General features: G+C 56.4%; 109 protein-coding genes and 1 pseudogene (1 of these 110 only partly in view). 64 read left to right on the top strand and 46 right to left on the bottom strand.

Annotation, left to right across the window (positions count from 1 at the left end):
• From pdxH to dinG, 6 genes are all read right to left on the bottom strand, one after another.
• Positions 1-563, bottom strand: the 5' portion of a protein-coding gene (pdxH, locus tag B347_RS0117760; RefSeq protein WP_019411042.1) for a pyridoxamine 5'-phosphate oxidase. The gene continues 85 nt to the left of window position 1, outside the view; the window shows 563 of its 648 coding nt (coding positions 1-563); it begins with the start codon at positions 561-563; the stop codon falls past the left edge of the window.
• A 23-nt stretch (positions 564-586) separates the two neighbouring features.
• The gene (locus B347_RS0117755; RefSeq protein ID WP_019411041.1) at positions 587-1,741 is read right to left on the bottom strand and encodes an OmpA family protein; all 1,155 of its coding nucleotides are present in this window, start codon (positions 1,739-1,741) and stop codon (positions 587-589) included.
• 107 nt (positions 1,742-1,848) lie between these two features.
• On the bottom strand, positions 1,849-2,994 hold the full coding sequence (locus tag B347_RS0117750) for an EstA family serine hydrolase (RefSeq protein WP_019411040.1): 1,146 nt from the start codon (positions 2,992-2,994) through the stop codon (positions 1,849-1,851).
• A 281-nt stretch (positions 2,995-3,275) separates the two neighbouring features.
• Positions 3,276-4,421: an EstA family serine hydrolase gene (locus B347_RS0117745; RefSeq protein ID WP_019411039.1), complete on the bottom strand. Its 1,146-nt coding sequence runs from the start codon at positions 4,419-4,421 to the stop codon at positions 3,276-3,278.
• Positions 4,422-4,534: 113 nt separating this feature from the next.
• Positions 4,535-6,886 carry a beta-galactosidase gene (locus B347_RS0117740; protein ID WP_019411038.1) on the bottom strand — a complete coding sequence of 784 codons (2,352 nt, stop codon included), beginning with the start codon at positions 6,884-6,886 and terminating at the stop codon, positions 4,535-4,537.
• 96 nt (positions 6,887-6,982) lie between these two features.
• Positions 6,983-9,127, bottom strand: coding sequence for an ATP-dependent DNA helicase DinG (gene dinG, locus B347_RS0117735; protein WP_019411037.1), 2,145 nt, complete (start codon positions 9,125-9,127; stop codon positions 6,983-6,985).
• 98 nt (positions 9,128-9,225) lie between these two features.
• Between dinG and B347_RS0117730 the strand changes: the two genes are divergently transcribed.
• Positions 9,226-9,690, top strand: coding sequence for a CopD family protein (locus B347_RS0117730; RefSeq protein WP_019411036.1), 465 nt, complete (start codon positions 9,226-9,228; stop codon positions 9,688-9,690).
• Between the two features lie 53 nt (positions 9,691-9,743).
• Here B347_RS0117730 and B347_RS0117725 read toward each other — a convergent pair whose 3' ends face one another.
• Together B347_RS0117725 and B347_RS0117720 are read right to left on the bottom strand one after the other, a co-directional pair.
• Positions 9,744-10,502 (bottom strand): hypothetical protein, encoded by a 759-nt coding sequence (locus B347_RS0117725; RefSeq protein WP_019411035.1) that lies wholly within the window; start codon positions 10,500-10,502, stop codon positions 9,744-9,746.
• On the bottom strand, positions 10,495-10,773 hold the full coding sequence (locus tag B347_RS0117720) for a DUF1145 domain-containing protein (protein WP_019411034.1): 279 nt from the start codon (positions 10,771-10,773) through the stop codon (positions 10,495-10,497). Before B347_RS0117720 ends, B347_RS0117725 begins: the two co-directional genes overlap by 8 nt.
• A 304-nt stretch (positions 10,774-11,077) precedes the next feature.
• Here B347_RS0117720 and B347_RS0117710 point away from each other — a divergent pair, with 304 nt between their 5' ends.
• From B347_RS0117710 to B347_RS0117660, 11 genes are all read left to right on the top strand, one after another.
• On the top strand, positions 11,078-11,575 hold the full coding sequence (locus B347_RS0117710; RefSeq protein WP_019411032.1) for a DUF6231 family protein: 498 nt from the start codon (positions 11,078-11,080) through the stop codon (positions 11,573-11,575).
• 4 nt (positions 11,576-11,579) lie between these two features.
• On the top strand, positions 11,580-12,056 hold the full coding sequence (locus B347_RS0117705; RefSeq protein ID WP_026014265.1) for a YchJ family protein: 477 nt from the start codon (positions 11,580-11,582) through the stop codon (positions 12,054-12,056).
• 20 nt (positions 12,057-12,076) lie between these two features.
• The gene (locus B347_RS0117700) at positions 12,077-12,562 is read left to right on the top strand and encodes an LEA type 2 family protein (protein WP_019411030.1); all 486 of its coding nucleotides are present in this window, start codon (positions 12,077-12,079) and stop codon (positions 12,560-12,562) included.
• Positions 12,563-12,569: 7 nt separating this feature from the next.
• Complete coding sequence (locus B347_RS26055; RefSeq protein ID WP_033387926.1) at positions 12,570-12,782, top strand: SEC-C metal-binding domain-containing protein; 213 nt, start codon at positions 12,570-12,572, stop codon at positions 12,780-12,782.
• Between the two features lie 167 nt (positions 12,783-12,949).
• Positions 12,950-13,588 (top strand): glutathione binding-like protein, encoded by a 639-nt coding sequence (locus B347_RS0117690; RefSeq protein WP_019411028.1) that lies wholly within the window; start codon positions 12,950-12,952, stop codon positions 13,586-13,588.
• 196 nt (positions 13,589-13,784) lie between these two features.
• Positions 13,785-16,247 (top strand): penicillin acylase family protein, encoded by a 2,463-nt coding sequence (locus tag B347_RS0117685; protein ID WP_019411027.1) that lies wholly within the window; start codon positions 13,785-13,787, stop codon positions 16,245-16,247.
• 325 nt (positions 16,248-16,572) lie between these two features.
• Positions 16,573-17,355, top strand: a complete 783-nt coding sequence (locus B347_RS0117680) for a transporter substrate-binding domain-containing protein (protein ID WP_019411026.1) — start codon at positions 16,573-16,575, stop codon at positions 17,353-17,355.
• 57 nt (positions 17,356-17,412) lie between these two features.
• Positions 17,413-18,141: an ABC transporter permease gene (locus tag B347_RS0117675; protein WP_026014264.1), complete on the top strand. Its 729-nt coding sequence runs from the start codon at positions 17,413-17,415 to the stop codon at positions 18,139-18,141.
• Positions 18,138-18,848, top strand: a complete 711-nt coding sequence (locus tag B347_RS0117670) for an ABC transporter permease (protein ID WP_019411024.1) — start codon at positions 18,138-18,140, stop codon at positions 18,846-18,848. The genes B347_RS0117675 and B347_RS0117670 overlap by 4 nt, the downstream gene beginning before the upstream one ends.
• A 9-nt stretch (positions 18,849-18,857) precedes the next feature.
• Entirely contained in the window at positions 18,858-19,979 is a 1,122-nt protein-coding gene (locus B347_RS0117665) for a succinylglutamate desuccinylase/aspartoacylase family protein (protein WP_019411023.1), read from the top strand.
• Between the two features lie 7 nt (positions 19,980-19,986).
• Positions 19,987-20,751 (top strand): ABC transporter ATP-binding protein, encoded by a 765-nt coding sequence (locus B347_RS0117660; protein WP_019411022.1) that lies wholly within the window; start codon positions 19,987-19,989, stop codon positions 20,749-20,751.
• Between the two features lie 49 nt (positions 20,752-20,800).
• Here the strand turns inward: B347_RS0117660 and B347_RS0117655 are convergent, their stop codons facing one another.
• The gene (locus B347_RS0117655) at positions 20,801-21,001 is read right to left on the bottom strand and encodes a hypothetical protein (protein WP_019411021.1); all 201 of its coding nucleotides are present in this window, start codon (positions 20,999-21,001) and stop codon (positions 20,801-20,803) included.
• Between the two features lie 111 nt (positions 21,002-21,112).
• Positions 21,113-21,679 (bottom strand): dCTP deaminase, encoded by a 567-nt coding sequence (gene dcd / locus B347_RS0117650; protein WP_019411020.1) that lies wholly within the window; start codon positions 21,677-21,679, stop codon positions 21,113-21,115.
• Between the two features lie 354 nt (positions 21,680-22,033).
• Here dcd and B347_RS0117645 point away from each other — a divergent pair, with 354 nt between their 5' ends.
• Positions 22,034-22,243, top strand: coding sequence for a cold-shock protein (locus B347_RS0117645; protein WP_002554837.1), 210 nt, complete (start codon positions 22,034-22,036; stop codon positions 22,241-22,243).
• Between the two features lie 156 nt (positions 22,244-22,399).
• On the opposite strand, the gene apbC is transcribed toward B347_RS0117645, so the two are convergent.
• A complete protein-coding gene (gene apbC / locus B347_RS0117640) occupies positions 22,400-23,494 on the bottom strand; it encodes an iron-sulfur cluster carrier protein ApbC (RefSeq protein ID WP_019411019.1) in 1,095 nt (364 codons plus the stop codon).
• A gap of 182 nt (positions 23,495-23,676) precedes the next feature.
• On the opposite strand from apbC, the gene metG reads away from it, so the two are divergent.
• From metG to B347_RS0117620, 4 genes are all read left to right on the top strand, one after another.
• The gene (gene metG / locus B347_RS0117635; protein ID WP_019411018.1) at positions 23,677-25,728 is read left to right on the top strand and encodes a methionine--tRNA ligase; all 2,052 of its coding nucleotides are present in this window, start codon (positions 23,677-23,679) and stop codon (positions 25,726-25,728) included.
• 35 nt (positions 25,729-25,763) lie between these two features.
• Positions 25,764-26,888, top strand: coding sequence for an electron transport complex subunit RsxB (gene rsxB / locus B347_RS0117630; protein WP_237719143.1), 1,125 nt, complete (start codon positions 25,764-25,766; stop codon positions 26,886-26,888).
• A 67-nt stretch (positions 26,889-26,955) separates the two neighbouring features.
• Positions 26,956-27,594 (top strand): endonuclease III, encoded by a 639-nt coding sequence (gene nth / locus B347_RS0117625; protein WP_019411016.1) that lies wholly within the window; start codon positions 26,956-26,958, stop codon positions 27,592-27,594.
• A gap of 106 nt (positions 27,595-27,700) precedes the next feature.
• Positions 27,701-27,892: a PA3496 family putative envelope integrity protein gene (locus tag B347_RS0117620; RefSeq protein ID WP_019411015.1), complete on the top strand. Its 192-nt coding sequence runs from the start codon at positions 27,701-27,703 to the stop codon at positions 27,890-27,892.
• An 82-nt stretch (positions 27,893-27,974) separates the two neighbouring features.
• On the opposite strand, the gene B347_RS0117615 is transcribed toward B347_RS0117620, so the two are convergent.
• Entirely contained in the window at positions 27,975-28,601 is a 627-nt protein-coding gene (locus B347_RS0117615) for a response regulator transcription factor (protein WP_019411014.1), read from the bottom strand.
• Between the two features lie 1,032 nt (positions 28,602-29,633).
• Here B347_RS0117615 and B347_RS25610 point away from each other — a divergent pair.
• Positions 29,634-30,419 (top strand): hypothetical protein, encoded by a 786-nt coding sequence (locus B347_RS25610; RefSeq protein ID WP_019411012.1) that lies wholly within the window; start codon positions 29,634-29,636, stop codon positions 30,417-30,419.
• 73 nt (positions 30,420-30,492) lie between these two features.
• Here the strand turns inward: B347_RS25610 and B347_RS0117600 are convergent, their stop codons facing one another.
• Together B347_RS0117600 and B347_RS0117595 are read right to left on the bottom strand one after the other, a co-directional pair.
• Positions 30,493-31,710, bottom strand: coding sequence for an argininosuccinate synthase (locus tag B347_RS0117600; protein ID WP_010212738.1), 1,218 nt, complete (start codon positions 31,708-31,710; stop codon positions 30,493-30,495).
• A gap of 128 nt (positions 31,711-31,838) precedes the next feature.
• A complete protein-coding gene (locus B347_RS0117595) occupies positions 31,839-32,744 on the bottom strand; it encodes a flagellar protein MotY (RefSeq protein WP_019411011.1) in 906 nt (301 codons plus the stop codon).
• Between the two features lie 156 nt (positions 32,745-32,900).
• Between B347_RS0117595 and pyrC the strand changes: the two genes are divergently transcribed.
• A complete protein-coding gene (gene pyrC, locus B347_RS0117590; protein WP_019411010.1) occupies positions 32,901-33,947 on the top strand; it encodes a dihydroorotase in 1,047 nt (348 codons plus the stop codon).
• Complete coding sequence (gene rnt / locus B347_RS0117585) at positions 33,944-34,615, top strand: ribonuclease T (RefSeq protein ID WP_019411009.1); 672 nt, start codon at positions 33,944-33,946, stop codon at positions 34,613-34,615. Before pyrC ends, rnt begins: the two co-directional genes overlap by 4 nt.
• A 73-nt stretch (positions 34,616-34,688) precedes the next feature.
• On the opposite strand, the gene B347_RS0117580 is transcribed toward rnt, so the two are convergent.
• Positions 34,689-35,291, bottom strand: coding sequence for a peroxiredoxin (locus tag B347_RS0117580; RefSeq protein WP_019411008.1), 603 nt, complete (start codon positions 35,289-35,291; stop codon positions 34,689-34,691).
• A gap of 281 nt (positions 35,292-35,572) precedes the next feature.
• Between B347_RS0117580 and B347_RS0117570 the strand changes: the two genes are divergently transcribed.
• Positions 35,573-35,791: a bacterioferritin-associated ferredoxin gene (locus B347_RS0117570; RefSeq protein WP_026014263.1), complete on the top strand. Its 219-nt coding sequence runs from the start codon at positions 35,573-35,575 to the stop codon at positions 35,789-35,791.
• 198 nt (positions 35,792-35,989) lie between these two features.
• Positions 35,990-36,460 carry a bacterioferritin gene (gene bfr, locus B347_RS0117565; protein ID WP_019411006.1) on the top strand — a complete coding sequence of 157 codons (471 nt, stop codon included), beginning with the start codon at positions 35,990-35,992 and terminating at the stop codon, positions 36,458-36,460.
• Between the two features lie 94 nt (positions 36,461-36,554).
• Here bfr and grxD read toward each other — a convergent pair whose 3' ends face one another.
• A complete protein-coding gene (grxD, locus tag B347_RS0117560; protein WP_019411005.1) occupies positions 36,555-36,896 on the bottom strand; it encodes a Grx4 family monothiol glutaredoxin in 342 nt (113 codons plus the stop codon).
• Positions 36,897-37,349: 453 nt separating this feature from the next.
• Between grxD and argF the strand changes: the two genes are divergently transcribed.
• The gene (gene argF, locus B347_RS0117555; protein WP_026014262.1) at positions 37,350-38,270 is read left to right on the top strand and encodes an ornithine carbamoyltransferase; all 921 of its coding nucleotides are present in this window, start codon (positions 37,350-37,352) and stop codon (positions 38,268-38,270) included.
• Entirely contained in the window at positions 38,267-39,376 is a 1,110-nt protein-coding gene (locus B347_RS0117550) for an ABC transporter ATP-binding protein (protein ID WP_019411003.1), read from the top strand. The genes argF and B347_RS0117550 overlap by 4 nt, the downstream gene beginning before the upstream one ends.
• 86 nt (positions 39,377-39,462) lie before the next feature.
• Here B347_RS0117550 and ybaK read toward each other — a convergent pair whose 3' ends face one another.
• On the bottom strand, positions 39,463-39,936 hold the full coding sequence (gene ybaK / locus B347_RS0117545; RefSeq protein WP_019411002.1) for a Cys-tRNA(Pro) deacylase: 474 nt from the start codon (positions 39,934-39,936) through the stop codon (positions 39,463-39,465).
• Positions 39,937-40,314: 378 nt separating this feature from the next.
• Between ybaK and B347_RS0117540 the strand changes: the two genes are divergently transcribed.
• The 14 genes from B347_RS0117540 to B347_RS0117470 all read left to right on the top strand — a co-directional run bounded on the left by B347_RS0117540 (position 40,315) and on the right by B347_RS0117470 (position 54,630).
• A complete protein-coding gene (locus B347_RS0117540; RefSeq protein ID WP_019411001.1) occupies positions 40,315-41,166 on the top strand; it encodes an MIP/aquaporin family protein in 852 nt (283 codons plus the stop codon).
• An 88-nt stretch (positions 41,167-41,254) separates the two neighbouring features.
• Positions 41,255-42,760 (top strand): glycerol kinase GlpK, encoded by a 1,506-nt coding sequence (gene glpK / locus B347_RS0117535; RefSeq protein ID WP_019411000.1) that lies wholly within the window; start codon positions 41,255-41,257, stop codon positions 42,758-42,760.
• 149 nt (positions 42,761-42,909) lie between these two features.
• Entirely contained in the window at positions 42,910-43,665 is a 756-nt protein-coding gene (locus B347_RS0117525; protein ID WP_019410999.1) for a DeoR family transcriptional regulator, read from the top strand.
• Positions 43,666-43,962: 297 nt separating this feature from the next.
• A complete protein-coding gene (gene glpD / locus B347_RS0117520; protein WP_019410998.1) occupies positions 43,963-45,501 on the top strand; it encodes a glycerol-3-phosphate dehydrogenase in 1,539 nt (512 codons plus the stop codon).
• A gap of 332 nt (positions 45,502-45,833) precedes the next feature.
• Entirely contained in the window at positions 45,834-46,748 is a 915-nt protein-coding gene (locus B347_RS0117515; RefSeq protein ID WP_019410997.1) for a glutamate/aspartate ABC transporter substrate-binding protein, read from the top strand.
• Between the two features lie 201 nt (positions 46,749-46,949).
• Positions 46,950-47,696, top strand: coding sequence for an amino acid ABC transporter permease (locus B347_RS0117510; RefSeq protein WP_019410996.1), 747 nt, complete (start codon positions 46,950-46,952; stop codon positions 47,694-47,696).
• A complete protein-coding gene (locus tag B347_RS0117505) occupies positions 47,696-48,370 on the top strand; it encodes an amino acid ABC transporter permease (protein ID WP_019410995.1) in 675 nt (224 codons plus the stop codon). The genes B347_RS0117510 and B347_RS0117505 overlap by 1 nt, the downstream gene beginning before the upstream one ends.
• Entirely contained in the window at positions 48,367-49,101 is a 735-nt protein-coding gene (locus B347_RS0117500) for an amino acid ABC transporter ATP-binding protein (RefSeq protein ID WP_019410994.1), read from the top strand. The genes B347_RS0117505 and B347_RS0117500 overlap by 4 nt, the downstream gene beginning before the upstream one ends.
• Before the next feature lie 137 nt (positions 49,102-49,238).
• Complete coding sequence (locus B347_RS0117495; protein ID WP_019410993.1) at positions 49,239-51,143, top strand: sensor histidine kinase; 1,905 nt, start codon at positions 49,239-49,241, stop codon at positions 51,141-51,143.
• Entirely contained in the window at positions 51,140-52,465 is a 1,326-nt protein-coding gene (locus B347_RS0117490; protein WP_019410992.1) for a sigma-54-dependent transcriptional regulator, read from the top strand. The genes B347_RS0117495 and B347_RS0117490 overlap by 4 nt, the downstream gene beginning before the upstream one ends.
• Positions 52,466-52,473: 8 nt before the next feature.
• Positions 52,474-52,800: a GlpM family protein gene (locus B347_RS0117485; protein ID WP_192812389.1), complete on the top strand. Its 327-nt coding sequence runs from the start codon at positions 52,474-52,476 to the stop codon at positions 52,798-52,800.
• Positions 52,801-52,907: 107 nt separating this feature from the next.
• Complete coding sequence (locus B347_RS0117480; protein WP_019410990.1) at positions 52,908-53,828, top strand: arginase; 921 nt, start codon at positions 52,908-52,910, stop codon at positions 53,826-53,828.
• Positions 53,825-54,199, top strand: coding sequence for a transporter (locus B347_RS0117475; RefSeq protein WP_019410989.1), 375 nt, complete (start codon positions 53,825-53,827; stop codon positions 54,197-54,199). The genes B347_RS0117480 and B347_RS0117475 overlap by 4 nt, the downstream gene beginning before the upstream one ends.
• A gap of 11 nt (positions 54,200-54,210) precedes the next feature.
• The gene (locus B347_RS0117470; protein ID WP_019410988.1) at positions 54,211-54,630 is read left to right on the top strand and encodes an EamA family transporter; all 420 of its coding nucleotides are present in this window, start codon (positions 54,211-54,213) and stop codon (positions 54,628-54,630) included.
• Between the two features lie 18 nt (positions 54,631-54,648).
• Here B347_RS0117470 and B347_RS0117465 read toward each other — a convergent pair whose 3' ends face one another.
• Positions 54,649-55,413 (bottom strand): MipA/OmpV family protein, encoded by a 765-nt coding sequence (locus tag B347_RS0117465; RefSeq protein ID WP_019410987.1) that lies wholly within the window; start codon positions 55,411-55,413, stop codon positions 54,649-54,651.
• A 226-nt stretch (positions 55,414-55,639) separates the two neighbouring features.
• On the opposite strand from B347_RS0117465, the gene B347_RS0117460 reads away from it, so the two are divergent.
• The 7 genes from B347_RS0117460 to metR all read left to right on the top strand — a co-directional run bounded on the left by B347_RS0117460 (position 55,640) and on the right by metR (position 63,973).
• Positions 55,640-56,335 (top strand): MtnX-like HAD-IB family phosphatase, encoded by a 696-nt coding sequence (locus tag B347_RS0117460; RefSeq protein ID WP_019410986.1) that lies wholly within the window; start codon positions 55,640-55,642, stop codon positions 56,333-56,335.
• Positions 56,328-57,722, top strand: coding sequence for an aspartate aminotransferase family protein (locus B347_RS0117455; RefSeq protein ID WP_019410985.1), 1,395 nt, complete (start codon positions 56,328-56,330; stop codon positions 57,720-57,722). Before B347_RS0117460 ends, B347_RS0117455 begins: the two co-directional genes overlap by 8 nt.
• A complete protein-coding gene (locus tag B347_RS0117450) occupies positions 57,719-58,600 on the top strand; it encodes an alpha/beta hydrolase (protein ID WP_019410984.1) in 882 nt (293 codons plus the stop codon). The genes B347_RS0117455 and B347_RS0117450 overlap by 4 nt, the downstream gene beginning before the upstream one ends.
• Before the next feature lie 18 nt (positions 58,601-58,618).
• Positions 58,619-59,743, top strand: coding sequence for a GNAT family N-acetyltransferase (locus B347_RS0117445; RefSeq protein ID WP_019410983.1), 1,125 nt, complete (start codon positions 58,619-58,621; stop codon positions 59,741-59,743).
• A complete protein-coding gene (locus B347_RS0117440; protein ID WP_019410982.1) occupies positions 59,743-61,506 on the top strand; it encodes a sensor histidine kinase in 1,764 nt (587 codons plus the stop codon). The genes B347_RS0117445 and B347_RS0117440 overlap by 1 nt, the downstream gene beginning before the upstream one ends.
• Positions 61,503-62,894, top strand: a complete 1,392-nt coding sequence (locus B347_RS0117435; RefSeq protein ID WP_019410981.1) for a sigma-54-dependent transcriptional regulator — start codon at positions 61,503-61,505, stop codon at positions 62,892-62,894. The genes B347_RS0117440 and B347_RS0117435 overlap by 4 nt, the downstream gene beginning before the upstream one ends.
• A gap of 161 nt (positions 62,895-63,055) precedes the next feature.
• A complete protein-coding gene (metR, locus tag B347_RS0117430; RefSeq protein ID WP_019410980.1) occupies positions 63,056-63,973 on the top strand; it encodes a transcriptional regulator MetR in 918 nt (305 codons plus the stop codon).
• 70 nt (positions 63,974-64,043) lie between these two features.
• Here the strand turns inward: metR and B347_RS0117425 are convergent, their stop codons facing one another.
• The 4 genes from B347_RS0117425 to B347_RS26610 form a co-directional block, all read right to left on the bottom strand.
• A complete protein-coding gene (locus B347_RS0117425) occupies positions 64,044-64,553 on the bottom strand; it encodes a GNAT family N-acetyltransferase (protein ID WP_019410979.1) in 510 nt (169 codons plus the stop codon).
• 15 nt (positions 64,554-64,568) lie between these two features.
• Positions 64,569-65,207, bottom strand: coding sequence for a LysE family translocator (locus tag B347_RS0117420; RefSeq protein WP_019410978.1), 639 nt, complete (start codon positions 65,205-65,207; stop codon positions 64,569-64,571).
• Positions 65,208-65,231: 24 nt separating this feature from the next.
• Positions 65,232-65,672 carry an NUDIX hydrolase gene (locus B347_RS0117415; protein WP_019410977.1) on the bottom strand — a complete coding sequence of 147 codons (441 nt, stop codon included), beginning with the start codon at positions 65,670-65,672 and terminating at the stop codon, positions 65,232-65,234.
• A 111-nt stretch (positions 65,673-65,783) separates the two neighbouring features.
• Positions 65,784-65,942 carry a hypothetical protein gene (locus tag B347_RS26610; RefSeq protein ID WP_019410976.1) on the bottom strand — a complete coding sequence of 53 codons (159 nt, stop codon included), beginning with the start codon at positions 65,940-65,942 and terminating at the stop codon, positions 65,784-65,786.
• Between the two features lie 177 nt (positions 65,943-66,119).
• Here B347_RS26610 and B347_RS0117405 point away from each other — a divergent pair, with 177 nt between their 5' ends.
• The 6 genes from B347_RS0117405 (at position 66,120) to B347_RS0117380 (ending at position 74,143) form a co-directional block, all read left to right on the top strand.
• Positions 66,120-67,739, top strand: coding sequence for an FMN-binding glutamate synthase family protein (locus tag B347_RS0117405; protein ID WP_019410975.1), 1,620 nt, complete (start codon positions 66,120-66,122; stop codon positions 67,737-67,739).
• 21 nt (positions 67,740-67,760) lie between these two features.
• Positions 67,761-68,045, top strand: coding sequence for a putative quinol monooxygenase (locus B347_RS0117400; protein ID WP_019410974.1), 285 nt, complete (start codon positions 67,761-67,763; stop codon positions 68,043-68,045).
• A gap of 164 nt (positions 68,046-68,209) precedes the next feature.
• On the top strand, positions 68,210-69,313 hold the full coding sequence (locus tag B347_RS0117395; RefSeq protein ID WP_019410973.1) for an OpgC family protein: 1,104 nt from the start codon (positions 68,210-68,212) through the stop codon (positions 69,311-69,313).
• Positions 69,314-69,522: 209 nt separating this feature from the next.
• Complete coding sequence (locus B347_RS0117390; RefSeq protein WP_019410972.1) at positions 69,523-72,585, top strand: transglycosylase domain-containing protein; 3,063 nt, start codon at positions 69,523-69,525, stop codon at positions 72,583-72,585.
• A 200-nt stretch (positions 72,586-72,785) separates the two neighbouring features.
• A complete protein-coding gene (locus B347_RS0117385) occupies positions 72,786-73,361 on the top strand; it encodes a PadR family transcriptional regulator (RefSeq protein ID WP_019410971.1) in 576 nt (191 codons plus the stop codon).
• On the top strand, positions 73,358-74,143 hold the full coding sequence (locus B347_RS0117380; protein ID WP_019410970.1) for a siderophore-interacting protein: 786 nt from the start codon (positions 73,358-73,360) through the stop codon (positions 74,141-74,143). Before B347_RS0117385 ends, B347_RS0117380 begins: the two co-directional genes overlap by 4 nt.
• A 149-nt stretch (positions 74,144-74,292) precedes the next feature.
• Here the strand turns inward: B347_RS0117380 and B347_RS0117375 are convergent, their stop codons facing one another.
• The gene (locus tag B347_RS0117375) at positions 74,293-75,717 is read right to left on the bottom strand and encodes a mechanosensitive ion channel family protein (RefSeq protein WP_019410969.1); all 1,425 of its coding nucleotides are present in this window, start codon (positions 75,715-75,717) and stop codon (positions 74,293-74,295) included.
• Positions 75,718-75,827: 110 nt separating this feature from the next.
• On the opposite strand from B347_RS0117375, the gene B347_RS0117370 reads away from it, so the two are divergent.
• On the top strand, positions 75,828-76,712 hold the full coding sequence (locus B347_RS0117370; RefSeq protein WP_019410968.1) for a LysR family transcriptional regulator: 885 nt from the start codon (positions 75,828-75,830) through the stop codon (positions 76,710-76,712).
• 83 nt (positions 76,713-76,795) lie between these two features.
• Here B347_RS0117370 and B347_RS0117365 read toward each other — a convergent pair whose 3' ends face one another.
• Positions 76,796-77,284, bottom strand: a complete 489-nt coding sequence (locus tag B347_RS0117365) for a DUF2938 domain-containing protein (RefSeq protein ID WP_019410967.1) — start codon at positions 77,282-77,284, stop codon at positions 76,796-76,798.
• Between the two features lie 80 nt (positions 77,285-77,364).
• On the opposite strand from B347_RS0117365, the gene B347_RS0117360 reads away from it, so the two are divergent.
• Both B347_RS0117360 and B347_RS0117355 read left to right on the top strand, forming a co-directional pair.
• Positions 77,365-77,808: a helix-turn-helix domain-containing protein gene (locus B347_RS0117360; protein WP_019410966.1), complete on the top strand. Its 444-nt coding sequence runs from the start codon at positions 77,365-77,367 to the stop codon at positions 77,806-77,808.
• Positions 77,809-78,127: 319 nt separating this feature from the next.
• Positions 78,128-79,918: a GGDEF/EAL domain-containing response regulator gene (locus tag B347_RS0117355; RefSeq protein WP_019410965.1), complete on the top strand. Its 1,791-nt coding sequence runs from the start codon at positions 78,128-78,130 to the stop codon at positions 79,916-79,918.
• Positions 79,919-79,934: 16 nt separating this feature from the next.
• Here the strand turns inward: B347_RS0117355 and B347_RS27235 are convergent, their stop codons facing one another.
• Both B347_RS27235 and B347_RS0117345 read right to left on the bottom strand, forming a co-directional pair.
• Positions 79,935-80,585 (bottom strand): methyl-accepting chemotaxis protein, encoded by a 651-nt coding sequence (locus B347_RS27235; RefSeq protein ID WP_423812788.1) that lies wholly within the window; start codon positions 80,583-80,585, stop codon positions 79,935-79,937.
• A gap of 1,691 nt (positions 80,586-82,276) precedes the next feature.
• Positions 82,277-83,986 (bottom strand): amidase, encoded by a 1,710-nt coding sequence (locus tag B347_RS0117345; RefSeq protein WP_019410963.1) that lies wholly within the window; start codon positions 83,984-83,986, stop codon positions 82,277-82,279.
• A 363-nt stretch (positions 83,987-84,349) separates the two neighbouring features.
• On the opposite strand from B347_RS0117345, the gene B347_RS0117340 reads away from it, so the two are divergent.
• Both B347_RS0117340 and B347_RS0117335 read left to right on the top strand, forming a co-directional pair.
• The gene (locus B347_RS0117340) at positions 84,350-84,559 is read left to right on the top strand and encodes a hypothetical protein (RefSeq protein ID WP_019410962.1); all 210 of its coding nucleotides are present in this window, start codon (positions 84,350-84,352) and stop codon (positions 84,557-84,559) included.
• A 4-nt stretch (positions 84,560-84,563) separates the two neighbouring features.
• The gene (locus B347_RS0117335) at positions 84,564-84,869 is read left to right on the top strand and encodes an NIPSNAP family protein (RefSeq protein ID WP_019410961.1); all 306 of its coding nucleotides are present in this window, start codon (positions 84,564-84,566) and stop codon (positions 84,867-84,869) included.
• Positions 84,870-84,958: 89 nt separating this feature from the next.
• Here B347_RS0117335 and B347_RS0117330 read toward each other — a convergent pair whose 3' ends face one another.
• The gene (locus B347_RS0117330) at positions 84,959-85,876 is read right to left on the bottom strand and encodes a DHH family phosphoesterase (RefSeq protein ID WP_019410960.1); all 918 of its coding nucleotides are present in this window, start codon (positions 85,874-85,876) and stop codon (positions 84,959-84,961) included.
• Between the two features lie 270 nt (positions 85,877-86,146).
• Between B347_RS0117330 and B347_RS0117325 the strand changes: the two genes are divergently transcribed.
• The 4 genes from B347_RS0117325 to crcB (B347_RS0117310) all read left to right on the top strand — a co-directional run bounded on the left by B347_RS0117325 (position 86,147) and on the right by crcB (B347_RS0117310) (position 88,187).
• Positions 86,147-86,527, top strand: coding sequence for a RidA family protein (locus B347_RS0117325; RefSeq protein ID WP_019410959.1), 381 nt, complete (start codon positions 86,147-86,149; stop codon positions 86,525-86,527).
• 124 nt (positions 86,528-86,651) lie between these two features.
• Entirely contained in the window at positions 86,652-87,281 is a 630-nt protein-coding gene (locus B347_RS0117320; protein WP_019410958.1) for a hypothetical protein, read from the top strand.
• Positions 87,282-87,392: 111 nt separating this feature from the next.
• Positions 87,393-87,773 carry a fluoride efflux transporter CrcB gene (gene crcB, locus B347_RS0117315; protein ID WP_019410957.1) on the top strand — a complete coding sequence of 127 codons (381 nt, stop codon included), beginning with the start codon at positions 87,393-87,395 and terminating at the stop codon, positions 87,771-87,773.
• A 15-nt stretch (positions 87,774-87,788) separates the two neighbouring features.
• Positions 87,789-88,187 (top strand): fluoride efflux transporter CrcB, encoded by a 399-nt coding sequence (gene crcB, locus B347_RS0117310; RefSeq protein ID WP_019410956.1) that lies wholly within the window; start codon positions 87,789-87,791, stop codon positions 88,185-88,187.
• 76 nt (positions 88,188-88,263) lie between these two features.
• On the opposite strand, the gene B347_RS0117305 is transcribed toward crcB (B347_RS0117310), so the two are convergent.
• From B347_RS0117305 to B347_RS0117290, 5 genes and pseudogenes are all read right to left on the bottom strand, one after another.
• Positions 88,264-89,547 carry an NAD(P)/FAD-dependent oxidoreductase gene (locus B347_RS0117305; RefSeq protein WP_019410955.1) on the bottom strand — a complete coding sequence of 428 codons (1,284 nt, stop codon included), beginning with the start codon at positions 89,545-89,547 and terminating at the stop codon, positions 88,264-88,266.
• Positions 89,548-89,808: 261 nt separating this feature from the next.
• Positions 89,809-89,991: pseudogene (locus tag B347_RS26965) on the bottom strand (RES domain-containing protein); the annotation flags it as partial.
• 23 nt (positions 89,992-90,014) lie between these two features.
• Positions 90,015-90,200, bottom strand: a complete 186-nt coding sequence (locus tag B347_RS26605; protein ID WP_033387922.1) for a hypothetical protein — start codon at positions 90,198-90,200, stop codon at positions 90,015-90,017.
• A 93-nt stretch (positions 90,201-90,293) separates the two neighbouring features.
• Positions 90,294-91,403, bottom strand: coding sequence for a DUF1615 domain-containing protein (locus tag B347_RS0117295; RefSeq protein WP_100218043.1), 1,110 nt, complete (start codon positions 91,401-91,403; stop codon positions 90,294-90,296).
• 39 nt (positions 91,404-91,442) lie between these two features.
• Positions 91,443-91,784 carry an FKBP-type peptidyl-prolyl cis-trans isomerase gene (locus B347_RS0117290; protein ID WP_019410952.1) on the bottom strand — a complete coding sequence of 114 codons (342 nt, stop codon included), beginning with the start codon at positions 91,782-91,784 and terminating at the stop codon, positions 91,443-91,445.
• Positions 91,785-92,157: 373 nt separating this feature from the next.
• Between B347_RS0117290 and B347_RS0117285 the strand changes: the two genes are divergently transcribed.
• The 4 genes from B347_RS0117285 to B347_RS0117270 all read left to right on the top strand — a co-directional run bounded on the left by B347_RS0117285 (position 92,158) and on the right by B347_RS0117270 (position 96,739).
• Complete coding sequence (locus B347_RS0117285) at positions 92,158-94,416, top strand: TonB-dependent siderophore receptor (RefSeq protein ID WP_019410951.1); 2,259 nt, start codon at positions 92,158-92,160, stop codon at positions 94,414-94,416.
• 160 nt (positions 94,417-94,576) lie between these two features.
• Complete coding sequence (locus tag B347_RS0117280; RefSeq protein WP_019410950.1) at positions 94,577-94,867, top strand: hypothetical protein; 291 nt, start codon at positions 94,577-94,579, stop codon at positions 94,865-94,867.
• On the top strand, positions 94,864-96,402 hold the full coding sequence (locus B347_RS0117275; RefSeq protein ID WP_019410949.1) for a PepSY-associated TM helix domain-containing protein: 1,539 nt from the start codon (positions 94,864-94,866) through the stop codon (positions 96,400-96,402). The genes B347_RS0117280 and B347_RS0117275 overlap by 4 nt, the downstream gene beginning before the upstream one ends.
• Before the next feature lies 1 nt (position 96,403).
• A complete protein-coding gene (locus B347_RS0117270) occupies positions 96,404-96,739 on the top strand; it encodes a DUF3325 domain-containing protein (protein WP_019410948.1) in 336 nt (111 codons plus the stop codon).
• Positions 96,740-96,774: 35 nt separating this feature from the next.
• Here the strand turns inward: B347_RS0117270 and B347_RS0117265 are convergent, their stop codons facing one another.
• The 14 genes from B347_RS0117265 to B347_RS26720 form a co-directional block, all read right to left on the bottom strand.
• Entirely contained in the window at positions 96,775-97,458 is a 684-nt protein-coding gene (locus tag B347_RS0117265; protein ID WP_019410947.1) for an amino acid ABC transporter permease, read from the bottom strand.
• A 3-nt stretch (positions 97,459-97,461) separates the two neighbouring features.
• Positions 97,462-98,190, bottom strand: coding sequence for an amino acid ABC transporter permease (locus tag B347_RS0117260; RefSeq protein WP_019410946.1), 729 nt, complete (start codon positions 98,188-98,190; stop codon positions 97,462-97,464).
• 74 nt (positions 98,191-98,264) lie between these two features.
• The gene (locus B347_RS0117255; RefSeq protein ID WP_019410945.1) at positions 98,265-99,071 is read right to left on the bottom strand and encodes an ABC transporter substrate-binding protein; all 807 of its coding nucleotides are present in this window, start codon (positions 99,069-99,071) and stop codon (positions 98,265-98,267) included.
• Positions 99,072-99,331: 260 nt separating this feature from the next.
• Positions 99,332-100,948, bottom strand: a complete 1,617-nt coding sequence (locus tag B347_RS25140) for an ABC transporter ATP-binding protein (protein WP_019410944.1) — start codon at positions 100,946-100,948, stop codon at positions 99,332-99,334.
• Position 100,949: 1 nt separating this feature from the next.
• Positions 100,950-101,972: an ABC transporter permease gene (locus B347_RS0117245; RefSeq protein WP_019410943.1), complete on the bottom strand. Its 1,023-nt coding sequence runs from the start codon at positions 101,970-101,972 to the stop codon at positions 100,950-100,952.
• Positions 101,972-103,042 (bottom strand): microcin C ABC transporter permease YejB, encoded by a 1,071-nt coding sequence (locus B347_RS0117240; RefSeq protein WP_019410942.1) that lies wholly within the window; start codon positions 103,040-103,042, stop codon positions 101,972-101,974. Before B347_RS0117240 ends, B347_RS0117245 begins: the two co-directional genes overlap by 1 nt.
• A 1-nt stretch (position 103,043) precedes the next feature.
• Positions 103,044-104,918, bottom strand: coding sequence for an extracellular solute-binding protein (locus tag B347_RS0117235; RefSeq protein ID WP_019410941.1), 1,875 nt, complete (start codon positions 104,916-104,918; stop codon positions 103,044-103,046).
• Positions 104,919-105,056: 138 nt separating this feature from the next.
• Entirely contained in the window at positions 105,057-107,783 is a 2,727-nt protein-coding gene (locus B347_RS0117230; protein WP_019410940.1) for a TonB-dependent receptor, read from the bottom strand.
• 170 nt (positions 107,784-107,953) lie between these two features.
• On the bottom strand, positions 107,954-108,355 hold the full coding sequence (locus B347_RS0117225) for an ExbD/TolR family protein (protein ID WP_019410939.1): 402 nt from the start codon (positions 108,353-108,355) through the stop codon (positions 107,954-107,956).
• Positions 108,355-109,059, bottom strand: coding sequence for a MotA/TolQ/ExbB proton channel family protein (locus B347_RS0117220; protein ID WP_026014259.1), 705 nt, complete (start codon positions 109,057-109,059; stop codon positions 108,355-108,357). Before B347_RS0117220 ends, B347_RS0117225 begins: the two co-directional genes overlap by 1 nt.
• Before the next feature lie 64 nt (positions 109,060-109,123).
• Entirely contained in the window at positions 109,124-109,936 is an 813-nt protein-coding gene (locus B347_RS0117215) for an energy transducer TonB (protein WP_019410937.1), read from the bottom strand.
• A gap of 483 nt (positions 109,937-110,419) precedes the next feature.
• Positions 110,420-111,754, bottom strand: a complete 1,335-nt coding sequence (locus tag B347_RS0117210; protein WP_019410936.1) for a TldD/PmbA family protein — start codon at positions 111,752-111,754, stop codon at positions 110,420-110,422.
• Complete coding sequence (locus tag B347_RS0117205; RefSeq protein WP_026014258.1) at positions 111,754-113,187, bottom strand: TldD/PmbA family protein; 1,434 nt, start codon at positions 113,185-113,187, stop codon at positions 111,754-111,756. The genes B347_RS0117210 and B347_RS0117205 overlap by 1 nt, the downstream gene beginning before the upstream one ends.
• A gap of 183 nt (positions 113,188-113,370) precedes the next feature.
• A complete protein-coding gene (locus B347_RS26720) occupies positions 113,371-113,778 on the bottom strand; it encodes a hypothetical protein (RefSeq protein ID WP_019410934.1) in 408 nt (135 codons plus the stop codon).
• Between the last annotated feature and the right edge of the window lie 444 nt (positions 113,779-114,222).

Below are 114,222 nucleotides of genomic sequence, written 5' to 3'. Positions count from 1 at the left end.
CAAAACTCGATACGTTGCGGCAATAACCGATAACCCCCCCAGTGCTCAGGGCAATGTGGCTGGCTGTCACTGAAACGCGCCTCGGTGGCAGCAAGCAACGCCGCCAGCGCATCGCGATCGGCAATGACCTGACTTTGCGGGGAAGCCCAAGCCCCGATCCGGCTGCCGAGCGGGCGTACCTGATAGTAGGCATCGGACTCTTGCGCCGTCACCTTGACCACCTCACCTTCAATCCGCACCTGACGCTCAAGCGTTGGCCAGAAGAAGGTCATGGCGGCAAAAGGACGCTCTGCCAACTGCTGACCTTTAGCGCTGGTGTAGTTGGTGAAGAAGGTAAAACCCTGTTCGTCCAGTCCTTTGAGCAACAGTACCCGGCAATGCGGTCGCCCTTCGGCATCTACCGTGGCCAAGGTCATGGCATTGGCCTCAACCGGAGGCTGCTCAGTCTTGACCGCGTCATTGAACCACTGATGAAACAGCGCGAAAGGCTCGGCCGGGGCTAGAGCCTCAGCCAACCCGTCACGGGTGTAATCGCGGCGCATGTTAGCCAGCGCTTGAGTCATGGGGCAGTCCTTCCCGGAACCAATCAGTTCTTGGTTTGATCGTTGGCAGCAACCTTTTTATCAGTAGCGGCTTTAGCCACTTCCGATTTTTTGGCGGGTGCAGGCTTCACTGCTTTTTTAGCCGGTGCGGCTTTTTTGGCGACTGTTGTCTTTTTGGCAACCGGTGTAGCGCCCTTCTTGGCGATAGCCGATGGCGCAACAGCCGGTTGTACCGCTACCAGTTCTTCTGGCGTCAGCGCAGGCTGGCTGTACTTGCTGACCAGCGCCAGCATGGTCACTTGCGGGGTCATCATGATTTCAACACGGCGGTTCAATGCACGGCCTTCGTTACTGTCGTTAGCCGCACGCGGCATCACTGAACCCATACCGCGCAGAGTCAGACGGTTGCCTTGCAAACCGCTCATGCGGAAGATCGCAGCAACCGACTTGGCGCGGTCTAGGCTCAAGCGCGTGTTGGTCGCCATGGCGCCCGAGGAGTCAGCATGGCCAAGCACCAGCACGGCCGTTTTAGGATCACCTTCGACCACTTTTGCAACGCGAGTGAACGGGCCAAGCATGGAAGGCATCAGCAAATCAGGGCGAGTGGCTTTGAATGAGCTATCAGCCAGGGCCACGATCACCAGCAAATTCTCGCGGCGTTCCAGTTGCAAGTTACTGTCTTTGATCGCAACGCGCAGACGCGGCTCGTATTCGTCAAGCCAAGCCTGAGTGATTTTCGGATCCGGCATCGGGATCACGCCAACAGGTGCCACCTTGGTGCTTTTGTCATCACCGCCAAATGGCCACCACCAGTTTTTTGAAGTGCTCGCACCGCCAGCAGGTGCAGTAGCCACCTTGGCAACAACCGGTTGTTTTTCAGCCGGAGCGTCCTTCTTAGAGGAGTCAGAACCAAAAGGCCACCAGCTAGAACCGCTGTCTTTGGTTTGAGTGGCAGCAGCAACCGGGGCCGCAGCAGGGGCTGGCGCCGGAGTCGGGGCAGCTTTAGCGACAGGAGGGGTTACTTTAGTGTCCGCTGGCTTGGCCGAGGCGCTGGCGTTCTTGTCCGCAGAAGTCGGGGCCGCATCAGACGACCCAAATTGCCACCATTTGTGGCCACTCTCGGCGTCATTCTGTGGAGTTTGTGCGCAACCAGTAATAGCCAGGCAAAGAGCCAGAGCGAGGGTCTTATTAGATGACATTGAATATCCACATAATGAATTAAGAATAAAGAGGCAATTGCCCATATAAAAAACGTATTGAACACATAAAAGCCAGAGTGTTCCGACCTACGGCCTACAATTGCCCGTTATAAACACTGCGCCAATACTTTCACCAACTTTTGCGCACGTGGGTCCATCAATACATAAGGCCCCAGTGTATGGGTCACAAATCCGAAAGCAACTTCTCGCTCCGGATCGGCAAAACCAATTGAACCACCGGCCCCTGGATGGCCAAAAGCTTTCGGCCCAAGACCAAAGGTGGCATTCGGTACATCCGGCTGGTCCAGCATGCAGCCCAGCCCCAGACGAGTCTGGGTGCGCAAGGTTTTATCCTCGCCCACACTATGCTCTCGGGTCAGTTGCTCGAGCATCTCGGCCTCCAACAAACGGCCATCCAGCAAACCGCTGTAGAAACCGGCAAGGCTGCGGGCATTGCCATGACCATTGGCTGCCGGCTGCTCCATTCGACGCCACTCCGGCTTATTAGTGCTGGTCATGACAGACGGAGGATTGGCAAAGGCCCGCGTGCTCATAGACGTAGGTTCATTCATCATCGCTTTCAAGAGCCGCTGAGCCGCTGCATCACCCATGTTGCCTTTGCTGCGGGCGATATGCGCCACTCGATAAAACTCTTCATCAGGCAGCCCGACATAAAAGTCCAGCCCCAATGGCTTGGCCGTACGCGCCATGATGGATTGGCCCGGGCTACGCCCGTCAGCGCGACGAATCAACTCGCCCACCAACCAGCCATACGTAATCGCGGCATAACCATGACCTTCGCCTGGCGTCCACCATGGGGCTTCTGCCGCCAGCGCATCAACCATGGTTTGCCATTCATAAAGCGCGTTAGGCGGCATTGCTTCACGCAATGCTGGCAAACCCGCCCGATGACTCAACAACTGGCGCAGGGTGATGGCTTCTTTACTGGCTTGGGCGAACTCTGGCCAATAACGTGCGACGGGCACATCCAGCGCAAGTTTGCCCTCTTCCACCAACTGCAACGCCGTCACCGCGGTGAAGGTCTTGGTGCATGAAAACAGGTTGGCAATTGTGTCCGTGTGCCAAGGTTGCTCGCCGTCTTTGTCAGCCGTACCGGCCCACAGGTCAAGCACCGTTTCGCCACCTATCTGGATGCACAGTGCCGCACCACGTTCTTGCGGATCATTGAATAGATCAGCAAACGCTTCACGAACGGCTTCGAACTGAAGGTCATGAAAACCCTGAATCTGCACCCCGACCTCCCAGATCAAGCATGGCTCTACAAGGCGTGTATTGTTCCAGTCCCGGTAAGTTTTTGAAACAGAACAACGCGTTCAAACGCACAATTTTTGTGCATTTACGAGCCTCAGAGAAGGGTATCAACGTCTAGATGATTTTTTTGTGAAAAAGTCTTTCAGATGAAGGATCAGCCAGCAGGAGTTAAGGAAGCGCTTTAAATCAAAAAACCGCAACTTATCAGACTCCGCAGACTGCGATCTTTTAAGGATCAAAAGATCGCACCCTGTAAGGATTGTTAAAGCGCCGCGTAGGTCAATGTGGCGAGTTTTTGCGCTCGCGGATCCATCAACACGTGGCTGCCCATGGTGGTGGTCACAAAACCAAAGCTCACATTACGCTCCGGGTCCGCAAAGCTGACCGGACCGCCCAACCCGACGTGCCCAAAGGTATTAGGCCCCATGCAACTGGAGGCGGCCTGATCAGCCGCTTGTTCCAACATGCAGCCCAGTCCATAGCGCATCGGGCGCAACAAAGTGCGGTCCATGCTGTTGCTGTTCTCTCGGGTGAATTCGCTCAACAGTTCTGGCCCGATCAATCGTCCACCCAGTAATGCGCTGTAGAAACCCGCCAGACCATGGGCGGTGCCATGGCCGTTGACTCCCGGCTGCTGGTAGGCCCACCAGCGCGGATCAGACGTTTGCCTGGGGCCTACGGACGGGTTGGTAAATGCCAGCGTTGCGACATGCTCGGGCTTGTTGACGATCACATGCCGCAAACCGACGGCAAAGGCGTCACCCTCTCGCCCTTCAGCCCGATCAAAATGCGCGATCCGGTGAAAGTCCTGCTCATCCACGCCCATGTACACCTCCAACCCATTGGGTTGCGAGATTCGCTCTCGGATAAAGGTGCAGGGTTCGCGGCCATCCGCTCGACGAATCAACTCGCCAATAATCCAGCCATAAGTAGTGGCGCCGTATCCCAGGTCGGTCCCTGGCTGCCACCACAACGGCTCGGCAGCCATGATTTCAACCATTTCATCCCAGTCATACATATTAGGAGTACGACTGGGCAGGCGCAGCGCCGGAACCCCGGAGGTGTGGGACATGACTTGGCGCAGGGTCACCTGCCCTTTTCCACCCTGTTCAAACTCGGGCCAGTACCGGGCAATCGGCACATCCAGCTCAAGTTTGCCCTCTTCGACCAGCATCAAAGCGGCAACAGCGGTAAACGGTTTAATCGTGCAGTACGTGTTGACCAGCGTGTCTCGATTCCAGGGTTTTTGCCCCTCTAAATCAGCCACGCCCGCCCAAAGGTCGACCACGGTCTTGCCATCCACTTGCACGCACAACCCGGCTCCACGTTCTTGCGGATCATCAAAGATCGCTTCAAACGCTTGCTGAACGGCTTCAAACTCACTTGCACACTTCCCTTTCGCTTCCATGTCGAAGGCTCCATTCAGTCGGAATGAAGACTTTAGTTTCAAGATGGATAAATGAAAGCTCGATAAACCCTCAGAGCGACGAAGTGTCTCGCCGCTGATCAGGTGGTACGCAATTAGTGACCTTTGCCAGAGTGCCCACCTGCATGCCCCGAGGCAGAGCCTCCATCGTTGCCATCTTGCGGGGTTTGACGAGGGGCTTTCAGCGCTTCGTCCGCATCAACTTGGGCTTTGGACGCTTCTTGGCTGAGTTGCTCAAGCGCTTGCACGTTGGTTTTACGCACGCTGTCGACAAAGCCGGTAAACGGCAGGTCGGTGATGCCAATCATGCCGAAGTGGCCGTTTTCACCGTCGAGCAAACGGCCAGTCACCGGTTGATCCAGGTACTGAAACCAGTGAACCCCGACAATTGACGGCTCGGCCACGGCCTGTTTGACAAACTTGGCATAGGCCGGCCCACGCGCTTCTTCGTTGGCCACGTCGGTCACGCCACCCCAGAACGGGCCGCGGTCGCGAGAGCCAAAGTTGAATTCGGTAATCATCACCGGTTTATTCAGCTCGCGCAGCGTGGCGAAGTCATAACCATCTTGTGGTTGCAGGGTGTAAAAGTTAAAGCTCAGCACATCGCAGTACTGTGCACACGCGGCTACCGCTTCTGGGGTGCTGACAGCAAAGCGCCCGCCCAACAGCAAGTGGTTAGGCGCATGCCATTTCAGCGAATCGGACAGAGTTTTGAAGTAGGTGTCCGCAAAGACTTTTTGGAAATATGTGTAATCCGCTTCGATTTCCGGGTGCTCCGCGTTAGGTAACGGCCCCTCGAAACCCGGGTCTTCCATTAATTCCCATGCCGGAATATCGATGCCCCACGCATTGGACAGGCCTTGCTCATTGCGGTACTTGTCGCGCAACTGTTTGAGAAACGCACGTTTGGCCGGAGCATCCGTGGTCATACGCAACGTGCCTAAAGCCAGCGCATACCGCGCCTTAGGTTCATCACCCGCGCCTGCCCACGCCAGTTCGTTGTCGGCAAAATAGCCGATCAACCATGGGTCATCCCGGTGGTCGCGAGCCGCGATCGCCACAGCACGCTCGGCGGCCATGGCAAAGCGCGGGTCAAATGGGTCAGGCATCCCGCCCCACCAGTCGGAGCCGGTGCTGATGCTGTTGTAGTCGCCCACAATCGACAACGGCAAGGTGTAAGGCACCCGATCATTGAGGCCCAACTGCGGGTCGCTCCAGTTGCCAACGGTGTTGAAACCCCACGCTTGCAAGCGATCCAGGGCATGGGTCTGCCAGCGTTTGGCATCAAAAGCTTGGGGGCCACACGCAGTGACAGGATCGGCACCGAGCTCGGTTTTACCGGCGGCGCACGGTTGTGCGTTAATCCGCTGCACATTGGCCGTGTAAAAGTTGTACCAGCGCCCGCCATTAAAGGCCCGGCCCTGCGATGAGCCATTGTTGTTGCGATGGTTCGAGGCGCCATAAAAAGCAGCCAAAGGGGTGCCATCTTTAGGCAGATCCGCAAACATCCACTCACGCCCGGCCACGTAGGTCTGGCTGTCGCTGGCTGTCACGGCGTTCAGGCCCAGTGAGTAAAACGGATGCCCTTCGGGGGTCACCAGGTTCCAGCGACCATTGCGCTTTTCGGTGCGGAAAAAACCAGTGGCCTCAAAAGCTGGCCCCTTGAGCAGACCTCCATATGAGTCAAGGCCGGTACGCGCGGCCAGCCAGCCCTTGAGTTGCTGCTGCTCTTTGGCCGCAGCCGCTTTGAGCTGTTCGTCATTGGCAACCCGTTCTGGCCACTTGGCCCGGGTCGACTGGCCGTAACCGTCAACAATCGAGCTGTACACGGTCTTGATCACGTCATCACCGTCCTGAACCCCAAAGCGCTCCAACAGAATACTTTGTGCAGCTTTAGGTTGCGGAATCGACAAGGTCACCGACACCACTTGGCTGCGATCAATCTGGCCCTCGCTGCTGGCCAGTAAAATGCGCTGCCCATCGACCGTCATTGGCATCGGCGGGCCCGCACGCATGCCTTGGCTGCGCGGCGAATTGGCTTGCAGCGGCAACAACAACGTTTGCGCCGGCCCTGCAGGCAGGTCGATGCGGCTGGTCAGGGTATGACCGTTACTGCTTTGAACCGTCACATCGAGGGTAAGCGCCCAACTCATCGCGTTTTGAATGCGCAGGGTCATCATCCCGGACTGTGACCAGTCCCACACCCCGGTTTGCGGCGTTAAACGCACACTTGGCGCGGTTGCCGGGTTGAAGGTCACGCGGCGCAAAACCTCGCCCTCCGCCGTCTGCTCCGCGTTGTACTGCGGCAAGCTGGCATCAACGGTCGCCACGCTCACCACATCGGCCGGGCGAACGAAGTTGAACAGGGTTTGCTGGCCAGCAGGCGCCGCCAGCAACGGGGTCGTGACCAGCAACGCGAAAAAGGCAGACAACGAACGGCGAATCATAGGGATATAACTCTTCCTGACGGCCAGAAAATGGGCCTGTGAGGTGATGAATGTCTCAACAAAGACAGTAAAGTCGGCGAAAACGCCGACTTGCACTTATGAAATTTCGCGACGGAACGGCGGCAAAGCATTCAGGATAGCTTTGCCATAGCGCTGCGTGACCAGCCTGCGATCGAGCAAGGTGATGGTGCCGCGGTCTTGTTCAGTGCGCAGCAAGCGCCCGCAAGCCTGCACCAGTTTGAGCGAAGCGTCAGGCACCGTGATTTCCATAAAGGGATTGCCGCCACGGGCCTCAATCCATTCAGCCAAGGCGGCTTCAACTGGATCATCGGGCACCGAAAACGGGATCTTGGCAATCACCACGTGCTCGCAGTAAGCGCCGGGCAAGTCCACACCTTCGGCAAAACTGGCCAGACCAAACAACACGCTCGAATCCCCGCCATCAACCCGGGCCTTGTGTTTATTGAGGGTTTCCTGCTTGGACAGGTTGCCCTGGATAAACACTTGCTTGCGCCAGTCGCGCTCCAGGCCGTCGAACACGTCCTGCATTTGTTTACGCGATGAAAACAGCACCAGCGTGCCCCGCGAACCTTCAACAAGCCCCGGCAGCTCACGAATGATTGCGGCAGTGTGTGCCATTGCATCACGCGGATCAGCCTTGAGGTCCGGAACCCGCAGCACGCCAGCGTCGGCGTGATGAAACGGGCTCGGCACTACCGCTGTAACAGCCGTTTTAGGCAAACCGGCACGCATACGAAAACGGTCAAAGGTGCCCAATGCCGTCAGCGTGGCCGATGTCACCAGCGCGCCATACGCCACGTTCCAGAGGTTACGCCGGAGCATTTCAGCCGCAAGAATCGGGCTGGCATTCACTTCGATATCAAACAGTGAGCCACTTTCAGCCAAGGTCAGCCAGCGCGCCATGGGCGGGTTGTCTTCCGGGTCTTCGGTGGTGAAGGCCGTCCACAGCTCCCAGTTACCTTGGGCGCGGGACAGCAAACTGCCGAACAGCGGGTACCACTCCTCGGCCTGCTGGCTGGTGATACCGATGTTGACCTCCCCCTCCATGCCGTCCTTGAGCAGATCGGTCAAGCGGGTGAACACGTCGGTCAGGCGCGAAAAGCCTTTTTTCAACTCAATGCCCATTTCACGCAGGTGATCAGGAATTAAGCCGCCGACAAAGCGATGGCGCGGGCGCTCACGCCCTTCCGGTTCTTCACCGACTTTGAAATCCGCAACTTGCTCGCAGGCACTGAACATGAACTGTTGCTGAGCTTTGATCTCTTTGGTCAGCTCAGGCACTTGCTCAAGCAAGCGTCCCAAATCGCCCGGCAGCGGGTGCTGAGCGAGCAATTTGGTCAGGTTTTTGCCTGTTTGCTCCAGCCAGTCAGCGGTCGAACGCAACCGTGTGTAGTGGGCAAAGTGGCCGATGGCCTTGTCTGGCAGGTGGTGCCCTTCGTCGAACACATACAACGTGTCACGCGGGTCCGGCAGCACGGCGCCGCCACCCAGTGCCAGGTCGGCCAATACCATGTCGTGGTTGGTAACGATGACGTCGACCTTGCCCATCCCTTCGCGGGCCTTGTAAAAGGCGCACTGGCCGAAGTTGGGGCAATGACGGTTGGTGCACTGGCTATGGTCGGTGGTCAGGCGCGCCCAGTCTTGGTCTTCGAGAGCTTGGGGCCAACTGTCGCGATCACCGTCCCACTTATTGCCCGCCAGTTTTTCGATCATGCTGGTGAACAGCTTTTGGCTGGCTTCATCGACTTCAATCCTGAAGCCTTCCTCTTCAAACAACTGCGCCGTCGCGGTTTGCGCGTGCCCCTCTTGCAGCAGCATGTCGAGTTTGGAGAGGCACATGTATCGCCCACGGCCCTTGGCCAATGCAAAGCTGAAATTCAGCCCGCTGTTACGCATCAAGTCCGGGAGGTCTTTGTAGACAATTTGCTCTTGCAACGCGACGGTCGCTGTGGCGATCACCAGACGCTTGCCAGCAGCCTTGGCCGTCGGAATAGCCGCCAGGCTGTAAGCCACGGTTTTACCGGTGCCGGTGCCCGCCTCAACGGCGACCACGGCCGGGTCGCCACTGCGGTGGTTTTCTTCGTCGGTGTCGATATCACCCAGCACTTTGGCCACTTCAGCGATCATCAAACGCTGGCCATAGCGCGGTTTAAGGCTCTTGGCTTCGAGAAAACGCGAGTATGCGCCCTGGATCTGGGATTTGAGTTCGGTACTAATCATGGTTCTTCGGGCGCGAGAAACGCTGGATAAATTTTCAGTGGTTCGAATGGCCGCTATCATACCCCGCTAATTGATTCTGCGCCGAACGGAGTACCTCGATGACCGCCTTTGCCGTTGCTTACAGCCTGCATTTACTGGCCGCCCTGATCTGGGTAGGCGGGATGTTTTTCGCTTGGATGATCCTGCGCCCCGCCGCTATGACGGCCCTTGAAGGCCCTGCGCGGTTAACGTTGTGGGTAGAAGTGTTTCAACGTTTTTTTGTCTGGGTGTGGGTGGCGGTGGTGATTTTGCCGATAAGCGGTGTCGGCCTGCTGCAAATGCGCTTTAGCGGATTCGAGACGGCCCCGCGCTATGTGCAGATCATGATGGGGCTGTACATCGTGATGGTCGCGCTGTTTATCCGCATTCAATCACTGCAACTGCCCGAGTTGCGCAAGGCCGTTGAGACGCAGGAATGGGCCGCAGGGGCTGCGGTAATGCAACGGATTCGACGCCTCGTCGGGTGCAATCTGGTGATAGGCCTCGCGGTCGTGGCGATTGCTGGCGCCCGGCCGATGTTTTAAGACATCAGCACGCGCCTGTCGCCGCCTGCGGCAGCGGCGTCAGGTGTGATGGATTACAAGCGCTGAATGGTCACTGCACCTGCACTGCCCGCTTCACCCGGTTGCCCGGCCTGACCTGGGCGTCCCGATTTACCACCGTCTGTGCGATAAACAATACAGCCTTTGGATTTACCTCCAGCACCCGGGCGTCCCGCCTGACCTGGCTTGCCCCCAGAACCACCCTCGACCAGCACCTTGATCTGCTCGTCCGGGAAATCACGAGGCAGTTCGACACGCACCTGAGCACCCGCCGCGCCCTGATGACCATTGCCGCCGTCATCACCATTGGCCCCCGGACCTGCAGCTCCCCACGTGCAACCCGGTTCATCGCCGTTACCGCCATCAAGCCCAGTAAAGCCCGGCGCACCGGTGCCGCCACGGGCATCAATGAACAGTTGCGGTGCTTGCAACGATTCGATCCGCAGGTTCAAGTCTCGTGCGGGCCGTGCCGGCTTTTCAAACGTCCCCGAAGCGCCGCGTGCACTGATTTGGCTGCCTTCGCCGAGTTCGGCTCGCGCCACGTGCAATTCGATTCCGCGTTCAGCGGGCACAATAACGATGCGCGACTCATGCCCCAAATGCAGCTGGTCAATGTTGATCTGGCTGACACCCGCCGGAATCAACAGCGTGCCGTAGTCCGCCACGTCGAGCTTTTCCAGCTTCAATACAGCCACATTAGCGGGCAGGCGCATCATCGAGTTGGCTTCGACCTGCACTACCTCGGCCTGTGCGAATGGGCTGCATAAGGCAGCCAGTAAACATAACTTACGCATGGCTGTTGCCTTGTTCGGGAGATTTAGGGAAGGTTTGAACGTGCAGAATTCCTAGTAAAAGGATGTACAGGCGGTCACGCCAAGGATGAGGGCGCCCTTTAAGGCTGCTATTGAACAACAACAGCTCAAGCAAATGGGTCAAAAACAACAGACTCCCTGCCAGATTAATCAGTAAATCGAATGGGTTGCTCATTGGCTTGAATACATTGATCACAACAGCCACCCAGAACAATAACGTCAGAACCTTCCCCAGCCCCCAAAGCACCTTCATACAACCGCCCTTTCTATGTTTTTCTTTGAGCGCACATTAACGGCTAGCAGGAGCCCCACGCCAGAGGCCACTAAAAAAAATTTCGCCGCGAGCTGAGCCATTTGACCAGCCAGAGAACGAACCTTAACACCCACGTTGTAAGCGTCTTTTTTAGGCGTGCGGCAATCACATTGCGCTTGTCTTCATCAGTAACGGTCAGTTTTGCCGAATGAAACTAAAGACTGCGATTTAGCTATGAGCCAGCATGCACTAGGCTGCAAGCCCGCAGCAGGCTAGTCTTGAACGCTCTGATTGAGGACTAACAATGACGTCTGGCATTTCAACACGCACACCTCAGCAAGCCCTGGCGGCGCTGCTTGATCTTTATGCGCCACAGCGCCTGCTGGTGGTCGGCGCCAGCCAGTTCCCCGCCCTGCAAGCGTTTCAAAACGCTCATCCGCAGGTCTTGGTGGCCCATGCAGCGCCCGGCGCGTTGCCGCCGGAGCTAGCAGCACAGCGTTTCGACCTCGCACTGGTGGTCGATTGCCTAGAGCATTTGCCCAAGCGCACGGGCCTGGAACTGCTTGGCGGGATTCGCAACCTGAACGCCAGCCGCATCGCGGTGTTGGCCGATCTGGCTGTCTGCGACTGGAAAGACACCGACTTTTTCGCACTTGCGCTACAAAGTAATGAACGCTTTCAACGCGATGAACAGGTACTGACCCTATTCACATACGACTTGCGCGAGTACAAACAAGTGCCTGACTGGCTGAATGCTAGGTTTTGGGCAAATCCGGAAAACTTTGGCAAGTATTGGTGGTAAGCCGATGAGTACATCCATTTGCCCCTGTGGTAGCGGCAATTTGCAAGACGCCTGCTGCGGGCATTATCACGCAGGGCATCCGGCACCGAGTGCCGAAACATTGATGCGTTCACGCTACTGCGCCTACGTACTGGGCCGGATTGACTATCTGGTCGATACCACTCTGCCCGCGCAACAGGCCGGACTCGACCGCCAATCCATTGCCCACTGGAGCGCACAAAGCACCTGGTTGGGCCTGACAGTTGAAAGCAGCGAAGTGTTCGGTGGCCAACCAGAACATGCTTTTGTGACCTTTACTGCACGTTGGCATGACACCGAAGGTGAACACAGTCACCGCGAACGCTCTTCTTTTGTACAGAGTGCGGGACGTTGGTACTTCATTGATCCAACAGTGCCACTCAAGGTCGGGCGCAACGATGCCTGCCCCTGTAACAGTGGGCTGAAATTCAAAAAATGCTGTGCGAGTTATCTGGGCAGTTAGAGCGAAAAAGGGAGCAGGCAATGGATTATCGGGCTCGAATAACAAAAACAATCGCCCTTGTGATGATTCTGGCGTTGTCCGGTTGCGCATCATGGTTTGAATCCGCCGACAAAAACCCGGATCTGCATTTGGTTAAGGTCGAACTGGTCAAGGCCAAACTCTTGGAGCAACACTTCAAGCTACACTTTCGAGTGGACAACCCGAATGACTCAACCCTCACGGTGCGTGGCCTCAGCTACTCGCTTTACGTGGGTACGATAAAACTGACTGAAGGTGAGTACGAAAAGTGGTTCAGCGTAGAGCCAAACAGCCATAAGGTATTCGTCGTGCCCGTGCGCACCAACTTGTGGCCGCAGGTGCGTCCGTTGATCAAACTGCTTGAGTCCCCTGACCAGCCTGTCCCTTATCTACTGGATGGCACGCTAGAGACGGGGCTGTTCTTCGGTTCCGACGTGCACGTGGTGCGTAAAGGCGAGATAATGCCCGGCGATTTTATTCCAGAGTGATTAAGTAATGACCCAACAACCCCACGTTCATGGCCCAGACTGTAACCACGATCATGACCATCACACGCATGACCACGATCACGATCACGGCCACGTGCACGGCCCAAACTGCGGCCACGCCCCTCAAGAGCCCGTGCGCAATGAACTGAAAGGCATTGGCCGCAACGACCCTTGCCCGTGTGGCAGCAGCAAAAAATTCAAGAAGTGCCACGGCGCCTGATTCTTTAGACCGCCCTGCACACGCCGCACCTGCCTCAGCACGTGCGGCGTTTGTATTTTTGGCGTCTGACTGAGCAAGCGCTTTCAACTGAGGAGGCATTAGGCGTAAAACTGGCAGCCTGTGGTTAACCGTTAAGACTGTGTGACTCTTCACTTGCGGAGCTCTTCATGATTGATCTTTATTACTGGACCACTCCCAACGGCCACAAAATCTCGCTATTCCTTGAAGAGGCCGGCCTGCCTTACACCGTTCATCCGGTGAATATCGGCAAAAACGAACAGTTCGAACCCGCCTTCCTGAAGATCGCCCCGAATAACCGCATTCCTGCGATCGTCGATCACGCACCAGTCGACGGTGGCGAGCCTTTGTCGCTGTTTGAGTCGGGCGCAATCTTGTTGTACCTCGCAGAAAAAATCGGCCAGTTACTGCCGACAGACCTGCGTGGGCGCCAAGTAGCCCTGCAATGGCTGTTCTGGCAAATGGGCGGCCTAGGGCCAATGGCCGGGCAAAATCATCATTTCAAGCGCCTACCCGAGAAAATCCCTTACGCGCTAAAACGCTACACCGACGAAACAGCTCGTCTCTATGGTGTGTTGAACAAGCAACTGGAAGGCCGTCAGTTTGTCGCGGGCGATGAATACAGCATTGCTGACATAGGGATTTATCCGTGGATCGTGTCACACGAACTCCAAGGCCAGAATCTAGATGATTTCCCGTCGCTGAAGGTGTGGTTCGAGCGAATCAAGGCTCGACCGGCGACGATGCGTGCGTACGCGCTGGTGGATAAGATCAATCCGCCGAGCTAACCCCGTCGCCGAAATGTGTAGCCACTGCCGCAGGCTGCGATGAAGGTTGTGGGGCGTTGAGAAAACGGGTTGCTCCGCAACCCTTCGCAGCCTTCGGCAGCGACTACGGGGCTTGTTGTTGATAGCGCTTGCGCAGTGTCATCGGCCTCACTAACGTAGCGCCTTTCGATGACACTACCCCCGCAGGAGCTTTGCCATGGCCTCGCCAGCCCTTACTCATTTTTTACCTCGGTTCGGCGTTGCCGCGGCAATGGTTAGCCTGCTGGGCGTGTCCGGTTGCCAGCTAAACACTCCCGCCAGCGAAAGCCTGGTCCCAACCTCGGGTATGCAACCTCTGAAAGGCCTGGCGCAGAACGTCTCGGTTCGCCGCAACAGCCAGGGCATCCCGCTCATCGAAAGCAGCAGCTTTCACGATGCGCTGTTCACACTGGGCTACGTGCACGCCAGTGACCGCATCAGCCAAATGGTGCGCCTGCGCTTGCTGGCCCAAGGCCGTTTGGCAGAACTGGACGGCAGTGACGCGTTAGACAGCGACCGCCTGATGCGCAGCATCAACCTTAAGAAGAACGCAGACGAACTGTATAAAAGCTCATCGCCACGCCTTAAAAAGTTCTTTGAAGTCTATGCCCGAGGCGTCAACGCTTATCTGTTCCGCTATCGCGACAAACTCCCTGCCGACCTCGCGCAGGCGGGCTACCGGGCTGAATATTGGAAACCTGAAGATTGCGCGCTGATTTTCAGCCTGTTGAACTTCTCGACCTCGGTCAATCTTCAAGAAGAACTCAATTCACTGGTGCTGGCGCAAAAAGTCGGCGCCAGCAAACTCCCATGGCTGACGCCGACGTACCCCAATGAGCAATTGCCCACGAGTGAAGCCGACAAACTCAACGGCCTGAACCTGGCCAGCCAGTTACCCAGCTTGAGCGGCGTAACCCAAGCACTTGAACGCATAAGCCAACTCAATCTGCCGGGCGTCACGGCTTCAAGCGACTGGGCAGTAGGCCCACAACGCAGTCGCAGCGGCAAAAGCCTGCTGGCCAACGACATTCATCAGCCGATCGGTGTTCCCTCGGCCTGGAACTACGTACAAATCCGCGCCCCTAAGTACCAGGCCGCTGGCGCGTCTATCGCAGGCTTGCCGACGCTGTTTGCCGGGTTCAACGGCAAGGTAGCGTGGGGCATGAGCATGGCCATGGGTGACAACCAGGATGTGTTCATCGAGAAGCTCAAGCGTCAGGGCAACAGCTTGTATTATTTGGCCGATGGCAAATGGCTGCCCGCTACGGTGCGCAACGAAACATTCTTCGTCAAAGGCCAACGTCCGATTCGCGAAGTCATTTACGAAACACGCCATGGTCCGCTGCTGAACAGTGCCGTCGGCACTGCCAATGCCCTAGACAGCAGCTTGGGGCTGGCCCTGCAAACCCCGGACTTTAAGGGCGATAAAACCCTTGATGCGTTTTTCGACTTGTCGCGAGCGCAAAACAGCGAAAGCGCCTCAGACGCCAGCCGCGAAATTCGTGCGATTGCTCTGAACCTTCTGTATGCCGACGCCAGCCATATCGGCTGGCAAGTCACCGGGCTGTACCCAAACCGCCGTGAAGGCCTGGGTCTGTTCCCATCACCGGGCTGGGACAGACGCTACGACTGGGACGGTTACGCCGACGCCATGCTGCACCCGTACGACCAAGACCCAGCGCAAGGGTGGCTTGGCACGGCCAACCAACGTACCGCGGCATATGGCTACGGCATGCAGTTGTCCAATTCGTGGTTATCGCCAGAGCGCAGCGAGCGTCTCGCGCAGTTGGCGGGCAGCGGCAAGCAAGATGCGCGCAGCATGATCGCAATGCAGTACGACCAGACCACACTGTTTGCAGCCAAGTTAAAAACCATGTTTAACGCACCCGGCATGGCGCAACCACTGAAACAGGCGATCGCAGCATTGCCTGCGGCGGATCAGGTCAAAGCCCGTGAAGCCCTGACCCGCCTAATGGCTTTTGACGGCAAACTCAGCCCGACCTCGGCCGACGCAGCGCTGTATGAGCTGTTTTTGCAAGAAAGCACCCGACAAATCTTCCTTGACGAACTAGGCCCTGAGTCCAGCGCCAGTTGGAAGGCGTTCATCGCCAACAGCAACCTGTCGTATTCGGCCGTCAGCGATCACTTGCTGGGCCGGGAAGACAGCCCGTTTTGGGACGACATTCGCACCCCGCAAAAAGAAGATAAACCGACCATCCTGGCCCGCAGCCTGGCTGGCGCTATCAGTGCAGGTGACACCCAATTGGGCATCGATCACCGGGCATGGCAATGGGGCAAGCTGCATTACTACCTGTGGCGCAACGCAAATGGCCAACCTGTTCGCGGACCTGTCGCGGCGGGCGGTGATCACACCACGCTCAACATTGCGGCATACAACACCGGTAGCAACAGCTTTGAAACGACATTGATTCCAGCAATGCGCATGATCGTCGACTTTGGGCAAAGCGAACCGATGATGGGCCAAAACAGCACCGGGCAATCCAGCAACCCAGCCAGCCCCCATTACACTGACGGGATCGACCCATGGCTCAAGGGCCAATACATCAGCTTCCCGATGCAGCCGCAGAACTTCGACAGCGTCTACGGCAAGACGCGCCTCACCCTGATGCCGGGTAAGTAGGCACGCGTTAAGACTTGCTCGGGCACGTCTTCGTGGGAGCGGGCTTGCTCGCGATTGGATCGACAAGGTGTCACAAACGCACCAAGTTGCCTGCATCGCGAGCAAGCCCGCACCCACAGGGTCATCATTGCGCAACGCACTGTTTTGGGTCGCACTTTTTTCAACGCTCTTTTGTAGCGCACATCCTCCGTTTTTTACTCGTTTCTCTGCTCTAAATTCCCCCTCAACCCTTTGTGGTTCGGTTATTGCTTCGTCTCTGTCGTCGTAGCGCTCCAGTAACCGTACTCACGCGCCACAAGCGCTCATTGGTTTTAGGGATTGAATAATGAAAAAAGCATTTCTGGCCCTTTCTGCACTGACTTTATGCATGGCTGCGGGTTCTGTTTTAGCCAAAGAGTACAAAGAACTGCGTTTCGGGGTAGACCCGTCCTACGCCCCGTTTGAGTCCAAAGCGGCTGACGGCAGCCTAGTGGGTTTTGATATCGACTTGGGCAATGCCATCTGCGCCGAACTGAAAGTGAAGTGCAAATGGGTCGAATCCGACTTTGACGGCATGATTCCCGGCCTCAAAGCCAATAAATTCGACGGCGTCATCTCATCCATGACCGTCACTCCAGCCCGCGAGAAAGTCATCGACTTCTCTAGTGAGCTGTTCTCCGGCCCAACGTCTCTGGTGTACAAAAAAGGCTCGGGCTTGAGCGCAGACACCGCCTCGCTCAAAGGCAAAACCGTCGGCTATGAGCAAGGCACCATCCAGGAAGCCTACGCCAAGGCGGTGCTGGACAAAGCGGGGGTGACCACAAAGGCCTACGCCAACCAGGATCAAGTGTATGCCGACCTGACTTCAGGCCGCCTCGACGCCTCGGTCCAGGACATGCTGCAAGCCGAACTGGGCTTTTTGAAATCGCCGCAGGGCGCTGATTACGAAGTCAGCGAAGCTATTGATGATCCTCTACTTCCGTCCAAAACAGCCGTGGGTATCAAAAAGGGTAACAGCGAGCTGCAAGCCCTACTCAACAAAGGTATCAAAGCGTTACACGCTGATGGTACCTACGCCAAAATCCAGAAAAAGAACTTCGGCGACCTGAATCTGTTCAGCGGCAAATAACGCCCCGGCACCCACGCCAGGGTGGGTGCCTTTTCGAATGCCATGGGTTCGATTGTCATGCTTGAAAATCTCGTACAGAACCTTGGGCTTTCAGCCTTCAGCTTGCAGGGATTCGGCCCCTTACTGCTGCAAGGCACATGGATGACCCTCAAATTATCGGTGCTGTCGCTGGCCGTGAGCGTGTTGCTCGGGCTGCTGGGCGCCAGCGCCAAACTCTCCCGCCTAAAACTGCTACGCCTCCCGGCCAAGCTCTACACCACACTGATTCGGGGCGTACCCGACCTGGTGCTGATGCTGCTGATTTTTTATAGCCTGCAAACCTGGCTGACCAGCTTCACCGATGCCATGGAGTGGGATTACATCGAAATCAACCCGTTTAGCGCCGGGGTGATCACGCTAGGGTTTATCTACGGCGCCTATTTCACCGAGACGTTCCGCGGTGCGATCCTCTCGGTACCGCGTGGCCAGGTCGAAGCCGCGACCGCTTATGGCCTGAAACGCTGGCAACGATTCCGCTTTGTGGTGTTCCCGCAAATGATGCGCTTTGCCCTTCCGGGCATCGGCAATAACTGGATGGTGATGCTCAAAGCCACGGCGCTGGTATCGATCATTGGCCTGGCCGACTTGGTCAAAGCCGCTCAAGATGCGGGCAAAAGCACTTATCAGCTGTTTTACTTTCTAGTGATTGCGGCACTTATCTATCTGGCGATCACCAGCGCGTCGAATTTCGTCCTGCGTCGGCTAGAACGCCGTTATGCCGCAGGTTCACGGGAGGCCGTACGATGATTGAACTGTTGCAGGAATATTGGCGGCCTTTTCTGTACAGCGATGGCCAGCATATTACTGGCCTGGCCATGACGCTGTGGCTGTTGAGCGCCTCGCTGGTTATCGGTTTTTTAGTGTCCATTCCGCTGTCAATCGCCAGGGTTTCATCCAAACGCAGGGTTCGCTGGCCGGTGCAGTTCTACACCTACCTGTTTCGCGGCACACCGCTCTATATACAACTACTGATTTGTTACACCGGGATCTACAGCATCGCTGCCGTTCGCGCCCAACCAGAGCTGAATGCGTTCTTTCGGGACGCGATGAACTGCACGATTCTGGCCTTTGCCCTGAATACCTGCGCCTACACCACAGAAATTTTTGCCGGCGCCATTCGCAGCATGGCCCACGGCGAAATTGAAGCAGCCAAAGCGTATGGTCTGAGTGGCTGGAAACTCTATGCCTACGTCATCATGCCTTCGGCCTTACGCCGCTCATTGCCGTTTTACAGCAATGAGGTGATTCTGATGCTGCACTCGACCACCGTAGCCTTCACCGCAACCATCCCTGATGTGCTTAAAGTCGCCCGGGACGCAAACTCTGCGACGTTCTTGACGTTCCAGTCGTTTGGCATCGCGGCCATCATCTATTTGTGCGTCACCTTTATTTTGGTCGGTTTATTTCGACTGGCGGAGCGCCGCTGGTTGGCCTTTCTCGGCCCTGCTCACTAGGACATTCACATGCAGCGACATCAAATCCATCCCTTGCTGGCACCTGTTCCCGGCACCGAGCGGCAGATTCACAGCTTTCATTACGGCCCTGCCAAGCCACAGGGCAAGGTTTATATTCAAGCTTCGCTGCACGCCGATGAACTGCCCGGCATGCTGGTGGCTTGGCACCTGAAAAAGCGCTTGGCCGAACTGGAAAGCGCAGGCCGCTTGCACAGCGAAATTGTGCTGGTCCCGGTGGCCAATCCGGTGGGCCTGGAACAAGTGGTGATGGACATCCCACTGGGTCGCTATGAGCTAGAAAGCGGGCAAAATTTCAACCGCAACTTTCTGGACCTAAGCACCCAGATCGGCGATGACGTTGAAGGACTGCTCAACAACGACCCGGCCCATAACCTGCAAATCATCCGCCAGCACCTGCGCAAGGCGTTGGACGCACAAGTGCCGACAACGCAACTGCAATCCCAGCGCCTGACCCTGCAAACACTGGCGTGCGATGCCGATGTAGTGTTGGACTTGCACTGTGACTTTGAAGCGGTGGCCCATCTTTACACCACGCCCCAGGCTTGGTCACAGGTTGAACCACTGGCGCGCTACCTTGAGGCTCAGGCCAACCTGCTGGCAACCGACTCAGGCGGCCAGTCGTTCGATGAGTGCTTCACCCTGCTGTGGTGGACGTTGCAACAACGCTTCGAGCATTGCTTTGCTATCCCGCAGGGCAGTTTCTCGGTGACCGTTGAGTTACGCGGCCAAGGCGATGTCAGCCATGCGCTCGCCCAACAGGACTGTCAGGCGCTGATCGATTACCTGATCAGTTTTGGTGCTATTGAAGGCGAAGCCAAACCGTTGCCTGACCTGCCTTACCCGGCCACCCCATTGGCCGGGGTCGAGCCGGTCACTTCGCCAGCGGGCGGGGTACTGGTATTTCACGCTAAACCCGGAGATTACCTCGAAGCAGGCCAATTGGTGGCCGACATCATTGACCCCATCAACGATCGCTTGGTCCCGGTTTACTGTTCCCATGCAGGCCTGCTCTACGCCCGATCAGTACGGCGAATGGCAACTGCCGGCATGGTAATTGCGCATGTGGCAGGCCGTGAAGCCTACCGCAGCGGCTACCTTCTTTCTGCTTGAGGTCTGCATGTACAAACTCAGTGTCGACGGTCTGCACAAGAGCTATGGCGACAATGAAGTGCTCAAGGGTGTGTCGCTCAAGGCGAAGACCGGGGACGTGATTTGCCTGATTGGCGCAAGCGGCTCGGGCAAAAGCACTTTTTTGCGCTGCATCAATTTTCTGGAAACGCCTAACGATGGCGCAATGACCCTTGATGGCCAATTGATTCGCATGATCAGCGATAAGAACGGCATGCGGGTGGCTGACGATGCTGAGTTACAACGCCTACGCACGCGACTGGCAATGGTGTTTCAACATTTCAACCTGTGGAGCCACATGACCGTGCTGGAGAACATCACCTTGGCACCCCGCCGGGTGTTGGGAGTCAGTAAAAACGACGCTGAGGAGCGTGCTAGACGCTACCTAGACAAAGTCGGCTTACCTCAGCGGGTAGCCGATCAGTACCCCGCTTTTTTGTCGGGTGGACAACAGCAGCGCGTCGCCATTGCAAGGGCACTGGCAATGGAACCTGAAGTGATGCTCTTCGATGAGCCCACCTCGGCACTAGACCCCGAGCTTGTGGGCGAAGTATTGAAGGTGATCCAGGGTTTGGCTGAGGAAGGTCGCACCATGATCATGGTCACCCATGAGATGAACTTCGCACGCAAGGTCGCGAGTCAGGTGGTGTTTCTGCACCAAGGCCTGATAGAAGAACAAGGCGTCCCCAGCGACGTACTCGACAACCCTAAAAGCGAGCGCTTGCGCCAGTTTTTGAGTGGGAATTTGAAGTAGACACCTGTACACCACCCCGTAGGAGCAAGCTCCTACAAAGTGGGGTTTATCACGCAACAGGGGCAGGCGGCGCTTCGTCCGGCAGTGTCGGCACGCCAGGTTCAGTGGGTTGCGGGGTGTCAGGGTCAGGCTGGCCGGGGATGCCGCCTGCGTGCAACTTGGGAAACGCGAGTAGCGACCAGGCCAACATTCCAACCTGATTGGGCTCAAGGTTTGCCAGTTGGGCGCGGATACTCGGATCGATCTTCATAGGGGCACTCCTGAGCGATGATCCGGCTCGCTGGGTGCGTAACCGGAAATACACTCAATAGAGTGCTTTTTCGCTCAAGAATTCCCTCTGCTCGTCAGGTACGTGTGCTCATCAGGTGCGTGGCAAGGTCACGCCGCGCTGACCCTGGTATTTGCCACCACGGTCTTTGTAAGAAACCTCACACTCTTCATCCGACTCAAAGAACAGCATCTGAGCCACGCCTTCATTGGCGTAAATCTTAGCCGGCAGCGTTGTGGTGTTGGAGAATTCCAGCGTTACGTGACCTTCCCACTCAGGTTCAAGTGGCGTCACGTTAACAATGATGCCGCAGCGTGCGTAGGTGCTTTTACCCAAGCAGATGGTCAACACATTTCGTGGAATACGGAAGTACTCAACGGTACGCGCCAGGGCAAATGAGTTTGGCGGAATGATGCACACGTCGCTGGTGACATCAACAAAGCTGCCTTCATCGAAATTTTTCGGGTCAACAGTGGCCGAGTTGATATTGGTGAACACCTTGAATTCATTGGCACAGCGAACGTCGTAACCATAGCTCGACACGCCGTAGGAAATCAGACGATCAGCGCCTTCGCCGCGTACTTGACGCTCGACGAAGGGTTCGATCATGCCGTGCTCTTGCGCCATGCGGCGAATCCACTTGTCTGATTTGATGCTCATGGCGGGGGTGTCCTGAATAGCGAGGTGGAAAAATTCTGTTCGGCATCTTACCGGGGCCGGGGGCTCGGTTCAAAGGCTGGGGAAAAAATCTTGAAAATAGCTGTAGTCACCGTGAATACAGGGTGTGAGGACAACCATCAGTCACGTTTTTAGAGAAACCTTCGCAAAGACCCTTTGCACGTCTCGGAAAAAGGGTTAAGGTGGCGCCACTGTGCTGCTTGTGTCACTGAGAATCTCTACACGATATGTTGAATTTCGATCCAACCATCTCCAAGAATTTTTCCTGCTCTTTGCACTCAGTCTCGGCCAGGGCTCTTCCTGCGTCGCAGTTATCTTTGTTCAAGGAGTTACACCATGTCTAATCGCCAAACTGGTACCGTTAAGTGGTTCAACGATGAAAAAGGCTTCGGCTTCATCACTCCACAATCCGGTGACGACCTGTTTGTTCACTTCAAAGCAATCCAATCTGACGGCTTCAAAAGCCTGAAAGAAGGCCAACAGGTTTCTTTCATCGCTACTCGCGGTCAGAAAGGCATGCAAGCTGAGGAAGTTCAAGTTATCTAACTTGTACTGATCCAGTAAAAAACCCCGCCCTCAAAAGCGGGGTTTTTTTATGCCCGCCGTTTGCTTAAAGCGCTATAGGAGCGGGCCTGTGTCGCGATCTTTTGATAGTTAAAGAGATCGCGAAACAAGCCCGTTTCTAAGTGGCTTTACGTTGCATCAGTCGTCGCTGGTAGTAATTGTCGGCATCGCTTGCGAAGCAGCTTCGCTTAGAACAATCCGCGCCCCCACATGACGGGCCAGCTCTTGATACATCAAGGCAACCGGACTTTCAGGGTCGGCAATCGCAGTTGGCTTGCCGTTATCAGCTTGCTCGCGGATCTCCATCGACAGCGGTAAGGACGCCAGGACCTCGACCCCATACTCTGCCGCCAGTTTGACGCCACCGCCCTCGCCAAACAGATGCTCTGCGTGACCGCAATTTGAGCAAATGTGTACAGCCATGTTCTCGACCACGCCCAACACCGGAATGTTGACCTTGCGGAACATTTCGACACCCTTGCGCGCATCCAGCAAGGCCAGGTCTTGTGGAGTCGTTACGATAACCGAGCCAGCCACCGGTACCTTCTGCGCGAGAGTGAGCTGAATATCACCTGTGCCCGGCGGCATATCAATGACCAGATAATCCAGATCATTCCAAGCCGTTTGGGTTACCAATTGCAAAAGCGCACCCGACACCATGGGGCCACGCCAGACCATCGGCGTGTTGTCGTCCGTCAGAAATGCCATCGACATCACTTCAACGCCATGCGCCTCAATCGGCACAAACCACTTCTGATCACGAATTTTCGGCCGGGTCCCTTCCGCAATACCAAACATCACGCCCTGACTTGGCCCATAGATGTCCGCGTCCAAAATACCCACCCGCGCGCCTTCACGCGCTAGCGCCAGCGCCAGGTTGGCTGCCGTGGTGGATTTACCGACCCCGCCCTTACCTGAGGCAACCGCGACAATGTTTTTCACATTGGCCAGCCCCGGGATTTGCGCCTGCGCCTTGTGCGCAGCAATCACACAGTTGATCTCAACCTTGGCCGAGGACACGCCATCCAAATTGCTGATAGCCATTTGCAACATTTGCGCCCAGCCGTTCTTAAACAGACCGGCGGCATAACCCAGTTCAAGCTGAACGCTGACATGCTCGCCCTGAACATCAATGTGACGTACACACCCGGCACTGACCGGATCCTGATTCAAATAAGGGTCGGTGTATTGGCGAAGGACGGCCTCCACCGCTGCGCGATTAACTGCGCTCATGAGCAACTCCCGAAAAAGGCTGAGTGAAACAGGCCGCTATCGTACCTGTAATAAATCACTCGGCGCAGGCTTTTGAAGCAACCAAAAACACCAGAAAGCATGAGATAGGCGCCCACGGGGTGAAATATATTGCCCGGCGCTTTATAGTGGCCGACCACCGTCTCATCAAGTAGCCGAGCCCCATGTCCGAGCCACGCAAGATCCTCGTCACCAGCGCCCTGCCCTATGCCAATGGCTCAATCCACCTTGGCCATATGCTTGAGTACATCCAGACCGATATGTGGGTGCGCTTCCAGAAGCAACGCGGCAATCAATGCACTTACGTCTGCGCGGACGACGCCCACGGCTCGGCCATCATGTTGCGTGCCGAGAAAGAAGGCATTACACCCGAGCAACTGATCGCCAATGTCCAGGCTGAACACAGCGCCGACTTTTCCGACTTCCTTGTCGACTTCGATAATTTCCACTCGACCCACGCCGAAGAAAACCGTGAGCTGTCGAATGCGATTTACATCAAGTTGCGCGACGCCGGCCATATCGCCACCCGCTCGATCACTCAGTACTACGACCCGGAAAAGAAAATGTTCCTGGCCGACCGCTTCATCAAGGGCACCTGCCCTAAATGTGGCACTGAAGATCAGTACGGCGACAACTGCGAAAAGTGCGGCGCAACCTACGCCCCAACGGACCTGAAAGATCCAAAGTCGGCGATTTCTGGTGCCACGCCGGTACTCAAGGATTCGCAGCACTTCTTCTTCAAGCTCCCAGACTTCGACGCCATGCTCAAAAGCTGGACACGGAGCGGCGCGCTGCAAGATGCCGTTGCAAACAAAATCGCCGAATGGCTGGATGCTGGCCTGCAACAGTGGGACATTTCCCGCGATGCACCGTATTTCGGCTTCGAAATTCCGGGCGAGCCAGGCAAGTATTTCTACGTGTGGCTCGATGCGCCTATCGGCTACATGGCCAGCTTCAAGAACCTCTGCGCACGTCGTCCAGAACTGGACTTCGACGCGTACTGGAACAAAGACTCCACCACCGAGCTGTACCACTTCATCGGCAAGGACATCGTCAACTTCCACGCCCTGTTCTGGCCAGCCATGCTCGAAGGTTCTGGCTATCGCAAGCCTACCGCGATCAACGTACACGGCTACCTGACCGTCAATGGCCAGAAAATGTCCAAGTCCCGTGGAACGTTCATCAAGGCGCGCACCTACCTTGATCACCTGTCGCCGGAATACCTGCGCTATTACTACGCTTCCAAGCTGGGCCGTGGCGTCGATGACCTCGACTTGAACCTCGAAGACTTTGTACAAAAGGTCAACTCAGATCTGGTCGGCAAAGTGGTCAACATTGCCAGCCGCTGTGCAGGCTTCATCCACAAAGGCAACGCCGGTGTGCTGGTCGAAGGCAACGCAGCGCCTGAGCTGACCGAGGCCTTCCTCACCGCAGCACCTAGCATTGCCGAGGCTTATGAAGCCCGTGACTTCGCGCGCGCCATGCGTGAAATCATGGCACTGGCTGACCGTGCCAACGCCTGGATCGCCGAAAAAGCACCATGGGCCATGGCCAAGCAGGAAGGCAAGCAAGACGAAGTCCAGGCTGTTTGCGCCCTGGGCATCAACCTGTTCCGCCAACTGATCATTTTCCTCAAGCCGGTACTGCCGCTGCTCGCAGCCGATGCGGAAGCGTTCCTGAATGTTGAACCTTTGACCTGGAACGACCACAGCACCCTGCTTGCCAACCATCAGTTGAATGCGTTCAAACCCCTGATGACGCGTATCGACCCGGTAAAAGTGCAAGCCATGACCGACGCCTCCAAAGAAGACTTGGTCGCCAGCCAAACCGATACCGGCTCTGCGGCGCCAAACGGTAACGGTGAGCTGACCAAAGAACCTTTGGCTGCCGAAATCGAATTCGATGCCTTTGCTGCCGTCGACCTGCGTGTTGCCCTGATCCTTAAGGCCGAAGCTGTTGAGGGCGCTGACAAGCTGCTGCGTTTGACATTGGATATCGGTGATGAACAACGCAATGTGTTCTCGGGCATCAAAAGCGCTTACCCGAACCCGGCCGAGCTTGAAGGTCGTTTGACCATGATGATTGCCAACCTGAAACCACGCAAAATGCGCTTCGGTATCTCCGAAGGCATGGTGATGGCGGCCGGCCCCGGCGGTGAAGAAATTTATCTGCTGAGCCCAGACAGCGGCGCCAAACCTGGTCAACGCATCAAGTAACATGTCCTCTTCATCCGCTGGCGGCCTGCAGGCCGTTGGCGGATGTTCGTTGTAGCCTCCCTCCCCTGCCTTATCGGATAATCAGCACCGTTCGTTTAACCGCCTCTCATTCATTATTCGCTGCGCAGAATGACTGTCGCCCGGGTGCGGCCCGCTGTCGCTGGACTGATCACACCATGAGCCTGATTCAACGTATTGACGCTTTATTGCCGCAGACCCAATGCGGAAAATGCGGTCATCCCGGCTGTAAACCCTATGCGCAAGGCATTAGCCAGGGAGAAGCCATCAACAAATGCCCTCCCGGGGGCGCCGAAACAATCGCCGCACTGGCTAATCTGCTGCGCATTCCGGTTGTGACGCTGGACACCGAGCGCGGCTACGCCCCGCCTCAAGTGGCTTTCATTCGCGAAGCAGAATGCATTGGCTGTACTAAATGCATTCAAGCCTGCCCTGTTGACGCAATTCTCGGCGCTGCCAAGCTCATGCACACGGTAATTGTCGATGAATGCACTGGCTGCGACCTGTGTGTCGCCCCCTGCCCTGTGGACTGCATAGAAATGCGCCCGCTACCCGCCAATGTGGTACCCATTGTCGGCGGGCTGGCGCAGGCAGCAGAAGAGTTCAGTGCTCGTGCTCACAAGCGCGACCATGCGCGCAGTCGCTACGAGCGGCGTGACAAGCGCCTGAGCCGTGAAGCGCAAGTGCGGCAAGCTGAACGCTTGGCACGGGCGCAGCGAGCGCCTGACAACGTTTTACCGCTTGCACGTTCGCCGGCGCAGCCGTCGAATATCAGCGATGCAGCGCTTAAAAAGGCCAAAATCACGCTCGCAATGGCTCGCGCACAACTGCACAAATCGCTCAAAGCTTTTGGTCATCCGCCAACGGCACAGCAACAAGCGCAATTAGTGGTCCTACAAAGGCAATTTGAGTCAGCAGAACAAGCGTTGGCGCAACTGGAGGCTGCTCCCGAGATCCTAGGGCCAGCACCCAGCACCAACAACGCAGAACTCAAACGCGCAAAAATTCAGTTAGCTTTGCGGCGCGCAGAACTTAAAAAGGCGCAGGCACAAGCACACACCAGCACCGAACTCGCGCTCTTGAATGACGCTGTCGCCAAGGCAGAATTGACGCTTAGCGCCTTAGCCCTGCCCAAAAGCTGATAGCTTTCTGCCACGAGATACGCTGTTCTTCGTGTAATGGATCACTCTTTAGGAAATGTTTTTACCCATGAACGCCGCAAAGCGCCTTGAGATATTTCGACGGTTTCACGAAGACAACCCAGAGCCGAAGACTGAACTGGCCTACTCATCACCTTTCGAATTACTGATAGCGGTGATTTTGTCTGCTCAAGCCACTGACGTGAGCGTGAACAAGGCTATGGCCAAACTGTTCCCGGTCGCCAATACACCAGAAGCCATCTACGCTTTGGGAGTCTACGGACTCTCGGAGTACATCAAGACCATCGGCCTCTATAACAGCAAGGCCAAAAATGTGATTGAGACATGCCGCCTGCTGATCGAACAGCACGGTAGCGAGGTCCCGCAAACGCGTGAAGCGCTAGAGGCACTGCCTGGTGTGGGTCGCAAAACGGCAAACGTGGTGCTCAATACAGCCTTTAGACAGCTGACCATGGCCGTGGACACCCATATTTTCAGGGTCAGCAACCGAACAGGGATAGCGCCAGGCAAAAATGTGGTGGAGGTCGAAAAGCAGTTGATGAAGTTCGTCCCAAAGCCTTACCTGCTAGATGCCCACCACTGGCTCATCTTGCATGGCCGCTACGTATGCCAGGCGCGCAAGCCCCGCTGCGGTAGCTGCCGCATCGAAGACCTGTGTGATTTCAAGCAAAAAACCTCGGACGATTGAGCGATAGAGGTTTAATAGGAAGATCGATTGAGAAAAACTTTTTTACCCGTACAGCGTTTATCGCTATAAGGGGCGCCATGGAATGTCTTAGCCTGGAGTGAATAGAATGAGCACTGGCAAAGAACAATTGGTAGTGGATACAGACGATGAAGAGGGTGTTCAAATGACCGAGCAGGAGGACACGAAAATCGAGGTAGCTAAAACCAATTTGGCAAAAAGGCGCGATGTGGACGATTATCTGGAAAAAAGAAGGCTCCAAAGGGAACTGGATGGTGGCCTAAAAGACTATAAAATTTAGCGTATAGCGCTAAAAGCCTCCTTAATCGGAGGCTTTTTGTTTTGAGAGGCCCAAAGAGAAAACCTCTCCTCAGCCTGGGTGTTCAAACCAAACCGTTACGCTGTGCCAGTTCAATGAGATCAACCAACGAGCGCGCATTAAGCTTGAGAAGAAGCCGCGTTTTATAGGTACTGACGGTTTTATTACTCAGGAACATACCATCCGCTATTTCTTTATTACTTTTACCTCGCGCCAGTTGCTGCAACACCATCATTTCTCGTCCCGAAAGACGATTGACCATATCGGCCTCACTGGCATTCCCCAAGCTTGAACGCACAGAGTGCAATGCTTGATTAGGGAAATAACTGTAGCCTGAAAGTACAGCCTTAATGGCGCTCAATAGCTCGGTCAAATCCTGCTGTTTACACACATATCCGGCTGCACCTGCTTGCATACAGCGCATTGAAAAATGGCCTGGTGCTTGTGAAGTCAGCACCAGTACCTTAACGGGAACAGCCGGTGTTGACAGCCGTGCAATGACTTCAAGCCCATCAAGCTTGGGAATTCCAATATCCAAAATTACAATATCCGGCGCATGTTCACGCGCCAGTTGCAAAGCATCCACTCCATTATCCGTCTCTGCTATAACTTCGTAGCCATGTCGTTCCATGAGCATACGCACAGCAAGACGAATTACAGGATGATCATCCACGATCAGCACTTTATTCATGGGTAATTCCAATTTTTTCGCTGTTCGAATTTTTAGAGTCAGCACAATAGCCTAGTCACAACACCCTGGGCATAGCGCCCCCCCCAAGCACTAACAACCAAAGACATTTCCTACAAACAATAAAGATCAAACCTACAAAAAAATCACTCAAAAAGATAAAATTTTTCGCCATGCATCTCTCTAAAATCGAATAATCAGAAAGCACGCACAGGGATGTATTTATACCTAAAACACAATTTTAATGACTACTGGAAATATCTTTATTCGCCTGACAGAAAACGCATCGGCTTACATCTTAGAAGACACCTACTTCAATCACTATCATCGGCTTCTAATATCCCCCTCAAAAATAGCTCACCTGCGCAACCTTCAGGCGCTCCATTACCTCTCTAAAATAACCAAATATAAAGACTAAAACAATTTGCACAAGCATTAAAAAAACTCCTGCACGTGCAACGACCTCACACTGGAACTCATATAGAAAAACCATACCACCCAAGTATCAAACCCGCTTATAAGCCCAGCTAAAATCTACTCTTTTTTTAGAAAAAAATATTACCATTCCATAGTTAAAGAAAAAGACTACAAAGCATTCGGAAACACCCTAGAAACCAAATGCAGCATGCCCGAACCTATTAGCTTTCCCTGCCAAATTATTTACTGAAAGTTATCGTTTGATACAACCTAGACACCCAAAATATCTAAAATTACGTTTGCGAACACAATACCTACAGACCACTACAAAAAAGCGCTAAGACTTCTCAATCAAAATCTAGCTTGCACTAAGACTTATCCTACAAAAAGACCTACAAATTCGAAACTAATTGAAACATCTACAGAAATAACAAATACAACTCATTTTAAATTTGCGATTTTAAAAAGCCCGGACTAAATTTACAACAAGACAGTCTGACAAACAAAACACTTACAACCATACAAAATAAGACACTTACTACATAGATAGCCGCATTAAATCTCATTCACTAAAATAAGCGGCCCACCTACAATTAAAATTTTCACACAGGTATCACCATGATTAAAAATAAAATTCACGTGAACAACCCACTCACCGTCATCGCTATCTTTTCAATGCTAACTGAAGCATCCGCAGCGGTTTCCTTGCCTTATATCGACAAGGAAAACCAGAAAATATATGTCTGGTTCTTGATTGTGTTCCCCTCTATTTTAATAACACTATTTTTTCTGACACTGAACTTCAATAACAAAACACTTTACAGCCCAGCAGACTATGCAAAAGAAAAAAGCCGCGAGGCATCCCCGACACGAACAAACTCAACCCATGCAAAACCGGCATTGCCCACAAAAAAATCAGACATTCCTACAGAGCAGTATTCGATACAACCAGCAAAACTAAACTTTAAATGCATGTCGTACCCGCCTCAAAACTTTATATTTCTGCCACAAGGGCATCGAGACTACGACTCCAGCTTTAAGACACCGAACAAAGCGCCACCAACCGCTCTCTTTGAGCTGTCTCATCTGTTGCTGAAAAAAAGCGAACTGAGCAGCCTGCGCTTGATCGATTTAAGCCATCCGGCCTTGCAACTAAAACACGACCAAACATTGAGTGATATTTTGCAGACCTATTACGACATAGCGCATCCGCAAAAAAGCAAGCTCCGTAAGAGTGATGTACTGCTGTTATTGACAAATAGCCCGTCAGCTATCAGCACACAGTGTAGACAACAACAGTTTTATCTCGACTCAACCCTAGCGTCACATCTCAACGAGGCAACTATCATTACTTACAACACAGAAACTCGCCAACTGAACACTTTGAGTACGCACAGTCTTTGAAAACTCTTTATCCACCTAAATTCGCGCATAAAAAAACCCGACCAAAGGCCGGGTTTTTTATGCGTGTTGCGAATCAGAACAACGAGCGGCCTTTGTTCGCAGCAATACGCATACGCAAGGCATTCAACTTGATGAAGCCTGCAGCGTCAGCCTGATTGTAAGCACCACCATCTTCTTCAAAGGTAGCAATGTTCGCATCAAACAGCGATTCGTCAGACTTGCGACCGGTAACAATCACATTACCTTTGTACAACTTCAGACGTACCACACCATTAACGTGAACCTGAGAAGCATCAATCATTTGTTGCAACATCAGACGCTCAGGGCTCCACCAGTAACCGGTGTAGATCAGGCTGGCGTATTTAGGCATCAGCTCGTCTTTGAGGTGAGCCACTTCACGGTCTAGAGTAATCGATTCGATTGCACGGTGAGCACGCAGCATGATGGTGCCGCCCGGGGTTTCGTAGCAACCACGAGACTTCATGCCGACATAACGGTTTTCAACGATGTCGAGACGGCCGATGCCATGTTCGCCACCGATACGGTTGAGAGTCGCCAGCACGGTGGCTGGGGTCATTTCAACACCGTCCAACGCAACGATGTCGCCGTTACGGTAGGTCAGTTCTAGGTACTGCGGCTTGTCAGGAGCATTCTCCGGAGAGACGGTCCATTTCCACATGTCTTCTTCGTGCTCTGTCCAAGTATCTTCCAGCACACCACCTTCGTAGGAGATGTGCAGCAAGTTGGCATCCATCGAGTACGGGGATTTTTTCTTGCCATGACGCTCAATAGGGATCGCGTGCTTTTCAGCGTAATCCATCAGCTTTTCACGCGAAAGCAGATCCCATTCACGCCAAGGAGCAATTACCTTAACGCCCGGCTTCAGCGCGTAAGCACCCAGTTCAAAACGAACCTGATCATTGCCCTTGCCTGTTGCGCCGTGAGAAATGGCATCAGCACCAGTTTCGTTGGCGATTTCGATCAGACGCTTGGCAATCAACGGACGAGCAATAGAAGTACCGAGCAGGTACTCGCCTTCATAAACGGTGTTGGCACGGAACATCGGGAACACGAAGTCACGAACAAATTCTTCGCGCAGGTCGTCAATGTAGATTTCCTTGACGCCCATGGCTTGCGCCTTGGCGCGTGCAGGCTCGACCTCTTCGCCCTGACCCAGGTCAGCGGTAAAGGTTACGACTTCACAGTTATAAGTATCCTGCAGCCACTTGAGGATCACCGAAGTGTCCAGGCCGCCCGAATAAGCCAGAACGACCTTGTTTACGTCCGCCATGCCATCACTCCACGGGTTGTTCGAAAAGCCGAACAGTCTACCGCTCACGTGGGTGAATTTACAGAGGGGCGACAGCTTAAGACGACAAAGCGACAGTAAGTTTCAACAACACGACCCGGGCTTGAACGTCAAGACAGCGACGCTGGGTTAGCAGCTCCCACGCTCGGAACAGTTTTTTCAGGCTCTGGAACACGCTCAAGTCGCACGCTGACCCGGCGGTTCTTCGCACGATTGGCCGCATTGGTATTAGGCGCCAACGGGTACTGCTCTCCGTGAAAACGCATCGTTATCTGCGACTCCTGGATTCCGCTTTCCTTGAAGAAGTTCATCACCGCCAACGCCCTGCGCCGTGACAGCTCGCGATTGGTCAGGCGATTACCCAAATTATCTGAATACCCGTCAAGCAGGATGTGGTTAACCGTAGGATCGGCCTTCATGTACTCCAGCATGACGTGCAGGTTGGCCTTGGCGTTGAGGTCCAGTTCAATACCGCCCCCCGGAAAACCGACCTGACTTTGGCGCACTTGCTCAAAATTCTTTGGCAACAACTTGGCGGTGCACGCTTCGTAATCGCCATACGCCTGGCGAAACTTGGCGGGTAACAGTCGGACCTCCGACAAGCCACCCGTAGGCGAATAATGCCTGACCAGCGGGCTACGCCCCTCCAGCAAGCCTCGAAACAAACGCCCGGCCTGTGCCTGGGAGCTGTTAAAAAGCACATTGCCGCGTACGATCCGTACCGACCCCAAATCGATATCACCCCGACCCGGCTGCCATGGCGCCGCCGCTGCTAGCAATGTCGCAGAGCCTTCGCCCAGCACTGAGTTGTAAGCATTGAGACGGAAAACAGCCTGTTCCCCGGCGCGGCGCACAAAAACCCCAGAACCGAAATCGGTAATGGGCTGAATGAGCCGACACTCGAATTTGTCGCCCTCTACTTTCCACTCAATATTCTCCAGACGGGTCTGGAAAGTCAGGGCCAGGGAAGGAAAACTGGCAAACAGGCTGAGTAGAATGAAATAAGGCTGACGCACAAAGGGCTCCACAAGCGTGCACTGCAAAAAACCAGTCCACAGTTTTACGGCATACCCTGGTTATATCGGATCGTGCGTACAAAACTTGATAGCGAGTGCCTGACAGAGTCTTTTCCGGTAGCATTCGCATCAGTTTGACCCGCCTGGAATCCCCCAATGTCTGACCGCCTGACCCTGCTGCGTCCCGACGACTGGCACATTCATCTTCGCGATGGTGCTGTGTTGCCTCACACTGTGGCGGATGTTGCGCGCACCTTTGGCCGCGCCATCATCATGCCCAACCTGGTACCTCCGGTGCGTAATGCTGCCGAAGCCGATGCCTATCGACAGCGCATTCTGGCTGCTCGCCCGGCCGGTAGCCGCTTCGAACCGCTGATGGTGCTATACCTCACCGACCGAACCCAGCCTGAAGACATTCGTACGGCCAAAGCCAGCGGCTTCGTCCACGCCGCCAAGCTGTATCCGGCTGGCGCAACGACCAACTCCGACTCGGGTGTTACCAGCATCGATGCGATCTTCCCGGTCCTCGAAACGATGGCTGAAGTCGGCATGCCCTTGCTGATCCACGGCGAAGTGACTCGCGCCAATGTCGATGTGTTCGATCGCGAAAAGATCTTCATCGATGAGCACATGCGCCGCGTTGTAGAGCGCTTCCCTACCTTGAAAGTGGTGTTCGAACACATTACAACCGCTGACGCCGTGCAGTTCGTCAACGAGGCCTCGGCCAATGTAGGCGCCACTATCACCGCGCACCACTTGCTTTACAACCGTAACCACATGCTCGTTGGCGGAATCCGCCCGCACTTCTATTGCCTGCCGATTCTCAAGCGCAACACCCATCAGGAAGCCCTGCTGGATGCGGCCACCAGCGGCAGCGAGAAGTTCTTCTTGGGTACAGACTCGGCTCCTCATGCCCAGCATGCAAAAGAGGCTGCCTGTGGCTGCGCCGGTTGCTATACCGCTTATGCCGCCATCGAGATGTACGCCGAAGCCTTTGAACAGCGCAATGCGCTGGACAAACTAGAAACCTTCGCCAGCCTCAACGGCCCGCGTTTCTACGGCCTGGCACCAAGCACCGAACAGATTACTCTGGTTCGCGAAGAGTGGACCGCCCCAACCAGCCTGCCTTTCGGCGAGCTGAACGTAATTCCGCTGCGCGCCGGTGAAAAACTGCGCTGGCGCCTGCTGGAGGAACACCTGTGAGTGACGACCATTTTGATGACGAACACGAAGGCGGTCATGGCGGCTCGCGCCACCCAATGGCCGAGCGCTTTCGCGGCTATCTGCCGGTCGTAATCGACGTCGAGACAGGTGGCTTCAACTGTGCCACTGATGCCCTGCTGGAAATCGCTGCAACCACCATCGGCATGGATGAAAGAGGCTTTGTGTTCCCTGAACACACCTATTTCCATCGTGTTGAGCCGTTTGAAGGCGCCAATATCGAAGCCGCGGCGCTGGAGTTCACCGGTATCAAGCTTGATCACCCGCTGCGCATGGCCGTCAGCGAAGAGACAGCGTTGACTGACATCTTCCGAGGCGTGCGCAAGGCGTTGAAAGCCAATGGCTGCAAACGCGCCATTCTGGTGGGGCATAACAGCAGCTTCGATTTGGGCTTCCTCAATGCGGCCGTTGCTCGCCTGGACATGAAACGTAACCCGTTTCACCCGTTCTCTAGCTTCGACACCGCCACCCTGGCTGGCCTCGCTTATGGTCAAACAGTCTTGGCCAAAGCCTGCCAGGCTGCTGACATAGACTTTGACGGACGTGAAGCGCACTCAGCGCGTTATGACACCGAAAAGACCGCTGAGCTGTTCTGCGGCATCGTCAACAGCTGGAAACAAATGGGTGGCTGGAAAGACTTCAACGATTGATCGAATCGTTCAGACTGACACCGCGCATAAAAAACCGGACACTGGGTCCGGTTTTTTTATGCCGTCAGAACGCTTACAGCTTGCCAGCATTCTCAGTCAGGTAAGCCGCAACACCTTCAGTCGAAGCGGTCATGCCTTTATCGCCTTTCTTCCAGTTAGCAGGGCACACTTCGCCGTGCTCTTCGTGGAATTGCAGCGCGTCAACCAGACGCAGCAGTTCGTCCATGTTACGACCCAGTGGCAGGTCGTTAACGATCTGGGAGCGAACAACCCCTTTGTCATCGATCAAGAAAGCACCGCGCAGTGCTACGCCGCCTTCAGTTTCAACGTCGTAAGCCTTGCAGATGGCGTGATTGATGTCGGCGGCCATGGTGTATTTCACCTGGCCGATACCGCCGTTGTTTACTGGGGTGTTACGCCATGCGTTGTGAGTGAAATGGGAGTCGATTGAGACTGCAACCACTTCAACGTTACGCGCCTGGAACTCTGGAATGCGGTGATCCAGAGCGATCAGCTCAGATGGGCAAACGAAGGTGAAGTCGAGTGGGTAGAAGAACACCAGGCCGTATTTGCCTTTAATAGCGGTAGACAGCGAGAAACTGTCAACGATTTCGCCATTCCCAAGTACGGCTGCGACGGTGAAGTCAGGGGCTTGTTTGCCTACGAGTACGCTCATTGGATATCTCCGGGGTGCAACGTGAAGAACGGGACCAGACCAGGCTTGCCATCGTGAAACAACAGGCTTGCGGCCAGTTCCGCATGAAAATGACTGAGCATCATACACCGCTCGTCGGGACCGTCCTTAACCCTTTTTCATCCTCACACGCCTAAGCCGCCGATACCGTTCGTCAGGGCAACCTGAACAAAGCACAACAGAGGCCGAAGGTACTTTGACAATCATTCTCGTTAACATTAAGATCCGTTTCATTGAATCCCAACCAGCGATGGTTCTTATTTATGTACGTTTGTCTTTGCACTGGCGTTACTGACGGAAAAATCCGCGATGCAATCTACGAGGGTTGCTGCAGTTATCGCGAAGTTCGTGAAGCGACTGGCGTTGCCAGCCAATGCGGTAAATGCGCATGCCTGGCGAAACAAGTGGTTCGTGAAACCCTGTCTTCACTCCAAGCCAGCCAAGCGGCCATGGGTTTTCCAGCAGAATTTTCTGCTGCGTAATTAACGAATTCTAAAGAACCGGACTTAATGTCCGGTTTTTTTATGCCAAAAATTCAAGCACTTAGAGCCAAGACGCGGAACACAAACATTCTTATTCCGATTAATTTTCATTTATTATTCAAACACTTAGGTTTGACAGGCTTTAATACGCAGCTCAAACTCAGCCTTATATACAGTTAACTAAGGCAGGCCCTCGCGATGAAAGGCGACATTTCAGTCATCCAGCACCTCAACAAAATCCTCGGTAACGAGCTGGTTGCGATCAATCAATACTTTCTGCATGCGCGCATGTATCAAGATTGGGGCCTGGAAAAGTTAGGCAAACACGAATACAACGAATCCATCGACGAGATGAAGCACGCTGACAAACTGATCAAGCGCATCCTGTTCCTGGAAGGCCTGCCGAACGTACAAGACTTGGGCAAGCTGCACATTGGCGAGCACACCAAGGAAATGCTGGAGTGCGACCTGCGCATTGAGCGCACGGGTCACGCCGATCTCAAAGCCGCTATCGCTCACTGCGAAGTTGTCGGCGACTTTGGTAGCCGTGAACTTCTGGAAGATATTCTGGAATCGGAAGAAGAGCATATCGACTGGCTGGAAACTCAACTGGGCCTGATCGATAAAGTAGGCATTGAGAATTACCTGCAATCGCAAATGGGTGAGTAACTAACCCCCACAAAAAAGCCCCGCTCTGATTATTCAGTTGCGGGGCTTTTTCATGCGCTGCCACTTAACAACTAAGTGGCAACAGCAACTGCCATTAAGCTTCAGCTTTATTCGCAGCCGCTTTGGCCGCAGCATCTTTGACCAACGCCTGCAAAGAACCGTCAGCAGCCATCTCAGCCATGATGTCGCTACCGCCAACCAACTCGCCAGCTACCCACAATTGCGGGAACGTTGGCCAATTAGCGTATTTAGGCAGGTTGGCACGAATTTCAGGGTTCTGGAGAATGTCCACGTAAGCGAACTTCTCGCCACAGCCCATGACAGCCTGAGCCGCTTTGGCGGAGAAGCCGCACTGCGGGGCATTTGGAGAGCCTTTCATGTAGAGCAGAATGGTGTTGTTAGCAATCTGTTCTTTAATAGTTTCGATGATATCCATGGAGCACCTCGGCTGAACTTTCCGACTCAGATGTCGGCACGGTGGCGAATTGTAACGCAAAGCCGAGCATGGCGCTCGGTCTCCCAGACAGACAATCTTCGCACTCCTGAGCTAAAAATCCGCGCCCGCCACGCAAAACCACGGTGCCCCCTGCCCCGAAGAACGGCCTATAGAAGGCACGGAGAATTGCCAAGCAACCTGAGGGCAGTGTACAACTGGGCAGCTGAGGTGAGGCAAACCACTGAAAAGGGGGGCTGCCGCGTGCTCATGCAGTGCAAGACTCGCTCAAACCTCTAAACACGTGACCCTTATTGGCAAGGCGCGACATTTCCTTATAAGATCGCGCCTTCCCCTATTTCGTCGCCCCGTGCGGCTTTCGCCGCAGGTCTCGCCCGTTTTTCCGAAAAACCCGGCTTTGAGTATCTGCGGTCGTTGCAAAAAAGGTAGTTAATGATGAGCGCAAGGCACTTTCTCTCCCTTATGGATTACACGCCCGAAGAACTCCTCAGCGTAATCCGTCGCGGCATCGAGCTAAAAGACCTGCGTGATCGAGGCGTTCTCTTTGAACCCCTGAAAAACCGCGTTCTGGGCATGATTTTCGAAAAGTCATCGACCCGCACCCGACTGTCATTTGAAGCCGGCATGATCCAACTTGGCGGCCAGGCTATTTTCCTGTCCCCGCGCGACACTCAACTCGGCCGTGGCGAGCCCATTGGCGACTGCGCAATCGTTATGTCGCGCATGCTCGACGCCGTCATGATCCGTACCTTTGCTCACAGCACCCTGACCGAGTTCGCGGCTAACTCCCGCGTACCCGTCATTAACGGCTTGTCAGACGACCTGCACCCCTGCCAGCTACTGGCAGACATGCAAACCTACCTTGAGCACCGTGGCTCAATCAAAGGCAAAACCGTGGCCTGGATCGGTGACGGCAACAATATGTGCAACAGCTATATAGAAGCGGCCATTCAGTTCGACTTCCAACTGCGCGTTGCATGCCCTGAAGGGTATGAGCCCAACCCACAATTCGTGGCGCTGGCAGGAGATCGCGTAACCATCGTTCGCGACCCGCGTGATGCCGTGATCGGCGCTCACTTGGTCAGCACAGACGTCTGGACCTCAATGGGCCAGGAAGAAGAAACCGCCAAACGCTTAGAGCTGTTTGCGCCGTATCAAGTTAACCGCGCCTTGCTCGACCTTGCCGCAGACGATGTGCTGTTCATGCACTGCCTGCCTGCTCACCGCGGAGAAGAAATCAGCCTCGACCTGCTGGACGACTCGCGTTCCGTTGCCTGGGATCAAGCTGAAAACCGCCTGCACGCACAAAAAGCGCTACTCGAGTTTCTTGTCCAACCTGCGTACCAGCCCGCATGAGTCAGCCGCTATTGCTTAAGCTTCGCGATCTGGCCTGTGGGTACCAAGGCCAGAGTGTGGTGCAAAACCTTAACCTGCACCTTAATGCAGGCGACATTGGTTGCTTGCTCGGCTCTTCAGGCTGCGGCAAAACCACCACCTTGCGCGCGATTGCCGGCTTTGAGCCAGTACACCAAGGCGAAATCCAGCTTGCGGGCGAAATCATCTCCAGTGCTGGCTTCACCCTAGCCCCAGAGAAACGTCGCATCGGCATGGTGTTTCAGGACTACGCTCTGTTCCCACACTTGAGCGTGGCTGACAACATTGCATTCGGCATCCGAAAGCACCCGAACAAAGAGCGCATCACTGAAGAATTGCTTGAACTGGTCAACCTCAAAAACTTGGGCAAGCGCTTCCCGCACGAGCTTTCAGGGGGGCAGCAGCAACGTGTCGCCCTCGCCCGCGCCCTCGCCCCCGAGCCGCAATTGCTGCTTCTGGATGAACCGTTCTCCAACCTGGACGGCGAATTACGCCGCAAACTCAGCCATGAAGTCCGGGACATTCTAAAAGCGCGAGGCACCAGTGCGATTTTGGTGACACACGATCAGGAAGAAGCCTTTGCGGTGAGTGACCATGTCGGCGTGTTTAAAGAAGGTCGCCTTGAACAGTGGGACACACCCTACAACCTCTATCACGAACCGTTGACGCCTTATGTGGCGAGTTTCATCGGCCAAGGCTATTTCATCCGCGGGCAATTGCTCAGCCCTGAGTCGGTGCAAACCGAGCTGGGCGTATTACGCGGAAATCGGGCTTACACCTGGGCAGCCGGCGGAGCGGTGGATGTGCTCCTGCGTCCCGACGACATCGTGTACGACCCCGACAGCACGTTAAAAGCCAAAATCATTGGCAAAACATTCTTAGGCGCATCAACCCTATACCGCTTGCAACTACCAACTGGTAGTCAGCTGGAATCGATCTTTCCAAGCCATGCCGACCACCCGCCGGGCACCGACGTGGGAATCCGCGTCGCCGCTGAGCACTTGGTCATGTTTCAAACCAGCGGCAGCACCGCTGCACAAATCCCGCATACCGAATCAGGCGTAAGACGTTTCAGCACCGCCACCTAAAGACAGACACAACCCTCGTATGGGCGAGCTTGTCTGGCGATCTTTTGAACTTTAAAAAGATCGCCAGACAAGCTCGCCCCACACCGTCATGCTTTTCGCCCAATACCCGCAAAAATCGCCTGCGTGTGCTCAGCCAACACTGCCGGTGCCAGTTCCACTTCCAGCCCACGTCGACCTGCGCTCACATATATCGACTCGAACGCATGTGCGCTCTCATCAATAAACGTGCGCAAACGCTTCTTTTGCCCTAAGGGGCTGATCCCGCCCAACAAATATCCCGTCGCTCGCTGTGCTGCCGCAGGGTCGGCCATCTCGGCTTTTTTGACCCCTGCTGCCTGCGCTAAGGCTTTCAAATCAAGACTTCCGACGACCGGTACGACAGCGACCAATAGTTCACCCTTTTCGCTGCTGGCTAAGAGTGTCTTGAACACCTGCGCAGGTTCGAGACTGAGCTTTTCTGCTGCTTCCAAACCATAAGAGGCGGCCTTGGGGTCGTGTTCATAACTATGGACGCGATGTTCGGCGCGAACTTTTTTCAGCAGATCCAGTGCAGGTGTCATGGCAGCCCCTGTTGCGTATTGGATAAAAAAAGCGGTGCCGAATTTTAAGCGATTGCCCAGTAAAAAGGCGCTAGAACGGGCATCTCGCCGCTATTGACGGCTGAAACGTTACACCCACCCTACCAATTTGTAGTGTTTTCTTACAGAAAAACGTAACCAAAAACTCATATGAAAGTCAGAATGTGAATGGTCGTTCACTTTCGACCTTTGACAGCAGTGTTTCTTGTCTATATTTTTTCGAATACGAATATGCCTATCCTTACCCGTATTCCGTTACAAACCTATGAAACGCCGAGATCAAGACGTCCGGCTTTTATATGTTGCTGCATTGCCACCCCAGACTGACGACGTCAAAAAACAACAAAAACGAGGTTTTAAATGACGACTGCAACGCAGCACCCTACGCTTCTAGGCCAATGCACGGCCGAGTTTCTTGGCACAGCACTTTTGATTTTCTTCGGAACAGGATGCGTTGCGGCTCTCAAGGTCGCAGGTGCCAGCTTTGGTCTGTGGGAAATCAGCATCATCTGGGGCATGGGCGTCAGTATGGCGATTTACCTGACTGCCGGCGTTTCCGGCGCTCACCTGAATCCCGCCGTCAGCATTGCGCTGTGCCTGTTTACTGATTTTGATAAACGCAAATTGCCGTTCTACATCCTTGCTCAAGTGGCAGGTGCCTTCTGCGCTGCCGCGTTGGTTTACACGCTTTACAGCAACTTGTTCTTCGATTACGAACAAACGCACCATATGGTGCGCGGCAGCCAGGCCAGCCTCGAATTGGCCTCGGTGTTCTCAACGTACCCACACCCAGCCCTCTCGACACTGCAAGCCTTCCTCGTTGAGGTGGTGATTACCGCCATCCTCATGGGCGTGATCATGGCCCTGACCGACGACAAGAACGGCCTGCCTCGCGGCCCATTGGCCCCGCTGTTGATTGGCCTGCTGATTGCCGTGATTGGCAGTTCAATGGGGCCTTTGACCGGCTTTGCGATGAACCCTGCGCGGGACTTCGGACCTAAATTGATGACGTTCCTTGCGGGATGGGGTGAAATTTCATTCACCGGTGGACGCGATATTCCTTATTTTCTGATTCCAATTTTTGCTCCGATCGTGGGTGCAACCCTCGGCGCAGCCATTTATCGCGGGCTGATCGCCCGCCACCTGCCAGAGGCCGAGTCCGTTACGGCGGACGCCCCAACAGTTGGCGAAGTGAAAACCCAGGCTTCCTGATATCGACTTATGAAACGGGGCGCACGAGACTACTGCCCGTTATCTACTCGCGCCCTGAAACCATTACTTCATTCTGCAAGGCAATCACATGACCGACATTCAGAATAAGAACTACATCATTGCACTGGACCAAGGCACCACCAGTTCGCGAGCAATCATTTTCGATCGTGACGCCAACGTGGTCTGCACGGCACAACGCGAGTTCCAACAGCACTACCCGCAAGCGGGCTGGGTTGAGCATGACCCGATGGAAATTTTCGCGACCCAAAGCGCGGTCATGGTCGAGGCCCTGGCTCAAGCCGGCCTGCATCACGACCAAGTTGCTGCCATCGGTATCACCAACCAGCGTGAAACCACCGTCGTGTGGGACAAAGTTAGCGGCCGCCCGATCTACAACGCCATCGTCTGGCAGTGCCGCCGCAGCACCGAGATTTGCGAGCAACTCAAACGCGATGGCCACGAGCAATACATCAGCGACACCACGGGGCTGGTCACCGACCCCTACTTCTCCGGCACCAAACTGAAGTGGATTCTCGACAACGTCGAAGGCAGCCGCGAGCGTGCGCGTAATGGCGAGTTGCTTTTCGGCACCATCGATAGCTGGCTGATCTGGAAATTTACCGGCGGCAAGACACACGTCACTGACTACACCAACGCCTCGCGCACCATGCTCTTCAACATCCACACGCTGGAGTGGGATGCCAAGATGCTTGAGGTGCTGGATATCCCGCGTGAAATGCTGCCAGAAGTGAAGTCTTCTTCCGAAATCTACGGCCGCACCAAAAGCGGTATCGCCATCGGCGGTATTGCCGGCGACCAGCAAGCAGCACTGTTCGGCCAGATGTGCGTAGAGCCAGGCCAGGCCAAGAACACCTACGGCACTGGCTGCTTTCTGCTGATGAACACTGGCACCAAGGCGGTCAAATCGAGCCACGGCATGTTGACTACCATTGCCTGTGGCCCACGCGGTGAAGTGGCTTACGCTTTGGAAGGCGCGGTCTTCAACGGTGGCTCTACCGTCCAGTGGTTGCGTGACGAGTTGAAAATCATCAACGACGCACACGACACCGAGTACTTTGCCAGCAAGGTCAAAGACAGCAACGGCGTGTACCTGGTGCCCGCCTTCACCGGCCTCGGCGCCCCCTACTGGGACCCGTATGCCCGTGGCGCGCTGTTTGGCTTGACCCGTGGCGTACGTGTCGACCACATCATTCGCGCAGCCCTTGAGTCGATTGCCTACCAAACCCGCGACGTCCTGGACGCCATGCAGCAAGACTCCGGCGAACGCCTAAAAGCTCTGCGTGTTGACGGCGGCGCCGTGGCCAACAACTTCCTGATGCAGTTCCAGGCCGACATCCTCGGCACCATGGTTGAGCGCCCGCAAATGCGTGAAACCACCGCCTTGGGCGCTGCGTACCTGGCTGGCCTGGCCTGTGGGTTCTGGGGCAGCCTGGATGAGTTACGCGGCAAGGCGCTTATTGAGCGCGAGTTCGAACCTCAGCTCGAAGAAGCCAGCAAAGAGAAGCTCTACGCTGGCTGGAAAAAAGCTGTGAGCCGCACCCGTGACTGGGAACCGCACGAAGAAAGCAACTAAGTCGTGAAGCCAGAACGTCAGGCTTAGGCAGACAACGGGCGCTCTTGGCGCCCGTTGTCACATCTACTCTTCAGGCACCTGCGTGTAGCAGACCGAGCATTCCTGCGGCATCATGGGCGAATTCTGCTTCGCCGCCCAAAGGAAACTCCATGAATCTGCCTCCACGCCAACAGCAGATCCTCGAACTCGTTCGCGAGCGCGGCTATGTCAGCATCGAGGAAATGGCTCAGTTGTTTGTCGTTACACCGCAGACCATCCGTCGCGACATCAACCAGTTAGCTGAAGCCGATCTATTACGTCGCTATCACGGTGGCGCCGCCTACGACTCCAGCGTCGAAAACACCGCCTATGCCATGCGCGCCGACCAGATGCGCGATGAAAAACGCCGTATTGGCGAAGCCATCGCCGCCCAAATCCCAGATCACGCATCGATCTTCATCAATATTGGTACGACTACCGAGTCGATCGCCCGCGCGCTGCTTAACCACAATCACCTGAAAATCATCACCAACAACCTGCATGTCGCCTCAATTCTGAGTGCCAAAGACGACTTTGAAGTGCTCATCGCCGGCGGTAACGTGCGCCGCGATGGTGGCATCGTAGGTCAGGCCAGCGTCGATTTCATCAACCAGTTCAAGTTCGATTTCGCACTGGTCGGCATTAGTGGTATTGATTCTGACGGCAGCTTGCTGGATTTCGACTATCAGGAAGTACGCGTTTCTCAAGCCATTATCGCCAACGCCCGTCAGGTGATTCTGGCAGCGGACTCCAGTAAATTCGGACGCAACGCAATGGTTCGACTGGGGCCAATCACCCTGATTGATTGCCTAGTCACCGATCAACCGCCCGTGCCCGAACTGGCCCAATTGCTTACGCAAAATAAAATCCGCTTGGAAGTGGTGTAGCCCGCGCCGCGCCCCACAACGCTTCGATTGGTATTCACTTGCCTGTGGGAGCGGGCTTGCTCGCGATGGCATCACCCGGTGACTCAGACATACCGCGCTGCCTGAATCGCGAGCAAGCCCGCTCCCAAAGAATCATCATTCCAGCGCTCTAATGTTCGAAAATATTCCTTTCGACACCCTTCGATGAGTTTTTTCAATCGAAAGGTGCTGGCTGTGCCTGCACTTATCCGCTACCATTTTCGGAAATGAACATTAATGTTCGAATTCAAATATGCGTAAAGAACGCGAGGCCTGCACATGCCCCTGACCACCTTGCCTGCCAACCCTCTCGCTGAGGTATACGACGTTGCCGTGATTGGCGGCGGGATTAACGGGGTTGGGATCGCTGCAGACGCGGCTGGTCGCGGCCTCTCTGTGTTCCTTTGCGAAAAAGACGACTTGGCCAGCCACACCTCCTCAGCCAGCAGCAAACTGATCCACGGCGGCCTGCGCTACCTAGAACATTACGAGTTCCGCTTAGTGCGCGAAGCACTGGCCGAACGTGAAGTGTTGCTGGCCAAAGCCCCACACATTGTCAAACCCATGCGCTTTGTATTGCCCCATCGCCCGCACCTGCGCCCGGCGTGGATGATCCGCGCAGGCTTGTTCCTGTACGACAACCTGGGTAAACGCGAGAAGCTCGCAGGTTCTGTCAGCCTCAAGTTCGACGCCAACAGCCCGTTAAAGCCCGAGATCAAAAAAGGTTTTGAATACTCCGACTGCTGGGTCGATGACGCCCGCCTAGTCGTACTCAACGCGATGGCTGCACGGGAAAACGGCGCTCATGTGCACACACAAACCCGCTGCACGGGTGCTCGCCGCAACGCCGGCCTCTGGGATCTGAACTTTGAACGCGCCGACGGCAGCCTATTCTCGATTCGCGCCAAAGCCTTGGTTAACGCAGCCGGACCTTGGGTTGCCAAGTTCATCAAAGATGACCTGAAAATGGATTCGCCTTACGGCATCCGCCTCATTCAGGGCAGCCACTTGATCGTGCCTAAACTGTACGACGCACCGAACGCGTTCATCCTGCAGAACGAAGACCAGCGAATCGTGTTCACCATTCCGTACATGGACCAGTTCACCATCATCGGCACTACCGACCGCGAGTACACCGGCGATCCGGCCAAGGTCAGCATTACCGAAGAAGAAACCGACTACTTACTCAACGTGGTCAATGCCCACTTCAAACAGCAAGTCAGCCGTGCTGACATTCTGCGCACTTACTCGGGCGTACGTCCGCTGTGCAACGACGAGTCGGACAATCCTTCGGCCGTGACCCGTGATTACACCCTTGCCTTGTCAGGCACGTCGGGCGAGGCGCCATTGTTGTCCGTGTTCGGCGGCAAGCTGACTACCTACCGCAAACTGGCCGAATCGGCCATGGCGCAACTAACCCCGTACTTCGCTCAGATCAAACCGAGCTGGACCGCCAAGGCCACCTTGCCTGGCGGTGAAGATATGACAACGCCTAAAGCCTTGAGCGCTGCACTAGTCAGCAAACACAGCTGGCTTGATGCCGCCATCGCCAAACGCTGGGCAATTACTTATGGCAATCGTGCATGGCGTCTGCTGGATGGCGCACAAGGCCTGAGCGACATGGGCGAACACATTGGCAGCGGCCTCTATAGCCGAGAAGTGGATTACCTGTGTCACCAAGAGTGGGCACTGGATGCGCAAGACATCCTATGGCGCCGGACCAAACTGGGCCTGTTCACCACCGCTGAAGAACAGGAACGTTTGGCACATTACATGGCAGGTTTAAACCTTAAACACCGCAAGGTGGAAGCGGCTTAAACGCCCCCAACATGCCTCACGATCTTTTGATCGTTTAAAAGCTCGTGAGGCAAGCTCGCTTCTACAGATGTATGATTTTCTATTCGGTTTTCCGAACACCTAAGCCAGCCTCAGTTCGGCTTTCCGGGCACGCCCTTCTTCAGCCTCCCCGCCAAAAACATTTAAACCCTTACAAATCAATACCTTGATCTAAAACATCGTCTCTGGCACGACTCATGCTCTACACTCAGGGCCGATTGCAAAAACAGCGCATAAGCCTGTTGAGCTATTCGAAGTACACCAAGGGCTCGTGAACGGGCTCAAATAAAAAAAACAATGTCGAGGAAACATCGATGCGCATCGTTCCGCAACTTTTGAGCGCAGCAATCGCCGCAGCTCTGATTAGCACTCCAGTTTTTGCAGCCGAATTGACCGGCACACTGAAGAAAATCAAAGAATCCGGCACTATCACACTCGGTCATCGTGACTCCTCCATTCCGTTCTCCTACATCGCGGACGCTTCCGGCAAGCCGGTTGGTTACTCCCACGATATTCAACTGGCAATCGTTGAAGGGCTGAAAAAGCAACTCGACATGCCTGACCTCAAGGTCAAGTACAACCTGGTCACCTCCCAGACCCGTATCCCGCTGGTTCAAAACGGCACTGTCGACGTTGAGTGTGGTTCCACCACCAACAACGCTGAACGCGCTCAGCAAGTAGACTTCTCGGTCGGCATCTTCGAAATCGGTACCCGTCTGCTATCCAAAGCAGGCTCGGAATACAAAGATTTCGCAGACCTGAAAGGCAAAAACGTCGTGACCACAGCGGGCACCACCTCCGAGCGTATCCTCAAGGCGATGAACGCTGACAAGCAAATGGGCATGAACGTCATCTCCGCGAAAGACCACGGCGAAGCCTTCCAGATGCTGGAATCGGGCCGTGCTGTAGCCTTCATGATGGACGACGCCCTGCTCGCCGGTGAAATGGCCAAGGCCAAGAAGCCTACTGACTGGGCCGTTACCGGCACTCCTCAGTCCTACGAAATCTACGGCTGCATGGTGCGTAAAGGCGACGCGGACTTCAAAAAGGCCGTGGATGACGCCATCGTTGCGACGTATAAGTCTGGCGACATCACCAAGATCTACGACAAATGGTTCCAGTCCCCGATTCCACCAAAAGGCCTGAACCTAGGTTTCCCGATGAGCAAAGAACTTAAAGAGCTGATCGCCAACCCAACCGACAAGCCAGCACCTGACGTCAAAATCTAAATTCTGACGTGCTTAGCACCCGAGTGTGAATGACCACGCTCGGGGGCTTTGACCAACTGCTGCACTAGCTTCTTATTGCATGAGTGAGCACTCGAACCGCTGGTTGTCGAGCGAGGGCGTGTGCCCGACCGCACTGTCGGGTGAGAACGGATTCCCTGAAGCAAGTGCTTGTCAATAGACCCATCTGAGGGGAGACCCTGCATGAATTACAACTGGGACTGGAGCGTGTTCTTCAAGTCCACCGGCATTGGCCAAGAGACGTATCTCGACTGGTTTATTTCCGGACTGGGCTGGACCATCGCGATCGCTGTTGTCGCTTGGATTGTCGCGCTGATGCTGGGTTCGCTGCTGGGCGTAATGCGTACCCTGCCGAACCGCTTTATCTCTGGCATCGCCACGGTCTACGTGGAAATTTTCCGCAACGTGCCGCTGCTGGTGCAGCTATTTATGTGGTACTTCCTGGTACCCGACTTGCTGCCACAACACCTGCAGGACTGGTACAAGCAAGACCTAAACCCGACCACCTCGGCTTACCTGAGCGTTGTCGTGTGCCTGGGCCTGTTTACCGCTGCACGGGTTTGCGAGCAGGTACGTACGGGTATCGAAGCATTGCCACGTGGCCAAGAAGCCGCGGCCCGAGCCATGGGGTTCAAACTGCCGCAGATTTACTGGAACGTCCTGCTGCCCCAGGCTTATCGCATCATCATTCCACCGCTCACCTCCGAGTTCCTCAACGTGTTCAAGAACTCCTCCGTGGCGTCCTTGATCGGTTTGATGGAGCTGCTGGCACAGACGAAACAGACGGCCGAGTTTTCCGCCAACCTGTTTGAAGCCTTCACCTTGGCCACCTTGATCTATTTCACCTTGAACATGAGCCTCATGCTGCTTATGCGCTTGGTCGAGAAGAAAGTCGCAGTGCCTGGCCTGATGTCTCTGGGGGGCAAATAATGGACTTCTTCGATTTCAGCGGTATTGTTCCTGCCCTGCCGGGTCTGTGGAACGGCATGATCATGACCTTAAAACTCATGGTTCTCGGGGTGGTAGGGGGCGTTGCTCTCGGTACAGTGCTGGCGTTGATGCGCTTGTCGTCCAGCAAGTGGATGGCCAATTTGGCCGGCGCTTACGTGAACTACTTCCGCTCCATCCCACTGCTGCTCGTGATTACCTGGTTCTACCTAGCAGTGCCGTTTGTACTGCGCTGGATCACCGGCAAAGACACACCAATCGGTGCGTTCGAGTCGTGCATGGTGGCCTTCGTTATGTTCGAAGCCGCTTACTTCTGTGAGATCGTGCGGGCTGGCGTACAAGCCATTCCTAAAGGCCAGATGGGCGCCGCCAAAGCGCTGGGCATGAGCTACGGCCAGGCCATGCGCCTGATCATCCTGCCTCAGGCATTTCGCAAAATGACCCCGTTGTTGCTGCAACAAAGCATTATTTTGTTCCAGGACACCTCGCTGGTTTATACCGTAGGCCTGGTTGACTTCCTCAATGCTTCGCGCTCCAGTGGCGACATCATCGGCCGCTCCAATGAGTTCCTGATTTTCGCCGGTCTGGTGTATTTCATCATCAGCTTTTCCGCCTCGCTGCTGGTCAAGCGTCTGCAAAAAAGGTTTGCCGTATGATCTCGATCAAGAACATCAATAAGTGGTACGGGGACTTCCAGGTACTGACCGATTGCAGTACCGAAGTTAAAAAGGGCGAAGTGGTGGTTGTCTGTGGCCCATCGGGCTCGGGTAAATCAACCCTGATCAAGTGCGTCAACGCCCTTGAACCGTTCCAAAAAGGCGACATCGTGGTCGACGGCACATCAATTGCCGACCCGAAGACCAACCTGCCAAAACTGCGTTCGCGCGTGGGCATGGTGTTCCAGCACTTCGAACTGTTCCCGCACATGACCATCACCGAAAACCTGACCATTGCACAGATCAAGGTATTGGGCCGTAGCAAGGAAGAAGCCACTAAAAAAGGCCTCGAACTGCTTGAGCGCGTAGGTTTGTCGGCTCATGCCCACAAACACCCTGGCCAGCTTTCGGGCGGTCAGCAGCAGCGTGTAGCCATCGCTCGCGCGTTGGCCATGGACCCGATCGTCATGTTGTTCGACGAACCGACCTCAGCACTCGACCCGGAAATGGTTAACGAAGTACTCGACGTGATGGTGCAACTGGCCCACGAAGGCATGACCATGATGTGCGTGACCCACGAAATGGGTTTTGCGCGCAAGGTTGCCAACCGAGTGATCTTCATGGACCAGGGAAAAATCGTCGAAGACTGTGAGAAAGAAGAGTTCTTCGGTGACGTAACTGCCCGCTCCGAGCGCGCACAGCACTTCCTCGCCAAAATCCTGCAACACTAAACCGCACCACGCCTCGTAGGAGCGAGCTTGTCTCGCGATCTTTTGATCTTATAAAAGATCGCGAGACAAGCTCGCTCCTACAGGTGATATCAGTTAATCAGCTGCAATTGCGCAGTGGTTGACCCAAGGCATCTGTGATGAAATGCGACCCCAACCTTTATCGCGGTGCCCCGCCCTCATTTGCCGTGAAACCTCGACTGCTACGCAATCTATTGCTGCCTTTACTGATCATCTTGCTAACGATCGGGCTAGGCTATGCCGGCTATCGCATCAGTGAACACTTTGGCATTCGCACGCTCAACGAGAGCGGAGAACGCCAGCTTGAGTTGCATGCTCGCACCGTCGAAAGCGAACTCAGCAAATACACCTACCTGCCCAGCTTGCTGGAGTTGGAGTCCAGTGTTTCGCAATTACTGGCTGATCCGACCGCGCAAAACCGGGTCACCGTCAATCAATACCTCGAAGGCCTTAACCGGCGCAGCCGCAGTCGGGCAATCTACGTGCTCGACACCACTGGCAGGGTCGTGGCCACCAGTAACTGGCGCGACACCGACAGTTATCTGGGTGAAGACCTGTCTTTCCGGGCCTATTTTCAGGACGCCGTGCGTGGCCAACCCGGACGTTTCTACGGCATCGGCAGCACCACCGGCGAGCCGGGCTATTACCTGGCTCACGGCCTCGAAGAACAGGGCAAGATCATTGGCGTAGCGGTAATCAAAGTCCGTCTTGAAGCCCTTGAAGAACGCTGGCAACGCGCCCGCCTCGAAGCGTATGTGAGCGATGAGAACGGCATCATCATCCTATCCAGCGATCCGAGCCGACGGCTCAAGTCCGTACGTCCATTAACCGCTGAGATCAAAGAGCGGCTGGCGCGCAGCTTGCAGTACTACTGGTGGCCGCTTATTGAACTGCAACCCCTTGCAAGCGAGCAACTGGGCGAAGGCGTCGAAAAAGTGACGTACGCGGCCAACCCAGGGGTCGAGACCGATAATAAGGAGGTCAGTTATCTGGCCCAGACCCGTCGGCTGAACGACACCCCATGGGACATCACGTTACTCACGCCCCTACAGGATTTACGTCGCGAAGCAGCCAACCAAGGCATGTTGGTGGCCGTAGCCTTTGCTCTACTGGCGTTTCTGCTGATTGCCTGGAACGAGCGACGCAAAGTAATCGCCACCCGATTGGCTGCCCGTGAAGCGCTGCAAGCGGCCAATAGCCAGCTGGAGCGCAAAATTACAGAGCGCACGGCGCACTTGCGCGCCAGCAACGAGCGCCTCAAAGACCAGATTCGCGAGCGCCGCCAAGCGGAAGACACTTTGCGCCTCGCTCAAGACGAACTGGTGCAGGCTGGCAAACTGGCGGCCGTCGGCCAAATGTCCACCAGCATCGCCCACGAATTGAATCAACCACTGGCCGCCTTGCGCACACTGTCCGGCAATACCGTGCGCTTTCTTGAGCGGGGCGACCTGAAAGTGGCCGCGGACAACCTCAACACCATTAACAACTTAGTAGACCGCATGGGCCGCATTACCGCTAACCTGCGCTCGTTTGCGCGACGTGGCGAGGATCACGGCCACGCTAGCCTAAGCAAGGCGATCGAAGCGGTCCTGCAATTACTCGCCAGCCAACTCGAAACGTCTGGCGCACATTTGCAGCGCGACCTCAGCGACGCTGAACTCAAGATCGACCAAACCCGGCTTGAGCAAATTCTGGTCAACCTGATCAGCAACGCGCTGGACGCTATGCAAGGTCAGTCAACACCCCCGCAGTTGTGGCTTGAAGGCGAACACTACGAAGGCAAATACCGCCTGCGTGTGCGCGATAATGGCCCCGGTATCAACCCGGAAAACCGTAAGCATCTGTTTGAACCATTCTTCACCACCAAACCCGGCGAACAAGGCCTAGGCCTAGGCTTGACCCTGTCTGCCAGCCTGGCTGCGGCCGCTGGCGGAAGCCTCAGCGTCGAATTTCCGCAGGCCGGTGGTGTTGCGTTTGTCCTCCTTTTACCGCTGGTGCAACCCGCTAAGGCCGAGCCGATATGAACCATGAGCTGACCGTCCTGATTGTCGAAGACGACCCCCATGTCCTGCTCGGATGCCAACAGGCGCTCGCGCTGGAAGACATTCACAGCGAAGGTGTGAGCAGCGCCGAACAGGCGCTGGCCTTGGTCGGGGATAACTTTCCCGGCATCGTCATCAGTGACATTCGTTTACCGGGGATTGATGGCCTGGAGCTACTCAAACGCCTCAAGGCCCGCGACCGCAGCCTGCCGGTGGTACTGATTACCGGGCACGGCGATATTTCCATGGCGGTGGGCGCGATGCGTGATGGCGCCTATGACTTCATGGAAAAACCCTTTTCTCCTGAGCGACTGGTCGAGGTGGCACGCCGGGCGCTAGAACAACGCAGCTTGGCCCGTGAAGTCTGGTCGCTGCGTCGACAATTGGCCGAACGCGACTCCCTCGAAGGTCGCATCATTGGTCGCTCGCCCGCCATGCAACAATTGCGCGAATTGATCGCTAATGTCGCTGATACTTCGGCCAACGTACTGATCGAAGGCGAAACCGGCACCGGCAAAGAGTTGGTTGCCCGTTGTCTGCACGATTTCAGCCGCCGTCAGCCCCAGCAGTTCGTCGCGCTCAACTGCGGCGGATTACCGGAAAACCTGTTCGAAAGTGAAATTTTCGGCCACGAAGCCAACGCCTTCACCGGCGCGGGCAAACGCCGGATCGGCAAAATCGAGCATGCCAACGGCGGTACGTTGTTTCTGGACGAAGTCGAAAGCATGCCGCTCAACCTGCAAATCAAACTGCTGCGCGTGTTGCAAGAACGCACGCTTGAGCGGCTAGGCTCCAACCAAAGTATCGACGTAGATTGTCGGGTGATTGCGGCCACCAAATCAGATCTCGACCAACTGAGCAAGGCCAGCCAGTTTCGCAGCGACCTGTATTACCGCTTGAACGTAGTCACCCTCGAACTGCCGCCTTTGCGCGAGCGTCGCGAAGACATCCTGCAAATATTCGAATACTTCCTGCAGCAATCGTCTCTGCGCTTCGATCGCGCGGCGCCCGAACTGGACAACCAGACCTTGTCCAACCTCATGAGCCATGATTGGCCGGGCAACGTACGCGAACTGCGCAACGTGGCCGAGCGCTTTGCCTTGGGCTTGCCTGCGTTCAAAAAGCCGGGCAGCAACGCCTCACAAGGGCTGGGTTTTTCAGAAGCGGTAGAAGCCTTCGAACGCAACTTGCTCAACGATGCCTTGCAACGCAGCGGCGGCAACCTGACCCAAGCCAGCCAGGAACTGGGCATGGCCAAGACCACACTCTTCGATAAAGTTAAAAAATACGGGCTCGCGCACTGATGGATCTGATTCTTAAAGCAGCTCTGGGCGCTGGCGTGGTGATCATTCTGGCGATGCTGGCAAAAACCAAAAACTATTACATCGCAGGTTTAGTCCCGCTGTTTCCGACCTTTGCCCTGATTGCGCATTACATCGTCGGCAAAGGGCGATCCGTCGACGACCTAAAAACCACCATTGTGTTCGGCATGTGGTCAATCATCCCTTACTTCGTCTACCTCGCGACGCTGTATGTGCTGGTTGATCGGTTACGGCTTGAAGCCTCGTTGGCGTTGGCAGCAGTGGCATGGTTGATGGCCGCCACCGTCTTGGTCAGCGTGTGGGTCCGCTTGCACTGACACCCCACATCTCCTACCGAAATCACAAAGCAGGCACGCGCCTTGCATTTACCCCTTAAAGCCCGCCAGGCCTGGCTCGGCGGCGATTAAATGGGGTAAATAACACGTTGAATATTCTCGATCTCGATCATAGCCTGACCGCTCAGGCTCCTATTGCGCAGCGGCTCGTCGATGGCCGCGCTACACGTCTCGATTTGCTGGAACTAGGCCCAAAACTGCGCCTGTGGTCCAGCGAACGCAACTACCAACGCTTCGCTAAAAGTCTGCTGCAACGTGCGAAAAAGCCCGCAGGCAAACCTGAATTGTTCTTCATTGGCTCCGGCGACTATCACCACTTAACGCCTGCGCTCTTGGCTGATTTGCCAGAGCCGGTGACGTTGATTCACTTCGACAACCATCCGGACTGGGTCCGCTTTGCACCCCGCCGTCATTGCGGTTCGTGGGTCAATCGTGCGCTGAAACTGCCGAACGTCAAACGCATCGTTACCCTCGGCCCGTGCAGTGATGACCTAGAGAGCCCGCAGTTTAAGGGCGGTAACTTGGGTGCTCTGCGGCGTGGCGACTTGCAGCTATTTCCGTGGCAACACGCCCCCACCAAAGTCTGGGGCCGGATCGGCGATGGTCCAGGGCATGAGCAACACGAAAACCTTCTGCATTGGCACAACCTGTCCGAACAGGACTGGCCGACCTTTGTCGACAACCTGATCCAGAGCCTGCCTACAGAGGCGGTATGGATCACCATCGACAAAGACGTGCTGGCCAGTGAAGACGCCGCCACCAACTGGGATCAAGGTGGCATGCGCCTCACCCACCTGCTACACGCCATCCGCGCCCTTGCCGCCAGTAAGCGCGTGCTGGGCATTGATGTGTGCGGCGAGTTCGCCAAGGCACCTCACAGCAACCTACTCAAACGCTGGGAAGCCAAATCTGACCAACCACCGCCGCAGCGTTGGAGCGACGCCGACCTGTTGCGCAACGCGGCCACCAACGAGGTGCTGATGTCGCTGTTTGAGGAACTGTTCCCGTGACCTTGACTGTGATGTTGCTGGTGGCGTTCTCCATCGTGCTCGATGTGATCGGCCAGTTGTGTTTCAAGATTGGCCTCGACCGCTTGCCCGAGCTTGAAGGCGGCTTTCGCCTCAATGCCTTCTGGGGGCAGGTATTTAACGCACCCATGCTGTGGGCCGGGATCGGCGCGTATGTGATCGAGTTTTTCGTTTGGCTCGAAGCCTTATCACGAGCCCCCCTAAGCCTACTTTTCCCAGCCGCAGCGCTCGCGTATTGCGGCGTGGTCTTCGCCGGCAAAGTGTTCCTCGGTGAGCACGTCAGCGGTCGGCGCTGGATGGGCACACTGGTGATTACCCTCGGCGTGATGCTGGTCTGCATCGCCGGGGCTTGAGGAGGTAAACCATGGAAAATACTGAAACGCTGCACACCGCACCCAGCGGCTGGCTGCAGGGTCGCGTGGGCACCATTGTGCTGTGGGCGCTGCTAATCGCCCTTGAAAGCAGCGGACAAATCGCCACCAAAGTTGGCGGCGATCAACTGGGCCAGATGGATTTCAGCCTGCAATGGCTGCAAGCAGTGATGCTCAATTCAGGGGTTTGGATCGCGATTGCCTGCTACGTCGGCGCATTTTTTGTGTGGATGTTGATTTTGCGGCGCAGCAGCCTGTCGCTGGCGTTTCCGCTGAGTTCACTGGTCTTTGTCGGGGTCTTGCTAGGGTCATGGCTGGGGCTCGGCGAACACATCAGCGCGCTGCACTGGGTGGGGGTGGTAGTCATCATTGCCGGTATTGCACTGCTGGCGGAGGGTGAGCCGGAGCATTGACCCTCTGTGTAGCCGTGTTTAAAACTTGTAACTCACGGCTGTCTGCACAGCGCCCTGGTTCACGTCGCCTATCTCTTTAACAATGCTGCTGTCAGCTGCCGAACCCACCAGGTGTGTCCAGCTCGCGCTGGCCACCAGCGACCAATGCTCAGCCAGCGGAAACTCAACATTCTGGGTCAGGGTCACGTTCTGAAAGCCGCCACTGGCGGTGTACCGCGAGATCCCCGAGGCGTGGGCTTCAGACTCGCTCACACCAAAGAACGTCGACATTTGCCGGCCATCGGCAAAGTGCGCCGCCAACTGGCTACTACCGATAATCCCCAGCCCCAGCGGATAACCCAGCTCACCCCCAACCTGCCCCAGCACGCCGCCCTGCCCGCCCGCTGCCCCTACGGCTTGGCCGACTTGCGCATACACACGCCAGAACTCGGCCGGGCTGTATTGCACAAAGCCGCCGAGTTGCGCCATGTCTGACACATCACGCAAACCGCGCAACGAGCCATTGGCGGTACGACCCGGCAAGTAGTTGATGAACGGCCCGGCGGTCCAGCCATCGGCATTCAAGGCACTCCAGGTCAAACCATCGTCGGTATCTAGGCTGACATCGCCCCAGTCCACATCGACGTAGGGCAACGGCACCGTCTCATATCGACTACCACTCGGGTCATACGGCTGGTAACCCACCCCGACACCCACTTCACCGCTAGGGCCGTCCGCTGCGTGCGCAGCTAAACCGACACTGAGCAAGGTGAGCAGCAAAAAAGCAGGTAAAGGCGTTTTCATGACACGGGTTCCATAGAAGTTCATGCGCGCATCAATCACTTTTTTGGCGAGTCGACGCAAGCACTGATGTTGTTTGTAGCAAGCTACAAAAATTGTAGCTCGCACAACCAAATTTGACTCAAGCAACACCAAAAGCCCCAGCGCCCGGGGCTTTGGCAAGTTGGCACAGTCAATGCAATTACCTGTTTATGCGCAGAGAGCGCCTCTCCTCAACAGGACAATGCAGATGATGCAATGGCATATCGTGTGTGATTTCGACGGGACCATCACCCGTACCGACGTCATCGACAACATTCTTCAACGCTTCGCCGACCCAAGCTGGGAGACGATCGAAGAACAATGGGTGCAAGGTGAAATGGGTTCGCGTGAATGCCTGAGCCGCCAGCTGTCGCTGGTCAAAGCCTCGCCAGCCGAGCTGCTGGCCTATTTCGACACCGTTGAGATTGACCCTGATTTTCCGGACTTCGTTGATCACGTCATCGGCCTTGGCGCTTCCATTGAAGTCGTTAGCGATGGCATCGAGCAAGGCATCGCCCGCATTCTGGCCCGCAACTATGTGAGCCTGCTGCCGATCCTCGCCAACCGTTTGCGCCAGGTCGACCAGAACAGCTGGCGCATCGACTTCCCTTACTCAAGCGACGCCTGCCGTGCTGCTTCCGGCAACTGCAAATGCAAGTCCACCCCCAGCGGCAAACGCGTGCTGGTGATCGGTGACGGCCGCTCGGACATGTGCGTGGCCTCCAGCGCCGACTTCGTGTTCGCCAAAGACAGCCTGGCCGAACACTGCGAACGCAACGGCATCCCGCACGCACGCTTCGACTCTTTCGCCGAACTCCCGGCCTTGCTCGCCCAATTGCCAAGCGACGCCGCTAACGCACCTCATTATTCTCGTGACCAGCAGGAACTCTTCAATCATGTCTGATATCCGAATCGCTACCCCAGAAGACCAAATTCTTCTGGAAAAAGAAGCCAAGTACTGCTCCTACGGCGACACCGTTCACTACATCGAACCCCCACGTATTTTCAGCCGCTGCGAAGGCTCCTACGTCTGGGACACCGAAGACCAAGCCTACCTCGACCTGCAAATGTGGTACTCGGCCGTTAACTTCGGCTACTCGAACCCTCGCCTGAACAACGCCCTGAAACAACAGATCGACACCCTGCCGCAGATTGCCAGCCAATACCTGCACAAAGGCAAGATAGAGCTGTCGGAACGCATCGCAGTCGACGCCAAAAACAAGTTCGGCCTCGACGGTCGTGTGCACTTCAACGTCGGCGGTTCGCAGTCCATCGAGGACTCGTTGAAAGTGGTCCGTAACGCCAGCAACGGCAAAAGCCTGATGTTCGCCTTCGAAGGCGGCTACCACGGTCGTACTCTGGGCGCGTCCTCGATCACCTCAAGCTACCGCTACCGCCGCCGCTACGGCCACTTCGGCGAGCGCGCCAACTTCATCCCGTTCCCGTACCACTTCCGCGGCCCCAAAGGCATGACCAAAGAAGAATACGGCAGCCACTGCGTGCAGCAATTCGCCCGCCTGTTTGAAACTGAATACAACGGCGTGTGGGACCCGAAAGTCGGTCAAAGTGAGTACGCAGCGTTTTACGTCGAGCCGATCCAAGGCACCGGCGGCTACGTGATTCCCCCGATGAATTTCTACAGCGAACTCAAGCAGGTGCTGGATCAACACGGCATTTTGATGGTGGTCGACGAAATCCAGATGGGCTTCTGGCGTACCGGCAAGCTGTGGTCGATTGAACACTTCGACGTCAAACCTGACGTGATCGTGTTCGGCAAGGCGTTAACCAACGGCCTCAACCCGCTGGGCGGCATCTGGGCCCGCGAAGAACTGATCAACCCGAAGATTTTCCCACCGGGCTCGACTCACTCCACCTTCGCCTCCAACCCGCTGGGCACTGCGGTAGGCCTTGAAATGTTCAAAATGACCAGCGAAGTCGACTACGGCGCAATGGTCATGGCCAAGGGCAAATACTTCCTTGAAGGCCTCAAAGACTTGCAGAAACGCTACCCGATCATCGGCGACGTCGACGGCTTGGGCTTGGCGCTGCGCTGCGAAATCTGTGGCCCGGACGGTTTCACGCCAGACAAGGCAACCTTGGACTACATGGTTGAGGAAGGCATGAAGGGCGATATCGAAATCGACGGCAAGCGTCTGGGTCTGATTCTGGACGTGGGCGGCTACTACAAAAACGTGATCACCTTGGCACCGTCGCTTGAAATCAGCTACGCCGAAATCGACCTGGGCATCGCCCTGCTCGACCGCCTGCTGCACCGGGCGATGAAACGGTGAACGCGGCCGCTTTCACCACAGGTGATATCGATCTGGGAGAAGGCGACGCCGGTTTCGTTCTTGGCACGGGTGAGGTCGCGATCCTGTTGATCCACGGCCTCACGGGCACCCCGACCGAAATGCGTCGGGTGGCCCAGGGGTTGGCCAAGGACGGTACGTGCACTGTGTACGTACCGACCTTGGCCGGGCACTGCGGTGACAATAGCGACCTGCAAGCCACCGGCTGGAAAGACTGGTACGAAGGCGTGCGCAAAACCTTCGCCAGCATTCGCCAACGTCATCAACAGGTGTTCGTTGGCGGTTTGTCGATGGGGGCAGTGATGTCCATGTACGTGGCCTGCGAGCACCCTGGCCAAGTGGCGGGCTTGCTGATGTACTCCACCACCCTGCGGTATGACGGCTGGAGCATCAACAAACTGGCGTTCATGACTCCGCTGCTGATGAAGATTCCGGGCGGCGTACACCTGTGCAGCTTTGAAGAAAAGCCGCCCTATGGCATCAAAAATGAGCGCCTGCGAGCGATTGTCGAGCGCCAGATGAAAGCCGGTGAAAGCAGCAATGCCGGGCTGTTGACGATGGAAGGCGTGACCGTGCGCGAATTGCACCGGATGAACGCGGTGGTAAAAAAACGCATGCCGTCGATCACCACGCCAGCACTCGTGCTGCATTCCATCGAAGACGACATCACCAGCCGCTGGAACGCCGATTACGTGGAACGTCATCTCGGCGGCCCCGTGACCAAAGTGTTGCTCGACAACTGCTACCACATGATCACGGTCGACCTGCAATACCGACGCGTGATCGAACTCAGTGACGCGTTCGTGAAAAGTAACAGCACGACCTCGCAACAACCCATTGAGTATTTGCAGCAAGCCTGACCACCCCAAGGACGCCCCATGATTACAGCCCACAGCTTTTCATCAATCCAGGCCATCGAGCGCGAGGCCTGGAATGACTGCTTTCCAGATGCTCTGGAGGATTGGGACTACATCATGGCGGTCGAAAACGCCGGCATTGAGGGCTTCGAATGGCGTTATCTGACGCTGTTCGACGGCCCTGTCTTGGTTGCCGTCGCCACGGCATTTACCACCTGCTATCGCCTAGACACGACCGTTCAGGGCATCGGCAAACGCTTTACCGAACACCTTAACCGCGTGCTGCCAGGGCTGATGCAGTTACAGCTGTACGCCATCGGTTCGCCGGTGACGGAACAGTGCAGCGCGGGGACCGCCAGCCATGTTGCGGCGTCACAACGCCCGGCCCTGCTGGCGCAATTACTGGCACTGGCACACCGCGACGCCGCCCAACTGGGCATCGGCCTGATAGCCGTCAAAGACGTGCCCAGCCACGATGATGACTGGGCTCACAGCTGCAAAGCAGCGGGTTTTCAGTCGATGCCGAGTCTGCCCAGCGCAATGCTGCCGGTACCCTTTGGCTCGGTTGACGGCTACCTCGGCTCCCTGGGCAAGTCCACCCGCAAAGACATGCGCCGCAAGCTCCGCGCGCCAGCACCTCGGGTGGAATGGCGCGACACTATTGACGATGTCTTGCCCGAGGTTATGCGCCTGTACGACGCCACGCTGACGCGCAGTGATTTGCAATTCGAACGCTTACCACCCGCCTACTTCACCGGTATCCTCCAGCAACTGAGTGACCGAGCGATGTGTGTGTTGTATTGGGTCGACGAGCAATTAGTGGCGTTCAACCTGGTGCTGATCGACGAGCACCGCTTGATCGACAAGTTTTTTGGCCACGATCTTGAACTCAGTCGCGAGTACAACTTGTACTTCAGAAGCTGGGTAGTGAATGTCGACTACTGTATTCGTCACAATATTGCGCTGTACGAATGCGGTCAGGCCGGATACGCCAGCAAAATTCGTTTGGGTTGCACCTTTCAGAGCAACACGCTGTTTTTCCGCCACCGCAATCGGTTGATCAACAGCGTGCTCAAACTGGTCAAACTGTTCATCCGCCCTGACCGCCATGACCCCGCTCTGGCCGCAGCGATAAGCGAGAATTAATGCCGATCACGCCTGACTCATCGTGCAAACCCCAGCCATTCAAGGTCTCGCGCTGGACGGTACAGCGCAAGCTGGTGCTGGCTTTTTGGCTGGTCAGCGTCATCCCGACCATGATCGCTGCCGAACTGGCTGCCACCACCCTGTCACAGATTTTCGACAGCAACGTGCGGGTCTGGCTGCAAGAGTCGACCAAGATCGTCAAAGACGAAATCAGCGAGATCCTTCAGGACAACGCCCGCGTCGCCAAGCTGTTCCTGCACTACACCCATCCTCCGGTGTCACATAAAGCCATTCGCCATGACCAGCTCACGGCCGACATCGCCGATGCGATAGGCATCGACGTGGTAGCGCTGATTCGCGACAGCGATCACAAAGTGGTGTTCAGCACCGCCAGCGACAACATCGTCGATCAAATCAGCCTAGCCCCCAACGCCGTCCTGCAAACCATCAACGTCGGCGGCGTGCCGACCGGCACTGTGGTTTCGACATTTCCTACGACTCAAGATGGTGTGGATTACCAACTGCTGGTCGCGACCTACATGGACAGCAGCTTCCTGACCAGCGTCGCCGATGTGCACTCCCTCGACCTGCGGCTATACCTGTCCAACGCCAATGGTTTTGCCGAGATTTTCTCCAGCCAGCATTTCGATGACCGCTTGCCCATATTGCCGCATGAGATTGAGCAGACCTTGCGCACGACCAAACTGCCCAGCGAGCAGTTCACCAGCCGTTACAGCGGTTTGTACTGGCCCATCATGAACGACGCGGGCGAGCTGCAAGGCGTGATTTACAGCGGCCTGCTGCGCCACACCAGCCTCGTGGGGCTGGTTAACCAAACCAACTTGTTTGCGTTGATTTTTCTGCTCAGCTCGCTGCTGTCGCTGACCGTTGGCTGGCTGGTGTCTGAGCGTCTGACACGGCCGCTGCGCGCGCTCTCTGAAGGCGTGCGCGCCGTGACCGCCGGGGATTACAGCCAGCGGGTGGGCGTTTCCGGGCACGACGAACTGGCCGAACTGAGCAGTACCTTTAACCACATGACCGTGCGGCTCGGCGAGTTGCACCACCTCGAAGCCCAGTTGCGTCGACGCGACCGCCTGCATGCATTGGGCGAAGTGGCCATGGGCTTGGCCCACGAGATCCGTAACCCGCTGGGCATCATCAAAACCGCAACTCAGTTATTGCATCGCCGGGCCGACCTTGGCGAAACCGACAAACGCCATCTCGAATACGTGGTCAGTGAAGTCACGCGCATCAACGAGCTGATCACCGACTTTCTCGACTTCGCCAAACCCAGCGCCCCGGTTCGCTCGCAGCAGCCAGCCCTGCCGTTGGTCGAAGACATTTTGGGTTTCTGCGAGCCGGAACTTAAAACCCACAACATCAAGGCGCAGATCGACGATCAGGCGCCGGGGGCAACGCTTTACGCCGATACCCGGCAGTTGAAACAAGCGTGTCTGAACCTGATCATCAATGCCATCGACGCCATGCCCGAGGGTGGCAACCTCACATTGCGTATTGCCCGCGATGACCGCGGTGATACGGTGCTGAGCATTATCGATACCGGCCAAGGCATTGAACCCGACATGATCGAACGCATTTTTACCCCTTTTGTGACCACCAAAGCGTCGGGGACAGGCTTGGGCTTGCCCAAGGTGTACTCGATTATGGAAAACCACGATGGACGGGTTGAGTGCATCAGCGAGAAAGACGCCGGCACCACGTTCAACCTGTATATCCCGGCCCACGGAGGGGATGAGTCATGAGTCATAACGTACTGGTTGTCGACGATGAGCCAAAACTGTGTGACTTGCTCAGCTCAGCGCTGACCCAGAACGATGTACACGTTTTCACCGCGGGCAACGGCCTCCAAGCCTTAGCACTTCTGGAGCAGGAAGACATTGACCTGGTAATCAGCGACTGGCGCATGCCCGGCATGGACGGCCCGCAATTACTGGCCGAAGTTAAACTGCGCTACCCGCAATTACCGGTGATTGTGATGACGGCCTACAGCACCGTCAAAAACGCCGTACAGTCGATGCGCAACGGTGCCTACGACTACATCGCCAAACCGTTCGACATCGACGAGCTCGACATCACCGTCAGCAAAGCCCTGCAGTTTCGCGACATCGTGCGTGACAACGCACGCATGCGCGCCGAGCTCGACGAACACCAACACATTGAAAACCTGGTGGGCGAGAGCCCGAGTTTTCGCCGCGTACTGAGCGCCATCGACTCGGTGCGTGACAGCAACGCGACCATCCTGCTGACTGGCGAAAGCGGCACCGGTAAAGAGATGGTCGCCCGCGCCATTCACAAACATGGCAGTCGCGCCGACAAGCCATTTGTCGCGGTCAACTGTGCGGCGATTCCTGAAGGGCTGCTCGAAAGCGAGATGTTTGGCCATCGCAAAGGCGCATTTACCGGTGCCGTGGCGGATCGCGTCGGGCGCTTTATGCAGGCCGACAAGGGCACTTTGTTTCTCGATGAAGTGGGCGATATGCCTTTGGCCCTGCAAGCCAAGATCTTGCGTGCGCTGCAAGAGCGGGTGATCGAGCCAGTGGGCGACCCGCGTGAGCGTAAAGTCGATGTGCGCGTGATTGCCGCGACCAACAAGAACTTGCTTGAAGCGGTGGCCAACAAAGAGTTTCGCGAAGACCTGTACTACCGCTTGAATGTCTTCCCGATTCCTTTGCCCGCCCTGCGCGAGCGCGTTGAAGACATCGCACCGCTGGCGCGGCACTTTGCCCACAACTTGGGGGCAACGGCGGGTAAACGGATCAGCGGTTTCAGCCCTAGCGCCCTACAGGCGATGGTGGAATATCACTGGCCGGGGAATATTCGTGAACTGCAAAACTGCGTCGAGCGCGCCACCATTGTTGCCAATAGCAGCACGATCGAAGACAGCGATTTGCCGCCGTACCTGTTCAGCGCCCAACCATTGCAGAGCAGCAGCTTACTGACACCCGACGTGAGCGTACCGCCCGACCTCGAAGCCGCACTGGCTGAAGTTGAAAAAGCCTACATCCTAGCGGCCTTGCAGCAGGCTCAAGGGGTGCAGGCTGCGGCGGCGCAGTTGATTGGTATTTCAGAGCGCAGCTTTTGGTATCGACTGAAAAAACTCGATATTCATGTCGATAAAATTGTCAGGTGAATCTGAAGCGGCCTAAGGTCGAGCCGCAAGCAAGCGAAACACGCTTGCTTGCGCCTTACAGCTAAAAGCATGCCGCTTGCTCTCACCCATCGACACCCACGGCAACATGAGACAAACTCAACGCTTTCGCGTTTATCATCAAGTTTACTCATGGAGTCATCGTGCTGGAAATTCGTCACCTCAAAACCCTGCACGCTTTGCGCGAGTCCGACAGCTTGGTCGAAGCGGCCGAGCGCCTGCACCTGACTCAATCTGCCTTGTCGCACCAGTTCAAAGAGCTGGAAGAGCGTATGGGCATGCCGCTGTTTGTGCGCAAAACCAAGCCGGTACGTTTCACCAGCGGCGGGTTGCGCTTGCTGCAATTGGCCGATGCCATGCTGCCGCTGATGCGCGCTGCCGAGCGCGACATCACCCGTTTAGTCGGCGGCACCGCCGGGCGCTTACACATGGCGATTGAATGCCACAGTTGCTTTCAATGGCTGATGCCGACCATCGATCAGTTCCGTGATGCCTGGCCTGAGGTTGAACTCGACTTGGCCTCAGGTTTTGCGTTTGCGCCGCTGCCAGCGCTGGCACGCGGCGATCTGGACTTGGTCGTCACCTCCGACCCGCAAGAGATTGCCGGCCTGACCTATGTGCCGCTGTTTACCTACGAAGCCATGTTGGCCGTGGCCAATCAGCACCCTTTAGCCAGCAAGCCGTTCATCGTGCCTGAAGACCTGAGCACGGAAATTTTGATCACATACCCGGTCGAGCGTGATCGGCTCGACATCTTCACCCGCTTTCTGGAGCCTGCCGATGTAGAGCCTGCGCACGTACGCACCTCAGAACTGACAGTCATGATGATGCAACTGGTGGCCAGCGGCCGTGGGGTGTGTGGGATGCCGCATTGGGCGCTGCATGAATACAGCTCACGCGGCTACGTACAGGCCAAGCGCTTAGGCGAGAAAGGCTTGTTCGCCACCCTATATGCCGCAGTTCGCACCGACATGTTGGATGTACCTTATATGCGTGATTTCTTGCTGACCGCGAAAGACACGTCGTTCTCGACGCTCGACGGGGTGAGCGCGGTTAGGTAAGCAATACGTATTGTCATTGTGGGAGCGAGCTTGCCTCGCGATCTTTTTGATCGTTAAAAGATCGCGAGGTCTACGCGTCAGTCTCGACCAACCGCCGCATGTGCACTCGGTCGTAATACTCTTCGCCCACCCGAATCGCGCTGTCTTCAAGCCCCGACTGCTCAAAGCCACAACGCCGGTACAGCGCCAGCGCAACAGAACTGTTGGCGCTCACGGTCAATTCGACCGCTTTGATCTCAGGCTCTTGCTCGGCCAACGACACCACGGCCTGCACCAGTTGCTCGCCAATCCCTTGCCCGCGAAAGGCATGGGGCACGTACAGGCCAAACAAGGTGGCCTTATGTTGTGCGTCTTCCCAGGGCTCGAATGCCAAGCCAACAATGCCCGCCAGTTGTGCGTCGACAAACGCACCCAACATGGCGCTCAAGTCATCTTCCAATTGCCCTTCCCACCAGCTCAACGGCAATTTCTCACGATGAGCAATGCTGGACACAAATGCTTCCGGGTGCAGCGAATATGCTTGCAGCATCAACTGCCGGTAAGCCTTGGCGCGGGAGGGATCAAGCAGTTCTATAGCCATTACGACGGGTCCCACTCATAAGGTTTTACGTTGCTCCAGCATCAGCCTAATCGCCAGCCCCGCCAGCACAAAGCCCATCACGAAGCGTTGCACGGCCAACCATGTGGGGTTGCGTACAAACCACACGGCTATGCCGGAAGCAAACAGCGCGATCAACAAATTAACGGTAAAGCTGACGCTGATTTGGGTCAGGCCCAGTTCAATACTTTGAGTGAACATCGAGCCGTTTTCAGGGCTGATAAATTGCGGGAATACCGAGAGGTAAAACACCGCCACTTTAGGGTTTAAGACACTGGTCATAAAGCCCATCAACATCAGTTTCGGCGTTGAATCCGGCGCTAGGTCGCGCGCTTCAAACGGTGAACGCGCGCCCGGCTTCAGGGCTTGCCAGGCCATCCATAACAAGTACAGCGCACCCGCCCACTTCAACGCTTCATAGGCCATCGGCACTGCTAGAAACACAGCGGTCAGCCCCGCTGCGGCTGCGAACATGTGTACAAAAAAACCTGCCACAACCCCCACCAGTGACGTGACCCCCGCCTTGCGCCCCTGACAGATGGAGCGCGAAATCAGGTAGATCATGTTCGGACCCGGCGTCAATACCATCAGCAAACACGCCGCAGCGAAAATCAGCAAATCATGGACAGGAATCATGGGCAATCCTTGTTAACGAAAGGGTCAGGCAGAGGTCAGCAAGGAATCACGATAAAACGGCAAGATGACGTCACGCGTCAACGGTGCGAGCACCAGCCCGCCATCGCCTTGGGGGTCGATCCACTGCACTTCTTCAATTTCGGCAGCCGGAATCACGTCTTGGTCGATGTGCAACACGAACATCTGCGCCTGTACTTCAAAGCCCGGTTCATTGGCCGCAGGTGCCGTGAAGTGCCCCAGATAGCTGGCGCGCAAAGGGTCAATCTGCAACCCCAGCTCTTCTTCCAATTCACGGGCCAGAGCATGGATCGGTTGTTCGCTGGTTTCTATTTTTCCGCCTGGCTGCATAAACGACTGAGTACCGCGTTTGCGTACCAGTAGGGTTCGGCCATCAGGACCGATCAATACGGCAGCGGCAATACGGATGATCTTCGCGAGAGGGGCAGAGTGTTCTGAGAGGGTCACGGTAGTCGGCCAGCAAGGTAGAAAGTGCGCAAAGGATTACATGGCCTAACGCTCAAGCAAAGACACAGATGGCGCGTATAGACGAGCCATCTGTATGGATACGAGGCCTCTTCAAGCCTCGGTTTTAGGGCTTGAACCAAAACCTGCGAAGCGCTTGTTGAACCCAGCAATTCGGCCGACGATCAGACCGATCAAGGTGATCAACAGGATTGCCCCAAGGATCGTTCGACGCGGGTCGCGGCTTTTAAAAAAAATAAAAAGGCGGTGCAAGCTCTCTCCTACTCTGATTGGCTAATGGTAATTAAGCACCCGTTCGTCAACACTTCTGTGCAAGCCTTCGATTCAAAGAGAGGCTGCACGCTTCAAACCGTTGTATCGCCGGGGTAAACCGCCTCATTCTTGCTGTTCAAACCCGACCGAACAGTTAAGCCTGAAACAGGAAACCGTATGAGCCTGTCACTGTTAAGCCGTTATGCGTTTTTTGCTTTTTGTGTGATTTTCACCCTCGCCAGCCTGCCGTTTATGCACCATGAGTGGTTATGGCCCTTCACTGCGGTGACGCTGGCCCTGAGCCTGCTGGGTATTTTCGACTTGCTGCAAGGCCCGCATGCGGTGCGCCGCAACTACCCGATCCTGGGCAATATTCGCTATTTGGTTGAAGCTATTCGCCCGGAAATTCGTCAGTACCTGCTGGAGTCCGACAGCGATGCGCTGCCCTTCTCACGCGCGCAGCGTTCGCTGGTGTACTCGCGGGCCAAGAATGAAAGCGCTGACAAACCGTTCGGCACGCTGATTGACGTCTACCAACCCGGCTTCGAGTTTATCGGCCACTCCATGCGCCCAGCCCCGTTGACAGACCCCAGCAGCTTTCGGATCACCATCGGCGGCCCGCAATGCACCCAGCCGTACTCCGCGTCGATTTTTAATATCTCGGCCATGAGCTTTGGCTCGTTAAGCGCTAATGCGATTCGAGCGTTAAACCAAGGCGCCAAGCTCGGTAACTTTGCCCACGACACGGGTGAAGGCAGTATCAGTGCTTATCACCGTGAGAACGGTGGCGACTTAACGTGGGAACTGGGCAGTGGCTACTTCGGCTGCCGCACTTCCGACGGCCGTTTCGACCCGGAGCGCTTTGCCGCCCAGGCCCGCACGCCGCAAGTGCGGATGATCGAAATCAAAATGAGCCAGGGTGCCAAACCGGGCCACGGCGGGATTTTGCCCAAACACAAAGTCACCCCCGAAATTGCCGAAACCCGTGGCGTGCCGCTTGGCGAGGACTGCGTGTCTCCGTCACGCCACAGCGCGTTCTCAACCCCCATCGAACTGATGCACTTCATCGCGCAACTGCGTGAGTTGTCGGGTGGCAAACCCGTAGGCTTCAAATTCTGCTTGGGGCATCCGTGGGAATTTATGGGCATCGCCAAAGCCATGCTCGAAACCGGCATCCTGCCGGATTTCATCGTGATTGACGGCAAGGAAGGCGGTACCGGCGCGGCCCCGGTTGAGTTCACCGACCACATTGGCGTACCGATGCGTGAAGGCTTGCTGTTTGTGCACAACACCTTGGTTGGCCTCAACCTGCGCGACAAGATCAAGCTTGGCGCCAGCGGCAAGATTGTCAGCGCCTTCGACATTGCCAGCGTCCTGGCCATTGGCGCGGACTGGGCCAACTCGGCGCGCGGTTTTATGTTCGCCATCGGCTGCATCCAGTCGCAGTCGTGCCATACCAACAAGTGCCCGACCGGTGTAGCCACCCAAGACCCGCTGCGTCAGCGTGCGCTAGTGGTGCCCGACAAAGCGCAGCGGGTGTTCCAGTTCCACCGCAACACGCTTAAAGCACTGGCTGAAATGCTCGCCGCCGCCGGCCTAGAACACCCGGCACAACTCACCGCCAAACATTTGGTGCGGCGCATGTCGGCCACCGAAATCAAACTGTTCTCGCAATTGCATGTGTTCCTCAAGCCCGGGGAATTGCTGACGGGCGAGGTCAATGGCGAGTTTTATTCGCGCATGTGGCAAATGGCCCGCTCCGACAGTTTTGAACCGAACGAGATCAAAGCCGCTTAAGTGCGTACAAGGACTGACATTGTGTTGAAAGTAATCGCTGAGGACTTCATCAAACCTGAACACCTCGAAAAGGTGCGCCCTTGGTACGCCGAACTGGTGGAGAAAACCCGATTGGAGCCCGACTGTATTGCTTACGACTTGTACATTGATCAAAAAGACCCGGGGCATTTTATCTTCGTTGAACAATGGCCCGATCAAGCAGCGCTTAATGCCCACTGTCAAAGTGAGCACTTCAGACGGCTGGTGCCGCAGATCAACGCATGTCAGGCACGTGAGTGTACGTTTCTGTTTATGGACGCCTTTTGATTAAACAGACGGGCGGCTAATACCCGCCGCCCTGAGACATTCTGCAATATCCAACCTTTGCAATTGCTGCGTAATACCCTCACCCTGCGCGCCCCCGATAAAGGGCGCGCACTTATACTGCGCTCGCCGATTTTCATTAAACCTATGGTTGAGTACACGCCGTCATGCTTAACGGACGCGATCTGCGCATCGACTTCTTTCGAGGTTTGGCGCTGATCTTTATTTTCTGGGACCACATCCCGCATAACCCGCTGGCTGCATTAACCGTGCGTAATTTCGGTCTCAGTGATGCGGCCGAGATTTTTGTATTTCTGGCCGGTTATGCCGCAGTGCTGGCCTACGGAAAAATAGCCCGGCGTGAGGGTTTGCTGGTTGCCAGCGTGAAGATCCTGCGTCGCGCCTGGGTGCTGTATGTGGTGCATATCTTTTTGCTGGCGGTGCTGATGGGCATCGTTTTCTTTGCCAACAGTCATGTTGAAACCCGTGATCTGGTGCAAGACATGGGCTTGCAATACTTCTTGAGCAACCCGCAACAGGCGCTCACCGATGAGTTGCTATTGCGCTTCAAACCCAACCTGATGGACCCCTTGCCGTTGTATATCGTGCTGCTGATCGGTCTACCGCTGGTATTGCCGATGCTGCTGCGCAAAGCACGTTACGTCGTGGCTGTTTCACTGGGCCTGTATTTGATAGCGCCTTACTGGAACCTCGCGTCGCAAGAAGGCGGGGTGTGGTTTTTCAACCCGATGGCCTGGCAGTTCCTGTTTATCCTCGGGGGTGCGCTGGCGCTGCATGGCCAAGGCCGTACGGCCATTGATCCTCGACCTTTACGCCGTCAGCCACTGTTCTTGAGCGCCGCTGTCTATCTGCTGCTTACCGGGTTGTTGGCACTGTCGTGGAAGTGGCCGCAGGTACACGATGCCTACATGCCCTTGGCATTAGGTGAGCTGATTTACCCGATCAGCAAAACCAACTTGTCGCCTGTGCGTTTGCTGCACTTTCTGGCCTTGGTTTACGTAGTGGCAAAGCTGGTGCCACACAGCGATTGGCTCAACCAGTGGTTTGCCCGGCAAATATGTCGCATGGGCCGTTACTCGCTGGAGGTATTTTGCCTGGGCGTGATCTTGGCCCCGCTGGCGGACATGCTCAACGCGCTGGGCGATGATGCATGGACCATGCAAGTGTTCAGTGCGCTGTTGGGCGTGTGGCTCATGGCACTGCTGGCCATGTGGCTGGACTGGAATAAGCGACTGGGGCGCACGTCATAGCGTCTTCTCGCCCGCTGGAGGAGCGCGCTTGCCTCGCGATCTTTTAATCTTCTAGAGGAAAGACTCCGTAGGCCTTCACAAATCCTTCGCCTGCGCCGAGCAGCGTCTACGCTTCTCTTGAGCGCAATCAATAGGCGCAGGTGGACCGACTGACTATGGGCGCACTGTGGCACTCCAATTCCAATCACACTACGGAGCCACCAGCCACAATGGCAGAGACCCCCACACCGCCACAAAAGCCAAAAGGCCGGGGTAAACGCTATGCATGGCGTCTGTTCTGGCTGTTGTTGGTGGTGGCACTGATTGCTCTGGGCTTTGCTATCGCCAAAGAGGTACGCACCTCGAAACTCCAGGCACGTGAATTCAGCCGCTTTGCCGCCTCCCTCAGCTATTCAATGCACACTGGCCCCAGCAACTCGATGCTCTACCCCGGTAACGGGCCTTTCGATCAGCGTTTGGGCTATAGCGCGCTGGGTGATTTTTTGCCGCGCCTGCTAAAACGCGGCTACGTGATCGAACAACAGACACGCTTTTCACCTGAACTCTTGAGCTACAGCCAGAAGGGCTTTTTCGTCCCGTACGCAGAAAAGATTCAGGCCGGACTTTCTATCACTGACTGCTCAGGCGCTTCGCTTTATCAATACAACTACCCCCAGCAGTTGTATGCCAACTTCGCGCAAATCCCACCGGTGGTGGTACACAGCCTACTTTTTGTTGAAAACCGTGACTTGCTGGACCCCAAGCAGCCGTTGGCCAACCCGGCCGTGGACTGGCCGCGTTTTGCCATAGCCGCGTACTCGCAAATTGCCAAAATGCTGCACCTGCCGGGGCAGTCTGCGGGCGGCAGCACATTGGCCACGCAGTTGGAAAAATATCGACATTCGCCCGATGGCTTAACGGCGTCGGGCAGCGAAAAACTGCGGCAGATGATTTCAGCCAGCGTGCGAGCCTATCAGGACGGCCCGCAGACCTTGCTCGCCCGGCAAAAAGTGGTGCGTGATTACCTCAACAGCGTGCCGCTCTCCGCAGTGCCCGGCCACGGCGAAGTGCACGGCATGGCTGAGGGGTTAAGGGTGTGGTACGACAGCGATTTCAATCAGGTCAATCAGCGCTTGGCCAGCACCGCCACGGATGCCCGCAGCCTGGCAAACAAAGGGCTGGCGTTACGCGAAGTGTTGTCGCTGATGATTGCCCAGCGACGGCCTTCGTATTATTTGACCAAGGGTCGCAAAGAACTGGCGCAACTGACCGACAGCCACATCCGCTTACTGGCCCAGAACAACGTGATAGACCCAGCACTGGCGTCTGCCGCGCTGGCCAGCCACGCGACCTACCGTGACTGGCAACTGGCGCCGACCACTCAGGCCATCGAAACCAATAAGGGCATCAGCGTGGCCCGCAATCGCTTGTCGACGATGCTCAAGCGCCCGCTGTATGACCTAGACCGCCTCGATCTGTCGGCCACCAGTACCTTGCAGGCGGACTTGCAAGGCCAAGTCAGCACGTACCTGCAACAACTGGCCGACCCTGCTGTTGCCGGCAAACTCGGCCTGCTAGGCCCCAGCTTGCTGACCCCGGCCAGCACCGCGCAAGTGCGCTACAGCTTTACCCTGTTTGAACTCACCCCGGACGGCGCGCGAGCGCGGGTGCAGACCGACAGCACCGACCAGCCGTTCGACATCAACGAAGGCAGCAAACTGGAGCTGGGCTCGACCGCCAAATTGCGGGTGCTGACCACGTACTTGCAGATTATTGCCGAGCTGCATGATCGATATGGCGAACAGTCCAGCACCGCCCTGAAAAAGATCCAGATCACCGACCAAGACCCCCTGACCCGCTGGTCTTTGGGCTATCTGATTCAAAACCCCGGCGCCAAACTCGCCAACATGCTCGACGCGGCCCTCAATCGCCACTATTCAGCCAACCCCGGGGAAGGTTTTTTCACCGGTGGCGGCATGCATCACTTTCACAACTTTCGTAACCAGGACAACACCCGTAGCCCCACTTTGCGCGACGCGATACGAGAGTCGATCAACCTGCCGTTTGTACGGTTGATGCGCGACGTGGTGCGCTACACCTCCTATCAGTCACCCAGCAACAACTCCGACCTGCTGAGCGATGATCAAAATCCGCGTCGCCAGGAATACCTGAGCCGCTTCGCTGACCGCGAAGGCACCACTTATATGCTCAAGTTCTGGAAAAGGTACAAGGGCAAGGACTCAACGGCGCGCCTTGATACCTTTCTCGACAGCATGCACCCCACCGCGATCAGAATGTCGGCAGTGCATCGCTACCTGTTCCCGAACGCAGACCAGGCCACGTTCAACAACTTTGTCCGCTCTCATCTGCGCACCGATAAGGTCACGGACGAACGCTTGAATACGCTCTACCAAAGCTATGGGCCGGGGGCCTATAACCTGCCGGATCAGGGCTACATTGCTAAAGTCCATCCGCTGGATCTGTGGCTTTTGGGCTATTTACTGAAAAACCCGCAGGCCACCTTTCAGCAGGCCACCGCAGCCAGCGAGTTTGAGCGTCAGGAGGTTTATAGCTGGCTGTTCAAAAGCCGTCACAAGAGCGCCCGCGACAGCCGGATTCGCACCATGCTGGAGATCGAAGCATTCTTGGATATTCATCAGCGCTGGCAAAAAGTGGGTTATCCGTTTGACCACTTGGTGCCCTCTCTAGCCACCGCATTGGGCAGCTCGGGGGATCGCCCAGCAGCGCTCTCCGAACTGATGGGTATCATCCTCAACGATGGCGTACGTTTGCCGGTGTTGCGTATTGATACCCTGCATTTCGCCGCCGATACGCCCTACGAAACCCGTTTAGTCAACGACCCGGACAAAGGCGTGCGGGTGATGCCCAGCGAAGTGGCAACAGCGGTGCGCGAAGCCCTGTCGCAAGTGGTCGATGCTGGCACTGCGCGCCGGGTATCGGGCAGTTTCAAACTCAATGATGGCAGCCCATTGGCCATGGGCGGCAAGACCGGCACTGGTGACAACCGTATCGAGAGCATTGGCGCAGGCGGACGGGTCATCAGTTCCAAGTCAATCAATCGCACCGCCACGTTTGTGTTTTACATCGGCCCAAAACACTTCGGGACCCTGACCGCCTTCGTTCCGGGCAGCTCGGCACAAGCCTTCAAGTTCACCTCCGCATTACCGGTGCAAGTGCTCAAAGGCATGGCCCCGATCCTCACGCCGTATCTGCAAACCGATACCCAAACCTTATGCCAGGCACCCGCCCCGGTACAAACAGCAGGCAAGTAACCTGTGGGAGCGGGCTTGCTCGCGAAAAAAATCGGCGCGGTTTACTGACAGACCGCGTCGCCAGAATCGCGAGCACGCCCGCTCCCTCCAATTTAGTGTCCCTCGCCACTGTTACGAATCATTACCGTTCGTCAGCTCTATTTGTGCACTCTTAAGATATATCTTAAGTTGCTTCTTACAAACACAGAGGACGAAGAGAAATGAGAGAGCATCATCACCACCATCGCGAACACAACGTGGGTCAAGACGGCTTTGAGAAGCGTGCCGGTCAACGAGGCGGACGCGGCCCACGGGTATTCGCCCCCGGCGATCTGAAATTACTGCTGCTGGCATTGATTGCCGAGCAGCCCTGCCACGGCTATGACCTGATTCGTCAGATCGAAGGCATGTTCGATGGCGCTTACAGCCCCAGCCCCGGCGTGATCTACCCGACCCTGACCTTTCTTGAAGAAAGTGAACTGATTGAGGGCGACGCGGCAGGCGGAAAAAAACGCTACAGCGTGACAGACGCCGGTCGCCAGTCGCTGATCGATCAAGCCATTGCTCTAGACGGTGTCCGCATGCGCATCGACGTCAGTAAGCGCTCCTTGCGCGGGCATGATCGCCCGGCCGAAATTCACGAGGCGGTGCACAACCTGCGCCACGCTTTGCAAATGCACCACGGGCGCTGGAACCCGGCCGAAATTGCCCGCGTTCGAGACCTGCTAAACAACACCGCCAAAGCCATCGTTGATGGCCCTGTCACTGCCCAGCCTGCGCAGGAGAACGCTGAATGAATACCGCGAATACCCAAACCATTCACCGCGTCATGCATCAAATCAAACGTCGAAAACTCACCGTATTGCGCGTGGCCGACCTGACCCCGCGCATGCGCCGCATCACCGTGGGCGGGCCCGAGCTGGCTGGCTTTATCAGCCTGGGCAGCGACGATCACGTAAAGCTGTTTTTCCCGCAGACCGCCGAGGAGCAGGCCGCGCTTGAAAACCTAGAGTTAAGCGCCGGGGCCAAAAGCAACACCATGCCCCCTATGCGCGATTACACCCCGCGACGCTATGACCTGGACACGCTCGAACTTGATCTGGATTTTGTGTTGCACGGCGATGGCCCTGCCTCCACCTGGGCAGCGCAAGCCCAGCCGGGTCAGTTTCTGCACATCGGCGGCCCGCGTGGCTCAATGATCGTGCCGGATATTTTCGACAGCTATCTGCTGGTCGGTGACGAAACCGCCCTGCCTGCGATTGCTCGTCGCCTTGAAGAGTTGCCGGCCAATCGCCAAGCACGGGTCGTGGTTGAAGTCGAGAATGCGCAAGAAGAACAGCCGCTGAAAAGCGCCGCGTCCGTCGAAGTGATTTGGGTTCATCGCGATGCACCCGCCCAGGATTTGCTGCGCACCGTTGAAAGCCTGAGCATTCCGCGTGGGGAGCTGTACACATGGGTCGCGACCGAAAGCGCGCTGTCGCGCAAAGTACGCCGCGTATTGCTCGATACCCATGGTTTGAACGATGAATTCGTTAAGGCCGTCGGTTACTGGCGTCTGGATGACAGCGCCGAAGAATAAGCCTCACCTATCTCCTGTAGGAGGTGCCGCCTCGTCTTCGACGCCGCGCTGTCGCGCAGCAAACAGGCTACCGATAATCGACAGCATCCCCCAATCGGTTCCCTCTCCTTCGGGAGAGGGCTAGGGTGAGGGGCTCTTGATTTGAGTCCCTAACGCTTCAACCACCCCAAAAAGCCGCCTTTCTTGATGGGTGCGGGTTTGGTCATCAGGGCCGCGCGGCTGCTTTGCTCGCGCACCGCTTGCAGTTTGTGCAGCGCCTGGGTCACCTCAGTACGCTGTTGCATGCATTCGCGGGTCAGGGACTTGTCGATCCGGTAAATGATGCAGGAGGTCAGCGCAGTAAAACTGGCCTCGGACGGGGTGTCATCGAGCACGCTCTGTTCGCCCATCACTTCACCCGGCCCCATGCGGGCGGCTTCGACTGGCCCGTCCTCACCGGCAATCGTCACGCTGATCACCCCCGTCGCAATCACCAGTAAGCTCTCAGGAATGTCGCCCGAAGCCAACACCACTTGGCCAGCAGCGTATTGCTGTGCAGTCATAGCCAAGGCCAGGCGCTCGCGCTCCTCATCGGCCAATGAACGGAAGATTTTCACCTCGTTAATCAGGGTTCGGGCACGGCTGGCGGGTTCGATCACGCCATCCAGTTGACGCGAAATACCGGCAGCTTCTAGATGACGGTGAGCCAGATCGAACAGTTGATTGCGCACCTCGGTTTTGCTGCTCAGCTCGGCAATATACCCGCTGATGACGTATTCGGACATGCTTTCGCCTGCGTCTTTGAACCAGGCTTTGGGGGCAGGTGTCAGCAGCAAGCTGTTGCTGCCTTGCACGGTGCGATCCAGCGCGTCCAACACGCGGCGTGGGCGAATAGAGTTGGGCACTTGGAGGCTGATCGACACGCCGTGCATGTTGCTGGGGCGGCTCAGGTTGACAATCTTGGCCTTGGCGGCGACCGAGTTGGGCACCACAGCAGTGCTGCCGGTGCTGGTCAGCAGATGCGTGGAGCGCCAGTCGATGTCCAGCACTTTGCCTTCGATGCCGTCAATCTGGATCCAGTCATCCACCTGATACGGTTTGGTGGTGTTGAGCACGATGCCGGAAAACACGTCGCTCAATGTGCTTTGCAGCGCCAGGCCGAGCACGATGGCCACCACCCCGGAAGTGGCGAGCAGGCCTTTGACCGGCAGTTCCAGCACATAACCGGCCGCAGCCACAATGGCCACCAAAAACACCAACGCACCGACCACATCCTGAATCAAGTGGCCGCTGTGGCCGATGCGCCGCATCAACAATAGGCCGATGACTTCGGTGAGCACCCTGGCCGCGTACAGCCACCAGCCGATGCCCAAAGCTGTTGCCCCAAGTTGCGCGACGCTGTCATCGCCTTGCAAGGGCGCCTGCAAAGGGCTGATTCCAGCATTAATGATCAATACGCTGAACAGCACAAACAGCCCTAGGCGCAGACCGACCCGTACTGCTCGGTGCTGCAAAGGGGCGAGGTGCCAAAGCAGCGTGTCGATCACCAAGACCAGCGCGCTCCATAGCAGGGGATGGCGGTAGAGATCAGGCATGGGGCGCTCCGCAGAGGGGATGGAAGCATCCCGTAGGCAAAGAGATTAGCTTGGTGCAGGCAAACTCGAAAGCGGCTATAAGGGGTTTTACTGTCAACCCGGGCGGGACAATGAACCCTTACGAAGACATGCGAATTTTCTGTCAGGTCATGGACTCTGGCAGTTTTACCGCTGCCGCCGAGCAGTTGGGGCTGTCCAAACAGTTTGTCAGCCGCCGATTGATGCAGCTTGAACAGCGGCTGGGCGTGCGCTTGCTTAACCGCTCGACCCGGCGCTTGGATGTCACGCCTTTGGGCCAGACCTATTACGAATCGGCGCTGCGCCTGCTCAGTGAGGTCGAACACATGGAGCAGGGGATTGCCGGGCAAACCAGCGAGTTGCGCGGCATTATTCGTTTGAGTGCGCCGCTGTCCTTTGCAATCAATCATTTGGGTGAGTTGCTGCCCGAGTTTTTGCAACTCAACCGCAATGTCACCGTGGAGGTCGACCTCAGCGACCGCGCAGTCGACTTGCTCAGCGAAGGCTACGACCTGGCATTGCGCATTGGGGTTTTGGAAGACTCGACCCTGATTGCACGCCGCCTCAGCAGTATCGCCCGGGTCTATTGCGCGAGCCCTACGTACCTGGCGGAACGCGGCATACCTCTGACGCCCGAAGCGCTGCTCAGCCATGATTGCTTGCCCTACGGTCACGGGCGTCAGGTGCAATGGCATTTTGTGGTGCAGGGCAAAGCGGTATCGGTCAATGTCACGGGCCGGATGCGCGTCAACAACGGCGAACTGCTCAAGGATGCGGCGATTGCCGGAATGGGGATCACCTACCTGCCGACGTTTATCGTGCAGGCCGCTTTACAGGCTGGGCACTTGGTACCGGTGCTGGCGGACGTCTGCCCCGAGCCGCTGCAACTGTCGGCGGTGTATCCCCAGCACCGCCAGGGGGCACGGCCGGTGCAGGCGCTGATCGAGTTTTTGCGTGAGCGCCTGCGTTCGCGCTGAAGCGCAGTAGTAGACCGTTCTGTCTGGCCGCTGGCTGTTTAAGCCTCTGGGCGGCGGTCAGTGCGGCCAGCGCTTGGTAGCACTTAGTACGCCAGTAACCACGCACTCAGATAGAGCCCCAGACCAAAAGTCAGGTGTGTGATCAGGCTTCTTTGCCGGGCCACACGGGGTGTTGCCGTGCGTGAAGCGGCAATGCCCATGCCCCACGCCGGTTGCATGATCAGCCACGGGGCAGCGATGCTGAGCAGACCCGTTAACACGGCGGGCATCAGCGTGGGTGCGCTCAGCCAATCGCTGCCAACGGTGACGACGAGCAGCGCGGCAAAGACAATCCCTGTCAGGTAATGGAACAGCCAGCCCACCCGTTGTTCATGCCGGGTCGGGGTGGCGGCTGTAATAGTGGGGTGACGAATCTGCCCGTCGAGCATATGCCCCAACCAGCGCCCCACGAGCCGGTAATCCAATGACGGTTGCGCAAAAAAACGCTTTTTGATCAGCGCCACGGCATCCATAAACAGGGTTGCGCCGATACCCACTCCCACCACGTTGGCCATCCATTCGATGCTATTCATCTCACATACCCCTTGCCTGACACGTCGTCTGATTGCTTGAATTGGGCAGTGTGCAAGTTCAAGTCGACTTGAGGTCAAGCATGAAAGAGCTGGGGATTGGCGAGGTTGCACGGCGTTCAGGGGTGGCGGCCTCGACCTTGCGCTATTACGAAGAAAAAGGACTGATTCGGTCTGTGGGGCGCCGTGGCCTGAGTCGGGTATTTAACACGGATGTTCTGGAAAAGCTGGCTTTGATTACGCTCGCCCAATCGCTGACGTTTTCTCTGGAAGATATTGCGCAGATGATCGCGCAGGGGCACACGGCCCTTGATCGCCAGCGCCTGTCAGACAAAGCTGACGAACTGGATCGCACGATTAAGCAGTTAAGCATTGCCCGCGATGAACTTCGCCGGGCCGCGGTCTGCCCTGCGGCCAGCCATGTGGAATGCCCAAGTTTTCAGCGTTTGCTCAAAGAAACGTCCCGCGAAGACCGGCCACACACGCCCTCTGCGTTACAGCGCAGAGAGGCTGGGCCTGACGGCTGAGGCAGCAAACGGCCGGCGCGTGGTGAAATCTCGATAAGGGTGCTTTACTCAACCCACGAACGAGCACACTTGCCCGTTATAGGGATTCAAAACGATGGACAACCCGCCTGCTGACAGTCCACCCACCAAGCCTTGATTACGATCTGAAAAGATTGTCGAGTTTCGCCGACAGAACACTTACTCAACACCGGTGCACTGCAAGGCGCCCTGTTCAATAGCGCTTGTTTTTTCCTGCATTGCGACCGACGAAAGAGGAGGGCTTTCAAATCTTCACGGTCAGCGCCGAACACTTCAACAGCCTCTTATTTGAGGGCTTTTCATGTCTACCACGCCCGCCACACTGCTAATTGTCGACGACGATGTTGGTGTCCGAAACCTGCTGGAAGCTTTGTTAAAGAGCCAGGGTTATCTGACGCTGACCGCGAATTCAGGCGAAGCCGCTCTGGAAATGGTTGCGAAGCAACCGCCAGATTTGATCCTGCTGGACGTCATGATGCCGGACATGGATGGCTATCAGGTGGCTCGCCAGTTGAAAGCGAATATATGGACGGCGAACATCCCGATCATCATGTTGTCGACGCTGGGTGAGCAAAGCGCTCAGATACTGGGGCTGGAGGCCGGTGCCGAAGACTTCCTCTGCAAACCCGTGGTCAGTGCCGAGTTGCGGCTGCGGGTGCGCAACTTGCTGCGGCTCAAAGCTTTTGGCGATTATCAGATCGTCCATACCTTGATGCTCGAGCAGCAGTTGCAAAAGAGCACCATCGACGTCGAAAGTTTTCGTTCCGCCATGGGCTCTGATGAGCGCCTGATGAAAATGGCCAACTACGACCCATTGACCGGCTTGCCCAATCGCAACTTGTTCTACACCACGTTACAAATGGGCCTGACTCAGGCTGCGCTCAGAGGGTGGCAACTGGCCGTGTGCACGGTTGACCTCAACGACTTCAAAAGCATCAACGACAGCTGGGGGCATCTGATGGGCGATCAGGTGCTGGCTGAGTTCAGCCAGCGGCTGTCCAACTTTCTCAATGTCAGCGACACCTTGGGGCGCATGGATGGTAATGAGTTGGCCTTGATCCTGATGATCCGCAAAGCCCAGTCGGGGCCTCGGCAAATGGTTGAGCGCATCCGTGAAGTACTGCGCGAGCCGTTTAGGGTTCAGGACCATGACGTGACGATGACCGCCAGTATCGGCATCGCCCTTTACCCTGATGACGGCGCCGATGCGCATCGCCTGATCAAGCAGGCCAACACCGCGATGCACCGCGCCAAACAAGCGGGCAGAGACACCTACCGTTTTTACACCGCGCAAATGAATGTCGAGGTCCAGGCGCGTCACGAACTGGAAATCGCCTTGCGTGAGGCGGTAAAAAAGGAGGCATTCGAACTGTACTACCAGCCCAAGATAGGCCTGAGCGATGGCAAAATCTGTGGGGTTGAAGCTTTGTTGCGCTGGCACCGACCGGGCCTGCCCGCGGTGTCTCCAGCGGTCTTCGTACCGATCCTCGAGGGGTTGGGGCTTATATCCCGTGTGGGGCAGTGGGTCACTGCCAGCGTGTGCAAACAAATTGCTCATTGGCGTCAAGCTGGCTTGGGGTTGGTGCAGGTTGCGGTTAACGTGTCGGCGCACCAGATGAGCGAAGGCGACCTGGTGGACGACATCCAGCGCTCGCTCAAAGAGCATCAAGTAGAGCCGAAATGGCTTGAACTTGAATTGACTGAAAGCTCATTGATGGTTAACACGCCTGACACCATCACCAGCTTGCTGGCGTTACGCGACATGGGTCTAAAAATCTCTATCGACGACTTCGGTACGGGTTATTCGAGCCTTGCGTACCTGAGCCGCTTTCCGATTGATAAATTGAAAATTGACATTGCGTTCATACGTGAAGTGACCAGCAACCCCCAAGACGCGGCTATCGCCCGGACCATCATCGAATTGGCCCACAGCCTTAACTTGCAGGTCATTGCAGAAGGCGTTGAAACCAGTGATCAGCTGGCATTCTTGAACGATAACGGCTGTGACCAAGTCCAGGGCTACCTTTTTTGCCGGCCCTTACCGACCCATGAACTGGAAACCTTGCTGCGTGAGCCGAGGTGTTTTACCTGAGGAACTCGGTTCGAATTTAGGCCGCCGCACCCGGTACAGGGTGTTGACTGACTTCGAACTGCCCCACGAGCTTTTGCAGCTTGTTGGCATTTAGCCTCACGCTTTCGGCGCTGCTTTGCAGCACTACCACGGTCTGGCGCATTTCGGTGGAAGACTGATCGACGCTCTTGATGGTCTTGCCGCAGTCCAGGCTGTGGCGATTGAGCTGTTGAATGATCGCAAACAGGCTCTCTACCGCCTGATGTAACTGCAAATTCTCCGATGAGGCTTCCTCGGAGAGGCGCAGGCTGTTGTCGACGTCTTTAACCCCCTCTTCCATAAAGCTGACGGCTTGCCGGGTTTCACTTTGCAGGCCTTCGACCATCGTGCGAATGTCGTCAGCGGCGCGCGATGTGCGCGACGCAAGGCTGCGCACCTCATCGGCAACCACCGCAAAGCCGCGTCCATGCTCGCCTGCGCGAGCGGCTTCAATGGCTGCGTTAAGAGCCAGCAGGTTGGTCTGGTGGGTGATGGCACTGATCAGGCCAGTGATATTGCCTATTTGCGCCATGCGGCTGTCGAGCAACTGCACGCTGGACGTCGAACGCTCGACCACATCGCGAATCGATTGAGTGCCTTCCTGCACCTTCAGAAACTGTTCACGGGCGCGGCTGACGACGTCATCCATGGCGTGTTTCATCTGTTCGGCGCTGGCGCTGGCTTGCTGAATTTCACCCAGTTGATCTTCGACAATAATCATCATGTGGTGCACGGCTTCGGTGACTTCGACCGAGGTTAGGCTCGCTTCTTGGCTGCGGCCTAGCATCATCTGATTGGTGGTGCCGACGTTATGGCTGGCCTTGACCACTTGCCCGACTACCGAGTCCAAGTGGTCGATGAAGCTGTTGATCCAGCGGCCCATGTCGCCGGTTTCGTCATTGGCCATTTTGCGGGTGTCCAGCCGCTGGCGCAGATTGCCTTCGCCCTCGGCAATGGTCCTGATGACACCGGTCATTTCGTTCAGGCGGGCGGCCAGTCGCTTGGGCCCCAGCAGGCCAAATAACACGGTGGCCCCGGCCATGCTCACGACCTGGATGGTATCAATCACGAACTGATCCAAGCCGCTGTAATGCTGAACCGCAAAGTTGCAGGCAAACAGACCGCTCATGGTCGCGAGGTAGGGTTTCATCAGCCCATAACTCAGTGAGCGGCGGCGGTAGACTTCCTCCAGGTCGGCTTCGCACATCATGCCCCAGCGGTCTGGCGAGCCAGGCAATTGGAAGGTGACACCCTTGCCGACCACCGGAATATGGCGGTAGTCCGAGTAGCCAGGGTAGGTCACGAACAGATTGGCGCCGTTGCGGATGGTTTCGCGCACGCCGGGGTGCAGTTGTTGGGTGGCCGGGTCGGTGAAGCGTAACTCCAACTCGGTGTGGCGCTGGATCTGCACGGTTTTCCAGGGCGTGTGCACACCACTTTTCAAGTTTTCACCGTGGCTGAAGGTGCCGTCTTCAAAACGCGAGCGCGACAAGGCTGTGCCCGGCTGGATAGACGAGTCGAAGCGTGATTGCGCCATAAACAGGTAGTTGTCGCCCGACTCGGCATAAATATGCCCGGCCTCGCGCTGAATCAGGTCGCCGAGCACATCGTTGGGCACGCGGGCACACAGACAGCCCAGGGTTTTGCCATGGGCGTTCAGCGGCTGGTAAAACATCAGCGTGACTTCGTCATGGAACGGCGACGAAGAAGGCCCGATTTGCAGGGTTAGCGGGTCTGCGTAAGGTCCGTGCAAGAACGGCGCTTTCAAGCCTTCGGCCAGGGCGCGCGGGTTGTGCGGCTGGTCTTTGTTGCGTCCGTTCCAGGTCGAGGCGATGACCTTGCCGTGCAGGTCAATCACAAATAATTCCGAAAAATCGTCGGCTTGCTTGAGCTTGTCGAGCAAGAGTGACTGATCGAGAGGGACCAAGTCGTTGCCCACATGTTCGGCCAATTCGCGCAAATGCTCCCACTGCTCATGGGTCCAGTTGTGCAGCAATTGCACGCGGGTGTGCGCAATGGCTTCGAAGGTTTGCTCCAGCACCGGATACGCTTGGCGATTGAGCCAACACCCCCAACCCATCGCCAGTTTTCCGGTTTTACCGAACCAGGGCAGCCAACGTTTTTCGCTGGAAGAAAGTTGCATGGAACTGCTTGATAGCGACATTCACGTCTCCAACGATGGCATTGAGATATGAAGGCAACAGCAAGAAGCAAGCCACTGGCCATTACTGGCCGTGGTGGCTTAAGGGAAGGGAACACGCATTGAATCAGTGCGTTGCGTGTTGTAAGCGACCTAAGTTGGTGCCTGTAGGCACGCTCGCGCCTACAGTTTCGGTTGGGTTATACCGCTGACAACGGCGGTGTCCGCGGGGGGATCATGCGTTTGTTGCCCAATGATTCGAACGCCGCGGCAAAGCGCAGCAGCATTGAGTCGTCATAGGCGCGTCCGGCAAAGGTCAGCCCGACCGGCATGCCGATGTCGGCCATCACGCCCATCGGCACGGTGACAGTCGGCACGCCTAAATGGCGGATCGCCAGGTTGCTGTTGGCCACCCACACGCCGTTGCTCCAGGCAATGTCGGCCGAAACTGGGTTTACATCGGCGTCTGCCGGGCCAACATCGGCCACGGTTGGGAACAGCACGGCGTCCAGCCCTAGCTGGTCCATCCAGTCTTCAAGGTCGATTCGGCGGGTCTGTTCCAAGCCGCGCAAGCCGTCCGGTAAGGTCGCAATCTGATCCCAGGGGGTAATCCCGCGTTCGGCCATGCGTACGTATTCGTCCATGCCCGCCGCCAGTTCGTCTTCGCGGTTGGGCAGGGTGCCCGGGTCGTGAGGGAATATCAGCGCGCCGTCGACATCCGCCAAACGGTTCAGTTTCGGGTCGCCGTTGGCGCGCAAGAAGTCGTCGAAAGCCCAGGCTGACAGGTCCCACAGCTCATGGTGAAGGAACTCTTTGGGCACCAAGCCCCGGGTAAACACAGTCGGTGCGCCAGGACGGTCGCCTTCGCAATTGGACACCAGCGGGAAGTCGACTTCGATCACTTCGGCGCCTTTGGCTTCAAGGGCCTTACGTGCCTCTTGCCACAGCTCGATGACCGAGGCACGGGTGATGATCCGTTGCCCGGTCGGACCACCGATGCCGGGCTTTTCTGCGGTTCCGGCTTCTGGGTCGGCGTTGATGTACATGCGCGGTACACCAAAGCGCTTGCCGGCCAGGGATTGCGCATTGGCTGCCAGCTCCAGATACGACGCTGGACGCACCGATTCAACGCTCGGCAGCGGCACCCACGGCTGCATGCGCCACAGATCGCCACGGGTGTCCGGGTCTTGGGCGACCACCACATCGAGCACTTGCAGTAGGTCGGCCATGGTTCTGGCGTACGGCACTACCACGTCCATGGTCGGGGTCAGCGGCCAGTTGCCGCGCACTGAAATCACGCCGCGTGACGGGGTGTAGGCGCACAGACCATTGTTCGACGCCGGGCCACGACCGCTGGACCAGGTTTCTTCCGCCAGGCCAAAGGCCGAAAAACTGGCGGCTGTGGCCGTGCCTGCGCCGTTGGACGAACCCGAGGCAAAGGGCGCCGTCAAGTAGTCGGCGTTGTATGGGCTTTCGGCGCGGCCATACACACCGCGCTGCATGCCGCCGTTGGCCATGGGCGGCATATTGGTTTTGCCCAGGCAAATGGCCCCGGCGCCACGCAAGCGCTCGATGGTGAACGCATCGCGATAGGCAATCAGGTCTTTGAAGGCTGGGCTGCCGGACGCGGCAGTCAGCCCCTTGACCAGGTAGCTGTCTTTGGCGGTGTAGGGAATGCCGTCCAGCGGCCCCAGGGTCTGACCCTTGGCGCGACGGGCATCGGAGGCGTGTGCTTCTTTGAGCACGTCTGGGTTGCGCACCACCACCGCGTTGAGCGCGGTTGCAGTGTCGGGGCCATCGTAGGCCTCGATCCGTGCAAGGTACGACGTGACCAGCTCAACCGCCGTGGTCTGACCCGATTCGAGGGCTTCACGCAATTGGGCAATGGAAACTTCAGTGACTTCGATCATGCGCTCACCGCTGGCGGTTGGAGGATGTGAGTGGGTGGAACATCATGCTTCTCAGAATAACGTTTCATATCGAGTTCTGTGCAGCGTTGCATGAGGTACACAGGTGCGCAGCTTAGCGAAACTGGGGCCTGTTGAGCCAGTCAATGTGATGACGGTCACCCTAACCTTCGCGACTAATCGATATTTATCCGTTATTTAGTGTCGCCACGGTGGCCGACAAGGTCGCGGTTATCTTGCGTATGGACAGTGGCAAAGCGAGCATCGTGTCGATAAGCACATCATTAAAAAAACGCGAGTAAGCTCGCTCTTGCAGGAGCAGTGTTTTGCAGTATTCTGCGAGCCGACTCTACAAGGACGTTATGGATGCAATGGTTTAGTCGATTCAATCAGGCCTGCGAAAATCTGGGTAAACAGGTTCCGACCTGGCTCTTTTGCCTCATAGCCGCCGGACTTTTTAGCGCATGGATTGTCACGCTGTTCATACCACCACCGTTCAACCCGGTGTTGCTAACCATCCCGGCGATCGTTATCAGCCTGGGCGTACTTAATCGAATTTATCCTCAAAGGAAATGAAGTAATGATCACGTGCTACCTGCGATACGTTATTGACCCTTACCAACTGGCTGAATTCGAAGCGTACGCGCGCATCTGGATCCCGCTGGTCGAGAAATTCGGTGGTACACACCATGGCTACTTCCTGCCTTCGGAAGGCGCCAACAACATTGCCCTGGCAATGTTTACCTTCCCAAGCCTGGCCGCTTATGAAGATTATCGTGAGCGCTCAAAAACAGATGCCGAGTGCATTGCGGCGTTCAAACTGGCCGAAGACAACCGCTGCATCCTGAGCTACGAGCGCAGTTTCTTCCGTCCAGTTTTCGAATAAGCCCCTCACAACAGATCGCAGCTTTCGGCAGTTCCAGCTGCGATCTTTTTATATTTATTCCCCGATTAAGCCCTCATGGGTGCTGACCTTTAGCGGGCGCGCTTGAGCAACGCGGCGCGCAGAATTTGCTTGCGCAATAGCGCGGTGGGCAATCTGGCCACGTGATCGTCAACGCTCACATCAAGCAAGGCCGCCACTTTCTCGGCGCTGACGGCATTGCCTACCAGCAGGTAACTGCATTGCTCTTCAATGCTTATCACGTTCAGCAACCAGTCTGGGTCATGCGCTTGCAATGTCGCGATCAGCGTTGCGCGGTGTTCTTGCAACAATCGCTGCGCACTCCACACCGTGAGCTGGCCGACGATGCGCGGCAGCGGCAGGTCGGCGTCCATGTGTTTCAAGTCGTTGTTGAGCGCGGCAGGCAAATCGTGCTCGATGGCCGCCTGGCACTCGCTGAAGTAACGGGCTGGCCAGTCGTCTGTTAGTTGAGCCTTGTCAGCCAGCGCGGCGTAGGCCAATTGGTCGCGAGTTGTGGCGATCTGACCCTTGAGGTTCAACGTGTTATCGAGAATCGCGGTGGCTAGCAATGCAGCGGTGGCCGACGGCATGGCATGGAACAGTTGCGCGTCGACCCAGCGCTCATAGACCTGGGTGCAGGCTGCACCGATAGGTTCGAGGGTGGCCAGAGTGCCCAGTCGATCCTGCCAGTACGCCTCGAACCCTGGGTGATGATCAATCACCTCAACCACGCGCTGCACATCGACAAATGAATCGAAATGCGCGGGGTCGGAGATGTCGATCATCACGAACAAGTCGCGCTCTGTGACGGGGTACTCGTCCAGCGCCGCAGGCCACTCGCGCAGAGATTGGCAAATGCTTTGATTGAGAGCAGCGCTGCTGACCGCTTTGGCGCTAATGCCCTGCAGATTAAGCAATTGGGCAAATGCGATACACCCGGCGTAAGCGTCGATATCGAGATAGGCAGAGCCTGAGGTGACGACAATCATGGGCGAAGGCGAATCCGAGAGGTGCAGGGCCGAAAATCTAGCTCAAACACATGTCAGGCGTGTTTCAGGCCTTTGTATAGGCTCTGTTTATCTTAGGTAGGTTGACATTCGCATCCGCGCGGATCGCCGAATGTTCCAGTGTTAAACTCGCGCTCGCTGCGCAGGAGACAAGCGCTGCGGACCAATCATGCAGCCGAGCTTGAGTCTTACTTGAGCGACTCAGTAAGCCATCCAGTAGACGCTTTTATTTACCTCGACCAAGAGACCCTCATGGCAAACCAAGACATTACGTTTACCCCTGATCCAGACGTCGATTCGATCTCTTCCGACGTGGCCGGTTTTGCCGGCATGCTGGTGTCCACCCAGATTCCAACCCGTGCTGACGGCAGTCTGGAGTTGGGCGGTATTACCGAACAAAGCGAGTGCACGTTGCAGGCGCTCAAGGTCGCGCTGGAACGTGCAGGCAGTTCTATGGACCGGGTATTGCACTTGACCATCTACCTGACCGATATGGCCGACCGCGCCGCGTTTAACGAGGTGTACAAGCGCTATTTCGCCAAGCCTTGGCCGGTGCGGGCGGCAGTGGGTGTGGCGGCACTGGCTGTCGAGGGCATGCGTGTGGAAGTGACTGCGATGGCGGCCAAGGCCTGAGTGTTTAGTTATTCTCAAGCGTCCGAGCACGTTGGGCGGTAGAACCGCGATCTGTCTTCTACACTCCTTTTTGGTTCGCTTATGACCATGCCAATGAAGGCGCAATAGCAAGGGAGTAAAGAGGATGGTTCGCAGTGTTTTGGGGGTTGCGGTATTGGTGCTGTTGGCTGGTTGCGCCATTAATCGCTCAGAAGTTGACGTTAATGTTGTGCAGCCCGCTGAGTCTCAGGCACCTGCACCCAGTAACGGTAAAAAGGTCTATATCATCGCCGTCGATGATCGGGTTTTTCAGATCAAGCCAGACAGCCCCGATATTCCTACGTTGAAGTACGACGAGATCGACGACAAGTCGATCACCGAGCGGGTTTTTGCCCGTAAGCGCAACAACTACAACATGCCCATTGGCGACGTGCTGTTGCCCAAGGGCCAGACTGTTTCAGGGCTGGTGGCAGGCGCTGTCGCAAACGCCTATCGGCAAGCCGGGTATGAGGTGGTGAGTACGTCCGGTGCGCGCGATGCCAGTGAAGTGAAGGTGCACGTCATTGAGTTCTGGTCCTGGGTCAAGTTGCAGGGGGTGCTCGATAAAGTAGTCAGCAACAAATCCCTGTTGAAGATCAAAGCGGCTGGCGCTCCTGAGCAGCAAGTGAACACGCTGGTCAACGAGAACGTGAAGGTCACCACCAACGAAGACTGGAAGAAAATCACTGAGGACGGCCTTAAGGCCATCACTCAAGAAACCCTCAAGCAGCTCTGAGCCGCTTCCTGAGCAGACCACCCTGGCGCGTGACGTTTAAAAGATCGCGCGCAAGCTCGCTTCAGGGTGGTCTCACTTTCGCAGTGACCAACAGACACGAGAGGGATCTTGATGATTGCGCTGGACGTATTTTGGGTCGGGCTGGGGGGTGGCTTGGGGTCGCTACTGCGGTGGTGGATTGGGCTGCGGGTGAGCCAGTTTTACAAGGGAACGTTGCCGCTGGGCACACTATTGATCAACGTCAGCGGTGCCTTTGTGATCGGTTATTTGAGCATTCTGTTCAGCGTTGACTGGCGTGACCGTTACGGTGATGTGTTAAACGCAGCCGTGCTGACCGGGATCCTGGGTGGCTACACCACGTTTAGCAGCATGCAACTGGACGCGTCCAAACTGGCGTCTATCAAAGACCGCGTATGGGCTGGCGGGTATTTGATTATCTCGGTGCTGCTGGGGCTGGCTGCTGCGGCATTTGGCGCTTGGCTGGCGCGCTGACAAGGAGCTGGAAACATGCTGAATATGATCATTCTGATTTTTGTCGGCGGGGCGTTTGGGGCCACTTGCCGTGAGTTCGTAATGCTGTCGGTGCCGCGTCTGGCCGATGGTTTTCCCATGGATATTTTTGTCGCCAACATCGTCGCCGCGTTTTTGCTGGGTGTTGCCACGTCGCTGTTCAAGAGCAATCGCATTAACCAGTACGTGCACGTGATGGTCGGGACGGGGATCATGGGCGGCCTTTCGACGTTCTCCAGTTTTGTGTTTGGCGCTGTCGAAATGATGACCGACCCGGGCGGGGTGCTGGTTTCTATCTGCTATCTGGTGGCCAGTCTGGTAATTGGGTTTTTAGCTGTTGAACTGGGGTTGCTGCTGGGGGCCAAGGTTGCGCCGGTTGCGGCCGATGCAGTGTAAGAGCGATTGAATCGCGATCTTTTAAAGATCAAAAGATCGCGAGCAAGCTCGCTCCTACCGCGGCGCTATTCGGTGATTAGCGAAACCGCTCAAGCATCTGGTAGTACCACATGCCCGCCGCCAGCATTGGGTTGCCAAACACGTCACCCATCGGCACGCGAATGTGTTGGCACCCGGCAAAAGTGTCGAATTGTTCCAGTTGGCCGGTGATCGCCCGGCCCATGATTTCGCCCATGATGTGCGTGGTGGCGATGCCATGACCTGAGTAGCCTTGGCAGTACCAGACGTTGTCCGAGAGCTTGCCCAGTTGTGGAATGCGGTTGATCACGATGCCCATCGCGCAACTCCACTGGTAATCGATTTTCACCCCTTTGAGGGCCGGGAAGGTCTGCTCGATGCAGGGCAGCAATTCGGCTGCAATGTCTCGCGAATCTTTGCCACTGTAGTTGGCGCCGCCGCCAAACAGCAGGCGGCCATCGGCGGTCATGCGGTAATAATCGAGTACAAAGCGGCAGTCATAGACTGCCAGGTCTTCGGGGTTCAGTTGCCGGGCCAGAGCGCCCAGCGGTTCGGTGGTGACGATCCCGCCCATGGCTGGGAAGATTTTGCCCTTGAGTTTGCCAGGCTCTAACGTGTGGTAAACGTCGCCCGCCAGCAGCACCTGATTGGCATCAATGCGCCCGTGAGCGGTACGCACACCGGGAGTGTCGCCATGGATGATTTCCAACACTTCGCTGTTTTCGAAAATCAGTGCGCCTAGGCTTTCTGCGGCCTGCGCTTCACCGATACACAGATTGAGCGGGTGCAGGTGCATGTTGCGGGTGTTCTTGATGGCGCCGTGATACAGATCGCTTTGCAAAATGTCGCGCACCTGACTGCGGTCGAGCAGCGACACGTCGGCGCCCATGCCCCGGTGTACGGCTTCGTCGTAATCTTTGCGTAAACCTGCCATGTGGCTCGGCTTGTAGGCCGCATGCAAGTGGCCGTGTTTGAGGTCGCACTGAATGCCGTATTTTGCGACTCGCTGCTGGATGATTTCGTGCCCGCGCCAACGCAGGTTCCAGATGAAATCATCGACTTGGCTACCCAGGCGGCGGCGCATCTGTTTGCGCATCGCCTCATCGCCCGACAAGCTGCCGGTGACTTGACCGCCATTGCGCCCCGTGGCCCCCCAGCCGATTTTGTTGCTCTCAACGATGGCCACTGTCAGGCCTTTTTCTGCCAGTTCAACGGCGGTCGCCACGCCCGTAAACCCGCCACCGATAATCACCACATCGACCCGGTGCTGGCCTTGCAGGGTGGGGTAGTCGGTGTCGTGGTTGAGGGTCGCGGTGTAATAAGAGTTGCAGCGTTCAGTCATGGGAGGCTCCGTGTGCTTTCTTATAAGGTTTGTGAGGCAGAAAGGGGGCTTTTAGGTGCCCGCACCGGTCCTGCTCATCCACTTCGGCCATGCGCTGACGATATTCGATTTGTGAGGGCCAAATAACCCCCCTGACAACGAAGTTTCTGACGTTGGGTGATCAGAACGTGACTTCGCTCACGTGCAACACCCAGGCGATCGCCTGTGTTTTTTCATCCCAGACATAGCGAAAATGCGGGCCCTGCACCGGAATCGAGAGCGCAGGCGGTCTTCGGGGCGCACCCGGTTCAAGACCCCGGCCTGGTCGCGCAGGCGGTCATTGGTCAGGCTTTCGAGGGCGAAGGCGATGCCCAGGTCGTCGGGGTTGAGGGTGTCTTCAAACACCGATATCGGCGGGAACGCACTGTTGATGATGCGATAGGCGTTATTCCACTCGGGTAGCACGGGGGGACGAGAGCGGTCTGGCGTCAGCCGCGCATTCGGCAGTTTTTGTACTTGAAGTACGTGGTGTTGCCGATTGAGCCGAGCAGGGTGCATTGCTGGTCTTTGGTGCAGCCCCAGTGCTCCATTAAATTGAAGAAGAATGTCAGGGCCACCAGGCCCGCATCACCACTGGTGATGTCGGGCTGAGCGTGGAGGGCGACTAACTGCATGATGACCTCCAGGGCGCTAATACTTAAAAGCGTAAACCGCATCTGGATAATTACAACCAATGTATCCGCATGTGAACTTTGCGGGGTGTTACTTCACGGTGTCGGCAATGCCTTGGCCCGGTTCATACAGCGCTGGCGGCGCTCATCAACGCGCTGAGCGAACCAGGCGGTGGTCAGGTTGCGGGTGATCTTTGGGCTTTGCAGGGTAATGCCGGGCAATACCGCGCGGGGCAAGGGTTTGCTTTGCTGGCGATCTGCAAGCGCAAACACGTGGCGATACACCTCAGTCTGATCAAACTCAAGGCTGTCGCCTTTGAGCAATTGCTGCCTGATTTGGTTGTTGTTCAAGCCCAACTGTTTGCCCAGCGCGCGCACCGCCCGTTCGGTCGAGCCGACGTCGTAGGAACCGGGGACAGTCACATCACCATCCAGTGCCAGCGCAATCCCTGAAACCTGGCTGACGGCGTTTTGAAACGCGGCATTGCGGCTGGCGTACCAGCCCGCATTAAAGTCGGCAAAGCGGTACAGCGATTGTGAGTAATCGACTGGATAACCGAGCAAATGAGCGGTGCCGAAATACAGGCCGCCTCGACGGGTGAAAACTTCCTGGCGAATCGTGCCCGGTATCGGGTAGGGATAATCTTTCGCGTGTTTCTCGGCAAACGCGATGCTGACCTGCATCGGGCCACCGGTATGCACCGGGTTCAGGCTGCCAAACAGGTTTTTACCCAGCGGCACCATGCCGATAAAGTCGTCAAAAATGGCACTCAACTGGCCTTCGGTGCGAGCGGCATCGAGGCGCTGGTTATAGGTTTTGCCATTCGGCGAAGTGATGTTCAGCGCACTGCGAACCAAAAATTCGGGGATGTGCAGCTTACCGGCGCGGCGATTGATTTCGCTGCGGGCGATTTTCGCCAGATTCGGCACCGGCGGGTCGGCCTGAAAGGTCGACTCCTGTTCTGTTACGGCCAGCACGGAACACAGGTTTTCGTCGTCAGCCTCAAGTGCTTGCGCGGCAAAGGCGGTGTAAATATCGGTGGCCCAGCCCTGTCGATCTTGGAGATGGGTGGGCAGCAGTTGCATGAGCCGTGCACGGGCCTGTTCAGGCGTACGGCTGGGTAAAGTCTGAGTGCTTTTACTGCTGCAGCCGGCGATCACAACCAGTAGAGAAAGCGTTAAAAACCGCATGAGGAATCGATTCATTGGCGCTAACTCCCAAAAAAAGTGCTGCGTGTAAATGGCTTAGTCGTCTCGAGTCAGCACTTCCAGCAGTTCGATCTCAAAGGTGAGGTCGGCGTTCGGTGTGATGTGCGCGCCCATGCTTCTTTCACCATAGGCCAAGTGTGCAGGGACTTGCAGTTTGCGCTTGCCGCCGACTTTCATGCCCATCAGTCCCTGGTCCCACCCCTTGATTACGCGGCCGCTGCCAATCACGCACTGAAACGGCTTGCCGCGCTCGAATGAGGAGTCGAATACCGTGCCATCTGCGAGCCAGCCGGTGTACTGCGTGGTGATCAGAGCGCCTTTGACACACGCTTTGCCTTCGCCCAGTACAAGGTCGGTGATCTGGAGTTCGTTAGTCATGCTGCTGCACTCGCAATGCTGGAAATAGGGACGTCGCTGTGGGAACTGTCAGCGCTACAGGCGCGACAGTTTACAGGCGGACTTAAGGGATGCAATCGCTGGTAAGTCAACGCCCACCGTTGATTTACAGCCAACTTGGCAGCCCGTTTTTATTTTTTTTATGCAGGAAAAGTCTTTAAAACAAAGGGATTCGGGAACTATCCAATGAGGATTAATGTCAATTGCGCTTTACTCTCAATTGAGAATGGTTACTATTGCAGCCCTGGCAGCGCCGGGGAACGTTAAGCGATGCGGGTCTTTTGGGTGGCCCGTGCGTAAGCAACTCCAGTTTTCGCCTGCTGAGCACACTCCATTGTTAAGGGATCAATTGGACATGTCGTCTCGATTCAAACGCAGTCAATTCTCACTGGCTATTGTGGCCGCACTCGCTTCTGCGACCTTGCTCGCCGATACGCTGGAGCGCGAACGTGATGAGGTCTCAGTCGAGGCCAGCGACTTACCAGTGGATGGCAGCAAGCAAGCGTTGCAACTGGAAGAAACCCGCGTATTGGGTACCGCCGCCGAAGAGCTGAAGCAAGCGCCGGGCGTGTCGATCATTACCGCCGAGGACATTAAAAAACGTCCGCCAGCCAATGATCTTTCCGACATCATTCGTCGCGAACCGGGAGTTAACCTCACGGGTAACAGTTCCAGTGGTGCTCGCGGCAACAACCGCCAGATTGACTTGCGCGGCATGGGGCCGGAAAACACCTTGATCCTGATCGACGGCAAGCCGTCCTCTTCGCGTAACGCCCAGCGTTATGGCTGGAGCGGCGACCGTGACACCCGAGGTGAAACCAACTGGGTCCCGGCCGAAGAAGTCGAGCGCATCGAAATTCTCCGAGGTCCGGCTGCCGCCCGTTATGGCTCTGGCGCGATGGGCGGGGTGGTCAACATCATCACCAAACGCCCAACGGACGAACTCCACGGTTCGTTGACCGCCTATTACCTGTCGCCGGAAGACGATTCTGAAGGTGTCAGCAAGCGTACCAATTTCAACCTCAGCGGCCCGATCACCGACGATCTGGTGTTCCGTGTGTATGGTGGCCTGAACAAGACTGACGCCGACGATGCCAAGATCAACACCGCCCAGCAGGCGTATGCCGACAGCGTGGTAGCGGGCCGTGAGGGGGTGCGAAATAAGGACGTCAACGGATTGTTGAGCTGGCAGTTCACCCCCGAGCAAACGCTCGACCTAGAAGCCAGCTACAGCCGCCAGGGCAACATCTTTGCCGGCGATACCATGCTCAACAGCGGGGGTGATTTCGTTAACAGCCTGTACGGCAAGGAAACCAGCGTCCTACAGCGCAGCACGTTCTCGGCGACCCACAATGGCTCGTTTGACTGGGGCTCTACCACCGCCTCGCTGACTCATGACTTGACCCGTAACGCGCGCCTTAACGAAGGGCTAGCAGGTTATGGCGAAGGTGCGCCATCACAAAGCGCCGGGAGCTTCGAGTCACGCTTGCGCAATACCCGCGCCACAGCTGAAGTTAACTTGCCGCTGGACGTGTACACCCATCAGGTCCTGACCGTGGGTGGCGAATACCTCTACGAATCGCTGAACGATCCGGGGTCGCTGCGTCCACAGAGTTGGGACCCAGGCGCTGGTGGCACGCCGGGTATTCCAGGAACTGACCGTACCCAGACCAAATCCACCGCCAACAGTTACGCGTTTTACGTTGAAGACAACCTCGAAGCCGGGGCTAAAACGATCGTTACGCCGGGCTTGCGCTTCGATCATCACAACGAGTTTGGCGGCAACTGGAGCCCAAGCCTCAATGCTTCGCACCAGATCACTGACGAACTGAGCATCAAGGGCGGTATAGCCCGTGCCTACAAAACCCCGAACCTGTACCAGTCCAACCCCAACTACCTGTTGTACAGCCGTGGGGGTGGTTGCAGCTCGGTTGAGGTCAACATCGGCGGTTGCTACTTGGTGGGTAACCCTGATTTGAAGCCTGAAATCAGCGTTAACAAGGAGATTGGCCTAGCGTTCGACAAAGGGACTTGGCGCACCAGCGGCACGTACTTCCGCAACGACTACCAAAACAAAATCAATGCCAGCAACGAATCGTCCTTCCGCCTGCCCAATGGGCGCCGCGTGTTGCAGTGGGAAAACAGCGGTAAGGCCATCGTTCAAGGGGTTGAAGGCAACCTGTTCGTCAGTGTGCGCAACGATTTGGACTGGAACACCAACCTCACGTACATGATCGAAAGCAAAGACAAGGAAACCGGCGAGCCGCTGAGCATCATCCCCAAGTACACGCTGAATACCACGCTGGACTGGTATGCCACTGAGCAACTGTCGTTCCAGGTCAATGGCACCTATTACGGCGAGCAAAAAGCGCCAAAGTACAACATGCGCGCCAACGAAGCGCTGGACAAATCGGTGCAACAGTCGGTTGACCCGTACGGTTTAGTAGGCGTAAGCAGCGGTTATGAGTTCAATAAAAACTTCAGCGTGCGGGTGGGCATCAACAACCTGTTCGACAAGCAGTTGTACCGCAAGGGCAACGCTGACGAGGCGGGTGCCCAGACATATAACGAATCGGGCCGTGCCTACTTTGCGTCGGTGACGTCTTCGTTCTGATAACACCACTGGCCTGACCGCTGATACGGTGCAGGCTTTGACAGGCGCGACATCCGCTTCTTACGGGTGCCGCGCCGTTGTCGCATTTGGCTCGAAAACATTTCGTGCACAGAGTTGGCACAGGCCAAACCGTGATGGGTACCGTTAAAGGATTGATCCGATGAAACACGCTACGTCGGGCTGGCTACCGATTCTGTCTCGCGCACTGGCCGCGCTGGTTGGCGGTTATGTGTTCACTTACGCTTTTACGGCCGCGTTGGCGCGGCTATTGCCGCTGGATAACGTCGACTCGATGCTCGTCGCCAGTCTGTTGTCATTCGCGATCTACACCTGCGCCATCTTGTGGGCCTTTATCGCCCGCCACCAGTGGTCAGCATGGATGGGGGCCGTGCTGGCGGTGCCTTTGGCCGCGATTGGTTTTTGGCCGCAACTGCTGGAGCGCCTCGGATGAAACAGACCCTGACCCAATCCCTGGCGTGGCTGCACACCTGGGGCGGACTGATTGTTGGCTGGTTGCTGTTCGTGATCTTTCTGACCGGCAGCCTGGCAGTGTTCGATCAAGAGATCGACAACTGGATGCACCCTGAGTTGCCCGCTCATCAGTTGACCGACGAACAGGCGGTTGAGCGTGCACTGGGGTATTTGCGTGAGTACAAAGCCGATGCCAAACAATGGGGCATCGGCTTGCCGAATGATCGCTCTCCAGAGTTACGGGCCTCAACTGGCGGGCGCCGCGACGGGTTATCGGTCACGTTGGACCCTACTACTGGAGACGTACTGCCGGTGCGCGAGACGGCCGGGGGGCGGTTCATTTTTCTGTTCCACTTCACCTTGCACATGCCGCGCATGATCGGCATTTATCTGGTGGGTGCCCTGGCGATGGGCATGCTGGCGGCCTTGGTCAGCGGCATCGTGATTCACAAAAAAATCTTCAAGGAGTTCTTCACCTTTCGACCTGCCAAAGGCCAGCGTTCATGGCTCGACGCCCACAATGCCAGTGCGGTGCTGTTGCTGCCGTTTCACTTGATGATTACCTACAGCGGGCTGGCGATTTTTCTGGTGATTTACATGCCCGCGGCCATGGATGCGTTGTTCGATGGCGACCGCGAGGCGTTTTTCAAAGCTCAGGGCGCGACACCCGCGGCCCTTGAAGTCAAACGTCCGGAGAACATCGAACCGGCACCGTTGGTGGCCATTGGGCCACTATTGGCTAAGGCTCGCGATGTCATGGGGCCTTTGAATGCAGTCAATATCAGTAACCCCGGTCAGAGTAATGCCGAGATCCACATTCGCCCGATGACGGGCAACCAGATTGCCCTGATAAAAGGCGGCGGTATGCGCTTTAACGGGGTCACGGGCGAGCAATTGTCCGGGCCTACCGACATGCGTGCCAGCGTGCTCACCCACCAAGTGATCTCCGGCATGCACTTTGCCCAGTTTGGTGGCTACCCGATGCGTTGGGTGTACTTCATTTGTGGCCTGATCAGCAGTGCCATGATTGCCAGCGGGCTGGTGCTGTTCACGGTTAAACGGCGGCGTAAATACGCCAGCGAAAGCCGAGTCGCCCAACGCCTCTACCACTGGGTCGAGGCGATCAACGTCACCGTAATAGCCGGTTTATGCGTGGCGTGCATCGGTTTGTTGTGGAGCAACCGACTGTTGCCGGTGAGCATGGCCGAACGTGCTGACGCTGAACTCAACGTGTTCTTTGGCCTGTGGGTCTTGAGCTTCGTGCATGCCGTATTGCGTGCGCGCATGCAGGCCTGGCGCGAGCAATTAGGTCTGGCCGCAGTGATGTGCCTGAGCTTGCCGCTGCTGAGCCTGTTCACCGTCAATCAGCCGTGGGCGGTACACAGCAATATGTGGCTGGAACTGACCTCCATGGCGCTGGGTGGTCTGTTGTTGTGGTCGTGCTGGAAAGTCTCGCAGCCGGTGGTCGAGCGAGTGCCGCGTAAAAAAGCCGCTGTTATGGCTGAGGTGAATTGAGATGCTGGCAGACTTTTTTGCGGCGTGGGCCTTTGCCTACATTGGCATGCTTGCGTTGTGCCAAGGGCTAGAGCGCCATTACAAACAGGTATGGAACAAAGCTCCGTCACCGGGCCTGCGTCGTATATTGCGTGCGGCAGGGTCGTTGAGCCTGGTCTTGAGCATGTACTTTTGCGCCCAAGCATGGGGGTGGGCGATGGGCTCAATCGGTTGGTTTGGGCTGATATCGCTCAGTGGTTTTGGGCTGCTGATGCTATTGCCCTATCGCTCACGCTTGGCCGTGTGGTTGCCACTGGGCTTTGTCCCCGTGTGGGTAATGATCACAACATGGGCCTGACCCCAGCCCTGTGAGGGCGAGCCGGGGGGGCAGGGCTATCGATGCTGAGTGTTGGGCTTGACCAGTCGATTGGCGATCACGTCCAAGCTGCTGCAAAACACGAAATACACCAACGCTACAAAGAGGAATATCTCGGTCGGGTGCACCATCACCCGATTGCTGACCTGGGTCGCTACAAACGACAGCTCTCCCACGCCGATTACGTACGCCAGCGAGGTGTCCTTGATCAGTGAAATCCACTGATTAAGGAACGATGGCAGCATGATCGGCAACGCCTGCGGCAAGATGATCAGGCGCAAAACTTGCCAAGTACTCAGCCCCAACGCCTTGCCAGCCGCCCATTGCCCGGCTGGCAAACTGCTGATGCCGGCATACACCGAATGCGCGAGGTACGCGCCGCCAATCAACGACAACGCGCAGACCACGGTGGCCAGCGCCGGTACATCGACCTTGAACACAATCGGCAGCAGGAAGTAACTCCAGAAAATCAGCATTACCACTGGAATCGCCCGCAAAAAACCCAGCACGCCGAGCAACAGCCAGCGCACCCTGGAGCGAATCATCACCAGCGCAATGCCCAGCACCAGGCCCAACATGGCCGAGATCACGCCGGATAACAGGCTCAGCACCAGCGTCAACGCGGCGCCACCCAGCGGCCCATCGGGGTAGGCGCCAATTAAAAAGTACGACAGGTTGTCGCTAATCACTGAAAAGTCCATGACTTACACACCCCCCTGGCGGTACCACTTGCTGCGCGCAATCAATTGGCCGATCACCTCAATCAGCGCAATGCTCGCCACATACAGCAAGGTCGCGAACCCAAAGGCCTGGAAGGTCTTGAAGGTTTCTGTCTCGACCTGACGCGAGGCGTAAGACAGTTCAGCCAAACCAATGGCCATGGTCAGCGACGAGTTTTTCAGGGCATTCATGTATTGCCCAAGCAATGGCCCCAGCGCTGTGCGCAGTGCTTGCGGGAAAACGATGTAGCGCCACACCTGCGCCGGTTTAAAGCCCAGCGCCAACCCGGCTGCTCGCTGTTCAACACGCACTGAACCCACGCCTGCGCGGAACTCTTCGCAGATAAACGCGGCGGTATAGAGCATCAAACCCCAGAAACCGGCGAGAAACTCAAACGACGGCCATTCAATCTCGAACAACACCAAGTTGAGGCTGCGTGGCTGATTGAGCCACATCACCAGCGCCTCGGGCAGCAGTGCGGTGACCCCGAAGTACCAGAAAAACAGCTGCACCAGCAGCGGCGTATTGCGAAACAGCGCCAGGTAAGCCCGTGCGGGCCACGACCAGATGCGCGAGGGCGAGATCCGTGCCAGACACAACGCAAAGCCCAGCCCGGTAGCTACTAGGCAGGTTAAAAGCGAGAGGATAAGGGTTAATACAAAACCATCGAACAGCCAATGCAGGAATCGCGGGGCAAGCAGTTCACCGAACATAAACAGCGTCCATCCAGAAACAAACAAACCCGTCCGGTTGACCGTGACGGGTTAGAGGGTCTTGCTACACCGATTTAGCTTTTGTCGCCGATTTTGTACAGGCGGGTCAGCGGGGTTTTGGTGGTTGGGCCGAACCACGCGTCATAAATGCCTTGTGCCTTGCCGTCTGCTTCAAGCTCGGTAAGGGTTTCGTTGACCACGTCGGTCAAGCGCGCTTCACCTTTTGGAATGCCGACGCCGATCAGGTCATTGGAGATGGTGAACGGCGGGACTTCGTATTTGTCTTTGTCCGGCACATTGGCCAGCAAACCGATCAGTTTTGGACCGTCCTGCGTAATGGCTTGAACGTTGCCGTTGCGCAGGGCAGTGAAGGCGAACGGGGTGTCATCGTAGGCAACCACTTTAGCGCCCGGAAACTTCTCGCGCAGCACACCTTCGTTGACCGTGCCTTTGTCGACGCCTACGCGCCATGTGTTTAGATCAGCCTCGGATTTGAGGGTGCCTTTCTTAACGATGAACTGTTGACCCGAGGCGAAATACGGAATGCTGAAATTCACCTGCTCGGCGCGCTCCGGGGTGATGGTGAAGTTCGCCAGCACCAGGTCAACCTTGTTCGCGACCAGCAAGGGAACACGGTTGGCTGGGTTGGTCGGTTGTAGTTGCAGTTTCACGCCTAGTTTGTCGGCAATGGCCTTGGCGTAGTCCACGTCCAAGCCTTCGATCTGCTTGCTTTTAGCGTCAACAAAACCAAAGGGCGGGTTGCTGTCAAACGAAGCTACGCGCAGAACGCCAGACTTTTTGATGTCATCCAGACGGTCAGCGTGGGCCAGACCCGACAAAACAGCCAACGTCAGAGCGGTGAGGGCAGTGAGTTTTTTCATGTCGTTCTCATCATGAGTTAGAAGATTTATGACGAGAGTCTTGCAGGAAAATTAGCTTTTAAAAAAGAATATAAAATGATTTAGATATTTCCTTTGGGTATATATGGGCATTGAAAAACCCTCACCCTAGCCCTCTCCCGGAGGGAGAAGGAACCGATTGGGGGATGCTTTAGATTTTGTGCGGTCTCTAAGCAGTGCGCTGCACATGAAATTAACTCGGTAAAGCTCCCTCTCCCGCCGGGAGAGGGCTGGGGTGAGGGCTAAGCCACCCCCGATGCCAGCGTCAAACTTGGGTGCACCGTCTTCAAACTACTGGCCTGCAACAATTCTTGGGTATACGGATGCTGCGGGCTGTCGAAGATCGACTGCGCATCGCCTTGCTCCACCACTTTGCCGTCCTTGATGACGATCATGTCGTGAGCCAGTGCATGCACCACCGCCAGGTCGTGGCTGATAAATAGGTAGGTCAGGCCATGCCGGGCTTGTAAGTCACGCAACAAATCGACCACTTGTTTTTGCACAGTGCGGTCCAGCGCCGAGGTCGGTTCGTCGAGCAAAATCAACGCTGGCTCCATGATCAGGGCGCGGGCAATGGAGATGCGCTGACGCTGGCCTCCCGAGAATTCGTGCGGGTAGCGGTGCCGACTTTCGGGGTCGAGCCCGACTTCTTGCAGCACGCGAATCACCGCGTCTTCACGCTCTTGCACGGTGCCGATGTCATGGGCCTGCAACCCTTCGCTGATGATCTGTTGCACCGACATGCGCGGGCTCAAACTGCCAAATGGGTCTTGAAACACCACCTGCATTTGTCGCCGCAGCGGGCGCAATAGGTCTTGGCTGAGCATATTGAGTTGTTTGTTACCAAAGCGAATCTCGCCCTGCGAATCCACCAGCCGCACGATCGCCTGCCCCAGGGTCGATTTACCCGAGCCGGATTCGCCGACAATGCCGAGGGTCTTGCCCTTTTTTAGCTCAAAACTGACCCCATCCACCGCTTTGACGTAATGCCGCTCGCGGCTGAATAGCGGTTTGGGCAGGGGGAACCAGACTTTCAGGTTGTCGACTTCTAAGAGGTTATGCCGGTAGTCGCAAGGCACCGGGCTGCCGCTGGGCTCGGCTTCGATCAGCATGCGGCTGTAAGGGTGCAGCGGGGTGCGAAACAGATCTTCGCAAGTGGCTTGCTCGACGATCTCGCCTGCGCGCATCACACACACCCGCTGAGCGATTTTGCGCACCAAGTTGAGGTCATGGCTGATTAATAACAACGACATGCCCAGACGCTGTTGCAGGTCGATCAGCAGCTCGAGGATTTTTTGCTGCACCGTGACGTCCAGCGCGGTGGTCGGTTCGTCAGCAATCAATAACTCTGGCTCGTTGGCCAGCGCCATGGCGATCATTACCCGTTGCCGTTGGCCGCCGGACAATTGATGCGGATAGGCATTAAGGCGTTTTTCCGGGTCGCGTATGCCCACCAGATTCAGCAACTCCAGGGTGCGCTCACGGGCGGCGCGGTTTTTCAGACCCTTGTGAGTGACGAGTATTTCGCTGATTTGCTTTTGCACGGTGTGCAGCGGGTTGAGTGAGGTCATAGGCTCCTGAAAAATCATCGCGATGCGGTTGCCGCGCAAGCTGCGCAACTGGCTGTCGCTGGCGTTGACCAGGTCCGTACCGTCATAGCGAATGCTGCCTTGGGTCTGCACATCTTTGCCGGGCAGCAGGCGCAGGATCGAGTGCGCGGTCACGGATTTGCCCGATCCCGACTCTCCGACCAGCGCCAGGCATTCGCCACGGCGGATGTCGAGGTTGAGCCCGTGCACGACTTCTCGTCCGCCGAAACCCACACGCAAGTTACGTATTTCAATCAGTGTGTCGTTCATGTCAGCTCCGAGGATCAAAAGCATCGCGGCAGGCTTCGCCGATAAATACCAGTAACGACAAAATCAATGCCAGCGCACAGAACGCTGTCAGGCCCAGCCACGGGGCTTGCAAATTGCGTTTGGCCTGGCCGATTAACTCGCCTAGCGAGGCGGTGCCCGGCGGCATGCCGAAGCCTAGGAAATCGAGGGCGGTGAGGGTGGCGATTGCACCGGTCAAAATGAATGGCAAGTAGGTCAGGGTCGAGGTCATGGCGTTGGGCAGAATGTGCCTACGCATTAATGCGCCATTAGTCAGACCCAATGCCCGTGCGGCTTTCACGTACTCCAGATTGCGCCCGCGCAAGAATTCGGCACGCACTACGTCCACCAGCGCCAGCCAGCTGAACAGCGCCATGATCCCCAGCAGCCACCAAAAACTTGGGGCCACGAACCCCGACAAAATGATCAGCAAATACAGCACCGGCAGCCCGGCCCAGACTTCTTGCACGCGCTGGCCGATCAGGTCTACGAAGCCGCCATAGAAGCCCTGCAAGGCCCCGGCGGTAATTCCTATCAAGGCGCTGATAGCGGTGAGGATCAGCGCAAATAGAATAGAAATCCGTGCGCCGAAGATCACCCTTGCCAGCACATCGCGGGCCTGCTCATCGGTGCCCAGCCAGTTACTCGCGCTCGGAGGGCTGGGGGCGGGCTCTTTCAGGTCGTAGTTAACGGTATCGTAGCTGAACGGGATGGGAGCGAAGAGCATCCAGCCGCCTTGATCTGCAATCAGCTTGCGCACGTAATCGCTGCGGTAATCGGGCTCGAAGGGCAGTTCGCCGCCGAAGTCGGTTTCGGTGTGGTGAGACACAATCGGAAAGTACCAATGGTCGTTGTAATGCACCGCCAACGGCTTGTCGTTGGCGATCAATTCGCCGCCCAGGCACACCACGAACAGACCGATAAACAGCCACAGCGACCACCAGCCACGGCGATTGGCCTTGAAGTGAGCGAGGCGGCGACGGCCCAGTGGAGAAAGGGTAAACATCAGGCAGTCCTCGCCGAGAAGTCGATACGGGGGTCGAGCAGGGTGTAGCAAATGTCGCCGATCAGTTTGATCAGCAGCCCGAATAACGTGAACAGGAACAACGTGCCGAACACCACCGGGTAGTCGCGTGACACGGCCGCTTCGTAGCTCATGCGGCCAATACCGTCGAGGTTGAAGATGGTTTCGATCAGCAGGGACCCTGCGAAAAACACCTCGATCAGCGCCTGAGGAATCCCGGCCACCACCAGCAACATGGCGTTGCGCAGTACGTGCCCGTAGAGCACGCGCTGTTCAGTCAGGCCTTTGGCCCTGGCAGTGACCACGTATTGGCGGCTGATCTCATTGAGAAAACTGTTTTTGGTGAGGATGGTCAACGTGGCGAAGCCGCCGATGACCAGTGCGCTGACCGGCAACACCATGTGCCACAGGTAGTCTGCGATCTTGCCGAAAAAGCCCAGGCTGTCGAAGTCATCTGACACCAGCCCCTGAATCGGAAACCAGCTCACGTAACTGCCGCCTGCGAACACCACAATCAGCAAAATGGCGAACAGAAACGCGGGCATGGCATAGCCAATGATGATCGCGGTGCTGGTCCACATATCAAACGCGCTGCCGTTGTGAATCGCCTTGCGGATGCCCAGCGGAATCGAGATCAGGTAGGTGATAAGGGTGGCCCAGAACCCCAGCGAAATGGTCACCGGTAGCTTCTGCAGAATCAGGTCAGTGACTGAGGAACCGCGAAAAAAGCTGTTCCCAAAATCCAGTTGCGCGTAGTTCTTGAGCATCAGCCACAAGCGTTCATGCATGGGTTTGTCGAAACCGTAGTGCTTGGTGATTTCTTCGATCAACGCCGGGTCCAGGCCCCGGCTGCTGCGGCTAGCACCGGCACTGTGGGCGGCCATTTCGCCGCCACCACCGCCGACCGAGGCGCCACTCAAACCCTGCAAACGGGCAATGGCTTGGTCCACCGGGCCACCGGGGGCGGCCTGCACAATTAAAAAGTTGACCACTAAAATGCACAGTAAGGTGGGGATGATGAGCAATAAGCGACGACTGATGTAATGCAGCATCTCAGTTCCCCTTCAACAGTGCGCTGGCCTTGCCGGAGGCGGCACTGGTTTGCGCGGTTTTGCTGACTTCCCACCAAGTGTCCAGACCCTCGTCGTACTTGGGCTCAAGTGCCGGGCGGCCGAAACGGTTTTGGTACACGGTCGGAGTGCCTACCGAGTAGTAGTTGGGGATCATGTAGTAACCCCACTGCAACACCCGGTCGAGAGCGCGGGCGTAATGGACCATTTCTTCGCGGCTGTTGGCCTGTACCAACCCGTCGAGCAAGGTGTCGACTGCCGGATCGCGCAGGACAAAGGCGTTGGAGGCCCCGGGCTGGGTGGCGCTGCGCGAGCCGTACATGTCATACATTTCTCGGCCCGGTGAGACGATAGGTTGGCCGCTGCGCGGAAAGCCGACCACGATCATGTCGTAGTCACGGGCATTGAGGCGGTTGATGTACTGCGCTGAATCGATCTTGCGAATGTCCATGTTGATGCCGATCTGCGCCAGGGTGCGTTTGTACGGCAGGATCATCCGGTCAAAGCCGCCCTGACCGTCCAGAAAGGTAAAGCTCAGTTGCTGGCCTTGGGCGTTCACCAGTTTGTTGTTTTTTGGGCTCCAGCCTGCCTCTTTGAGCAGCGCCAGCGCTTGCAGTTGCTTGTCGCGGATATAACCGCTGCCATCGGTTTTGGGGGCCTGATAAACCTGGGTGAACACCTCATCGGGGATCTTGCCGCGCAAGGGTTCGAGAATTTCCAGCTCGCGGGCGTCGGGCAGGGCGGTGGCAGCCATTTCACTTTTTGGAAAGTAGCTCTGCTGGCGCACATAGAAATTGCGCATCATCTGTTTATTGGTCCACTCAAAGTCCCACAGCAGACTCAACGCTTGGCGCACGCGGCGGTCCTCAAAGAATGGGTTCTGCAAGTTGAACGCAAAGCCTTGCGCTGCGCCCGGCTTGTCTTTGGCGAAGACCCCGCGTTGCAGGCGCCCGTCGGTCAGGACAGGGCTGTCATATCCGATGCTGAAACCGGTGGCCGAGAACTCGCGGTTGTAATCAAACGCACCGGCCTTGAGCAGTTGCCGGGCGATGTCGGTGTCACTGTAGAAGTTCACGGTCAGGCGGTCGAAGTTGTACAGACCTTTGCTGACGGGCAGGTCTTTGGCCCACCAGTTTTTATTGCGTTCAAAACTGATACTGCGCCCCGGATCCACTTGCGACACCGAATAGGGGCCGCTGCCTAATGGCGGTTCGAAGCCGCCACCGTTGGCAAAATCGCGGGTCTTCCACCCATGCTCCGGCATGATCCGCATGCTGGCCAAATCCAGTGCCAAGGTGCGGTTCTGGTTGTTCTTGAAGTCGAAACGAACCTGCAACGGGCCTTCGATGACCATGTCTTTAACTTCGCCATAGAGCATGCGAAAGCTCAGGCTGCCTTTGGTCATCAGGGTGTTGTAGGTAAAGGCCACGTCTTGTGCGGTGATCGGTGTGTCATCGGCAAAGCGAGCCTTGGGGTTCAGGTTAAAACGTACCCAAAGGCCGTCAGGGTCGCGTTCCATGGTTTGTGCGATCAGTCCGTAGACCGTGTAGGGCTCGTCGAGTGAGCGAAACGCCAAGGGCGAATACAGCCATTGATCAGCCTGTGCCACGCCGGTGCCCTGGTCGATATAGGGAACGATGTAGTTGAACTGGCCAATTTCCATTGATGCCCGGCTCAGCGAACCGCCTTTGGGCGCGTTGGGGTTCACAAAGTCGAAGTGCTGGAAATTGTCGGGGTATTTGGCCGCTTCGCCATAGACCGTCATGGCCTGGCTGGGCGCGGCGCTGACGCTGATGCACACGCACGACAGCACGGGCACCAGCAGTGAGCGAAGCAGGGGCAGGAATAGTGAAGACATGATGGGATTTCCTTGTACCGCGTGTTGACCATCGAGTGCTTTGAAAAACCCCCACTTCCTTGCGCGTTAAAAGGTCGTGGGGTCGCGATTTCGCAGTTAAATCGGCGCGGGTTGGAGTAGGCCCGCGCCGCAGATCACTCAGAAGTGGTAAGTCGCACGGGCGAAGAAAGTACGGCCCATTGGATCGGCGTAACGAGGGTCGTACCCGCTCTGGAAATTGTAAGATTGGTTGGAGAACGGCGGGTTGCGGTCAAACATGTTCTTGATGCCCACGTCCAGGTCCACGGTTTTGTCGAAGGTGTAACCGCCCGAGATGTCCCACAGGGTGTAAGACGCTACACGTGAGTGAGTGTCCGGGTCGGAATCGTCATAGCCACTGGTGAAGCGGTTGACCAAGGCTGCACGGTAGGCGCCCAGATTCCAGGTGCCGCTCAGTACATGCTTCCAGCGCGAGATCATGCCGTCGTTTTCAAACTGCCCGACTTTATCCGTGTAGCTGCCGCCAATGGTGGTCTGGTAGTCATAGCGCGACACGTAGGTCCCTTGCAGGCCCAAGCCGAACTGGCCATACGGGGTGTTCGGGAACTTGTAGTCGAGCGACACGTCGACGCCGCTGGTTTTGACTGTTCCCAGGTTGGCGAGGCCGGTTTGCACGTAGTTGAGGGTGCCGTCAGAGTTGCGGATGAAGCGATCGGCATACGCGTTCGGATCGTCAAACACGGTGGACTCTGGGAACTCGGCGATCTGGTTGGCGATGTGAATCCACCAGAAGTCCAGCCCCATAGACAGGTTGCGCACTGGCTGATAAACGAAGCCCAATGTCACGTTGCGCGCTGTTTCAGGCGACAGAGAGGTATTGCCGCCTGTGCGGTTATGAAACTGTTGGCCGCAGTCACGTCCAGCGTTGCCGCCCGGTTGCACCACGCCGCCGGTGCACAGCTTGGGATCGTTGTAGTAACCCTGGGTGAAGGTGGTGTATTGCGGGTTGTACAGCTCATACAGCGACGGAGCGCGGAAGCCTTCGCTGTACGCGCCGCGCACCACCAGTTCTTTGATCGGCTGGTAGCGGAACGAATATTTCGGATTGGTGGTGCTGCCAAAGTCGCTGTATTTGTCGTGACGCACCGCGGCCGAGAGTTCGAGGCTGTCCAGTACCGGCACGTTCAGTTCGGTGTACACCGCCTTGACAGTGCGATCGCCTGACACGCTGCCATCCGGGTCGACGCCTAGGCTGGAAATATCCCCAGCGTATTGCTCGTAACTCTGATGGAATTTTTCTTGACGGAACTCCCCGCCAATCGCCAAACCGGCAGAACCTGCACCAAACCAGTCACCAATTTCGCGGCTCATGCGGCCATCAAGCCCAGTTACCCGGCCCACGGAGGACGAGTACTGGCCGTGGTACTGATTGGCATCAATCAGTGCTTGCCCGGCAGCCGTCTGCGGGCCAAACGGGTTGATGATGCCGTCAGCGATGCCATCAATCATGGCCGCGTCGCTGACATATCCGCCCGTCACGCTTGAAATCACTTTGTTCTGGTTGTACGAGGCGCCGACGTTGTAGTCCCAGCCTTTGGCCACACCGTCAAAGCTCAAAACAAGGCGCTGGCTGGTGTTCTGGTCTTTGGAGGCACGTGCCCCGGCTGCGGTTTCACGCCAGTTAAAGTCGATCGGTTGGGTAGGGTCGAAATTGAGGTTGCTGGATGCAGGCGTAATGCCTTTTCCCGGGAAGAACGGCGACGACGGATCCAGGGTCATGCCCGTCAGTGGCGCAGGGCCGACTTGGGTCGCGTTGTTGTTGCGGGCAAAGAAGTATTCGAGGTTGACGTTGTCATCGTCAGTGATCTTGCCGGTGGCCTTGCCGAAGAAAGAGGTTTTTTCGGTGGCTGGCAGTAAGTCGATGTAATTGCGTGTGTCGAAACGGCAAACGCCTTGACGCGCAACCAGGTCAGGGCCGTTGCAGTTGCCGGATGACAGCGGGTTGGAGCTCACACCGCCCTGACTGTAGTTGGCCGGGTAGGCAGTCCCGGAGGTTTGGTCCAGGCCACGGCCCGGAGCGTAAGCGGTGGCAAAGGTGCGGTCATTGGCCCGCAGTGCGCCCTGTTTGTTGTAACCGACCACGCCCATGACGTTAAAGCGGTCTTTGTCCAAGTCGCCATAGCCCCAGCTGGCGCTCAGGTCTTTGCTTTCACCGCCACCCGTGGCGTCAGCGCCTTCGCCGCCCACCGAAAGGGTGCCGTCGGTCATGGATTTTTTGGTGATGAAGTTGATCACCCCGCCAATGGCATCAGTGCCGTACAAAGCCGATGCGCCGTCGCGCAACACTTCGACCCGGTCAATGGCTGCAAAAGGAATGGTGTTCAGGTCAACAGCCGAACCATCGATGGCGTTGTTACCCAAGCGGCGGCCGTTGAGCAGCACCAGGGTCTTGTTGGCGCCAATACCGCGCATGTCGGCAAAGCTTGATCCGCCTGTGGCCGCACCCACCGAGCTGGCCGGGTTACGCAGCGACTGGTTGCCCGTGACCCGCTGCATGATTTCAGCGGTGGTGGTTACGCCCTCATTGCGCAGTTGTTCGGCGCGCAAAATGGTAATGGGCACCGCGGTTTCTGCGTCTACCCGGCGAATCGCCGAGCCGGTCACTTCCACGCGCTCCAACTGCGTAGGCGCGGGGGCGGCGGTTGCATCGGTGCTGACCGCAGCAGCGCTGACCGCATTGGCCGAGTCATCGGCTGCGCTGGCTTCTGCGGCGTGCAACTGGCCTGCGCTCATCCCCAGAGCAACCAGATACAGCGGCACAAAACGATGCCGCTGCAAGCTTGCAACGAGCGGTTTGAGGGTGAAACCTGAACTCTTCATCTGCATGGTTAATTCCGACTTTTTCAGACGTTTATTGGAATGGCCTTGTGAGCCCTCATGACTCCAGTTGGGTTGTGTCGACCCGTGGCAAAACACTTTTTTCAAGCAAGCCGCTCCCCAGCAGGGGCAAAAGCGCCCCTGCGCGGCGTGGTTACAGCGGGAAACAGAGGTAAGCGTTACCTCGCGGTCATCACCGAAATCTTGGTGATGCCGGAGCGCTCAATCGAGGCCATGGCCTTGGCCACCTGGCCATAATTGACACCCTCGTCAGCCTGGAGCTGGACCCGCACTTCAGGGTCCCGGGCCTTGACGTCCTGTAGGCTTTTTTCCAGCAGTTCAGGGGCCACTTCGTTTTTGGCCAAGAAGAATTTGCCGTTCTGATCGACGCTGACCACCACCGGGTCTTTCTTTTTATCGGTAGCCACGGCGTCGGTCTTGGGCAGGTTGATTTTGATGGCGTTGGTCATCATCGGCGTGGTCACGATGAACACCACCAGCAGTACCAGCATCACGTCCACCAATGGGGTGACGTTCATTTCGCTGAGCACTTCATCGCTGTCTTGGGTTGAGAAAGACATCAGCTTGCCTCCCGCACGGCGGTGCGCTTGGTGGCAATGGCCTGGCGGTCGATGGCGAAGGCGCTGCGTTGAGCGAGGGCGTCGAAGTCATGGGCAAAATCGTCCATGTTGGCCGAGGCCAGTTTGAGGCGACGCAGGAAGAAGTTGTAAATCAGTACCGCAGGCACCGCGACGGCAATACCGACCCCGGTGGCGATCAGGGCGTGGCCGATAGGGCCAGCCACCGTTTCCAGGCTGGCAGAACCGCTGGCGCCGATGCTTTGCAGGGCTTCCATGATGCCCCAAACCGTCCCGAACAGACCGATGAAGGGCGCTGTGCTGCCGATACTGGCAAGAATCGCCTGGCCGCTTTCAAGGGCGCGACGCTCTTTCTGGATTTGCTGGCGCAGGTTGCGTTCCAAGCGGTCGGAACGGTTGATGGTGTTGGCCAATTGTTGCGTGGTGCGCGGCGTGTCATCGACGATCATGGCTTCAAAACCACTGTTGGCGATGCGTGCCAGAGAACCTGGGTACTGGCTGGCGTGTTCGGCTGCGGTCAGCAAGTCGGGGGCGGCCCAGAAGGCTTTGGTGAATTGCTTGTTCTGGGATTTTTGACGCAGGTATTGCGATGACTTGATGAGCAACAAGGCCCAACTCATCACCGAAAAAAGCACCAATGCCCAAAGTACCCCCGGGACAATCATCGAAGACAGAGACTCGTTCATGGCTATACCTCGCACTGCGGTTAAATAACGCGGCTAATTAAATAAATGTCGGTACCCGTTGGGGCTATTCCGGCAATTTGAAAGCAATGGTTTGGGTGGCGAACCCTTCTATCGGTGTGTCCCCGCGTTTGGCCGGGACAAACTTCCAATTACGTACTGCGTCTACCGCGGCATCATCCAGCGCTTGCTTGCCACTGGACTTGATGACCTCTACTGACCCGGCACGGCCGTTGGGCAGCACCTTGATTTTCAACCCCACCGAGCCTTCCCAATTGCGGCGCAATGCCAGGGCCGGGTATTGCGGTGGTGGGTTGCCAAGGCTGGCGAGCCCTGACACCGCTGCCGTTTCCTTGATCGGTCCTGGTGCTGCCGCCGGGGCTGCGGGAGCAGTCGGGGCGGTGGGTGCTGCTGGAGCCGCAGGTGCCGGCGGCGCAGGCTTGGGCGGTTGCGGTTTTTGCACGGGCTTGGGCTTGACCACAGGCTTGGGTTTTTCGATGGGCTTGGGTTTCTCCACCGGTTTGGGTGGCGGTTCCTTGACCGCATCTTCATCCTCTTGCGGAGCTTCAGGTTCTGGCGGCGGTGGCGGCGGTGGCGGTTCCTCGACAGGCGGTGCTGGTGGCGCCGGGCTTGTGAGTTCGACGGTCATTTCCGGAATTTCCGGCGGGGTAATCACCGGGGCGGGTCTGGACTGCTGGAAAAACCACCAGGCGCTGCCATGCAGCACGACAACCACGCCGATCAGCAGCAGGATGTGCGGCTTGCTTAGCCCGCCCGGCTGCGAGGTGTTGGGCACATGTGGAATATGAGTCCACTGCTGCACACGCTCTGCGCCAAGTAGAGGGGCAGGCCGCTCTTTATGTTTTACCTCGTCACTCATTAAGAGTCCCTCGACAAAATGAAGGGCAATAAGGCTCCGTTCGCCCTTGCGTGCAGGGACGAGAACTCGGTGTTCAACGGTTATTTCAATGGCGTTCGTTCACGTGATGGGTCACGTGCAAACGGGTTAACCACTGCGGGGGAAAGTTGTCATTTGAGCTCCTGCTAGTTAAGTCAACGTATCGATTCTTGGAGTGTTGTAAGATTTCGTTAAGTTATGTATAGCAACGGCTGTGCCAACACTAAGGATTTACAGTTTCCATTAGGCAGTATTTATGTTGCTCGCAGCCGTTTCATCAAATTAGTGGCGTTAATAAGTTGCACGCTTTATTAGCACCACTTGGAAGTAATAAGTGGCTTATGTATAGACTTTTATAATCGTTATTATTGTCTGACAATCAAACGGTATTGGCGTCCGGTTATATAACAGTGCACCAAAGTAACTGAGTGTTGCCTAGTAACAGTGCATTTTGTAATCAGCGTATTAGAGCGTCAGGGTTAAGTGCTCTAAAAGAGCTCCTGGTAGCACATGACTGTCCAAGCCTCGCCGCTCATAGGTGCCAGAGTCGATGCACAAAGCCTGCTCACGGGTCAGGGCCAGCAAGTGAGTGCCCAGCATGTCGTACACGCTGTCATCAAAACGCATGGTTTCGATGGGCGCGATGATCTGTCCGTTCTCAACCCAAAAGGTCGCAAAGCGGGTCATGCCGGTTAAGCGTGCAGAGCCCACATCCGAATAGTTCAAGTACCACAAGTTACTGATGTACAAGCCTGTTCCCAGCTCACGCAACACATCGGCAGTGGCGAGTTCGCCGGGGGCCATGACCAGTGTGTGGGGCATTTCCTGTTGGTCGGCACCGTTGGCCTGCAAACTGTATTCGGCCTGCGAACGTGAGTTGACCAACTGCCCGACCAGTTGCCCGGCTCGGATCAGGTCTACGTCCTGTCGTGGTGCACCGTCATGCCCGAAGCCGGGTTCAAAACCGCTCGAAGGTTGCTCGCGCAGGTTCACTAGGGGTGACAGTTGCTGCTGGCCAAGGTGCAGTTGTTGCAGCGCACTCTGACGGTTGGCGAAAGCCTTTGCCGAAAATGCGTCATAACTGAGCATCGACAGCACTTCATCCAATGCCGCAGGCGCCAGATAGGCCCGGTACTGTCCGGGTTTAAGGCTGATACGGGGTGTACTCAGGTGGTGCAGTTGCTCGCGGGCCTTCTCAAACAAATCGCTTAAGACCTGTGCATCCCAATCGGCCGAGCCATAGGTACTTTTGACGGCTTCGCCGCTGGCATCGAACAGGCTCCAGTCAAACAGCGCATTGGCGCATTCATGCCAGCCGCGGGCGCCCCAGCTGTTGGCAAACCCCCGATACAGCGTGCCGGCAGCATAGATGCCGACCATATCCAGGCCTTGGCTCAGGCCACAAATACTGTCAATGACCTGCTGCAACTCAGGAACGCGCCCCGGCACTTGGCGTTCAGATGTCCAGAGTTCGGTGTTGAGTAATAAATACGGGTCGGCAGGCAGTACATCGAGGATGCCGCGCAGTTGAGTGAGGGTCTGGCCTAATTGCGCGGTGTCTTGCTCGAACTCGCCGCTCAGGTTTATCCGCGCACTCGCGTGTCGTTCACCGAGGATGAGGCGCACGGTTAACTCAATTTGCAGCACCGGGTAGGCCTGGCGCACTTTGCCTTGATTGAAGCGCACGAACTGACTGTCTTCGGCGGCATACCACAGTGTGAAATGCTCTTGGGCGTGCAACTGGTATTTGAGCCAGTGTTCCAGCGTTTTGAAGGCGCTGGCGAATCGGCAATTGCTCATCAGGCTTGGCCTCCGAACACATCAAGATGGCTAAAAACGCAGGCCGGTGACGCGTGGCCAACGGTGACTGCTTGATTAGGCTCACCCTTGCCGCAATTAGGCGTACCCATGATCGCGTTGGTCGAGGCATCGCCCACGGCGCTCAACTTGCGCCAGAACTGTGACGAAATTCCACGATAATTCGGGTTTTTGACCACGGCACCCAGCTCACCGTTTTTGATAAGTTGGCCCCATTCGCAGCCGAACTGGAACTTGTTGCGCGCATCATCAATCGACCAAGAGCGGTTGGTGGCCATTAAAATGCCGTGTTCGATGCTGCCAATCAGTTGCGACATCGACTGATCGCCCGGCTCGATATTGAGGTTGGCCATGCGATCAATCGGCGCCCGGTTCCAGTTGCATGCGCGACTGTTGGCGACTCCCGGTAAGGCGCTGCGGGCCTGGGACAGCGCGCCGCCCATGGGCCGCTGCAAAATACCCTGACGAATCAGCAGCTGTTTTTCGGCGTGCAAGCCTTCGTCGTCATGGCTGTAACTCACCAGTTCGCCTGTGACGTTAGGGTCGAAGCTGACATTCAACAGGTCGGAGCCATAGCGGTAATGACCAAACATGTCGGGGGTCACAAAGCTGGTGCCCGCGTAGTTGCGTTCATCGCCTAGGATTCGATCCAGTTCTAAGGGGTGGCCAATCGACTCATGGATTTGCAAGATCATCTGATCCGGCATCAACAGCACATCCCGCTGGCCTTGGGGGGTATTGGGGGCCAGTAATAATTGCAGGGCTTGATCGGCGACGCGACGCGCCTCATCCAGAAAGCCTGTGTGGGTGACGATGTTGGCGCTGCCTTGTTGGGCTACTTGGTAGGTGCGGCGCTGACTGTGCTGGCCGTCAAAGGCGTTGACGCCAATTTCAGGAAACAGTTGTTGCTGGCTGCGCAAAATCTCAGCGCCTTGGTTGTCTAGGTACAGCTGTTGCTCTTGCACCACGCGAAGGCGAGCCGACCAATGCACCAGTCGCGGGTCGTTGGGCACTTGTCGTGAGGTTTCCATTAATAGCGCCAGCCAATCAGCCGTATCTGGCAGTGGCAGGTCAAGTTCGGGGGAGCGGTAGTGCGCGCGGATACCCTGATTGTTCGCAATAGGGTGCTGCACCAGGCCGTTGCCGCGCAGCGCTTTGGCCGTCTGTTGTGCACGTTCCAGCGCCTGTTGCAGGCCCGGCAATGTGATGTCGCTGGTCGCGGCAAAGGCTTGTTGGCCGTCGACATGCACGCACACCATCACTCCGCATTCATTACGCAAAGAGGGCGGTTCAATCACATTGCGGGTCACGGCCAAGGTGCGTGATTGCTGTTCAACCAAGCGCAAAGAAACAAAATCTGGCCAATGCGCGCAGGTTTGCATAAATCGTCTCAGCGACGATTGTGCTCTACTCATCATGACTGTCCTTTTCAGAACAAGGCCTCCAGTTTTAATGGCAGGGCCTTATCGGGTTAATGAACACGGATAATGTTCACTGGTTGGCTATCCAACAGTGTGTGTTGGGGCCTATGGGTTTGATCGGTTAGATCAGGTATATAAACAACACGTCGGGCAGGGCGCGTTTAAACAACAGAAAGTTTAAGAAGCGTGAGGTGTCGCTAATAACCACTGTTTAATGCGCGAGTTGACTAGTAAGTCATCTTTTAATGCGTCGGTTTCACTTAATAAACCCTCTGATTGGTGATGCCACAAACGGTAGTAAAGGCCTTTTAGTTCAATTAACTGTTGGTGACAGCCATCTTCAACAGTCAATCCCTTGTCCAGCACCACAATGCGATCCAGATGCGTGAGGGTCGACAGGCGGTGGGCTAAGACCAGCACGGTCTCGTCCGCCATGATGTCGTCCAAGCTGTTCTGAATCAGGCCGATGGCGTACAGCATCAACGCGGCGAATGCCCAACTCCAGCGTGGGTACAGGCGCATGTAATGCCAAACAAAACGCCATGGCTGTTTGGGAGGAACGTAAATAGCGTCAACTTCAGACATGACAGACCTTTTTTCAACGCAAAGAAGTCCTTATTGGCGGCTCTGAGAGAGGTGGCCAAGCAAGCGTGCTCAAAGGGCAAGATGCGTCTATCCAGCGCCCATTACCTGCAGGGCACGACGACGCACTTCAGGCTATGTGTCGATGGCGCAGGAGGGTAAACACGAGGCGAACGCGCAGGGGCAGAGGCGGGACATTCTTTGCAGCGTGCAGACATCAGACATCGTTCTTATTCCTTTGAAGCAGTCGGTCATTGACATGACTTTTGGTCAGTCTTTGCACTGAATGTGGACAGAGTTTGCGTCCGCGTTCTCAATTGGTGCGGGTTACGCACCCCGGAAGCCGTAAATTCAACCGGTGAATTGCTAACGCCGAATGACAAGGAAAAACTGTGCCAAGTTATGTTTTTTTGTAAAAAAAGGATCCACCCCTCTGTAGAAGCGAAG

Source organism: Pseudomonas psychrophila HA-4, from assembly GCF_000282975.1.
Lineage (GTDB): Bacteria > Pseudomonadota > Gammaproteobacteria > Pseudomonadales > Pseudomonadaceae > Aquipseudomonas > Aquipseudomonas psychrophila_A.
This window is presented reverse-complemented; position numbering and strand designations above follow the sequence as displayed.

Excerpts from the sequence above, each read along its gene's own strand:
- B347_RS0117755 (WP_019411041.1), bottom strand. The coding sequence starts at position 1,741 with ATGTCATCTAATAAGACCCTCGCTCTGGCTCTTTGCCTGGCTATTACT.
- B347_RS0117745 (WP_019411039.1), bottom strand. The coding sequence starts at position 4,421 with ATGGAAGCGAAAGGGAAGTGTGCAAGTGAGTTTGAAGCCGTTCAGCAA.
- B347_RS0117740 (WP_019411038.1), bottom strand. The coding sequence starts at position 6,886 with ATGATTCGCCGTTCGTTGTCTGCCTTTTTCGCGTTGCTGGTCACGACC.
- dinG (WP_019411037.1), bottom strand. The coding sequence starts at position 9,127 with ATGATTAGTACCGAACTCAAATCCCAGATCCAGGGCGCATACTCGCGT.
- B347_RS0117730 (WP_019411036.1), top strand. The coding sequence starts at position 9,226 with ATGACCGCCTTTGCCGTTGCTTACAGCCTGCATTTACTGGCCGCCCTG.
- B347_RS0117725 (WP_019411035.1), bottom strand. The coding sequence starts at position 10,502 with ATGCGTAAGTTATGTTTACTGGCTGCCTTATGCAGCCCATTCGCACAG.
- B347_RS0117720 (WP_019411034.1), bottom strand. The coding sequence starts at position 10,773 with ATGAAGGTGCTTTGGGGGCTGGGGAAGGTTCTGACGTTATTGTTCTGG.
- B347_RS0117710 (WP_019411032.1), top strand. The coding sequence starts at position 11,078 with ATGACGTCTGGCATTTCAACACGCACACCTCAGCAAGCCCTGGCGGCG.
- B347_RS0117705 (WP_026014265.1), top strand. The coding sequence starts at position 11,580 with ATGAGTACATCCATTTGCCCCTGTGGTAGCGGCAATTTGCAAGACGCC.
- B347_RS0117700 (WP_019411030.1), top strand. The coding sequence starts at position 12,077 with ATGGATTATCGGGCTCGAATAACAAAAACAATCGCCCTTGTGATGATT.
- B347_RS26055 (WP_033387926.1), top strand. The coding sequence starts at position 12,570 with ATGACCCAACAACCCCACGTTCATGGCCCAGACTGTAACCACGATCAT.
- B347_RS0117690 (WP_019411028.1), top strand. The coding sequence starts at position 12,950 with ATGATTGATCTTTATTACTGGACCACTCCCAACGGCCACAAAATCTCG.
- B347_RS0117685 (WP_019411027.1), top strand. The coding sequence starts at position 13,785 with ATGGCCTCGCCAGCCCTTACTCATTTTTTACCTCGGTTCGGCGTTGCC.
- B347_RS0117680 (WP_019411026.1), top strand. The coding sequence starts at position 16,573 with ATGAAAAAAGCATTTCTGGCCCTTTCTGCACTGACTTTATGCATGGCT.
- B347_RS0117675 (WP_026014264.1), top strand. The coding sequence starts at position 17,413 with ATGCTTGAAAATCTCGTACAGAACCTTGGGCTTTCAGCCTTCAGCTTG.
- B347_RS0117670 (WP_019411024.1), top strand. The coding sequence starts at position 18,138 with ATGATTGAACTGTTGCAGGAATATTGGCGGCCTTTTCTGTACAGCGAT.
- B347_RS0117665 (WP_019411023.1), top strand. The coding sequence starts at position 18,858 with ATGCAGCGACATCAAATCCATCCCTTGCTGGCACCTGTTCCCGGCACC.
- B347_RS0117660 (WP_019411022.1), top strand. The coding sequence starts at position 19,987 with ATGTACAAACTCAGTGTCGACGGTCTGCACAAGAGCTATGGCGACAAT.
- B347_RS0117655 (WP_019411021.1), bottom strand. The coding sequence starts at position 21,001 with ATGAAGATCGATCCGAGTATCCGCGCCCAACTGGCAAACCTTGAGCCC.
- dcd (WP_019411020.1), bottom strand. The coding sequence starts at position 21,679 with ATGAGCATCAAATCAGACAAGTGGATTCGCCGCATGGCGCAAGAGCAC.
- B347_RS0117645 (WP_002554837.1), top strand. The coding sequence starts at position 22,034 with ATGTCTAATCGCCAAACTGGTACCGTTAAGTGGTTCAACGATGAAAAA.
- apbC (WP_019411019.1), bottom strand. The coding sequence starts at position 23,494 with ATGAGCGCAGTTAATCGCGCAGCGGTGGAGGCCGTCCTTCGCCAATAC.
- metG (WP_019411018.1), top strand. The coding sequence starts at position 23,677 with ATGTCCGAGCCACGCAAGATCCTCGTCACCAGCGCCCTGCCCTATGCC.
- nth (WP_019411016.1), top strand. The coding sequence starts at position 26,956 with ATGAACGCCGCAAAGCGCCTTGAGATATTTCGACGGTTTCACGAAGAC.
- B347_RS0117620 (WP_019411015.1), top strand. The coding sequence starts at position 27,701 with ATGAGCACTGGCAAAGAACAATTGGTAGTGGATACAGACGATGAAGAG.
- B347_RS0117615 (WP_019411014.1), bottom strand. The coding sequence starts at position 28,601 with ATGAATAAAGTGCTGATCGTGGATGATCATCCTGTAATTCGTCTTGCT.
- B347_RS25610 (WP_019411012.1), top strand. The coding sequence starts at position 29,634 with ATGATTAAAAATAAAATTCACGTGAACAACCCACTCACCGTCATCGCT.
- B347_RS0117600 (WP_010212738.1), bottom strand. The coding sequence starts at position 31,710 with ATGGCGGACGTAAACAAGGTCGTTCTGGCTTATTCGGGCGGCCTGGAC.
- pyrC (WP_019411010.1), top strand. The coding sequence starts at position 32,901 with ATGTCTGACCGCCTGACCCTGCTGCGTCCCGACGACTGGCACATTCAT.
- B347_RS0117580 (WP_019411008.1), bottom strand. The coding sequence starts at position 35,291 with ATGAGCGTACTCGTAGGCAAACAAGCCCCTGACTTCACCGTCGCAGCC.
- B347_RS0117570 (WP_026014263.1), top strand. The coding sequence starts at position 35,573 with ATGTACGTTTGTCTTTGCACTGGCGTTACTGACGGAAAAATCCGCGAT.
- bfr (WP_019411006.1), top strand. The coding sequence starts at position 35,990 with ATGAAAGGCGACATTTCAGTCATCCAGCACCTCAACAAAATCCTCGGT.
- grxD (WP_019411005.1), bottom strand. The coding sequence starts at position 36,896 with ATGGATATCATCGAAACTATTAAAGAACAGATTGCTAACAACACCATT.
- argF (WP_026014262.1), top strand. The coding sequence starts at position 37,350 with ATGAGCGCAAGGCACTTTCTCTCCCTTATGGATTACACGCCCGAAGAA.
- B347_RS0117550 (WP_019411003.1), top strand. The coding sequence starts at position 38,267 with ATGAGTCAGCCGCTATTGCTTAAGCTTCGCGATCTGGCCTGTGGGTAC.
- ybaK (WP_019411002.1), bottom strand. The coding sequence starts at position 39,936 with ATGACACCTGCACTGGATCTGCTGAAAAAAGTTCGCGCCGAACATCGC.
- B347_RS0117540 (WP_019411001.1), top strand. The coding sequence starts at position 40,315 with ATGACGACTGCAACGCAGCACCCTACGCTTCTAGGCCAATGCACGGCC.
- glpK (WP_019411000.1), top strand. The coding sequence starts at position 41,255 with ATGACCGACATTCAGAATAAGAACTACATCATTGCACTGGACCAAGGC.
- B347_RS0117525 (WP_019410999.1), top strand. The coding sequence starts at position 42,910 with ATGAATCTGCCTCCACGCCAACAGCAGATCCTCGAACTCGTTCGCGAG.
- glpD (WP_019410998.1), top strand. The coding sequence starts at position 43,963 with ATGCCCCTGACCACCTTGCCTGCCAACCCTCTCGCTGAGGTATACGAC.
- B347_RS0117515 (WP_019410997.1), top strand. The coding sequence starts at position 45,834 with ATGCGCATCGTTCCGCAACTTTTGAGCGCAGCAATCGCCGCAGCTCTG.
- B347_RS0117510 (WP_019410996.1), top strand. The coding sequence starts at position 46,950 with ATGAATTACAACTGGGACTGGAGCGTGTTCTTCAAGTCCACCGGCATT.
- B347_RS0117505 (WP_019410995.1), top strand. The coding sequence starts at position 47,696 with ATGGACTTCTTCGATTTCAGCGGTATTGTTCCTGCCCTGCCGGGTCTG.
- B347_RS0117500 (WP_019410994.1), top strand. The coding sequence starts at position 48,367 with ATGATCTCGATCAAGAACATCAATAAGTGGTACGGGGACTTCCAGGTA.
- B347_RS0117495 (WP_019410993.1), top strand. The coding sequence starts at position 49,239 with ATGAAATGCGACCCCAACCTTTATCGCGGTGCCCCGCCCTCATTTGCC.
- B347_RS0117490 (WP_019410992.1), top strand. The coding sequence starts at position 51,140 with ATGAACCATGAGCTGACCGTCCTGATTGTCGAAGACGACCCCCATGTC.
- B347_RS0117470 (WP_019410988.1), top strand. The coding sequence starts at position 54,211 with ATGGAAAATACTGAAACGCTGCACACCGCACCCAGCGGCTGGCTGCAG.
- B347_RS0117465 (WP_019410987.1), bottom strand. The coding sequence starts at position 55,413 with ATGAAAACGCCTTTACCTGCTTTTTTGCTGCTCACCTTGCTCAGTGTC.
- B347_RS0117460 (WP_019410986.1), top strand. The coding sequence starts at position 55,640 with ATGATGCAATGGCATATCGTGTGTGATTTCGACGGGACCATCACCCGT.
- B347_RS0117455 (WP_019410985.1), top strand. The coding sequence starts at position 56,328 with ATGTCTGATATCCGAATCGCTACCCCAGAAGACCAAATTCTTCTGGAA.
- B347_RS0117445 (WP_019410983.1), top strand. The coding sequence starts at position 58,619 with ATGATTACAGCCCACAGCTTTTCATCAATCCAGGCCATCGAGCGCGAG.
- B347_RS0117440 (WP_019410982.1), top strand. The coding sequence starts at position 59,743 with ATGCCGATCACGCCTGACTCATCGTGCAAACCCCAGCCATTCAAGGTC.
- B347_RS0117435 (WP_019410981.1), top strand. The coding sequence starts at position 61,503 with ATGAGTCATAACGTACTGGTTGTCGACGATGAGCCAAAACTGTGTGAC.
- B347_RS0117425 (WP_019410979.1), bottom strand. The coding sequence starts at position 64,553 with ATGGCTATAGAACTGCTTGATCCCTCCCGCGCCAAGGCTTACCGGCAG.
- B347_RS0117420 (WP_019410978.1), bottom strand. The coding sequence starts at position 65,207 with ATGATTCCTGTCCATGATTTGCTGATTTTCGCTGCGGCGTGTTTGCTG.
- B347_RS0117405 (WP_019410975.1), top strand. The coding sequence starts at position 66,120 with ATGAGCCTGTCACTGTTAAGCCGTTATGCGTTTTTTGCTTTTTGTGTG.
- B347_RS0117395 (WP_019410973.1), top strand. The coding sequence starts at position 68,210 with ATGCTTAACGGACGCGATCTGCGCATCGACTTCTTTCGAGGTTTGGCG.
- B347_RS0117390 (WP_019410972.1), top strand. The coding sequence starts at position 69,523 with ATGGCAGAGACCCCCACACCGCCACAAAAGCCAAAAGGCCGGGGTAAA.
- B347_RS0117385 (WP_019410971.1), top strand. The coding sequence starts at position 72,786 with ATGAGAGAGCATCATCACCACCATCGCGAACACAACGTGGGTCAAGAC.
- B347_RS0117380 (WP_019410970.1), top strand. The coding sequence starts at position 73,358 with ATGAATACCGCGAATACCCAAACCATTCACCGCGTCATGCATCAAATC.
- B347_RS0117375 (WP_019410969.1), bottom strand. The coding sequence starts at position 75,717 with ATGCCTGATCTCTACCGCCATCCCCTGCTATGGAGCGCGCTGGTCTTG.
- B347_RS0117370 (WP_019410968.1), top strand. The coding sequence starts at position 75,828 with ATGAACCCTTACGAAGACATGCGAATTTTCTGTCAGGTCATGGACTCT.
- B347_RS0117365 (WP_019410967.1), bottom strand. The coding sequence starts at position 77,284 with ATGAATAGCATCGAATGGATGGCCAACGTGGTGGGAGTGGGTATCGGC.
- B347_RS0117360 (WP_019410966.1), top strand. The coding sequence starts at position 77,365 with ATGAAAGAGCTGGGGATTGGCGAGGTTGCACGGCGTTCAGGGGTGGCG.
- B347_RS0117355 (WP_019410965.1), top strand. The coding sequence starts at position 78,128 with ATGTCTACCACGCCCGCCACACTGCTAATTGTCGACGACGATGTTGGT.
- B347_RS27235 (WP_423812788.1), bottom strand. The coding sequence starts at position 80,585 with ATGGATGACGTCGTCAGCCGCGCCCGTGAACAGTTTCTGAAGGTGCAG.
- B347_RS0117345 (WP_019410963.1), bottom strand. The coding sequence starts at position 83,986 with ATGATCGAAGTCACTGAAGTTTCCATTGCCCAATTGCGTGAAGCCCTC.
- B347_RS0117340 (WP_019410962.1), top strand. The coding sequence starts at position 84,350 with ATGCAATGGTTTAGTCGATTCAATCAGGCCTGCGAAAATCTGGGTAAA.
- B347_RS0117335 (WP_019410961.1), top strand. The coding sequence starts at position 84,564 with ATGATCACGTGCTACCTGCGATACGTTATTGACCCTTACCAACTGGCT.
- B347_RS0117330 (WP_019410960.1), bottom strand. The coding sequence starts at position 85,876 with ATGATTGTCGTCACCTCAGGCTCTGCCTATCTCGATATCGACGCTTAC.
- B347_RS0117325 (WP_019410959.1), top strand. The coding sequence starts at position 86,147 with ATGGCAAACCAAGACATTACGTTTACCCCTGATCCAGACGTCGATTCG.
- B347_RS0117320 (WP_019410958.1), top strand. The coding sequence starts at position 86,652 with ATGGTTCGCAGTGTTTTGGGGGTTGCGGTATTGGTGCTGTTGGCTGGT.
- crcB (WP_019410957.1), top strand. The coding sequence starts at position 87,393 with ATGATTGCGCTGGACGTATTTTGGGTCGGGCTGGGGGGTGGCTTGGGG.
- crcB (WP_019410956.1), top strand. The coding sequence starts at position 87,789 with ATGCTGAATATGATCATTCTGATTTTTGTCGGCGGGGCGTTTGGGGCC.
- B347_RS0117305 (WP_019410955.1), bottom strand. The coding sequence starts at position 89,547 with ATGACTGAACGCTGCAACTCTTATTACACCGCGACCCTCAACCACGAC.
- B347_RS26605 (WP_033387922.1), bottom strand. The coding sequence starts at position 90,200 with ATGCAGTTAGTCGCCCTCCACGCTCAGCCCGACATCACCAGTGGTGAT.
- B347_RS0117295 (WP_100218043.1), bottom strand. The coding sequence starts at position 91,403 with ATGAATCGATTCCTCATGCGGTTTTTAACGCTTTCTCTACTGGTTGTG.
- B347_RS0117290 (WP_019410952.1), bottom strand. The coding sequence starts at position 91,784 with ATGACTAACGAACTCCAGATCACCGACCTTGTACTGGGCGAAGGCAAA.
- B347_RS0117285 (WP_019410951.1), top strand. The coding sequence starts at position 92,158 with ATGTCGTCTCGATTCAAACGCAGTCAATTCTCACTGGCTATTGTGGCC.
- B347_RS0117280 (WP_019410950.1), top strand. The coding sequence starts at position 94,577 with ATGAAACACGCTACGTCGGGCTGGCTACCGATTCTGTCTCGCGCACTG.
- B347_RS0117275 (WP_019410949.1), top strand. The coding sequence starts at position 94,864 with ATGAAACAGACCCTGACCCAATCCCTGGCGTGGCTGCACACCTGGGGC.
- B347_RS0117270 (WP_019410948.1), top strand. The coding sequence starts at position 96,404 with ATGCTGGCAGACTTTTTTGCGGCGTGGGCCTTTGCCTACATTGGCATG.
- B347_RS0117265 (WP_019410947.1), bottom strand. The coding sequence starts at position 97,458 with ATGGACTTTTCAGTGATTAGCGACAACCTGTCGTACTTTTTAATTGGC.
- B347_RS0117260 (WP_019410946.1), bottom strand. The coding sequence starts at position 98,190 with ATGTTCGGTGAACTGCTTGCCCCGCGATTCCTGCATTGGCTGTTCGAT.
- B347_RS0117255 (WP_019410945.1), bottom strand. The coding sequence starts at position 99,071 with ATGAAAAAACTCACTGCCCTCACCGCTCTGACGTTGGCTGTTTTGTCG.
- B347_RS25140 (WP_019410944.1), bottom strand. The coding sequence starts at position 100,948 with ATGAACGACACACTGATTGAAATACGTAACTTGCGTGTGGGTTTCGGC.
- B347_RS0117245 (WP_019410943.1), bottom strand. The coding sequence starts at position 101,972 with ATGTTTACCCTTTCTCCACTGGGCCGTCGCCGCCTCGCTCACTTCAAG.
- B347_RS0117240 (WP_019410942.1), bottom strand. The coding sequence starts at position 103,042 with ATGCTGCATTACATCAGTCGTCGCTTATTGCTCATCATCCCCACCTTA.
- B347_RS0117235 (WP_019410941.1), bottom strand. The coding sequence starts at position 104,918 with ATGTCTTCACTATTCCTGCCCCTGCTTCGCTCACTGCTGGTGCCCGTG.
- B347_RS0117230 (WP_019410940.1), bottom strand. The coding sequence starts at position 107,783 with ATGCAGATGAAGAGTTCAGGTTTCACCCTCAAACCGCTCGTTGCAAGC.
- B347_RS0117225 (WP_019410939.1), bottom strand. The coding sequence starts at position 108,355 with ATGTCTTTCTCAACCCAAGACAGCGATGAAGTGCTCAGCGAAATGAAC.
- B347_RS0117220 (WP_026014259.1), bottom strand. The coding sequence starts at position 109,059 with ATGAACGAGTCTCTGTCTTCGATGATTGTCCCGGGGGTACTTTGGGCA.
- B347_RS0117215 (WP_019410937.1), bottom strand. The coding sequence starts at position 109,936 with ATGAGTGACGAGGTAAAACATAAAGAGCGGCCTGCCCCTCTACTTGGC.
- B347_RS0117210 (WP_019410936.1), bottom strand. The coding sequence starts at position 111,754 with ATGAGCAATTGCCGATTCGCCAGCGCCTTCAAAACGCTGGAACACTGG.
- B347_RS0117205 (WP_026014258.1), bottom strand. The coding sequence starts at position 113,187 with ATGAGTAGAGCACAATCGTCGCTGAGACGATTTATGCAAACCTGCGCG.
- B347_RS26720 (WP_019410934.1), bottom strand. The coding sequence starts at position 113,778 with ATGTCTGAAGTTGACGCTATTTACGTTCCTCCCAAACAGCCATGGCGT.